Annotated in this window: 97 protein-coding genes, 1 tRNA gene and 1 pseudogene; 30 read left to right on the top strand and 69 right to left on the bottom strand. The window is 71.3% G+C overall.

What is annotated here, in order from left to right; all coding sequences use genetic code 11:
- The first annotated feature begins 182 nt into the window (after positions 1–182).
- A complete protein-coding gene (locus ABT095_RS20910; RefSeq protein WP_350530946.1) occupies positions 183–644 on the top strand; it encodes a hypothetical protein in 462 nt (153 codons plus the stop codon).
- A 566-nt stretch (positions 645–1,210) separates the two neighbouring features.
- Here the strand turns inward: ABT095_RS20910 and ABT095_RS20905 are convergent.
- Positions 1,211–6,295, bottom strand: a complete 5,085-nt coding sequence (locus ABT095_RS20905) for a beta strand repeat-containing protein (protein WP_350530945.1) — start codon at positions 6,293–6,295, stop codon at positions 1,211–1,213.
- A gap of 554 nt (positions 6,296–6,849) precedes the next feature.
- Here ABT095_RS20905 and ABT095_RS20900 point away from each other — a divergent pair.
- Together ABT095_RS20900 and ABT095_RS20895 are read left to right on the top strand one after the other, a co-directional pair.
- A complete protein-coding gene (locus ABT095_RS20900; RefSeq protein ID WP_350530944.1) occupies positions 6,850–13,464 on the top strand; it encodes an RHS repeat domain-containing protein in 6,615 nt (2,204 codons plus the stop codon).
- A 619-nt stretch (positions 13,465–14,083) separates the two neighbouring features.
- Positions 14,084–14,584 (top strand): WD40 repeat domain-containing protein, encoded by a 501-nt coding sequence (locus ABT095_RS20895; protein WP_350530943.1) that lies wholly within the window; start codon positions 14,084–14,086, stop codon positions 14,582–14,584.
- A 385-nt stretch (positions 14,585–14,969) separates the two neighbouring features.
- Here the strand turns inward: ABT095_RS20895 and ABT095_RS20890 are convergent, their stop codons facing one another.
- Positions 14,970–15,233, bottom strand: a complete 264-nt coding sequence (locus ABT095_RS20890) for a hypothetical protein (protein WP_350530942.1) — start codon at positions 15,231–15,233, stop codon at positions 14,970–14,972.
- Between the two features lie 92 nt (positions 15,234–15,325).
- Positions 15,326–15,511 carry a hypothetical protein gene (locus ABT095_RS20885; protein WP_350530941.1) on the bottom strand — a complete coding sequence of 62 codons (186 nt, stop codon included), beginning with the start codon at positions 15,509–15,511 and terminating at the stop codon, positions 15,326–15,328.
- 297 nt (positions 15,512–15,808) lie between these two features.
- On the opposite strand from ABT095_RS20885, the gene ABT095_RS20880 reads away from it, so the two are divergent.
- Positions 15,809–16,438 carry a hypothetical protein gene (locus ABT095_RS20880; protein WP_350530940.1) on the top strand — a complete coding sequence of 210 codons (630 nt, stop codon included), beginning with the start codon at positions 15,809–15,811 and terminating at the stop codon, positions 16,436–16,438.
- Between the two features lie 415 nt (positions 16,439–16,853).
- Here the strand turns inward: ABT095_RS20880 and ABT095_RS20875 are convergent, their stop codons facing one another.
- From ABT095_RS20875 to ABT095_RS20860, 4 genes are all read right to left on the bottom strand, one after another.
- On the bottom strand, positions 16,854–17,312 hold the full coding sequence (locus ABT095_RS20875; RefSeq protein WP_350530939.1) for a hypothetical protein: 459 nt from the start codon (positions 17,310–17,312) through the stop codon (positions 16,854–16,856).
- Between the two features lie 67 nt (positions 17,313–17,379).
- Entirely contained in the window at positions 17,380–18,822 is a 1,443-nt protein-coding gene (locus ABT095_RS20870; protein WP_350530938.1) for a ParB N-terminal domain-containing protein, read from the bottom strand.
- Positions 18,819–19,481: a ParB/RepB/Spo0J family partition protein gene (locus ABT095_RS20865; RefSeq protein ID WP_350530937.1), complete on the bottom strand. Its 663-nt coding sequence runs from the start codon at positions 19,479–19,481 to the stop codon at positions 18,819–18,821. The genes ABT095_RS20870 and ABT095_RS20865 overlap by 4 nt, the downstream gene beginning before the upstream one ends.
- A gap of 90 nt (positions 19,482–19,571) precedes the next feature.
- A complete protein-coding gene (locus ABT095_RS20860) occupies positions 19,572–20,321 on the bottom strand; it encodes a LamG domain-containing protein (RefSeq protein WP_350530936.1) in 750 nt (249 codons plus the stop codon).
- A 452-nt stretch (positions 20,322–20,773) separates the two neighbouring features.
- Here ABT095_RS20860 and ABT095_RS20855 point away from each other — a divergent pair, with 452 nt between their 5' ends.
- Together ABT095_RS20855 and ABT095_RS20850 are read left to right on the top strand one after the other, a co-directional pair.
- On the top strand, positions 20,774–20,947 hold the full coding sequence (locus ABT095_RS20855) for a hypothetical protein (protein ID WP_350530935.1): 174 nt from the start codon (positions 20,774–20,776) through the stop codon (positions 20,945–20,947).
- 459 nt (positions 20,948–21,406) lie between these two features.
- Positions 21,407–21,565 (top strand): hypothetical protein, encoded by a 159-nt coding sequence (locus tag ABT095_RS20850; protein ID WP_350530934.1) that lies wholly within the window; start codon positions 21,407–21,409, stop codon positions 21,563–21,565.
- A gap of 45 nt (positions 21,566–21,610) precedes the next feature.
- Here the strand turns inward: ABT095_RS20850 and ABT095_RS20845 are convergent, their stop codons facing one another.
- The 5 genes from ABT095_RS20845 to ABT095_RS20825 all read right to left on the bottom strand — a co-directional run bounded on the left by ABT095_RS20845 (position 21,611) and on the right by ABT095_RS20825 (position 25,135).
- Positions 21,611–21,799 (bottom strand): hypothetical protein, encoded by a 189-nt coding sequence (locus tag ABT095_RS20845; protein ID WP_350530933.1) that lies wholly within the window; start codon positions 21,797–21,799, stop codon positions 21,611–21,613.
- 68 nt (positions 21,800–21,867) lie between these two features.
- Positions 21,868–22,173 carry a hypothetical protein gene (locus tag ABT095_RS20840; protein WP_350530932.1) on the bottom strand — a complete coding sequence of 102 codons (306 nt, stop codon included), beginning with the start codon at positions 22,171–22,173 and terminating at the stop codon, positions 21,868–21,870.
- A 246-nt stretch (positions 22,174–22,419) separates the two neighbouring features.
- Positions 22,420–23,373, bottom strand: a complete 954-nt coding sequence (locus ABT095_RS20835; RefSeq protein ID WP_350530931.1) for a hypothetical protein — start codon at positions 23,371–23,373, stop codon at positions 22,420–22,422.
- Between the two features lie 65 nt (positions 23,374–23,438).
- Positions 23,439–24,827, bottom strand: coding sequence for a ParB/RepB/Spo0J family partition protein (locus ABT095_RS20830; protein WP_350530930.1), 1,389 nt, complete (start codon positions 24,825–24,827; stop codon positions 23,439–23,441).
- Between the two features lie 137 nt (positions 24,828–24,964).
- Positions 24,965–25,135: a hypothetical protein gene (locus ABT095_RS20825; protein WP_350530929.1), complete on the bottom strand. Its 171-nt coding sequence runs from the start codon at positions 25,133–25,135 to the stop codon at positions 24,965–24,967.
- 235 nt (positions 25,136–25,370) lie between these two features.
- Between ABT095_RS20825 and ABT095_RS20820 the strand changes: the two genes are divergently transcribed.
- Positions 25,371–25,907 carry a hypothetical protein gene (locus ABT095_RS20820; RefSeq protein WP_350530928.1) on the top strand — a complete coding sequence of 179 codons (537 nt, stop codon included), beginning with the start codon at positions 25,371–25,373 and terminating at the stop codon, positions 25,905–25,907.
- A gap of 17 nt (positions 25,908–25,924) precedes the next feature.
- Positions 25,925–26,704 (top strand): hypothetical protein, encoded by a 780-nt coding sequence (locus ABT095_RS20815; RefSeq protein WP_350530927.1) that lies wholly within the window; start codon positions 25,925–25,927, stop codon positions 26,702–26,704.
- A gap of 580 nt (positions 26,705–27,284) precedes the next feature.
- Here the strand turns inward: ABT095_RS20815 and uppS are convergent.
- The 3 genes from uppS to ABT095_RS20800 form a co-directional block, all read right to left on the bottom strand.
- Positions 27,285–27,962 (bottom strand): polyprenyl diphosphate synthase, encoded by a 678-nt coding sequence (gene uppS / locus ABT095_RS20810; protein ID WP_350530926.1) that lies wholly within the window; start codon positions 27,960–27,962, stop codon positions 27,285–27,287.
- Between the two features lie 44 nt (positions 27,963–28,006).
- A complete protein-coding gene (locus ABT095_RS20805; RefSeq protein ID WP_350530925.1) occupies positions 28,007–28,948 on the bottom strand; it encodes a recombinase family protein in 942 nt (313 codons plus the stop codon).
- Positions 28,949–29,042: 94 nt separating this feature from the next.
- On the bottom strand, positions 29,043–29,246 hold the full coding sequence (locus ABT095_RS20800; protein WP_350530924.1) for a helix-turn-helix domain-containing protein: 204 nt from the start codon (positions 29,244–29,246) through the stop codon (positions 29,043–29,045).
- Between the two features lie 195 nt (positions 29,247–29,441).
- Here ABT095_RS20800 and ABT095_RS20795 point away from each other — a divergent pair, with 195 nt between their 5' ends.
- The gene (locus ABT095_RS20795) at positions 29,442–30,995 is read left to right on the top strand and encodes a site-specific integrase (RefSeq protein ID WP_350530923.1); all 1,554 of its coding nucleotides are present in this window, start codon (positions 29,442–29,444) and stop codon (positions 30,993–30,995) included.
- Between the two features lie 176 nt (positions 30,996–31,171).
- On the opposite strand, the gene ABT095_RS20790 is transcribed toward ABT095_RS20795, so the two are convergent.
- The 14 genes from ABT095_RS20790 to ABT095_RS20725 form a co-directional block, all read right to left on the bottom strand.
- Positions 31,172–31,245, bottom strand: a tRNA-Thr gene (locus ABT095_RS20790).
- An 86-nt stretch (positions 31,246–31,331) separates the two neighbouring features.
- Positions 31,332–31,985: a leucine efflux protein LeuE gene (leuE, locus tag ABT095_RS20785; protein WP_350530922.1), complete on the bottom strand. Its 654-nt coding sequence runs from the start codon at positions 31,983–31,985 to the stop codon at positions 31,332–31,334.
- Positions 31,986–32,071: 86 nt separating this feature from the next.
- Positions 32,072–33,685 carry an alpha/beta hydrolase gene (locus tag ABT095_RS20780; RefSeq protein ID WP_350530921.1) on the bottom strand — a complete coding sequence of 538 codons (1,614 nt, stop codon included), beginning with the start codon at positions 33,683–33,685 and terminating at the stop codon, positions 32,072–32,074.
- Between the two features lie 151 nt (positions 33,686–33,836).
- Positions 33,837–34,970: a hypothetical protein gene (locus tag ABT095_RS20775; RefSeq protein WP_350530920.1), complete on the bottom strand. Its 1,134-nt coding sequence runs from the start codon at positions 34,968–34,970 to the stop codon at positions 33,837–33,839.
- A gap of 179 nt (positions 34,971–35,149) precedes the next feature.
- Entirely contained in the window at positions 35,150–36,349 is a 1,200-nt protein-coding gene (locus ABT095_RS20770) for a DNA polymerase III subunit delta' (protein ID WP_350530919.1), read from the bottom strand.
- A 38-nt stretch (positions 36,350–36,387) separates the two neighbouring features.
- Entirely contained in the window at positions 36,388–37,524 is a 1,137-nt protein-coding gene (locus ABT095_RS20765) for an acyltransferase family protein (RefSeq protein WP_350530918.1), read from the bottom strand.
- A gap of 77 nt (positions 37,525–37,601) precedes the next feature.
- Positions 37,602–40,880: a dTMP kinase gene (gene tmk / locus ABT095_RS20760; protein ID WP_350530917.1), complete on the bottom strand. Its 3,279-nt coding sequence runs from the start codon at positions 40,878–40,880 to the stop codon at positions 37,602–37,604.
- Positions 40,881–41,029: 149 nt separating this feature from the next.
- Positions 41,030–43,903: a type I DNA topoisomerase gene (gene topA / locus ABT095_RS20755; RefSeq protein ID WP_350530916.1), complete on the bottom strand. Its 2,874-nt coding sequence runs from the start codon at positions 43,901–43,903 to the stop codon at positions 41,030–41,032.
- Positions 43,904–44,444: 541 nt separating this feature from the next.
- Complete coding sequence (locus ABT095_RS20750; RefSeq protein WP_350530915.1) at positions 44,445–44,942, bottom strand: DUF3592 domain-containing protein; 498 nt, start codon at positions 44,940–44,942, stop codon at positions 44,445–44,447.
- A gap of 198 nt (positions 44,943–45,140) precedes the next feature.
- On the bottom strand, positions 45,141–46,688 hold the full coding sequence (locus ABT095_RS20745) for a DUF7059 domain-containing protein (RefSeq protein WP_350530914.1): 1,548 nt from the start codon (positions 46,686–46,688) through the stop codon (positions 45,141–45,143).
- Between the two features lie 68 nt (positions 46,689–46,756).
- Positions 46,757–47,482 (bottom strand): small secreted protein, encoded by a 726-nt coding sequence (locus tag ABT095_RS20740; protein ID WP_350530913.1) that lies wholly within the window; start codon positions 47,480–47,482, stop codon positions 46,757–46,759.
- 136 nt (positions 47,483–47,618) lie between these two features.
- Positions 47,619–47,987, bottom strand: coding sequence for a cyclophilin-like fold protein (locus tag ABT095_RS20735; protein WP_350530912.1), 369 nt, complete (start codon positions 47,985–47,987; stop codon positions 47,619–47,621).
- Positions 47,988–48,253: 266 nt separating this feature from the next.
- Complete coding sequence (locus tag ABT095_RS20730) at positions 48,254–48,679, bottom strand: ATP-binding protein (protein WP_350530911.1); 426 nt, start codon at positions 48,677–48,679, stop codon at positions 48,254–48,256.
- Positions 48,680–49,007: 328 nt separating this feature from the next.
- Complete coding sequence (locus ABT095_RS20725) at positions 49,008–49,349, bottom strand: STAS domain-containing protein (protein WP_104816962.1); 342 nt, start codon at positions 49,347–49,349, stop codon at positions 49,008–49,010.
- A 218-nt stretch (positions 49,350–49,567) separates the two neighbouring features.
- Between ABT095_RS20725 and ABT095_RS20720 the strand changes: the two genes are divergently transcribed.
- The gene (locus ABT095_RS20720) at positions 49,568–51,925 is read left to right on the top strand and encodes a DEAD/DEAH box helicase (protein WP_502884941.1); all 2,358 of its coding nucleotides are present in this window, start codon (positions 49,568–49,570) and stop codon (positions 51,923–51,925) included.
- Positions 51,926–52,144: 219 nt separating this feature from the next.
- Here ABT095_RS20720 and ABT095_RS20715 read toward each other — a convergent pair.
- The 8 genes and pseudogenes from ABT095_RS20715 to ssd form a co-directional block, all read right to left on the bottom strand.
- Positions 52,145–52,378: pseudogene (locus tag ABT095_RS20715) on the bottom strand (Rv3654c family TadE-like protein); the annotation flags it as partial.
- Between the two features lie 138 nt (positions 52,379–52,516).
- Positions 52,517–52,915, bottom strand: a complete 399-nt coding sequence (locus tag ABT095_RS20710; protein WP_350530910.1) for a TadE family type IV pilus minor pilin — start codon at positions 52,913–52,915, stop codon at positions 52,517–52,519.
- Positions 52,905–53,204: a DUF4244 domain-containing protein gene (locus ABT095_RS20705; RefSeq protein WP_350530909.1), complete on the bottom strand. Its 300-nt coding sequence runs from the start codon at positions 53,202–53,204 to the stop codon at positions 52,905–52,907. Before ABT095_RS20705 ends, ABT095_RS20710 begins: the two co-directional genes overlap by 11 nt.
- Before the next feature lie 143 nt (positions 53,205–53,347).
- Entirely contained in the window at positions 53,348–53,944 is a 597-nt protein-coding gene (locus ABT095_RS20700) for a type II secretion system F family protein (RefSeq protein WP_350530908.1), read from the bottom strand.
- 254 nt (positions 53,945–54,198) lie between these two features.
- Positions 54,199–55,338 carry a type II secretion system F family protein gene (locus tag ABT095_RS20695; protein ID WP_350530907.1) on the bottom strand — a complete coding sequence of 380 codons (1,140 nt, stop codon included), beginning with the start codon at positions 55,336–55,338 and terminating at the stop codon, positions 54,199–54,201.
- Positions 55,338–55,463, bottom strand: coding sequence for a hypothetical protein (locus ABT095_RS20690; protein WP_350530906.1), 126 nt, complete (start codon positions 55,461–55,463; stop codon positions 55,338–55,340). Before ABT095_RS20690 ends, ABT095_RS20695 begins: the two co-directional genes overlap by 1 nt.
- Positions 55,460–56,680 (bottom strand): TadA family conjugal transfer-associated ATPase, encoded by a 1,221-nt coding sequence (locus tag ABT095_RS20685; RefSeq protein WP_350530956.1) that lies wholly within the window; start codon positions 56,678–56,680, stop codon positions 55,460–55,462. The genes ABT095_RS20690 and ABT095_RS20685 overlap by 4 nt, the downstream gene beginning before the upstream one ends.
- Before the next feature lie 155 nt (positions 56,681–56,835).
- The gene (gene ssd / locus ABT095_RS20680; protein WP_350530905.1) at positions 56,836–57,954 is read right to left on the bottom strand and encodes a septum site-determining protein Ssd; all 1,119 of its coding nucleotides are present in this window, start codon (positions 57,952–57,954) and stop codon (positions 56,836–56,838) included.
- An 812-nt stretch (positions 57,955–58,766) separates the two neighbouring features.
- Here ssd and ABT095_RS20675 point away from each other — a divergent pair.
- Complete coding sequence (locus ABT095_RS20675; protein ID WP_350530955.1) at positions 58,767–59,645, top strand: HAD family hydrolase; 879 nt, start codon at positions 58,767–58,769, stop codon at positions 59,643–59,645.
- 301 nt (positions 59,646–59,946) lie between these two features.
- On the opposite strand, the gene ABT095_RS20670 is transcribed toward ABT095_RS20675, so the two are convergent.
- Positions 59,947–60,912: a Fic family protein gene (locus ABT095_RS20670; protein ID WP_350530904.1), complete on the bottom strand. Its 966-nt coding sequence runs from the start codon at positions 60,910–60,912 to the stop codon at positions 59,947–59,949.
- Positions 60,913–61,160: 248 nt separating this feature from the next.
- Between ABT095_RS20670 and ABT095_RS20665 the strand changes: the two genes are divergently transcribed.
- Together ABT095_RS20665 and ABT095_RS20660 are read left to right on the top strand one after the other, a co-directional pair.
- The gene (locus tag ABT095_RS20665) at positions 61,161–62,147 is read left to right on the top strand and encodes an ATP-binding protein (protein WP_350530903.1); all 987 of its coding nucleotides are present in this window, start codon (positions 61,161–61,163) and stop codon (positions 62,145–62,147) included.
- 312 nt (positions 62,148–62,459) lie between these two features.
- On the top strand, positions 62,460–64,811 hold the full coding sequence (locus tag ABT095_RS20660) for a SulP family inorganic anion transporter (protein ID WP_350530902.1): 2,352 nt from the start codon (positions 62,460–62,462) through the stop codon (positions 64,809–64,811).
- Between the two features lie 64 nt (positions 64,812–64,875).
- On the opposite strand, the gene ABT095_RS20655 is transcribed toward ABT095_RS20660, so the two are convergent.
- A complete protein-coding gene (locus ABT095_RS20655) occupies positions 64,876–65,451 on the bottom strand; it encodes a hypothetical protein (RefSeq protein WP_350530901.1) in 576 nt (191 codons plus the stop codon).
- Positions 65,452–65,954: 503 nt separating this feature from the next.
- Here ABT095_RS20655 and acs point away from each other — a divergent pair.
- Positions 65,955–67,910, top strand: coding sequence for an acetate--CoA ligase (acs, locus tag ABT095_RS20650; RefSeq protein ID WP_502884940.1), 1,956 nt, complete (start codon positions 65,955–65,957; stop codon positions 67,908–67,910).
- A 160-nt stretch (positions 67,911–68,070) separates the two neighbouring features.
- Here acs and ABT095_RS20645 read toward each other — a convergent pair whose 3' ends face one another.
- Positions 68,071–69,135, bottom strand: a complete 1,065-nt coding sequence (locus ABT095_RS20645; protein ID WP_350530899.1) for a serine hydrolase domain-containing protein — start codon at positions 69,133–69,135, stop codon at positions 68,071–68,073.
- A 452-nt stretch (positions 69,136–69,587) separates the two neighbouring features.
- Here ABT095_RS20645 and nhaA point away from each other — a divergent pair, with 452 nt between their 5' ends.
- From nhaA to ABT095_RS20625, 4 genes are all read left to right on the top strand, one after another.
- Complete coding sequence (gene nhaA / locus ABT095_RS20640; protein ID WP_350530898.1) at positions 69,588–70,883, top strand: Na+/H+ antiporter NhaA; 1,296 nt, start codon at positions 69,588–69,590, stop codon at positions 70,881–70,883.
- 191 nt (positions 70,884–71,074) lie between these two features.
- Positions 71,075–71,551: a phage holin family protein gene (locus ABT095_RS20635; RefSeq protein ID WP_350530897.1), complete on the top strand. Its 477-nt coding sequence runs from the start codon at positions 71,075–71,077 to the stop codon at positions 71,549–71,551.
- Between the two features lie 156 nt (positions 71,552–71,707).
- Positions 71,708–72,694: an alpha/beta fold hydrolase gene (locus tag ABT095_RS20630; RefSeq protein ID WP_350530896.1), complete on the top strand. Its 987-nt coding sequence runs from the start codon at positions 71,708–71,710 to the stop codon at positions 72,692–72,694.
- A gap of 120 nt (positions 72,695–72,814) precedes the next feature.
- Positions 72,815–73,006, top strand: coding sequence for a hypothetical protein (locus ABT095_RS20625; protein ID WP_350530895.1), 192 nt, complete (start codon positions 72,815–72,817; stop codon positions 73,004–73,006).
- Positions 73,007–73,081: 75 nt separating this feature from the next.
- Here ABT095_RS20625 and ABT095_RS20620 read toward each other — a convergent pair whose 3' ends face one another.
- The 4 genes from ABT095_RS20620 to nth form a co-directional block, all read right to left on the bottom strand.
- A complete protein-coding gene (locus ABT095_RS20620; RefSeq protein ID WP_350530894.1) occupies positions 73,082–73,783 on the bottom strand; it encodes a metal-dependent hydrolase in 702 nt (233 codons plus the stop codon).
- A 116-nt stretch (positions 73,784–73,899) separates the two neighbouring features.
- Positions 73,900–75,084 (bottom strand): MarP family serine protease, encoded by a 1,185-nt coding sequence (locus tag ABT095_RS20615; RefSeq protein WP_350530893.1) that lies wholly within the window; start codon positions 75,082–75,084, stop codon positions 73,900–73,902.
- Positions 75,085–75,146: 62 nt separating this feature from the next.
- On the bottom strand, positions 75,147–75,857 hold the full coding sequence (locus ABT095_RS20610) for an NUDIX hydrolase (RefSeq protein WP_350530892.1): 711 nt from the start codon (positions 75,855–75,857) through the stop codon (positions 75,147–75,149).
- Between the two features lie 27 nt (positions 75,858–75,884).
- Positions 75,885–76,694: an endonuclease III gene (nth, locus tag ABT095_RS20605; protein WP_350530891.1), complete on the bottom strand. Its 810-nt coding sequence runs from the start codon at positions 76,692–76,694 to the stop codon at positions 75,885–75,887.
- A gap of 337 nt (positions 76,695–77,031) precedes the next feature.
- Between nth and ABT095_RS20600 the strand changes: the two genes are divergently transcribed.
- Positions 77,032–78,003 carry a helix-turn-helix transcriptional regulator gene (locus tag ABT095_RS20600; protein WP_350530890.1) on the top strand — a complete coding sequence of 324 codons (972 nt, stop codon included), beginning with the start codon at positions 77,032–77,034 and terminating at the stop codon, positions 78,001–78,003.
- Between the two features lie 36 nt (positions 78,004–78,039).
- On the opposite strand, the gene ABT095_RS20595 is transcribed toward ABT095_RS20600, so the two are convergent.
- The 18 genes from ABT095_RS20595 to ABT095_RS20510 form a co-directional block, all read right to left on the bottom strand.
- Complete coding sequence (locus ABT095_RS20595; protein ID WP_350530889.1) at positions 78,040–78,309, bottom strand: hypothetical protein; 270 nt, start codon at positions 78,307–78,309, stop codon at positions 78,040–78,042.
- 144 nt (positions 78,310–78,453) lie between these two features.
- Positions 78,454–78,723 (bottom strand): hypothetical protein, encoded by a 270-nt coding sequence (locus tag ABT095_RS20590; protein ID WP_350530888.1) that lies wholly within the window; start codon positions 78,721–78,723, stop codon positions 78,454–78,456.
- 42 nt (positions 78,724–78,765) lie between these two features.
- Positions 78,766–80,013, bottom strand: a complete 1,248-nt coding sequence (locus ABT095_RS20585) for an ABC transporter permease (RefSeq protein ID WP_350530887.1) — start codon at positions 80,011–80,013, stop codon at positions 78,766–78,768.
- Positions 80,010–80,906, bottom strand: coding sequence for an ABC transporter ATP-binding protein (locus ABT095_RS20580; protein WP_350530886.1), 897 nt, complete (start codon positions 80,904–80,906; stop codon positions 80,010–80,012). Before ABT095_RS20580 ends, ABT095_RS20585 begins: the two co-directional genes overlap by 4 nt.
- An 11-nt stretch (positions 80,907–80,917) precedes the next feature.
- Entirely contained in the window at positions 80,918–81,856 is a 939-nt protein-coding gene (locus ABT095_RS20575) for a thiopeptide-type bacteriocin biosynthesis protein (protein ID WP_350530885.1), read from the bottom strand.
- The gene (locus ABT095_RS20570) at positions 81,853–84,276 is read right to left on the bottom strand and encodes a lantibiotic dehydratase (RefSeq protein ID WP_350530884.1); all 2,424 of its coding nucleotides are present in this window, start codon (positions 84,274–84,276) and stop codon (positions 81,853–81,855) included. The genes ABT095_RS20575 and ABT095_RS20570 overlap by 4 nt, the downstream gene beginning before the upstream one ends.
- Entirely contained in the window at positions 84,273–85,292 is a 1,020-nt protein-coding gene (locus ABT095_RS20565) for a PqqD family peptide modification chaperone (protein ID WP_350530883.1), read from the bottom strand. Before ABT095_RS20565 ends, ABT095_RS20570 begins: the two co-directional genes overlap by 4 nt.
- 218 nt (positions 85,293–85,510) lie before the next feature.
- A complete protein-coding gene (locus tag ABT095_RS20560) occupies positions 85,511–85,678 on the bottom strand; it encodes a hypothetical protein (protein WP_350530882.1) in 168 nt (55 codons plus the stop codon).
- A gap of 59 nt (positions 85,679–85,737) precedes the next feature.
- Positions 85,738–85,905: a thiocillin family RiPP gene (locus tag ABT095_RS20555; protein WP_350530881.1), complete on the bottom strand. Its 168-nt coding sequence runs from the start codon at positions 85,903–85,905 to the stop codon at positions 85,738–85,740.
- Between the two features lie 56 nt (positions 85,906–85,961).
- On the bottom strand, positions 85,962–86,132 hold the full coding sequence (locus ABT095_RS20550; RefSeq protein ID WP_350530880.1) for a thiocillin family RiPP: 171 nt from the start codon (positions 86,130–86,132) through the stop codon (positions 85,962–85,964).
- A 43-nt stretch (positions 86,133–86,175) separates the two neighbouring features.
- On the bottom strand, positions 86,176–86,334 hold the full coding sequence (locus tag ABT095_RS20545; RefSeq protein WP_350530879.1) for a thiocillin family RiPP: 159 nt from the start codon (positions 86,332–86,334) through the stop codon (positions 86,176–86,178).
- 49 nt (positions 86,335–86,383) lie between these two features.
- A complete protein-coding gene (locus tag ABT095_RS20540) occupies positions 86,384–86,557 on the bottom strand; it encodes a thiocillin family RiPP (protein WP_350530878.1) in 174 nt (57 codons plus the stop codon).
- Between the two features lie 76 nt (positions 86,558–86,633).
- A complete protein-coding gene (locus tag ABT095_RS20535; protein WP_350530877.1) occupies positions 86,634–87,317 on the bottom strand; it encodes a nitroreductase family protein in 684 nt (227 codons plus the stop codon).
- The gene (locus ABT095_RS20530; RefSeq protein WP_350530876.1) at positions 87,314–89,092 is read right to left on the bottom strand and encodes a hypothetical protein; all 1,779 of its coding nucleotides are present in this window, start codon (positions 89,090–89,092) and stop codon (positions 87,314–87,316) included. Before ABT095_RS20530 ends, ABT095_RS20535 begins: the two co-directional genes overlap by 4 nt.
- Before the next feature lie 6 nt (positions 89,093–89,098).
- On the bottom strand, positions 89,099–89,767 hold the full coding sequence (locus ABT095_RS20525; RefSeq protein WP_350530875.1) for a TOMM precursor leader peptide-binding protein: 669 nt from the start codon (positions 89,765–89,767) through the stop codon (positions 89,099–89,101).
- 9 nt (positions 89,768–89,776) lie between these two features.
- The gene (locus ABT095_RS20520) at positions 89,777–91,123 is read right to left on the bottom strand and encodes a YcaO-like family protein (protein WP_350530874.1); all 1,347 of its coding nucleotides are present in this window, start codon (positions 91,121–91,123) and stop codon (positions 89,777–89,779) included.
- A gap of 486 nt (positions 91,124–91,609) precedes the next feature.
- A complete protein-coding gene (locus ABT095_RS20515) occupies positions 91,610–92,251 on the bottom strand; it encodes an NUDIX domain-containing protein (protein WP_350530873.1) in 642 nt (213 codons plus the stop codon).
- 170 nt (positions 92,252–92,421) lie between these two features.
- A complete protein-coding gene (locus ABT095_RS20510; RefSeq protein ID WP_350530872.1) occupies positions 92,422–93,156 on the bottom strand; it encodes an SDR family oxidoreductase in 735 nt (244 codons plus the stop codon).
- Between the two features lie 100 nt (positions 93,157–93,256).
- Here ABT095_RS20510 and ABT095_RS20505 point away from each other — a divergent pair, with 100 nt between their 5' ends.
- Complete coding sequence (locus ABT095_RS20505) at positions 93,257–94,144, top strand: LysR family transcriptional regulator (RefSeq protein WP_350530871.1); 888 nt, start codon at positions 93,257–93,259, stop codon at positions 94,142–94,144.
- Positions 94,145–94,214: 70 nt separating this feature from the next.
- Here the strand turns inward: ABT095_RS20505 and ABT095_RS20500 are convergent, their stop codons facing one another.
- The gene (locus ABT095_RS20500; RefSeq protein WP_350530870.1) at positions 94,215–94,763 is read right to left on the bottom strand and encodes a GNAT family N-acetyltransferase; all 549 of its coding nucleotides are present in this window, start codon (positions 94,761–94,763) and stop codon (positions 94,215–94,217) included.
- An 88-nt stretch (positions 94,764–94,851) separates the two neighbouring features.
- On the opposite strand from ABT095_RS20500, the gene ABT095_RS20495 reads away from it, so the two are divergent.
- From ABT095_RS20495 to ABT095_RS20465, 7 genes are all read left to right on the top strand, one after another.
- The gene (locus ABT095_RS20495; RefSeq protein WP_350530869.1) at positions 94,852–97,578 is read left to right on the top strand and encodes an AAA family ATPase; all 2,727 of its coding nucleotides are present in this window, start codon (positions 94,852–94,854) and stop codon (positions 97,576–97,578) included.
- Between the two features lie 187 nt (positions 97,579–97,765).
- Positions 97,766–99,670: a putative Ig domain-containing protein gene (locus ABT095_RS20490; protein WP_502884939.1), complete on the top strand. Its 1,905-nt coding sequence runs from the start codon at positions 97,766–97,768 to the stop codon at positions 99,668–99,670.
- Positions 99,671–100,098: 428 nt separating this feature from the next.
- The gene (locus ABT095_RS20485) at positions 100,099–101,364 is read left to right on the top strand and encodes a nucleotide sugar dehydrogenase (protein ID WP_350530868.1); all 1,266 of its coding nucleotides are present in this window, start codon (positions 100,099–100,101) and stop codon (positions 101,362–101,364) included.
- 362 nt (positions 101,365–101,726) lie between these two features.
- Positions 101,727–103,112, top strand: a complete 1,386-nt coding sequence (locus ABT095_RS20480) for a glycosyltransferase family 2 protein (RefSeq protein WP_350530953.1) — start codon at positions 101,727–101,729, stop codon at positions 103,110–103,112.
- 100 nt (positions 103,113–103,212) lie between these two features.
- Complete coding sequence (locus tag ABT095_RS20475) at positions 103,213–105,315, top strand: polysaccharide deacetylase family protein (RefSeq protein ID WP_350530867.1); 2,103 nt, start codon at positions 103,213–103,215, stop codon at positions 105,313–105,315.
- Positions 105,312–106,169 carry a 3-keto-alpha-glucoside-1,2-lyase-like domain-containing protein gene (locus ABT095_RS20470; protein ID WP_350530866.1) on the top strand — a complete coding sequence of 286 codons (858 nt, stop codon included), beginning with the start codon at positions 105,312–105,314 and terminating at the stop codon, positions 106,167–106,169. Before ABT095_RS20475 ends, ABT095_RS20470 begins: the two co-directional genes overlap by 4 nt.
- Before the next feature lie 172 nt (positions 106,170–106,341).
- Positions 106,342–107,016, top strand: coding sequence for a Crp/Fnr family transcriptional regulator (locus ABT095_RS20465; RefSeq protein ID WP_104817006.1), 675 nt, complete (start codon positions 106,342–106,344; stop codon positions 107,014–107,016).
- A 106-nt stretch (positions 107,017–107,122) separates the two neighbouring features.
- On the opposite strand, the gene ABT095_RS20460 is transcribed toward ABT095_RS20465, so the two are convergent.
- The 5 genes from ABT095_RS20460 to sp36 form a co-directional block, all read right to left on the bottom strand.
- The gene (locus ABT095_RS20460; protein ID WP_350530865.1) at positions 107,123–107,950 is read right to left on the bottom strand and encodes an MBL fold metallo-hydrolase; all 828 of its coding nucleotides are present in this window, start codon (positions 107,948–107,950) and stop codon (positions 107,123–107,125) included.
- Positions 107,947–108,117 carry a hypothetical protein gene (locus tag ABT095_RS20455; RefSeq protein WP_350530864.1) on the bottom strand — a complete coding sequence of 57 codons (171 nt, stop codon included), beginning with the start codon at positions 108,115–108,117 and terminating at the stop codon, positions 107,947–107,949. Before ABT095_RS20455 ends, ABT095_RS20460 begins: the two co-directional genes overlap by 4 nt.
- Positions 108,118–108,159: 42 nt before the next feature.
- Complete coding sequence (locus ABT095_RS20450) at positions 108,160–109,002, bottom strand: NUDIX hydrolase (protein ID WP_350530952.1); 843 nt, start codon at positions 109,000–109,002, stop codon at positions 108,160–108,162.
- 102 nt (positions 109,003–109,104) lie between these two features.
- Entirely contained in the window at positions 109,105–109,569 is a 465-nt protein-coding gene (locus tag ABT095_RS20445; RefSeq protein ID WP_350530863.1) for a RidA family protein, read from the bottom strand.
- Positions 109,569–109,727 carry a Sp36 family protein gene (sp36, locus tag ABT095_RS20440; RefSeq protein ID WP_095874066.1) on the bottom strand — a complete coding sequence of 53 codons (159 nt, stop codon included), beginning with the start codon at positions 109,725–109,727 and terminating at the stop codon, positions 109,569–109,571. Before sp36 ends, ABT095_RS20445 begins: the two co-directional genes overlap by 1 nt.
- 216 nt (positions 109,728–109,943) lie before the next feature.
- Here sp36 and bagA point away from each other — a divergent pair, with 216 nt between their 5' ends.
- Together bagA and bagB are read left to right on the top strand one after the other, a co-directional pair.
- Positions 109,944–111,011, top strand: coding sequence for an ATPase BagA (gene bagA, locus ABT095_RS20435; RefSeq protein ID WP_350530862.1), 1,068 nt, complete (start codon positions 109,944–109,946; stop codon positions 111,009–111,011).
- On the top strand, positions 111,008–112,168 hold the full coding sequence (gene bagB / locus ABT095_RS20430; RefSeq protein ID WP_350530861.1) for an ATPase BagB: 1,161 nt from the start codon (positions 111,008–111,010) through the stop codon (positions 112,166–112,168). The genes bagA and bagB overlap by 4 nt, the downstream gene beginning before the upstream one ends.
- A 100-nt stretch (positions 112,169–112,268) precedes the next feature.
- On the opposite strand, the gene ABT095_RS20425 is transcribed toward bagB, so the two are convergent.
- Positions 112,269–112,592, bottom strand: coding sequence for a WhiB family transcriptional regulator (locus ABT095_RS20425; protein WP_350530860.1), 324 nt, complete (start codon positions 112,590–112,592; stop codon positions 112,269–112,271).
- Positions 112,593–112,992: 400 nt separating this feature from the next.
- Here ABT095_RS20425 and ABT095_RS20420 point away from each other — a divergent pair, with 400 nt between their 5' ends.
- The gene (locus ABT095_RS20420) at positions 112,993–115,236 is read left to right on the top strand and encodes a transglycosylase domain-containing protein (RefSeq protein WP_350530859.1); all 2,244 of its coding nucleotides are present in this window, start codon (positions 112,993–112,995) and stop codon (positions 115,234–115,236) included.
- Positions 115,237–115,343 lie beyond the last annotated feature (107 nt).

Below are 115,343 nucleotides of genomic sequence, written 5' to 3'. Positions count from 1 at the left end.
ACGAGCTCGAAAAGCCATGGACCAACCTGGACGGCGGAATTCCCTGCTTCGCTGAATCCACGCGTCGTGGAAGCAGTGAGTCTGAGTGGGATGCGGCACTCGGTGAGATCTGGCACGAGTTCTGGGTCCAAGGACACATCCAGCAGTCGGAGCGCCACACAGGGCAGCCGAGGGCAGCACAGTTGAGCGCACGCCAGTTCACCAGAGTGATCAAGCTCGCCCTGAGTGCCAATCAGCTCGCGTCCGTGGACGGCGAATCGCGGGCAAGTTCCCGGTTGTCGATGCTTGCCGATGGCTCCGGGGACTTCCTTCATGACCTCCTGAAGGTCACTGCCACGCGGCAATACGGCATCATCATCGACCCTTATCAGCCGGGTCAGAGCATCTACCAGTCCGGGTTCTTCAGCTCCCTCAGGAGGCTGGAGTCCGGCTACTTGCTCGCCGTCTCACTCCGTTCGCTCCAGCAGCCGCTGACGGAAGAGTCGGCGCTACCCGCATCCACCAGCTTTCCGCAGCCCCTGGCGATCGCTTGCGGGATTACCAGGCTCAGTCGCCCCCTGATTCCCCGAGCACCCGGAACCGCAATGGTGGCCGGGAGCTTCGGGGTGGGCTTCCATGGGCATTGGTTGAGCCTGGCCGCCTGATCTCTACACCCTCCCAGTGATTCCTACTTGGAGGACAAATGCACTTTCTCAGCGACTTGGAGCTCTTCGAGGCTGGGCTGAAGCTCGTGGGTCTCGGCACGGCGGTCGCCGACCTGATCGTCCAGGGTCGGAGCCGCAGCTCCCGCACCCTGGCGCCGAGCCGGGCGGCCAGCAGGCCGCGGCGGATCGCGTCCCGGAAGTCGGGGCGACGTCTGTGCGAGCTGCGCCGGTCGCGCCAGCGGCGGGTTATGGCGCTCATGGCCGGGAACGTCGTCCCGCCGGTTAGCCAGCGGCCGATTCCGAGGCGTAGCCGCCAGCGTGGTCCGGCCAGGCGTCGGCCGTAAGCGCAGTAGTGGGGGCCATCGGTCGGCTGGCCCCCACCCCTCCGCAGGCGGGCTGAAGCTGCCAGGCAGCTGACGGATTGGTAGTCGGAAGAGAGCCGTTGAAGCCGGGCAGGAGTCTGAGCTCGTGCCCGGCTTCAACGGCGCTTCATCTGGGGGCCGCCTCGCGGACTAGCCCGCCGGTCCTTTTCGGCCCTCACGTGCCCAGGTTCGGCTGCAGATCGGTCACTTGGAGAAGTAGCCGCTGCAGTCGATGACGAGGTCGGTGGTGCCATAGGCGAAGTTGTAGAAGTTGATCTGGCCGTTGGTGTTGGTGGGTGTGAGGGCGAGGTTGGCGAGGGTGTTGCCGGTGTTCCAGTTGAGGTTGGAGGCGGTGGGGACGGCGCCTCCGGTGGGGTAGGCGGTGAGGTAGCCGGGGGAGCCGGTGTTGGTGACGGTCAGGACGGTCGCCAGCGTGGGGGTGGCGGCGGTGGTGACCTGCTGGGTGTCGGTGTTGGGCATGGTCCACGTCTGGGCGCTGGTGAGGGGGGCGGCGGCCTTGCCGGTGCCGGTGCCGTTGCGGGTGTCGACGAGGCGGACCGGGTTGACGGCGTGGTAGGCCTGGCCGGTGTTGTCGGTGGTGTAGTAGCCGGCGATGTCGACCAGGATCGCGGTGCTGCTGAGGTAGTTGGCGATGGTGATGGTGCCGCCGGTGCCGATGGGCGTGTCCGCGGACATGGAGGCCAGCGCGCTGGTGGTGTTGTAGGTGAGGCTGGTCATCGTGGTGGGGGCGGCGCCGGTGGCGTAGGCCTGGAGGTAGCCGTTGCCGCTCTCACCCGCTGCGGTGAGGTTGACCGCGACCGCGGTGGCGTTGGCCGGGACGTTGTTGACGCCGGCGACCTTCAGCGTGAAGGACGTGCCCGCGGGGACGGTCCCGGTGCTGGTGAGGCTGGTGTTGGCGGTGCTGGAGCGGGTGTCCAGGGTCCGGGTGGCGGTCGTCAGCGGGGTGTAGGTCTGGTTGCCCGTCAGCGTGGAGTCGCTGGTGAAGTAGCCGGTGATGTCGACGACGAGGGCGACCGTGTCGGTCCCGTAGCCGTGGGTGAACAGGTCGATCTTGCCGTCGTTGCCGACGGGGACGATCTGGTAGCCGGTGGCGGGGGTGTTCGGTGCGAAGTTGGTCGACGAGGTCAGCGGCCGCTGGGTGCCATCGGCGTAGGCGGTGACGTACCCGTAGCCGGTCTCGTTGGCGACGGTCACGTCGATAGCCACGGCGGTGACGCTGTCCGGGATGTGGTTGGGGGCGCCGCTGGTGGAGGGGGTGACGGTGTCGCCGGCGATCCGCAGGCTGGTGACCGAGCCGCCGTGAACGGTGCTGGTGCCCGCGGTGGCGGTGCCGTCGGTGTACCCGATGCTGCCGCTGTTACGGGTGTCGAGGATCCGGGTGGGGGTGATGGCCTGGTGGTACGAGGCGGGGGTGTACGGGCGCGCCGGAGGCAGGGCCGCACCCGTCCAGGTCTGGACGTTCGCGATCCGGCCGGTGAAGTAGTCGCCGCGCGTGCCGGACTTGAAGTCGTCACCGATCTGGAAGTAGCTGGTGGCGCCGGTGCTCGGGGCGGCGTGGGAGATCTGGTAGACGAAGATGTCGTCGACGTACAGGCTCATCACGGCGGTGGTCTTGTCGTAGGTCGCCGTCAGGTGCGCCCAGGAGCCGAGCTGGACGGTTCCGGCGGTGATGGTGTCGAAGGTCGCGGCGGTGCCGGAGCCGGTGTTGAGGCTGAACTGCCAGCCGGCGCTGGTGGGGGTGATCAGGATCCCGGAGTTGGCGGACCCGTCCTGGGAGAGCACGGTGCCGCCGTAGGTGGTGGGAAACGCCCAGGCGGAGACCGTGAAGCTGTTGGTCAGGTCGAGAGCCTTTCCGCTGGCCTGCAGGTAGTTCCCGCCACCCAGGGTGACATCGGAGGTGAACATCCCTCCGCTGGACGCGATGACACCGCTGGTACCGGTAAGAGCCAGAGGGCTGCCGGAGGTGGTGTCGGCAGCGGTGTGGCTGGTGGTGCTGTAGTCGTTGAGCGGCCAGTTGTGAGCCGCGGTGGTGAGGGTCTGTGCCGTCTTGGGGGTCAGGTTCCCGGTGGCGTCAGCAATGTAGGGCGTGACCGCTCCGGAACTGCTGACGGTGAACAGGTCGGGGTTGCCGTCGTTGTTGATGTCGGCGGCCTGCAGGACCGGGACGCTGCTCGCGTCCCAGCCCGATGCGGCGGACTTGAACCCGCTGGCCAACGCGGTGTCGGTATTTCCGCCCATGGCGTCGGACGCCAGCGTGTTCAGGCTGGCGCTGTTGAGGTACCAGAGCTGTCCGGCCGAGGCCGAGGTGGGGTTGGTGTCACGGGCGAAGATCGCGGGCAGCCCGCTGACCAGGGTGCTGGTGATGGTCCAGCCGCTCCAGTCCGTGGAGCACAAGGTGTTGCTGTTGGCCGCGTTCTGGGCGAGGCAGTACGGGTTGTAGTCGGCCAGATCGGTGGCCTGGCCCGCGCCCGTGTAGTGGGCCGTTACCTTGGTGGCTGCCTCGAGGTAGAGCTTGCCGCCCATGACCAGGAGCAGGTCGGGATAGCCGGTGGTGGCGCTGCTGTTGACGGTGTTGTACAGACTGCCGCCGGTGGCGATGGAGGTGGCGAAGGATCGTGGCGTGGACGCCCCGTTGCTGAGGCTGAAGGTGCCGGTGGCGTCGAAGACAGGGAGAGCGTCGACGGGGTTCAGGGTGCTTCCGTCGCCCTGGCCGCGCAGGATTTCCGCGCTGGCGTATCCGGCGGCCTGGTCAAAGGTGTAGTCGAGTACGTCGTTGAAGCCGTTGCCGGTGAAGAAGTGGCCGGTGATGGCCTGGGTGCCGGTGAAGGAACCCGGGGTCTGGGTCGTGGCGACCCCGTTGCCGTTGATGCCGATGTTGGCGGCGATGGCGTTGGCCTGGTTGGTCCCGGCGTTGTTGAGCTGGCCGGTCCCGGTGCCGTTGGCGAGCCAGAGTCCGGCGGGCAGCCTGTTCTTCCCGCCGACGGTGAGGAGGTCGGCCTTGCCGTCCCCGGTCATGTCGTCGCCGGTGGCGGTGGCGGGAGCGGAGGCGAGGAACCGGTAGACGAAGCTGTCGCCGATGTTGCTGCCGGCGGAGACGGCGGTGACGACCAGCGAGTTGGTCTGCCGGGTGGGCTTGAGGGAGATCGTGGCCGTGTAGGGGCTGGTGGTCGAAGCCAGGACGCTGACGGGGGCCCCGTCGTTGAGCTGGTAGAGGTAGCTCGCGGGGGAGCCGGTGGTGGTGTTGGTGTCAGTGATCGTGAAGCCGGCCGAGGTGCCGACGACGCACAGCGGGTTCGACGCGTTGCTCGTGCCAAGGTCGGGGCACGAGCTGGTGCCGGTGGTGACCGGGGCGACCGTGGGCGCGCCCGGGACGGTGGGGTCGTAGTAGAAGTGGCACGTCGCGGACGGGCTGCTGGTCAGGTACTGGTCACTGACGCTGACGTACCAGGCGAACTGAGTCTTGGCGGTCAGTGCCTGGAACGGGCCCGAGGTGCTGGTGTGCGAGTAGAAGGCACTGGCGGTCGTGCCGCTGGTGGAGTTGATGTTCTGCGGGTAGGTGGCACCGCTGGCCATGTTCTTCAGCACGAACTGGGCCGTGAGCGGGCTGATGGTGCCGTCGGGGTCGGAGACCGGCGCGCGCAGGGTGATGTCGTTCTTGCCCAGGACCGTGGGGCTGCCGGCGGTGCAGTCGGTGGGCGGGTTCGTGGTCAGGCCCGCGGCGGCGGGAGTGGTCGGCGTGTGGTCGAACGTGGTGGTGATGGTGGCGGAGTTGGAGAACTTCTTCCACCCCAGGTCGTCGCTCTCGTTCGCGGCCTGGAGGCCGAACGTGGCGCTGGACCAGTGCTGGCTGGCGGCCTTCTGCATCAGCGACGTGATGTTGAAGCCGACCGCGTCCGCCGCGCAGCCGGGGTAGCCGTGAGCCGCAGTGGCGGTCCCCAGGTTGGTGTCCCAGGACGGCTGGTTGTGCCAGGTGGTCTGGTCGCTGATGGACCCGGTCGAGTACAGGGTGACGTCCGTGCCCGTGCATGACGCCGACCAGTTCTCCCAGAACGAGATGTTCGAGGAGATGACACTGGCGTTCCACACACTGGCGTTGACACCGGTCTGAAAAAAGGACCGCGCGGTGAAGTGGTCGGCCGTCCAGTCCGTGTACCCGACGAACTGCGGGCCGTGGCCCTTGGAGTCCGGCGACTGCCCCCAGTACGCGGTGTCGGGCCACTCGTCAGCCACATACGTCCACGCCTGAAGGGCGTCCTGCTGGCCAGAGGGGGTGAAGGTGGGGTCGATGTAGACCGGGTAGACGATGCCCTTCCCCCGAAGAACACCACTGTCCGGGGTCAGGCTGATCGCACCGTCACGGTAGGCGGCCTTCAGACCGGCCGCATGGGCCGCGACGCCGCGCTGCGCGGTGCTGGAGGCCACGGGGGCGCCGGTGTGGGCCTCGAGCAGTCGGCCGGTCTTCGGCTCGGCCACCGTCGCCGTGCCGCTCGGGGCCGGCGTGGAGTCCCACATCGTCGGGGCCGGTGCGGAGAACAGTGCGCGCCCGGCCTTGTTCTTCGCGGTGACGTTGCCGGCGGCGTCGGTCGCGACGGTGACACCGGTGGCCTGGGTCGTCAGCTTGAGCTCGGCGAGGGCGGGGTTCGCGGCCGCGGTGGCGTCCTTGACGACCAGGACCTCGCTGAACCCGCCGGTGGCTTGGGCGGCGACCGTGAGGTCCACGCCGGGAAGAACGTCGCTGTAAGTCGCCGTGTCACCCGCCAGGGCGGGGGCGGGGAGGGTGAATGCCGCAGGGAGGGAAACGGCCAGGGCGCCGTCTGCGGCCTTCATCTGCGCCAGAGGCTTTCCGCTCCCGCCGCCTGAGAGGGCCAGGGCGGTGGTCGTGACCTTCGGCGAGATCGTGCCGTCCGCGTTGCGGACCAAGGTGGTGTCCAGGTCCTGCCACTGCCCGTGGACGCGCTTGCGGACCGGAGCGGTGTTCTGACTTAGGGTCAGGGTGCCGTTGGGGTTAGCCGTCAGCGTGGAGGAGTCGGTGGTGGCGGCGGTGGCCTGGACGGGCTTGCCCGAGGCCTTGGCCTGCGCGAGCGCCTCGTCCGGACCGATACCCAGTGACGAACTCGCGGTAGTCGGGGCTGCCGCCGTCCGGCCCTGCTGCGGCGTGCTCGCGAGCGCGGCAGCAGGCGCGAGGAGTGCTGTGGTGACCGCCAGAGCGGCCGCGCGTACGGCCAGCCTTCTGGGCCGCGGACTGAGGACGGTCGGGCGGGATCTCATGTGCTGGCTCTACTTCCCAGGTCGAAAGATGCGGGCAGCCTGCACGCTCCGTCCACGCCCTGGACAACAAAGGAAGCCTGGAAAATTCCACGAACTATCCCGCTGATCAGCACTGTTGGCGACACGTCAGGAGTAGCCCACGGGGATGGCAGACAAGGCCCAGGTGACCGGCGCTGAACAGGCCAGGGGAACCGTACCTTGCCCGAAGGAAAAAAGCTTCTACTAAGCAGTCCGTGATATCCACTAAGTAGCCCGCCATGTCTGCTTTTACGGCGATTAGTACCGTTAAGCGCAGCAACTCTCCCGCCGAATATTTACTCCGCTCCACGCCCTCTGGTATCACTACGCGCGGATCGGAGGATCAGCTGATCTCGCGCGACATGCTCCCGGGAACTTCCGGTGCACGCAGGTCCCATAACGCTGAAACCTGGACAGAAGGGCGCGAAGTGATACCGGATCAACAGGCAGAAAAATATGGGTGGCCTCGGTCGCAAAACTACCCGAGGCCACGTATAAGCGGCATAAAGGCGATAGCTGCAGCAGTGGCGTGGTGCGTGGGCACCACCATGGCGTTCAGCACGACGGCGAACGCCGTGCCGCCGAACTGGACGACACCAGCCCACGTCAAGGTCGACCTCGGCAAGGCAGTGACCGGCCTGACCCGCGTGCCGCACACGCAGGTGAAGACATCCACCGCCACCAACGGGTCCTTCACCCCGAGCAAAACCGCGTGGCCAGCCGAGGCAACCGCCAGCCTGGATCTGGCAGCGCCGAAGGGCTCCGCCACCGGGGCCAAGACAGCCGCCCCGGGCACCCCAGTCTGGGCGCAGGCCGTCGCCTCCCCCAAGGGCTCCTACGCCAGGCCAACCACTCTGGGGGTATCGGTCAAGTCCCATGACCTCGCCACGAAGCTCGGGATCTCCGGCGTGGTGTGGTCACTGGCCGACAACACCGCCTCCGCCCAGCAACAGGGTAGTGTCCGCGTCGGCCTGGACTACGGCGCGTTCAGCCAGGCGATCGGCGGCAACTACGCCTCCCGGCTCCACTTGGTGCAACTGCCGGCCTGCGCTCTGACGACGCCGGAGCTGGCGAAGTGCCGAGTCCAGACGCCGCTGGCCTCGGTGAACGACCCCAAGGCCGGAAGCGTGTCCGCCGAGGTACCCGTCGGCTCCACGGGCGTGACCAACGCTGCTGACACCTCCCCGTCCACAGGCATGGCGTCGCCCAAGGCGGTGCCGGCCGTCTACACGGACTCGCTCCGGTCTGCACCGTCGGCGGTCCAGGCCGCCTCGACCTCCGGTGCGGCCACGGTGATCGCGGCCACCGACTCCACCGGGCAGGAGGGCGGCGCGGGCGGCACCTACGCCTCCACCGGGGTTTCCTCGTCGGGTTCATGGTCCCAGAGCGGCTCCTCGGGTGACTTCACCTACTCCTACAAGGTCCAGGTGCCCGGGGCGTCCACGTCGCTGGCTCCGGACGCCTCGCTGGCCTACGACTCGGGGAGCGTGGACGGGAAGACGTCAAACACACAGGCCCAATCCTCCTGGGTCGGTGACGGCTGGGAGACCCAGAACTCCGCCATCACCCAGCACTTCGTTCCCTGCTCCGACAGCCCCGAGGGCAGCGCCGGATCGGTCACCACCTCCGACGAATGCTACGACGGCCAGCTCCTGAGCCTGTCACTCAACGGGTCCTCCACCTCCATCGTCTACGACTCCAGCGGAAAATACCGCCTCGCCGACGACAGCGGCGCCACTGTCTCCCACCTCGTCAACCAGTCCAACGGGTCCGGCACTTACAACACCGACTACTGGGTGATCACCGAGCGGAACGGCACCTCGTACTACTTCGGGCGCAACCAGCTCCCGGGCTGGTCCTCCGGCAAGCCGGTCACCAACTCGGTGGACTACGAGCGGGTTTACGCCGCCCACTCCACCGACCCCTGCTACAACGCGACGCCAGCCAACTCGTACTGCACGATGGCCTACCAGTGGCACCTCGACTACGTCACCACCGTCACCGGCGCAGCGATGTCCTACTACTACACGCAGGACACCAACTACTACGGTGCCAACAACGGCGCGAACAACGGCGCCTCGGCACCCAAGTACGTGCGTGACTCTTACCTGAACCACATCGACTACGGGTTCACCACCGCCACAGGCCCGTACGGCACCGTGCCGGACAAGGTCCTCTACACCCCCGGCGTGCGGTGCGTCTCGCCGAACCCGTGCGGCAGCGGGGAGACCTCCTCGAACGCGGCGAGTTACCCGGACGTGCCGTTCGACCTGATCTGTGCGCAGGGAGCGACCTGCAGCAGTTTCGCGCCGTCGTTCTTCTCCACCGTCCGCCTGAGCGCCATCACCACGCAGCAGTACTCGGTGGCGTCGAGCGGTTATGTGAACGTGGACTCCTACGCGTTCACCCACACCGAGCCCGATGTCACGGACAAGAAGACCAGCGCGACGCTGTGGCTCGACTCGGTCCTGCACACCGGGTACGACACCACCGCGGGCGGCTCCACCGCCCCAATCCCGACACCCCCGGTGAGCTTCGCCGGCTCGGCGCTGGAGAACCGGGTCGACACGTCGGTCTACCCGGGGATGTTCCGATACCGGATCACCGCGATCAAGAACGAGCTCGGCGGGACCACCGGCGTCACGTACAAGGTGCCGCAGGCCTGTTCGACCGCAGCCACGCCGTCGGCGAACACCGGCTCCTGCTTCCCCGTGTACTGGACCCCCAAGCAGGCCACCGGCCCGATGCTGGACTGGTTCAACAAGTGGGCGGTCCAGCAGGTCCTCGAGACCGACACAACCGGAGGCTCGCTCGCGAAGGAGACCGACTACGACTACCTTGATCCGGCCTGGCACTATGACGACAACGAACTCGTCCAGCCCAAGTACCGCACCTACGGGCAGTGGCACGGCTACCGGCAGGTGACGACCACCACCGGAAACGGCGCGGCCGACGCCAAGACCGCCCAGGTCACCACCTACTACCAGGGCATGGACGGCGACTACCTCTCGCCCACCTCGACCCGCACCAAGAGACTGAGCGACTCCCAGAACGGGACCCACACCGACTCGCCCCAGCTCACCGGCAAGATTCTCGAATCCACCGCCTACCTCGGCAACGGCGGCGCAGTCGACCACAGCACCATCACCTCGTACTGGATCTCACCGGCCACCGCGACCCGCGCCCGCACCGGACTCCCCGACCTGACCGCCACCATGACGGGCACCGCCGAGGTGTGGAGCCGGCAGCGGCTCACAGACGGCGGGCAGGTCTCCTGGCGTTACAACGAGACCGACACGACGTACGACGCAAACACCGGGCATGCCAACTTCGGCCTCCCGCTCTACTCGTACGCGCACACCGTACCGGCCAACACCGCCTACGACCGGTGCACCAGCACCACCTACGCACCCGCGAACACCGGCTCAAACCTGGTCGGCCTCGTCGCTGGCACCGAGGTTGACTCGGTGGCCTGCGCCGGGTTCACCGAAGGATCCGTCGCCTCGGTCCCGAACGGACTGAACACCCTCGGCGCGCCGGCCAGTGTGAGCCGGCCCGCCCAGGTCGTCTCTGCAAGCCAAACGTTCTACGACGACGCCACGTTCAGCACCACGTTCCCGCAGACCACCGCGCCCACCATGGGCCTGGTCACGATGGCCCGCCAGGCCACCACCTACAGCGCGGGCGCCTTCACCTGGCGCACCGGCACCCGCAACACCTACGACAGCACCTATCACCGGCTCGCCTCGGCGACAGACGGCAACGGCAACACCACCAACACCGGCTACACCGTCAACACGGCCTACCTCACGACCGGCCAGAGCGTCACCCAGCCCACGGTTAGCGGCGTCGCCCACGTCGCCTCCACCACCCTCGACCCCGAGCGCGGCCTCGTACTGACCAGCACTGACGTCAACGGCGTGGTGACCACCACCCAGTACGACGCCCTCGGCCGGCCGACCTCGGTCTGGGCGAGCTCGCGCCCGACCAGCAGCCTGGCCAACCAGACCTACACCTACACCATGTCCAACTCCGGGGTGTCCGGCGTGGTGACCAACACCCTCAACGACAACAACGGCTACCTCACCTCGGTCAGCATCCAGGACTCCCTCGGCCGGGCTCGGCAGACCCAGACCCACACGCCGCAGGGCGGACGGCTGATCAACGACACCCTCTACGACTCACGCGGCTGGACAGCCAAGAAGAACAACAACTACTGGGACTCCGCCACCACCCCGACCCTCGACCTCATGGGCGTCCCGGACAGCAAGGTCGCCAACCAGGACGTCTACACCTACGACGGCCTCGGCCGGGCAATCTACGACCAGTCCGAGCAGTACGGCTCGGTCGTCACCACCACAACCAGCGTCTACAACGGCGACGCCACCACCGTCATCCCCCCCACCGGCGGCGTGACCAAGACAACCAAGACCGACCCGGCCGGGCGCACCAGCGAACTCGACGCCTACTCCGCTGCGCCGACCCTGACCACCCCAGCCAACACCACCACCGGAATCTTCTACCTCACAGGCGGCACCACCGTCCCCACCACCTACGGCTTCGACGGCCACGGCAACCAGGCCACCACCACCGACGCCAAGGGCGATGTCTGGACCAGCACGTTCGACCTCGCCAGGGAGGTGACCTCCAAGGCCGACCCCACCGCCGGCACCAGCACCATGTCCTACGACGCGGTCGGTAACCTCCTGCAGACCCAGGACTCCCGCGGCACTTACGTCTCCACCACCTACGACGCACTCAACCGCAAGACCGGCCGCTACGCGGCAGCGACCTCCGCGCAGGCCGCCTGGACGTCCGCCACGGCGCCCGGCAACCAGACCGCTGCATGGGTGTACGACAACGCCAACGCGGTCGCGTCCGTGACCTACCCGATCGGGCACGTCACCACCGCGACCTCGTACTTCAACGGCAACCCCTACACGCAGCAGGCCGTCGGCTTCAACGTGTTCGGCAAGTCCCTCGGCGAGCAGATAATCATCCCCTCCGCCGCACAGGGCACGCTACTCGGCAAAACCTGGAAGATCACCCACGGCTACAGCACCACGCTCGGCCTGCTGGGCTCGGACGGGTACCTGCTCGGCGGCGGACTTCCCGCCGAGACCGTCGTATACAGCTACAACAACGACGGCCTCCCCTACGGCCTCGGCACCACCGTCTACAGCTACGTCCAGGCCACCACCTACACCGCCTACGGGCAGGTCGCGCAGACTCAGCTGGGTGACGCCTCCGTCACCAAGTACTCGAACGTCACCAACACCTACGACCCCCACACCGGGGCTCTGAAGGACCAGCTGGTCACCCGCTCCAGCACGACCCCGGCCACTGTCGACGACACCGCCTACACCTACGACCTGGCCGGCAACCCCAGGAGCCAGACCGAAACCCGCCTCGGGTCCTCCGCCAACGCCGAGACCCAGTGCTTCACCTACGACGCGCTCGACCGGCTCACCACCGCCTGGACCGCCACCGACCAGTGTGCGGCCACCCCCACCGCGGCGAATCACTCGACGGTTGGGGACGGCATCACCGGCGGCGCGTACTGGACCGACTGGACCTTCGACGCGATCGGCAACCGCCAGACCCAGAACCAGCACGCCCTGGCGGCGCCGAACACCGACAACGTCACCACCTCCACGTACTCCATCACCCAGCCGAACACCCTCACCGGCACTAGCAGCACCACCGGTGCCACGACCGGCTACACCTACGACACCGCCGGCAACACCTACACACGCAACACCCCCACCGGCAACCAGAACCTGACCTGGAACAACGAAGGCGAACTCACCCAGGTCGCCAACACCACCACCAGCAAGAACACCAACTACATCTACGACGCCGACGGCAGACTGCTCCTCCAGATCGATCCCGCCACCACCACGCTCTACCTCGGCAGCGAACAGATCACCCTCACGGGCAGCACCCTCACCGGCGGTGTCCCGACAGGCGGCACCCTCACCGGCGTGCGCTACTACTCCGCCCCCGGCGGCGCCACCATCGCGCGAACCGGCACCGGCACCAACTACAACTTCGAACTCGGCAACGACCGCCACGGCACCGGCAGCCTCACCCTCGACTCCACCGCCCAAACCCCCACCTGGCGGCAGTTCGACCCCTACGGCAACCCACGCGGCACCGCACCTTCCACCTGGATCGACAACCGCACCTTCCTCAACAAGCCCACCGACACCGTCACCGGCCTCACCAACATCGGAGCCCGCTACTACGACTCCACCCTCGGCCGTTTCATCAGCCTCGACCCCATATTCGAATCCTCCGATAGCACCCAGCTCGGCGGATATTCCTACGCTGGAAGCAATCCCGTTGTACATAGCGACCCGAGCGGCTTGCGGATAGTAGACCAAGATTCAGGATATGCGGGTGGATCAGCACAAGATCTAGAAGAAGCGATCACCCCCAATTCGAACCCGGAAGGCGAACAGGACACAGGGAATATCACTCGCCTCAACAGCCCGAAGCTTTACTTTCCCAAGAAGGGGAGCTTGTCGCAGGAGCAACTGGATGACATCGGTCAGATAAATTACAGAAATGCACTGGATGCAGTTAACGACTATGTCAACCAGGGCTACTGGAATACATTTAAAACGGTGGTCGTATCCCAGGTCGACGTCGATTGGGAGGATGGCCTATCTGTTCCGCGAACTGTAGCATTTGTGAACCAGGGCTTCAGGATGGACAAGTACGGCCAAGCCTTGGTCAGCAAACTCAGCGACCTTGGCGTCACTGTCATTCAGCGAGAGCTTCCCAAGCAAGAAAAGCCCGAAGATCATGCAGAAACGGCAGCGAGGATGTTCAGGGGGCGGCCGGACCTGCAGAATGACTGGCTCCAGGGCAATATCGCGAAAGTCAAGGCCCTTACTCTGAACAACTACACCTGCGGGCCGAAATGCGGGGAGAGCTTGACGGAATTTGTTAATGATCCGGACATCAAGATGGGCGAAGATGTAATCTCCTTGACCCCGAAGGGGCAAGTTGTCACTAAGGAAACGGTTGCGAAGTACAGACAAATGAGGAATGTGAAATCGTCGGAAATGTCGGCACTTGAAGCCGGGATGGAAATTAGCTTCGGCGCGGGACTGGGGGAGGACGACGAGGACTCCAGCCGCTAGCTAGCAATAGGCACCGTCCTGACCGTGGCATGCCCGGACCGCGAGGTCCGGGCATGCCATTTTCAGCCGTCGCCCTCTTGGACAAGATTTGGGTTAGGCGGTAGAGTGCTGGGAACTGCAGAGATAAGGACGGTCCATGCCAACACCTATTAGGGTTTCGGGCGATACTCTCAGAATTAACGCTGCTCACACCGGGCCGGTCTGGCCATTGTCCTTTTACGAGTCCGCCGAGGGTCATTTTCTGATCTCATCAAGAGGCCGCGGAAGCGACGGAATCCGCCGATGGAACATCGACACCGGTGAACTCTCGCTAGTATATTCCGACAGTAATGTTGGCCCGCTCTCGCACTCGTCGGCCTCCTTTGACTCCCAGCGGCCCTTGCTCGCCGCAGCTACACAGGAGGGTATTTTTCGCTGGGACGCAGAAACAGGGACCCGGCTTCCCGATTTGCCCGAGCTTACTACCAGGACAATGTGGGGCGTATCTGTCGCCCCCGTGCGCAATGGCTTGCCCTTGCTCGTGGGAGCTGGCGCTGATGGTGCCATTTACAGGTGGTCCGCCTTGAATGGCGAAGCATTCGGAGCGCCGATTCATGGGCACTCCAGTACCGTGCAATCGGTGCTTCTGGTTACGCCTCCAGGGGGAAATTCTGTAATTCTCTCTGGGGATGAACACGGAACAGTCCACCGCTGGGACGCTGCCACAGGCGACCCCGTAGGAGGGAAGCTCTGCGAGCTCGACTCCATGGCTATGCTGCTTACCTCGCTCGTGCTCGAAGATGGAAGGCTGCTTGTAGCCTGCGGCACAGCCTATGGGGAAATCCGGTGCTTCGACGTAGCTACTGGAGAGCCCGTTGGACGGTCCATTAATACAGGGAATGGGACCCCTGCTATTGCTGCAATCAGCACTCCCGAAGGACCTCTCCTCCTCGCTTCAAGCGATGACGGGATCGTCCAACAATGGGACGTCAACACAGGCGAGATTATTGATGACTCCCTGGAAGGCGTCTCAGTTGCTACGGCAATGCTTTCCGATGGGTCCTACGCGCTCGCCACAGGCCAGCAGAATGGTGATATTAACATTCTGCGAACTGGTGGCCCCCGCAGGGTCTCAGCATAGTCGAGCGATGTCCGATTAGTGCTTCTGTTGAGGTGGGCTCCGCGGTTGGGTGGGGCCACGGTCAGTACTGTCTACTGGATCACCAGCGTGACCATTGGGAAATCTGACGATCAAGGCCTTACGCTAGGTCCGCAACTCCACCTCATTCTCCGAACTCATTAGGCTCGCCTGATCGCCATACGGACGCCCGCCGATTTCGCCGAATCCGGGGCCCGAATACCCTCCAGGATGGCCAGGGCTTCGGCGTAGTCGGCGGGTGTCCGTATGGTGACTACGCGAGGCCGAGGAACGTGAGGGGTCGGCGGGTGTCGCGTGCGTTGCGGTGGAGGCCGGCGGCGATGTTCTTGACGTTGCCCAGCCGCAGGGCGCCCATCGCGAGGTTGTGTCAGGTCGCCATCGCGTGTGGAGCGTTGCCGGTCCGCAATTGGGAGGCGTCTTCGGCGAAGGTGGTGTCGCGGGCGTGGTGCAGGGCCTCGATCTTCCAGTGGTCCCGGATCAGCCAGGCGAGCTGGGCGGGGGTCGCATGCCCGGCGGTCAGGCTGGTCACCGCGTAGACGGTGGTAATGATGGTCTTGTCGGTCTTGCTGTCGGTGCGGCGGCGCTTGATCTGGACGGCCCGGCGGGCGCCGGGGAAGAGCAGGTTGTTCACGGTGGCGACCTTGACCCGGCGAATCTCGACGCGGCCGTGGCCGCTGCCGCGCGTGTGGTCCTGGAGCGGGATGTCTTTCCAGGGAAGGGACTTCAGCTGCTTGCGCAGCGACTGAGGAGGTAGTCGGCGTGCACGCGCTGGGTGTGCAGTGCGTCGCTGGTAACGACCATCCCGGCCAGGTCGGCGATGGTGTCCAACAGTGGGTGGAAGCAGGTGGTCTCGCCGGTCTTCTCGCAGACGTCGAGCTGGGCCAGCACCAGGCCAGTGGTGTGCTTCATCGCGGCAAGCAGGTGGATCTTCCGGCCCCTTGCCCTGGCCGCGCCGCGCAGGGATTTGCCGTCCACGGACAGGCCGGGCAGCCCGGCCGCACCAGGTCGGCTGCGAGCTTGCGGCCGATGGTGAGCCAGTCGACCCCAGCCAGCTGGAGCTCGATGGCGTCGGCGCGGCGCTGCGCGATGGCAGCGCGCTGCGCCCGGGTGGGGCGAGCCATGGGGCGCGAAGATCCTTCCGTGCGCCTCCGCGCCGCTTCTATGATCCCCTAGGCCAGCTCCGTTGCCTCGATCTATCGTGGCCGCATGAAGCTTCGGTCGGGATTTCGCGAGTTGAAGGCGTTGGTCGATGCCACGCCCCTCAGCCACCTTCCCGTCCTGACGGGCCACAACTCCACCGGCATGGCTAGGGTCTTGGACGCGCTGGCCTGGATGCTCCGCGTGATGGAGCTGGAGACAACAGCGGACGTACGCCGCGAAGTGCTCCAGTTCTCCATGGCGACCGCGCAGCGGAAGTCGCGGCGAACAAGCCTCGGCGACAGTGTCCTCACGGCGCTCGCAGCAGACCTGCTCGCTAGCGATGAAGCCACCTCTGGAACCGGCCTCGAAGCAGCCCGCCGACGCAGCTTCCGCCAGGCCCCAGCGCCGGCATCCGTCATCAACAGTGCTGACAACGGCGTTCAGGGCGAGGTCGCAGCCGATCTCATGGATCGCCTGGTGGACACGCTCAGGTACCTGCTGCTGTTCATCAATCTGCGGCAGAGGTCCACGCGGCGGCCGACGGTAGAGCCGTCGTACAGGCCCCCGATGTGGGCAGCTGTCTGTGGCACCGAGAGGCTAGCGGCTCCCCTGGTTCCCCGGGCTCCCGGGGTTCCCGGTGCAGCCGGTCGCTTCGGGGTGGGCTTCCACGGGCACGGTTTCAGCCTGGCTGCCTGATTCTTTCACCCCTCCCAGTAGCGGTTACTTGGAGGACGAATGCACTTTCTCACCAACTTGGAGCTCGTCGAGGCCGGACTGAAGGTCTTGGGTCTCGGCACCACGGTCGCCGACCTGATGGTCCAGGCTCGGAGCCGCAGCTCCCGCACCCTGGCGCCGAGCCGGGAGGTCAGCAGGCCGCGGCGGATCGCCTCCCGGAAGTCGGGGCGGCGTCTGGGCGAGCTGCGTCGGTCGCGTCAGCGGCGAGTGGCCCCGCGGTCGGCCGTCACCGTCGCCCGCCCGGTTGGCCAGCGGCCGGTCCCGAGGCGGAGCGGTCGGCGCGGTCCGGCCAGCCGTCGGCCGTAGTTGCAGGGGTGGGGGCCAGCGGTTTGCTGGCCCCCACCCGCCTACCTGCGGGCGCATCCGTGTGGCGCTGTTAGATCAGCCTCAGCTGCCCGGGTACGCCGTCTCGCTGCGGCGTGGGCGCCGGTGGGGCGTCTGGTGCGTTGCGGTGTTGGCGGAGCCACCAGGCGAACTGCCAGTTGCGGCAGGTGGCGAAGCGCCTGAGGGTCCTGCGGGGTTCCGTCGCGGGGATGTTGTGCGGGCCCCAGCCGGTGATCGGTCGGGCGCCTCGGAGCCTGACTTCGAGGCCAGGGACGAGCGCCGGCCCGTCCCAGTGGTATCCGGGGGCGGGCTCGAAGGCCAGGTGGGCGTTGGCGTTCCAGTTCCACGGGATGGGCAAGGCGCAGAGGTACCAGGCGAGGGGCGGGTTGGCGGTGGGCAGGTGGATGGTCTGGAGTTTGGTGTGGGCTTGAACTGCGGGGCGGTCCGGGCGGCCGAAGGCTCGGAGGCAGTGCTGATCGAGTGCGATGTTGCGGATGCCGGCGAGCCACATGATGCCGTAGTCGTCTCGGGCTAGTATTTCGACGCGAATTTGGCTCCCCAAAGCCGCCCCCATTTCGTCAGTCGCTATTCTTGAGAGAATTTCTCTCTATTGTCAATTTTATCAGGAATTCCACCATCTCCGAATGCTTCCCATGCCTGAAGTCGTTCGGATAGGGCATGTTGAATTCCTCTTCGAGGGCCTTTCGGTAGTCGGATTCGGGGAGTACTCGGGGGCCCTTGCAGACGGCCTTGAGGTTGGAGTCGGAGACGTCGCTGATGGTCACGTGCTCGAAGTAGGGCTCCAGCAGGGCCTCGAGGGTGTCGGGGGTGTGGAAGCGGAGCTTCTGCCACTTGCCCTGGACGAAGTTCATCTCCACGTTGTTGTCGTCGAGGAAGGACATGTTGATCGCGCCGCCGGTGGTCGCGCGGTTGGCGTTCTCCATCCGTGTCTCCTTGATGAGGCTGCGGGTGCCGAGGCACACGGTCCCTTCGGCGGAGCACAGGGCGTTGACGGTGGCGAGGACCCAGTGCTGGTAGTCGAGGCTGGTGGTCGCGTTGATGACGGAGTCGAGGACCACCACGTCGAAGAGGCCGCCGTCGCGCAGCTCCTTGTGGAGGGCGCGGATCATGCTGACGACCGAGCGGATGTCGACCGCGTACTTCCCGGGGGCGGTGCGGTAGGGCTCGTAGTCGAGGACGGAGTAGCCCTTGCCGCGCAGCATCTTGGCGTAGTCGCCGTGGCCGGCGCCGAAGTCTATGACTCGCTGTTCGGGCTTGAGCCAGGGCAGGACGAGCTTCTCCCAGGTCTCGGAGCCGTAGGTGAGCGTGTTCTTGGCCTTGGACGTGCGCTGGCGCAGCCGCTTCGGCTGGACGATGTGCTGGTTCCACACCGGGGCTTGGCCCTCAATGGCAGTCCAGTCGTAGACGCCGTACTCGCCGGTGAGGTCAGCGTGGAGTTGGGCGGCATCGGGCGAGGGGACAGTCCAGGCGAGCAGGTCGAAGCGGTGTGCGGCGGCGACGACGGCGTACTCGGCGTTGAGGATGATCCGGCCCTGGTCGTCCATGACGACGGAGCCCCATGGGCCGTGGCCGGCGCACATCTGGCCGATCGCGTTGATGAAGGCCCCGTTCTTGCGATCGTCCACCCGGATGGACTGCCACGGCACCCAGCTCCAGCAACCCATCTCTCCCGGCCCGGCGTGGACGATCGACGCTTCGGTCTCGACCTTGTTGTGGAGGAGGTTGAACTTGATCTCGTCCTGGAGGCGGACGGTGGTGCCGAGCATCACCGCGGGGGTGTGGGTGATGCCGAGCGCGGTCATGCCCTTGGTCCGCTGGTGGCCGGCGACAAGGGTGCCGTTGGCGTTGAGGATGACCGGCTTGACGATGCCGTGGCGGCGGATGCTGGCCTGGAGCCGCTCGAACGCGGCCGGGCTGAGACGGCGCGGGTTGTAGTCGGCGGGGCGCAGCTCGGCGAGCGGGTACGCCTCGTGAAAGGTGGTGGTGGGCGCGCTGCTCATGCGGCATCGGCCTGCTTGTGGGCGTGCTGGAGCAGGTGCCAGCCGAAGCCGAGGTCGCCGTTGGTGTCCTCGATGAATTTGCCGTGGAGCTCGGTGAGGGCCTGGACTTCCTCGGCGGTGATCCGCACGCGCGTGGAGGACCACTGGAGGTAGCCCCACTGGAGGTAGTCCACGGTGGCCTGCTCGCCGGTTCCCGCACCGTCGCTGGTCAGTTCAAGGAGGCCGGGGAGTTCGACGTCGTCCAAGAGGGCGTCCAGGGCGTCCTGGTCGTAGCCGGTGCCCTCCAGGGTGGGGAGTCCGGCGAGGATGTCGGCAAGCAGCGCACTGTCGTACCCGGCGAGGTCGCTGGTGCGGTTGTCCACGACGACGATCCGGTCGGCGGCATCGTCGTCCACGTCGATCCAGGTGGCGGCGATCTGCTCCCAGCCGAGCTCGAGTGCGGCCTTGAAGGTGTGGTTTCCGGCGAGGATCTCGCCCGGCCGGCCGGTGAGGGTGCCGCGGTTGACGACGATGGCCCGGTACTGGCCATGGACGGTGAGGGACTCGCGGATCGCGGCGAGGTCACCGGTGCGCGGGTTGCGGTGGTACGGCGTGAGGTCCGCGACCGGTACCGCGAGCGGGAGGAGCAGTTCGGGGATGCGGGCGGGCGCTTGCGTCATGTCGTCCCTCGGTAGGCCGATTCCCCGCGCCCTACTGGTGATCAACCCTAGACGATGGCGGCCCGACTGGGCCGGGCCGCCGCCGCATGGCTACTCGGTCATGGCCTGGTGGTGTGCCCGGATCTGGCTGGCGGTCAGCTCTCGGGGGTAGATCGCCACCTTCCCGATGGCACCGAGGAAGTAGGAGCGCAGGGAGGCGGTTCCGATGCGGACTGGAGATGGCGTGCGGGTCGGGACGATGCCGTAGTCCGCGAGGCTGTCTTGGTCGCGGAGGGCGCCGTCCTTGTAGATCCTCACGTACCCTGCCGGGTAAGTCGCGCTGCTGTAGTTCGAGTTGATGACGAGGGCGTAGTGGATCCACTGGCCGGGCACCACGGGGTCCTGGAAGTAGGAGCCGGCACCAAGGCCGCCTGCGGGGTTGAAGGCGTAGCCGGAGATCCTGTTTCCGCGCCCTTCGGTGTTGCCCTGGGAGTAGATCCGGGCAGCCCATTCGCAGCCACCGGCCGGGCCGTAGGTGAGCTTGCCGAGCCAGTGGACGTACCCCGTGCCTTCGACCTTCGGGAAGGTGGTGCTGTCGGGTCTGATCCAGGCTTCCACGGTGAGCTGGCCGGTCGTGGCAGCGGACTGCTGCTCCTGGGCGGGGATTTCGACGTACTGGGAGGTGCCGTTGAAGAGGGAGGCGGTGTCTCCGTTGGGGAGGGTCGCGGTGCCGGGCGAGTTCCAGTAGGTGACAGCTCCGGGCCCGACCGTCTCGGAGTTCGTACCGGTCTCACCGAGAGGCAGGTACAGGGCGGGTGCGTCTGCGAGAACAACGGTGTCGTAGGTCGAGGCTGCGGGCACAGAGCTGAGCGTCGGTAGCACGGGGAGTCCTCTGATGTGGTGGCGTTCCCCGCGCCCCGGCCCGCTCACTCTATTCCGATCATCGCCTTCGCCGGCCACCCAGATCAGACCTGAACTGGTCAATTGACATCTGGTGATCGATAGATAACACTCGGTCACCGGCAAGGCTGTCTCCGGAGGGCAACCCGGGGATGGAGCTCATGGCTCAACTTCATCGCCGCCGACGCGACCGACGAGGTGCAGCCGGCCCAGGGGTCTTACGGCAGGACTCTTGGTCGAACTCCTCCACCAACAAGCTGCCTTGCCGCCCTGGTGCACCCCTGTGGGGCTGCCACTCCTGCACCGAGACTTCGCGTCGGCACAGTCTCGGCCCGACCACCGTTAGCGCGGAAGGCCGGGCCGAGCCTGCCTGAACGCATGCCTGGCCTACCTTCCTCAGCTGGAGGACCAGGATGAACTTCGCGGGATGGGGCGCAGCCGCTGTTGGGCTGCTAGCGGTGCTGGTTGCCACCGTCAGTGCGCTGCTCGATCACGTCGTGACACTGAAGCCCAAGGCCATCGCTGCCATCGTGGCGATTCGGGAGGTTCGGGAGGCGTGGCGTGGCCAACGGCACGATCTCCCGTGATGAGCAATTCCACAATTGCCCAACAGCGAATTGCCTGCCGAAAGACTGCGCAAGGCACTACCGTCCTGAGCTGCTGATTTGACTGACGGTCCTCGGGATCGCCAAACTCGGTTGCGTGGCGGCCTGGTTGAACAAACCGCGCCCACTCCACGCCTCTCGCCAGAGGCGTGGTGCTCGACGGCTCTGGAAGGACTGTTTCGCACCGGCGTGCGGGACTTAGGACGCAGAGCCACCCTCGCAGTTACGTCGAGGTGAGCAGCCCCCATCAGTGGGCAATCGGCCGCGGGGTGGTCCGCGCCGAGCATGAGCGGCGGGTATCGCGCGATCCCCGCCGCAGCTAGACCGAGAACTGCGCCGGCAGCGTCTCGATTCGTCCGACCGCGTTGGCGGTGGGCCGGGTCGAGCCTGCCTGAGCGCAGCTTCATCCCAGCCTCCGCCGGAAAGTGGGGAGTTGTGGGAGTGGCTGGCTGGCTCGCGGTCGTCATCGCGAGCGTGGACAAGGTCCCGTTGCTGAGCGCCAAGGTGATCGTCAGCATCCGCTCGATGCGGGCGGTGATGGATGAACTGAAGAGGCGGGGCAACGCCGAGGTCAGCGGGCGAGGCGCGTCAGTCGAATGATGAGGGGCACCCGGCGGTCAGCGGCCGGGCGCCCCTCGCCAGTGGTCATTCGCCTCGGATCTCGATCCGGGCCTGTCCTGGTGTGATCTCTCCGGCGCAGAGGCGGTGGATTGTCTCCAGCTGCTCGCGCAGTGACCGGCCGCTGGTCCGGGCGAGTTCGGCGGCGGTGGCCAGGCGCTCGTAGAGGTCATCGAGCTGAATGTCCGTGATGGTGCTGGCGGTTGCGCGCTGCACGGAGGACTCCCATCTCCGGGGACTGTACGAGACGGTATCCGCCGGGAGAACAGGGCCTTGGTCGGCGCTCACCTGTTGTTGCACCTGCAGAGGCCGTTCGGGAGGCACCAGGAGTCGCATGACTTGCACCAGATCGCGCCGGGGACGGGTGGTGTGCGTTCGGTCTGGTCGTTGAGGGCGGCGAGGAGGGTGGCTCGGTGTTCGGCGGCGTGGGGGTCCGGCGTGATCGCTGGCTGGGCCTTCCGGCTGGGGCGGGGCGGGGTAGGGCGGTTGCGTTCGGCGAGCACTGCGCGCAGTGAGCCGTACCGCTCGTTCATGAGCTGGACGTAGAGGTCGGGTTCCACTGCGTCGTCGCTGTTGTAGGTGGCTGGCATGTGGGCTCCTTGTGGTGCGCGAGGACCCGCCCCAGGAGTGGTTGGGGCGGGTCCGGGTCGTGGGTGGTGCGGCGCCCTGCGTGACCCCTTGGGGGGCCGGCGCCTGGCGGGTGGGGCGCGGGGGGGTTGCCGCCCGCCAGGCGCGGTTGTGAGGGCGCCGCTTCCACGGCGCTGTTGCTCAGGGCCGCCGGATGGGGCGGCTGCCCTGAGCAACAAGCTGACCGTATCACTTACTTAAGTTGTCGCCTACTTTTTCTGGAGTGCGTGATGCAGAGAGCCTCCGAAGCCGAACCCGTCGAACGGCTCCGTGCCAAGCGGGTCGGCCTTACTGTCGGGGATGAACAGGCTTTCTTGGAACGCGGGTTGAGTGCGCCCGAAGTCAGCGCCCGTCATCTGCGCCCAGGTGAGCTTCGGGGCCGCCGCGGGGGGTGGCGGTGCGGTCAGCTGTCCGGTGATGGGCAGGACGAGCACCACCGTGCGCACCGTGATGCCGATGGGGTGGAAGGCATCGTCGGGCAGGGGCTCGATGGTCCCACCGGCGTCCTTCACGTGCTGGCGGAACTGGGCGGTGGCCCGGTCGTTCCTGAAGGTGACCCCGGCGGACATGATCGCTACCAGCTTGCCGCCCGGGCGGACGAACCCTTCGGCGTGGCTGACGTGCCGCAGGTCCTGACGCCCGGAGAAGGGCGGGTTCATGACGACTGCGTGGTAGTCGGGGCGGCGGGGCCGCTTGAGGAAGTCGCCCGTGATGACCTCGCGGGCGTAGCCGGCGTCGCGGATTGCGGCGGCACTGGTGGGGTCCAGCTCGATGCAGTCCACGACGGCGCCACGGTCGGCGAGAAGGCGGGCCAGTGCCCCCTCGCCGGCGGAAGGCTCCAGGACCAGCTGGTCGGTGTCGATCTCGGCGAGGTCGGCGAGCCGCTCTGCGACGGGCCGGGGCGTGGGGTAGAACTGCCGCTCGACGGTGCGCTCCTTGGCCGTCTGCACCTGCCCCGCGGCGAGGAGGGCCGCGACAGCCTGCGCTGCGTCGCCGGGGAAGACGTGCGCCTTGCGGGTCCGCTGCCAGTGCCCGCCGGCTGTGGCGAGCAGCTGGTCGATGCGGACGTAGAGGGTGCGGCCGAGCTGGGTGGGCAGGCGCAGCTCGGTGCCGTGGCTCTCGGCCTGCTCCAGGACTTCGCGGATCTCGTTGTCGATCTTCACTGCTGTTCTCCTCCATGAACACGGAGGGGCGGCCGGTGTTGGCCGCCCCTCCGGCGGATGATGGGTCAGGCGGACTGGGTGGCCGCCTCGGCCTCGGCCGATTCGGCGTCGGGGGTCTGCTGGGCGGGCTCGGCGCTGGCGGGCTCGGCCGGGTGCTCCTCGGGCGTGCTGTCGGTCTGCCCGGCGGTCGGCGCAGTCGGCTCCGGCGAGTCAGTTTCGGCGGTGTCCTGCTCGGCCGGGCTGTCGCCCTTCGACTCCGGGGTGCCCGGCTGGGTGGGCGGGAGCGCCTCGGGGTTCACGACGATGGCGTGGGCCTCGGCGGCCGCCTTGCTCTGCCGCAGCTGGAACATCGCCTTGCTGACCGCCTGGCTGACCCGGCCCAACTGGTCCAGGCGTGCGGTGAACTCGCCCTCCAAGGCGTCCACGAGCTCCGGAAGCGGCTTGGTGGCGATGGCGTCGAGCTTCGCGATCATCCGCTCGATCTGGTCAAGCTGGGTCCGGGTCGCCTTCCGGTTGGCGAGGCGCTCGACGCGCTGCTCCTCCGTCATATCCTCCAGCGCCAGCAGCAGGGGCTGGTTCTGCTGCTGCTTCACCTGGAAGACGAAGTGGACCAGTTCGTTCTCGCTGGCGAACTCGCCGCGCGCCCACTTGGCGAGCACGGCCTTCTGGTTCGCCGGGGTGAGCTGCGAGATCTGCACGGCGGCCTGGGTGCCGATCGCCCCCTTGTTGACGTGCTCGGCGATCGCGGGGATCAGGTCGAGGAGCTTCAGACGGAGGTTGACGAACTGCGTGGTCTTCCCGAAGTCGGCGGCGACCGACTCGGGGGTGGCGCCCTCCTCCTCATTGAGGATCCTCTTGAAGGCGCGGGCCTCCTCGATCGGGGTCATGTCCTCGCGGTTGAGGTTCTCGGCGACGGCGTCCTTGAAGCTGCGCAGCGTGTACGGGCCGTCGATGATGACGGCGTCGATGGTCTCCGCCTCGTTCAGGTGGGCGGCCCGCCAGCGGCGCTCACCCATGACGATCTCGTAGCCACCACGCTCCTCGTCCTTGCGGACGATGATCGGCTGGAGCTGGGTGCGCTCGGCCATGGAGGCGGCGAGCTCCATCAGGGCGGCGGAGTCGAAGTACTCGCGCGGCTGGTCCTCGTTGCGGTGCACCTCGCCGAGCGGGAGTGCGACGACGGCCTTGCCCTTGGCCATCTCGACCTCGAGCGACTCCAGGCCGTTGGTCTCGGCGGCGGTCGGCTCGGCCGGGGCCGGCGACTCGGCTGCCGCCTCCACCTGCTGGTCGGTCTCCACTGCCTCGATCGCGGCGGCGGTCGGCTGCTCCTGCGTCGACGCCTCGACGGAGGCGGTCGCCTTGACCGCGGGGGCGCTCTTGCGGGTGGGCGCCTTCCGGGGGACGGCGGCCTTGCGGGTGTTGGTGGCCTTGCCGGGCTCGGTCTTGACGGTCATTTCGGACTCCACTCCAAGAGGTTTCCGGGGACTTCCCCCCGTCCTTATGACTTAATTTTATACGCATAAGGGGGAGGGGGCAAGCTCGAATTTGGAGTTTTGCAGGGCAGGCGGCATGTGACCCACCTGGTGGCATGTCAGCCGAGATGCGCGGAGCCGTCGCCCAACTGGGCCTGCGCCTCGATGGCCGCCCGGTCCACGATCGCGATGTCACACAGGAGACCGATCGCTTCGCCCACGCCTATGCCCTGGCGGTCCGCCAGTTCGGTCTCCTGGAGCCGTGCCAGCACCATGGCCCGGTCGATCATCAGGACTTCCCCCTCGCGGCCATCCCGACCGCGCATCGCGTGCGGAGGATGCACGCGCGAAAAGATGGCCGGTCCAACAGCCTCGGCAGGGCACCCCCGAGCCGCTCATGATCGGCGACCTTCCGGTAGCTTGCATCGTGTCGCGACACATTGTCAACGATCATGAACAATCAGCCCTGATGGCATCGGAGGAGGTCTGCGCCATGACAACGGACTCAGGGTGCAGGATCCACTGATGCACGCATCCCAGCCGCCGCCAGAGGCACCGCGTTCCCTGGCCGCCAAGCTCGACTTACTACTGCGCCGCCTCGCCGCGAGGAGCGGCCGCGTGCCATCGGTGCGCGAGCTTGCCGCCCGAACGGCCCGCGAGGATGGTGGCAAGCCAGCGGTCACGCACACAGTGATCAACGATCTACTTAACGGCACGAAGTCGAATCCTCCCTGTACTACCATCCAGGCAGTAGCGCAGGCGTTCGAAGCTCCGTCCGCATACCTGCTACCCGGATGGAACGACCTTGCGTCTCTCACCGTCTACGAGCACGAAGAGCGTGCTCGTGAGGCGCTGCGGCTGGTCGCGGACCTCGACTCGGGGGCGCTAGACGAACTGCTTGCCGCTGCTCGTGAGATTCGCGAACGGCACGCACCCGGCACCGCGCCGGCGCCTGAGGTGCCGGATGTGCCACCGCTGGCGCCTGAGCCCACAAGGCCCGGCCGGCGAAGGGGAGGTCGGCGCAGCGACGCCGAGATGGCGGCCAGGGCCGCCGACTACTAGGGAGGTTAGACAACAGCATGCTGGACGCCCTGATCTTCGGGCTGTGCACGCTTGTCGGGCTTGGAGGGACCGCAGCGACCCTGCGGGTGGCCTGGCAGCGGCGGCACGAGGAGGACTACGGCCTCTCACGTTGGGCCAGAACATCGGCATTCGCCGTGGTGACCCTTGGCGTTGCGTTGGCGATCCCCGCCCTGGCAAGTTCTGTTGAGTCCTTCACCGGCATCCCGAACGTCGCCAAGCTCGGCGCGCACCTGTGCGCCGTCGCGTGGAGCTGCAGCATCCAGATCATGCTGGTGGACTGGGCGTATGAGCACTGGGCCGTGCCGACCCATGCCTGGTACCGCGTCTTCGTCGCATTCGGCGTCGTTGCCGCGCTCATCCCCATGTTCATCGCCGCGTCCGACGACGCCAAGAACATCCAGTTCACAACCGAGTTCGCCGGCAACCACACCGTGCACTCCTACCTGCTGGTGTACCTGGCCTACATCGCCGTAACCTGCGCCGAACTGACCTTCCTCTGTACGAAGGCGGCTGCGATCAACCGCCGGGCCGGTCGCATCAGGCAAGCGACCGGCCAGCGCATCGCCGCCGTCGCAGCCGTGTTCGGTCTGGCCTACGCCGCCAGCAAGGGCAGCTACTTGATCACGTACTCGGCGGGCAACCCGTGGTCGCTTGCACTGGAGGAGAAGCTCTCCCCCTCCCTCGTGGGCATCTCTATCGCCCTGCTGATCATCGGTCTGTCAGTCTCGGCCACCGGACCACGCCAGCAGGCGTCGCCTCATAGCGCAACGCCGTAGACGTGCCGCTGTAGCAGCGCGCATGGGTGGACCGGCGGAAGAGGGCCAGCCAGGCGCCCGTCTGCTCCACCCTGGCGCCTGGCTTTCACCGTACGGTCACCCTTGGCGCACGCCCCACGGTCGCCTCGCGCACCCCGTAACCTCGCAGGGGCTGAGGCTCTTGCTCGGGTAAGCGGGATAGTCCGTTGGATGGAACTTGGAGATGAAGTCCGGGAAGTCCGGTACCGGGAAGACCATCTGACTGTCGATTCCAGGCGGGCGTTCGTACATCGTGGGGAACTCGAGGGTGGCCCAAGTCCAGAGGGCACCTGGCAACGGTCCGAGTCGCCGGATAGTCCACGGCACGTGGTTCGGTGTCCATACCTGGTCACCGATGCGCACTCGGTGACCGTCCTTCGTCAACGGGGCCCGCTGAAACATACTTCCCCCAGTCATTCCGGCCGACAAGGTACGGCTACCCCGCCAGCTCCCGGAACACCCAGTTCCACAGGCGAGTCCGCACTCTCAACTGGCTCCTGAAGCATTGAGGCTGCACAGCGACCTTGAACCACGTCGGCTTCACCGACCGCGCCTTAACCACTCACACGCCCCGAGTGCGCGAGCGGCGCTGGTAGGACTCGAGAGCGGCCAGGAAGTCCTGCCGCGTCAGGTCCGGCCACAAGGCTGGGGAGAAGTGCAGCTCACTCTGGAATCCCTGCCAAGGCATGAAGCCGCTGAGGCGCTGCTCCCCGGATGTGCGGATCACGAGGTCGGGGTCGGGCTGGCCGCTGGTGTACAGGTGCCGCGCTATGTCCCGCTCTTGAACTGCGTCTGCAATCTGCTCGGCGTTGTACCCGCGAGCGGCGAGCTCCGCGACAGCGCGGCGGAACGCGCCGACCAGCTCTTCCCGGCCTCCGTACGCCACAGCGATGTTGACCTGCATCGCCTCCGGGTGAGCAGGTTCGAGTGCCGCGATCCGTTCCATGGTGCAAGCCGTACGCTCCGGCAGAAGACTGAAGTCACCGATCGGGCGGACGTCCCAACAGTCAGCGTCCCGCAGGTCGAGGACCAGGTCCTCGATGATGCCGATGAGCGGCCTGAGTTCAGCGGCCGGCCGTTGCAGGTTCGCCACCGACAACAGCCAGAAAGTGACGACCTGAATGCCGCTCTCCTCACACCAGGTCACCACCTCCCGGACCTTCGCTGCTCCTGCCCGGTGGCCTTCGACGGTGGACAGACCGCGGGCCTTGGCCCATCGTCGACTGCCGTCGACGATCACCCCAAGGTGTCTGAGCTGCGTGCTTTTGGTCGGTGGTGCGGGGCTCAGCTGGTTGTTGATGACGACTTCTCCGCGTTGCGCCAGCCCAGGACCACACGGCCAGGCTCGACAGTTCTGATGCCCTTCGCGGAGGCCTGGAAGACCTCGACCTTGGTGAGGAGCAGGATGGCGATGCCGCGCTTGGCCTTGGCCGGGGCGTGCTCCCACCACGCGATTGCCTTGTCCACATCGTCAAGGTGTGGTGCCGCAACGGCCTGTTCGAGGAAACGGATCCGAGCCCGGAGCTGCTTGCTATCCGCCTTGGCCTGCCGCTCGACCTCGTGGAGGGTCGTTCGGCTTACCTTCGCGTCGACGTAGTCGCGGGCCAGGTCCTTGGCAGCCGTCTTCAGCTCATCGATGCGTGCCCTGGCTGCTTCGGCCTCGGCGGTCAGAGTGCGCCGGGCGGCCTCCAGGGCAGTCTGGGTCTCGGGCCGGAGAAGTTTGGCGAGCAGGTACTCACCGACGTAGCTCTCCAGCAGTTCGGCGTCGATCCGGACGTGGCCGCACGCGGACTTGTACCCGGGAGCGTCGGAGTTGGAGCGAGCTCCCGCCAGCGGCTGCTGGCATAGACCGCAGACCCCGAGCCCGCCGGTGAAGACGTAGTCGTAGGCGTCTTGCTTAGGCACGGACGCCTGCTCCTGGTCGAGCTCTCGGAGCTGTATGAATTCCTCACGGGTGATGATCGCCGGCTTGCCGGTCTCAACCAACTCGCCGTTGGCGTCCTCCGCCAGGCCAGCGATCATGGGGTTGCCCAGCAGGCGGCCCACGGTCATGGAGTTCCACTCGGCGCCGCGTGCGCCCCTGTGGCCCTGAGCGTTCATCCACCGACCGATGTCGGCCTTGCTCGAGCCGGACGCGCGACGAGACGCGGCATCGCGAATGGGCTGCACCTCAGCTTCGCGCAGTCGCGTGCCGTCAGTGTCGTCGAAGCCGTATTGCCTCGGCATGCCGTCCTACCTAGCTTGTTGTCGCAGTGCCCCGACCCGCGCGGTGGCAACTTTGGGCTAAGTTGCCACCACTTTGGGATCGGCCAAGCGCCCTCTACGGGAGCACCGTTGGCAGTCCCAGCACCTCCCGTAGGGAGGCAGTGGAGACCTTCATTGTCCCGCCGAGCTGAAGCGTCTTCGCTGGAAAGTCGCCCGAGCGGATCAGATCCATGGCCTTGTTGCGGCCGATTCCGAACGCCCGAGCAGCCGTCTCCACGCTGACGATCGCTGGCAGGTCAAGCAGCTCACGCAGAGTCATAACCTTTGACCCGGTCGAGCTTGCGGGTGTTGCAGTTGTCATCAGCTGCCGCGTTTCTCCCCCGCGCACAACTGCTTCGCAGCATACGGCACCGTCACCCGAGTAGGGCAAGATGGAACGATCCCAAACCAGTAAGTGCGTATGAAAATTTCATACGCACTTACTCTCAGTTACCACTAGACGCCAGGGGGGCGTGTGGGCATCGCCAAGATGTTCAAGGACATGACCTACAAGCGGTGCGGATGCACCGAGCCGGTTCTGCGGGACGACGGGAGTCCGGTCCTCACCGCAGCCGGGAAGCCGAAGCTGCGGTACCTGGAGAAGACCTGCCCAGAGCTGAGGAAGGCCGGTCACGGCACCTGGCACTACAGCTTCGAGGTCGAGCAAGGCGCGGACGGCAAGCGCCGGCCTCGGGCCAAGCGGGGCAACTACGACACCCAGGAGAAGGCAGCCGAAGCCGCGAAGGAGGCGTGGGACCTCGCCCAGAAGGGCGTCAACGTGGTCTCCCAGGAGACCGTCGAGCAGTTCCTCCGGCGCTGGCACAAGGCGAAGACAGTCGAACTCTCCCGCACCACGGCGCACGAGTACGGACGGGACATCGACCTCTACCTCGTCCCGCATCTCGGGGCCGTCCGCCTGAACAGGCTCCGCACCCCGCACGTGCAGGAGATGATCAACTGGTTCGCCGACGACAACCAGCGCCGGATCAAGCACCGCGAGCGCGTCGAGGAGCTGAAGGCCGCCAGCGTAGCCGCCAACGCCGCTTGGCGCGCAGCCGCGAAGGCGGAGAAGGCGGAGAAGCGGGCCCTGTGGACGGCCGCCCGGGAGGTCTACGAGGCGCAGCGGCGAGAGGTTCAGCGGGTCACCGGCCCAAACACCCTGCAGAGCCTCAAAGCGACGCTGCGGGCCGCCTTGAACGACGCGATCAAGCAGGACCTGATCGTGAAGAACTACGCCTCCCTGGCCACGTGGCCCAAGCCGGTCAAGGTGAAGGCACTGGTCTGGACCCCGCCGAGGATCGCCTTCTGGAAGCGGACCGGCCGCAAGCCCAGCCCCGTGATGGTCTGGACGACGATGCAGACCGCGCAGTTTCTCGACTTCATCGTCGACGACCGGCACTTCCCGCTCTGGCACGTCATCATCTTCCGTGGCCTGCGCCGCGGTGAAGCCGCAGCCATCCGGTGGGACGACATCGACTTCAAGGCCGGGGTCCTGCACGTCCAGGACCAGTTCGTCACGGTGAACTACAAGGTCTTCGAGGACACGCCGAAGGCGGACTCGGAAGGCGACGTCAAACTCGACCGCAACTCGATCCAGTTGCTCAAGCAGTGGCGCAAGCTCCAGCGGGCCGAGCGGGCTGACCTGGAAGAGGCTGGCGGGGTCTGGGCGGACAAGGAGAACCTCGTCTTCACGAAGGAGGACGGGAGCGCCTACCACCCCCAGTTCTTCACCGACCGCTGGGATAGGCTGGTCGTCCTGTCCGGCCTCCCTCCGGTACGACTCCATGACGGCCGGCATGGGGCCGCCTCGCAGGCGCACGAAGCAGGGGTGCCATCCAAGGTCATCCAGAAGATGCTGCGCCACGCCTCCGAGCGGACAACGAAGGACATGTACACCTCGATCATGCCGGAGGCCGAGGAGCGGGCCGCCGAGGCTTCGGTCGACCTGGTGGGCGCCGCCTTGACTTTGGTCCGGCAGAAGAAGGCCAAAAAGGCGAAGAAGGCAGCCAAGGTCCTGGCAGGCGTCTGACCTGCTGTAACGCGGTGACGTCCGGGGAGATGGGCCCCGACTCGTCCCCAGAGCGTTCCCAGAGCGTTCCCAGAGGGCTCACGCGAGGCCATTTGAGGCGACAGGTCTATACCTGTCGTTTGTCTGCGTGCACGCAAAAGGCCAGGTCACGGGCTATGTGACCTGGCCTTTTTGCGAGCCGCTTTCGGGATTCGAACCCGAGACCTACGCATTACGAGTGCGTTGCTCTGGCCAACTGAGCTAAAGCGGCAGCCGCTGCCGCGACGCTCCGCTGGGGAACCTCGCTGGCAACGCGGGCCAGTCTACACGGCTTCGCGGGGTGATCCGCACCGGGTTTCAGGCGGAGGACGCGGCGAGCTTCACGGCGAAGCCGGCGAAGAGCATGGCGACGGCGCTGGTCAGGCCGGCGGAGAGGCGCTTGCGGCGGCTGAAGGCGGCGGAGAGGGCGGTACCGGTGAAGATCAGGGTGGTGAGGTAGAGGACGCTGAACGCCTGGAGGATGCCGCCGAGGACGGCGAAGGAGAGGGCGGGGGTTCCGTAGTTCGGGTCGACGAACTGGGTGAAGAAGGAGAGCAGGAAGAGGATCGCCTTGGGGTTGAGCAGGCTGATCGTCAGGGCGCGGCGGAACGGCCGCTCGGTGGCGGCAACCACGGGGGCTTCGGGAGCGGCGGAGGCCGCGGCGCGGCGCTCGCGCCAGAGCTGGCGGGCGGCCCGCAGCATGCCGAAGCCGATCCAGAGCAGGTAGGCCGCGCCACCGAACTTCACCACCGCGAACACCGCCGGGTTGGCCTTGAGCAGGGAGGTGGCGCCGAGCGCGGTCAGCGAGATGAGGGTGAAGTCGCCGACGAAGACCCCGGCGGCGGCCCGGAAGGCCGTGCGGGCACCGCGCCGGGCGGCCACCGAGAGCACGTACAGCGAGTTGGGGCCGGGCAGCAGGACGATGACCAGGGCGCCGAGGACGTAGGTCGCCAGGTTGTTGACTCCGAACACGGTGCGGCTCCTCAGCACGATGTCAGCCGGATGGGCGAATCATCGTAACCGCGGAGCCGCAGGCAGTTGAAACGGCAATCAACCCGCTACTTGGCGCAACGCGTCCCCGCTGCCGGGGCGTCGCCGCCCAGCAGGTAGCGGTTGACGGCCCCGTCCACGCAGGCGTTGCGCCGCCCGTAGGCGGTGTGACCGTCGCCGTCGTAGGTCAGCAGCCGGCCGGACTCGAGCTGGGTGGCCAGCGACTGGGCCCAGGCGTAGGGGGTGGCTGGGTCCCGGGTGGTGCCGACCACCACGATCGGGGCGGAGCCCGCCGCGCGGACGGTGTGCGGGGCACCGGTCGGCTTGACCGGCCAGTACGCGCAGGCCAGGGCCATCCAGGCCATGTCGCGGCCGAAGTGGGGCGAGGTGGTCTGGAACGCGGGCAGTGCCTTCCGCACGTCGTCCGGCCCGGCGAAGGGCGCCGGCAGGTCGAGGCAGTTGACGGCCATGTTGGCGAACATCAGGTTCGGGTAGCTGCCGTCCGGCGAGCGCTCGTAGTAGTCGTCGGAGAGCCGGAGAAGCCCGCTGCCGTCGCCGCTCTTGGCCGAGGCCAGCGAGGTGCGCAGCTGCGGCCAGAGGAACTCGGCGTACATCGCCTGGATCACGCCGGTTGTGGCCTGCGACTCGGTCAGTACCCGGCTGCCGTCCGTCTTCAGCGGGTGGGCGTCGATCTGCTGGAACAGCGCGTCCAGCTGCTGGCCGGCCTGCTGCACGCTGGTGCCGAGGGGGCAGTCGTCGTGGGTGACGCAGTCCTTTGCGAAGGCCGCCCAGGCGGTCTCGAAGCCGCCGGCCTGGACCTTGTTGCCGGTGACCGAGTCCAGGGACGGGTCCATCGCGCCGTCCAGCACCATCCGGCCGACCCGGCTGGGGAAGAGCCCGGCGTAGGTGGCGCCGAGGAAGGTGCCGTAGGACTTGCCGAGGTAGTGCAGCTTGTCGTCGCCGAGCAGCGCCCGCAGCACGTCGAGGTCGCGGGCCGACTCGACGGTGCTCACATGGCCCAGGAAGGCGCCGGACTTCTGCTGGCAGGCCGCCGCGAACTCCTTGTCGGCAGCGACCAGCTTGTCCGTCTCGGCCTGGTCGTCGGGGGTGATGTCGACGGCGGTGTAGGCGTCCATCCGGTCCCCGCTCAGGCAGGTCACCGGGCTGCTGCGGCCGACCCCGCGGGGGTCGACGCCGACCAGGTCGTACGAGGCGCGCACGCCCGAGTCGTAGCCCTTGGCGACCGACTCGACGTAGTCGACGGCCGAGCCGCCGGGGCCGCCCGGGTTCAGCACCAGCGAACCCGTCCGCTTGGCCGTGCCGGAGGTGGGCGAACGGACGGCCGAGAGCACCAGGTCGGCGCCGGCGCCCGGGTGGTCGTAGTCGAGCGGGACGTTGAAGGTGGTGCACTCGAAGCCGTCGTCGCACGCGTGCCAGCTGAGCTTCTGCGCGTAGTACGGCGCGAGCGCGGCGGCCGGCTGGGCCGGCAGCGGCTCCAGCGGGGCGACGCCGGGGACGAGGCCGTCGGCGGAGGACTTGGAGGAGGACGGTGCGGTGGCGCCCGTCCCCGCTCCGCCCTCGCCGGCGGAGGAGCAGCCGGCCGCCAGCAGGCCGGCCAGCGCCAGCGCGGCGGGCAGCCGCAGGCCGTACGGGCTGGTCCTGCTCGGCCGGGCAGCGCGCATGGCGGTTCTCTCCTCAAGGGCGGTACGGGAACGGGCCTGAGCGTATCCCCCGCCGGGCCGGCCGGAGCCGGAGGACAGGCCCGGTTGCACCATCCAGCGGCAGCACCACACGCAGCAGGGGCAACCCCGCTGTCCCTGGGGGTGCTGGGCCTCAGGACGGGTGGGCCAGGGTCTCGGCCAGGTACTGGACGGCGATGCGGACGAGGCGGAGGCGTTCGCGTTCCGGGGTGTAGTCCTCGACCACCTCGGAGAGGCGGACCTGGGCCTGGGCTGCGCGGCCCTGGCCGGTCTTGAGGGCGGTCTGGAGACGGTGGGCGGCGTCCTGGCCGTCGCGGTCGCGTTTGGCGGCGGCGAGCAGCAGGCGGGCCGGGGTGGTGCCGGGGGCCGCGGCGCCGGTCTGGGCCAGGGCCGGGTCGTCGTAGCGGCCGGAGACCGCGGCGGCGGCGCCGTAGAGGTCGGGGCGGGCCAGGCCGGCGGCCGCCGCGCAGGGGGCGCCGGCCTCGACGCCGAGCACACCCCAGCCGCCGGGCCCGGCAGGCAGGGTGCGGAAGGCGGTGCCGACCGCCGTCCGCAGGGCCGCGTCGTCGGCCACCGCCTGCGGCGCGGCGGCGACCAGCTCGCACGGGTGCGCGGTACCGGTCGGCGACTCGGGCGCCACCACCACGAACGGCCGGGCCCGGCCGAGCTTCACGGCGGAGGCGACTCCGTCGAAGACGTCCGGCAGCTCGACGTCGGCGGTGGTCCGGGCTCCCCCGGCGTGCAGCACGATCACCGGGAAGCGTGCGTTCGGATCGTCCTTGTACTGCGCGGGCAGCCAGACCCGCACGGCCCGCGGCCGTCCGTCCGGCCCGGCCACGGATCCCTCCATCAGGTCCCCGCCCGCCGGGTGCCCGAGCACCCGGAACTCCACCTTGACCGCCGAAGGCGCGGAAGCCGTTGCGGAGGACGGCGTGGAGGACGGTGCGGAGGACGGTGCGGAGGACGGCGCCACCGCGTCCACCGCCGGAGCGGAGGCTGCCGCGGCGGCGGCCCGTACCTCCCCCGCCGCGCCGCCGGCCCCCAGCACACCCCGCCCGTCCACCACCAGCGCGACCGTCAACGCGGCGACACCCATCCCGCAGACCACCACTCCCCCGGCCCGCACCAGCAGCGGCCGCTGCTCCGCCGCCAGCTCGTACGTCTGCGCCGCCTTGAGGTCACGCCAGCGGCGCAGCACGGACCGGGCCAGCCAGAGCCCGGCGGTCACGGACAGCAGCAGGGGCACGACGAGGAGCGGACGGGGCATGGGACGCACCACCTCGGGAGAACCGGCACCGGTCGACCCCGACGCCAGGTGCGCCCGGGCCATGGCGTACTCGGTCCACAGGGTGCTGGACGCGCGCCGTGACACCGCGCGGGCTCCCGGAGCACCCCGGCACATTCACTCGAACGAGTGGTCAACCGGGCGGCACCCGGAGGGGCCGCTCAGCCCGCCCGGAGGGCGACCGTCATCGCCTCCACCGCGAGCAGCGGGTCGACGTTGCGGTCGAGTGCCCGGCGGCAGGCCAGCACGGCCTCGATCCGGCGCAGCGTGTTCTCCGGCTGCCCGGAGCCGGCGATCCGGTCGAGGGCGGAGCGCTGGTCCTCGTTGGCCAGGGCCCCGGCGGAGCCGAGCTGGAGGGCCAGGACGTCGCGGTAGAAGCTCAGCAGGTCGAGCAGGGCGACGCCGAGGGTCTCGCGCCGGGTGCGGGTGGCGCGGCTCTTCTGGCGCTTCTCCAGCTCCTTGGCCGCCCCGGCCAGACCGCGCGGGGCCCGGCTGCCCTCGACCGCGCCGTACGCGGCCCGCAGGTCCTCGGTCTCCTTGGCGTCCCTGGTCTCGGCCAGCGCCTCGGCGTCGGCCTTGGCGGTGTCGACCAGGCGCTGGGCGGCGCTCAGGCAGCCACCGATGTCGGCCACCTCGAGGGGGATGCGCAGCACGTCGAGGCGCCTGGTGCGGGCCTGCTCGTCCACCGCCAGGCGGCGCGAGCGCTCGACGTCGCCCTGCCCGGCGAGGGCGGCCAGCCGGGCCGTGCCGGGCTCGACGCCGTCGCGGCGGACCAGCATGTCGGCGACGGCCTCGGCGGCGGGGGTGCGCAGCACCAGCAGCCGGCAGCGCGAGCGGATGGTGGGCAGCACGTCCTGCACCGAGGGGGCGCAGAGCAGCCAGACCGTCCGGGGCGAGGGCTCCTCGACGCCCTTGAGCAGGGCGTTGGCCGCCGCCTCGGTGAGCCGGTGGGCGGCGTCGACCAGGATCACCGACCACTTGCCGCCGGTCGGGTAGCTGGCGGCGCGCAGCACCAGGTCGCGCATGTCGCCGACGCCGATGGACAGACCGTCGGTGCGGACGTACTTCACGTCGGCGTGGCTGCCGGAGAGCACCGTGTGGCAGCCCTCGCAGAAGCCGCAGCCGGGCTCGCCGCCCAGGTCGAGATCGGGGCTGGTGCACTGCAGGGCGGCGGCGAAGGCCCGGGCGGCGGTGGTCTGCCCGGCGCCGGGCGGGCCGGTGAACAGCCAGGCGTGCGTCATCAGCGAGGCGTTGCCACCGGGGGCCGCCGTACCGGTCACGGTGGCGCGCGCGGCCCGGGCAGCCGCCGTCAGCTGCTCGACCACCCGATCCTGCCCGACCAGGTCGTCCCACACACTCACGCCGCACTCCCGCCGATCAGCGCCATCCCTGCCCGAGCCTAACGCCGTCCGCCGACACCCGGGCCCACCCCGACCGGCGGCTCCTGCGCCGGGACGACCGCCGGCGGCGCGACAGGCTCCCGCAGCCGCGCGAAGGAGGCCCGCAGTCTCACCTTCAGCCAGGCCGAGGCCGGCCGCTCCACCCAGCGGTGCACCAGCCAGGAGAGCCCGGTCACCGCCACGACCAGCCCGAGGACCAGCAGCCACGGCGGCACCGATGCGCGGAAGACGAAGATCGCCTCCCAGCCGAGTTCCTCGTGCAGCAGGTACAGCGGGTAGGTCACCGCCCCGGCCGTGGTCAGCCACCGCCACCCGATCCGGCGGAACCAGCCGAGCGCGACCCCGGTCATCAGCAGGTAGAACACCGCGAGCAGCGCGACCACGACCCACTGCGGCAGCTGCGCCTCGGCCTGCCCGGCGACGAACCTGTACGTCGGCTCGGTCGCCCGGCAGCCCGCCAGGAAGCTGAAGCCGACCAGCAGCCAGAGCAGCAGGTCAGGACCGAACCGCCAGATCAGGAAGAACGCCAGCCCGGCCACGAAGAACCAGCAGTACTCCGGCATCACCACCAGCTGCAGCAGCGGCACCCCGGGCAGCCCCCAGGCCACCACCCCGGCCACCAGCCAGAGCAGGCAGAACGCCACCACCCGGCGGTAGGTCACCCCGAGCCACACCACGACGGCGAACAGCAGGTAGAACCGCGCCTCCACCCAGAGGCTCCAGTACACGCCGTCCACGTACGGAACCCCGAGCGGGTACTCGGCCATCGTGAGATTGGTCAGCACGTCCTGCCAGCGCCGGGGCGCCGTCCCGCCCGGGACGGCCCAGAGCACGGCGGTGGTGAGCAGCACCCCGAACCAGTAGGCGGGGAAGAGCCGCACCACCCGCGAGGTGAAGAAGTCACCCAGCGAGCGGCCCCAGCAGCTGAGGCAGATCACGAAGCCGCTGATCAGGAAGAACAGCTGCACGCCCAGCCAGCCGTACGCCGCCGGGACGTACACCCCGGGGAAGATCTCCCCGCGCGGCCGCGCCCAGTCCGAGCCGTACGCCACGTAGTGGTAGGCCACCACCATCAGGACAGCCAGGAACCGCAGACCGTCCAGCGCGACCAGCCGCGCCGGCCCAGCATTCTTCACAACCGCCAACTCTCCGCAGAACCGGACCACTCCGGGCCGCTCCGACACTTACCGAGGCAGCCCGTACCGTCCGGCTCCTACTTGCGGCCGCGCCGCTTGCGGTCCTTGCCCGGGGGCTCCTCACCGTCCCAGTCCGCCCACTCCGCACGCGAACCGAGCAGGGTGTCGGTCAGGCTCGGGAGGTCGTCCAGCGGGGTCTCCTCGGCCCAGTCCGGGCGGGGGCGCGGCTCGACCACGGGCATCTCGCGGGTCTGCTCGGCCTCGCCCGGCTGCTCCCGCCAGAGGCCGGGCGGCACCCGGTCCTCGGGGGCCAGCGGCACCGGCCGGTCCGGGGCAGCGGCCTTCGGAGCGGCCTTGGAGTCGGCCTTGGAATCCGCCGACGGCACCTTGGGCAGCACGGCGGTCTCCTCCGCGGGGGCGACCCGCGGCAGCACGGCCGTCTCGTCGGCGGGGGCGACCCGCGGCAGGACCGCCGTCTCCTCCGCCGGGGCGACCCGGGGCAGGACCGCCGTCTCGTCGGCCTTGCCGGCCTTGCCGGCCTTGCCGGCCTTCGCGGCCGCGGCGGCCTCGGCCGCCCGCACGGCCGCCTGCCGGTCCTGCTCGGAGATCTCCTGGGTGGGCTCCTCGACCCGCGGCGCGGCGTCCCCGCCGACCTTGGTCAGCTCCACCGTCGCACCACCGACAGCCGCAGCGGCAGCCGCCGCAGCCGCCAGCCGGGCCGCCTCGGCGCGCTGCAGCGCCTCCTCCGCCCGGCGCCGCTGCTCGGCGCGCTGGATGTCCCGCTGGCGCTGCAGCTCGGCCTGGGCCTCAGCCTCCGCCGCCAGGCGGGCCCGCTCGGCCTCCTCGGCCTTGCGCCGGGCCTCGGCCTCGGCCTGCCGCGCGGCCTCCTCGGCGGCGCGCTTGCGCTCGGCGGCCTCGGCCGCGAGCCGGGCCTCCTCCGCCTTGCGGGCGGCCTCCTCCTCGGCCACCCGGCGGGCCTCCTCGGCGGCCAGGCGCTCCTTCTCGGCCTGCTCGGCGCGCAGCTCCTCCAGGAGGGCGAGCCGCTTGCGCTCGGCCTCGGCGGCCTCGGCGGCGAGCCGGGCCTCCTCGGCGGCGCGGCGCTCGGCCTCCTCGCGGGCGAGGCGCTCCTGCTCGGCCCTGGCTGCCTTCTCCTGGTCGGAGAGCGGCAGCTCGCGGTCGAGCCGGTGGCGGATCGCGGTGGTCACGACGGCGGGCTGCCGGCTGCCGTCCACCACCAGGTAGCGGGCCGGGTCGGCGGCTGCCAGCGCGAGGAAGCCGGCCCGCACCCGGGAGTGGAACTCGGTGGGCTCGGACTCCAGCCGGTCCAGCGCCTCGGTGAACCGCTCGCGGGCGGCGGTCGGGTCGACGTCGAGCACCACGGTCAGGTCCGGCACCAGCCCGCCGGTGGCCCAGCGGGAGATCCGGGCGACCTCGGTGGCGGCCAGGTCGCGTCCGGCGCCCTGGTAGGCGATCGAGGAGTCCATGTACCGGTCGGTGATCACCACGGCGCCGCGCGCGAGCGCGGGGCGGATGACGTTCTCGACGTGCTCGGCCCGGTCGGCCGCGTAGATCAGCGCCTCGGCGCGGTGCGACAGGCCGGTGTTGCCGACGTCCAGGACGAGCGCGCGCAGCCGCTGCCCGATCGGGCTGCCGCCGGGCTCGCGGGTGAGCACCACCTCGTGGCCCTTGCTGCGGATCCACTCGGCGAGCGCGTTGGCCTGGGTGGACTTGCCGGCACCGTCGCCGCCCTCCAGGGCGATGAAGAAGCCGGTGCCGGTCACCCGGTGCGGGGCCAACGGGGCGCCGCCGCGCAGCGAGCGGACCAGCTCGCGGCCGAGCGGCACGCTGCCGCGCTGGTCGTCGGTCTTGAGCAGCACCACGGCGGCCAGCGCCATGGTCAGCAGCCCCGCGGTGGCCACGGCCAGCGCCGCCCCGCCGTGGATGAAGGTGAACCCGCCCGGCCGGACTTCGCCGTACTGCACCTCGCCGTAGGCGGCGGCGATCAGCGGCATGCCGACCAGCGCGCCGCCGACCACCAGGCGCAGCACCGCGTACAGGTGCTCGGTGACCTTCGGCAGCCGCAGCTCCTCGACCTCCTGGGCGAGCAGGGTGCGGCCGGTGGCGACGACGATCCCGGCGGCCAGCCCGGCCAGCGCGGTGAGCAGCAGGACCAGGACGAAGTCGAGCACCAGCCCGGCCAGGATCAGCGCGACCCCGGCGGTGAGCAGCGCGAGCACCAGCAGGCGGCGACGGGAGAGGCTGGGCAGGGTGGCCCGGGTGATCCGGATGCCGAGCGCGGGGGTGCCGGTCGCGGCGAGCACGACCAGGGCGAAGCCGATCGGGCCGGCCCGGTGGTCGACGGCGGTCAGCAGCCCGAGGGCGGCGACCCCGGCCATCGAGGCGTACGCGGCGGCGACGGCGAAGGTGAAGTACGGGGCGGAGCCGGTGCGGCCCTTGCTGAGGGCGGGGCCGGGGGTGGCGTCGGTGGGGGCGCGCAGGCCCTGCAGGGGGGAGCGCGGGCCGGTGCGCACCTCGGCGGGCAGCTCCTGCAGGTAGATCAGCACGGCGGAGGCGGCGAACAGCGCGGCCGCGCCGAGCCCGGCGACGGTCACCTGGTGGGCCCGCAGCCAGTGCGAGCCGAGCGCCGCCGCGGTGTTGTTCACCAGCGTGAGGACGGTCAGCAGCACGGCCGCCAGCGGAAGCGCGGCCCAGCCGGTGCGCTGCTCGACGGTGCGGACGGTGTCCAGGCTCGCGGCGGAGGGCCGCTGCTCGGCGGCGGGCGCAATGGGGCCTCCCCGGCCGAAGGCCGGGGAAGAGTCGGCGACCGGCAGCAGGCCGGGCACCGCGGCGTCCTTGGCCACCGCCCAGATCCGCTCGGCGGCACCGGCCAGGAAGGCGGTGGCGAGCAGCGGGTAGACGGCCGAGGCGCTGGTCCAGGTCAGCCACCAGGGCGCCAGGCCGAGCAGCACGGCGCGGAAGGCGTCGGCACCGAGGAGCACCCAGCGCCGGTCCAGCTTGCGGGCCACCAGCTGGTGCACCGGGCCCAGCAGCGCCGCGCCGAAGATCAGCGTGCCGAGCAGCCGGGCCGCGAGCACGGCGGCGACGGCGAAGGCCTGGGCACGGTAGCCGTGCCCGAAGGCGCTGCCCGTGAACGAGGCCGCCCAGGTCAGCGCGAGCAGTACCAGGACGCCGAGCCGGTCGGCGGTGCCGCCCACCAGCTGGGCGGTCCACAGCCGCCGGTAGGGCCGCTGGCGGAGCAGCGCCCGGGCCCGCTCACCGGGCGTCCCGGCGGGGGCGACCTCGGGCGGCTCGGGTGCTCCGGCGCTCGTGGGGGTGGGCTGCTCCTCGCTCGTCATACCGTCAGCGTAGCGGTCGGCACCTCGGGCAAAAGGTGGGCGGAGGCTCCGGATGCCCGGTCATGACAGGGTTGTGACGCGCTACGGGCCCGCACTCGGTGAGTGCGGGCCCGTAGCGGACACGGCGCTGCTGTGAGCGGACTCTCAGCTCAGCTCTCGTCGGTGGCGGCCTTCGCCACGGCCGTCTTCTTGGCTGTCGTGGTCTTCTTCGCCGCCGTCGTCTTCTTGGCCGTCGTGGTCTTCTTGGCGGCCGTGGTCTTCTTGGCGGCCGTCTTCTTGGCCGCGGTCTTCTTGGCCGCCGTCTTGGTCGCGGTCGCCTTCTTGGCCGGCGCCTTCTTGGCGGCCTTCTTCACCGGGCCCCGGGCCCGCTTCTCGGCCAGCAGCTCGTAACCGCGCTCGGGCGTGATCGTCTCGACGTCGTCGTCCTTGCGCAGCGTCGCGTTGGTCTCGCCGTCGGTGACGTACGGGCCGAACCGGCCGTCCTTGACCACCACCGGACGCTCGCTGACCGGGTCGGTGCCCAGCTCCTTGAGCGGCGGCGCGGCGGCGGCCCGGCCGCGCTGCTTGGGCTGGGCGTAGATCGCCAGCGCCTCCTCCAGCGTGACCGTGAAGAGCTGGTCCTCGGTGGTGAGCGACCGCGAGTCGGTGCCGCGCTTGAGGTACGGGCCGTAGCGGCCGTTCTGCGCGGTGATCTCCACGCCCTCGGCGTCGGCGCCGACCACCCGCGGCAGCGAGAGCAGCCGCAGGGCGTCCTCGAGCGTGACGGTGTCCAGCGACATCGTCTTGAACAGCGAGGCCGTCCGCGGCTTCACCGCGTTCTTGCCGGTCTTCGGGGTGCCCTCGGGCAGGATCTCGGTGACGTACGGGCCGTAGCGACCGTCCTTGGCGACCAGCGGGTTGCCGCTGACCGGGTCGGTGCCCAGCTCGAAGTCGCCGCTCGGCTTGGCCAGCAGCTCCTCGGCCAGCTCGACGGTCAGCTCGTCCGGCGGCATCTCGTCGGGGATGTCGGCGCGCTGGCCGGGCTCGCCCTCGACGGCGGAGGCCTTCTCGACGTACGGGCCGTAGCGGCCGACCCGCAGGGTGATCTCGTCGCTGAGCGGGAAGGAGCTGATCTCGCGGGCGTCGATCGCCCCGAGGTCGGTCACGAGCTCCTTGAGGCCGCCCAGGTGGTCGCCGTCGCCGTTGCCGGCGTCGGCGGCCCCGCCGGTGGCGACGCCCTCGCCCTCGGCCTCGCCGAAGTAGAACCGCTTGAGCCACGGCACGGACTGCGCCTCACCGGCGGCGATCCGGTCGAGGTCGTCCTCCATCCGGGCGGTGAAGTCGTAGTCGACCAGGCGCCCGAAGTGCTTCTCGAGCAGGTTCACGACCGCGAAGGAGAGGAAGGAGGGGACGAGCGCCGTCCCCTTCTTGAAGACGTACTTGCGGTTGATGATCGTGTCGATGATCGAGGCGTAGGTGGACGGGCGGCCGATCTCCCGGTCCTCCAGCTCCTTGACCAGCGAGGCCTCGGTGTACCGGGCCGGGGGCTTGGTCGAGTGACCCTCGGGGTTGAGCTGCTCGGCGGCCAGCGGGTCGCCCTCGGCGACCTGCGGCAGACGGCGCTCACGGTCGTCCAGTTCGGCGTTCGGGTCGTCCGCGCCCTCGACGTAGGCCTTGAGGAAGCCGTGGAAGGTGATGATCTTGCCGGAGGCGGAGAACTCCACCGCGCGGCCGTCCGCCGAGGTGCCGCCGACCTTCACGGTGACGGACTGCCCGACGGCGTCCTTCATCTGCGAGGCGACGGTGCGCATCCAGATCAGCTCGTAGAGCTTGAACTCGTCGCCGCCCAGCGCCGTCTCGGCCGGGGTGCGGAAGCGGTCGCCGGAGGGGCGGATCGCCTCGTGCGCCTCCTGCGCGTTCTTGACCTTGCTGGCGTAGGTGCGCGGCGCGTCGGGCAGGTAGCTCGCGCCGTAGAGCTGGGTGACCTGCGCGCGGGCCGCGGTGATCGCGGTGTCCGAGAGCGTGGTCGAGTCGGTACGCATATAGGTGATGAAGCCGTTCTCGTACAGCTTCTGGGCCACCTGCATGGTCCGCTTGGCGCCGAAGCCCAGCTTGCGGCTGGCCTCCTGCTGCAGCGTGGTGGTGCGGAACGGCGCGTACGGCGAGCGGCGGTACGGCTTGGACTCGACGCTGCGGACGCTGAACGCGGTCTGCTCCAGGGCGGCGGCCAGCGCGCGGGCGGCCTGCTCGTCCAGGTGCAGGGTGTTCGCGGTCTTCAGCTGCCCGTCCGGGCCGAAGTCACGGCCGGAGGCGATCCGGCGGCCGTCGACGGTGCTCAGCCGGGCGGCGAAGGTCTCCGGGTTCGCGGCGTCCGCCGGGGTGCGGCCAGTGCCGAAGGTGCCGGTCAGGTCCCAGTACGAGGCGGTGCGGAAGGCCATCCGCTCCCGCTCGCGCTCGACCACCAGGCGGGTCGCCACGGACTGGACGCGGCCGGCCGAGAGCTTCGGCATGACCTTCTTCCAGAGCACCGGCGAGACCTCGTAGCCGTAGAGGCGGTCGAGGATGCGGCGGGTCTCCTGGGCGTCGACCAGCTTCTGGTTGAGCTCGCGCGGGTTGGCGACGGCCTCCTGGATCGCGGCCTTGGTGATCTCGTGGAAGACCATCCGCTTGACCGGGACCTTGGGCTTGAGCACCTCCTGGAGGTGCCAGGCGATGGCCTCGCCCTCGCGGTCCTCATCGGTGGCGAGGAAGAGCTCGTCGGACTCCTTGAGCAGCGCCTTGAGCTTGGAGACCTGCGACTTCTTGTCCGCGTTCACCACGTAGATGGGCGCGAAGTCGTGGTCGACGTCCACGCCGAGACGGCGCACCTCGCCGGTGTACTGGTCCGGAACCTCGGCGGCCGTGCCGGGGAGGTCCCGGATGTGCCCGACGCTGGCCTCGACGATGTACCCGGGGCCCAGGTAGCCCTTGATCGTCTTGGCCTTGGCCGGCGACTCGACAATGACGAGTCGCTTGCCGTGCGCGGTCTCGCTGCTCGGGGACACCTTCGCTCTTCTCTCCCGGTCGTAACGTCTGCTGGCGGCGCTATCGGCGACGGGAGGCGTTCCCACCGCCGCCGGGGCTGCCGCTGCGCGACGGCCCCACCAGCGGAGTGTGACCGTACCCTGGCCACCCTTGTCAAACGGACCGATCCGGCAATTTCACCGGCAAGGCCCACCCACGCCACTCGAACGGTAACCCGATGCCGCGCCTTTTCGCTGCGCGGACAGTGCGTTCACGCCCGTGGCAGCGGCCGCCCACCAGCTACCTACCAGTCTCCTCGACCCTGCGGCCATCCCTTTTCGGCCACCGGGCCGGGGCCTCGTCCGACCGTGGAGCTTTCCCAGGCTCTATCAGCTCACTGCCCCGGGCCCAGCCTCCTGGCCGGGTTCTGGGGTGCTCCCGGGTCCACAAGGCAGCGGGCAGGGGTGGGAGGGTCAGACGGCCGACGGGACGGCCGCTGGGACGGCCGGACAGCCGGACAGCCGGCGGGGACGGCCAGGCGGTCAGGCGGTCAGGCGGTCAGGCGGTCAGGCGGTCAGGCGGTCAGGCGGTCAGCAGGGAGGAGAGCAGGCTCAGGCCGCCGGCGAGGGCGCTGGTGCCGAGCAGGGCCCAGAAGACGTCACCGAGGAGCGCGGGGGCGGTCTCGCCCTGGGCGAGCACCACGCGGCTCGGCCGACGGGCGTCGTACGAGACCTGGACGATCGTGCCAGGCGAGAGCTGCGCGGGGCGCCGCAGCGCGGTGATGCCGCGCGGGCGGGCCAGCACCGACTCGCTCCGGGCGGCCTCCCCGGGCAGGCCGCCGGCCAGCCCTACCGAGGGGAGGGTGGAGAAGCTGAGCAGCGGCGAGCTGTCGAGCTCGCCGTACGGGTCGCCGTAGGGCTCGCCGAACGGGTCGGCGTCGGCGACCACCCGGGCTGCCACGGAGACGCCGTGGCGGCGCAGATGGTGGCGAAGGCGCAGTTCGGAGGCGCACCAGAGCAGCAGAGCGCCGCCGAAGAAGGTCAGTATCACTCCCGCGCTCATCGCCGTCGGCGTCTCCACCGCTCGTCTCCCTCGCTCGCCCGCCGGTGGGCACCGGACTGTCCACAGCCTTGTGGACGGAGCGTGACAGCCTGTGGACAACCCGGGACTGCCGTTCGACGTACAGCGGGCGACGCCCGGGGGTCCACCAGGTGAACTGCCCCGCACCACGGCCGGGTCGACGGTGGCGCGGGGCATCTCACCCCTCAAGACGCAGGCTCAGCGCACCGGGGTGATGAACCCCTGCTCGGTGAGGAGGCGCAGCGACTCCGGGACGCGGTCGCGCAGGACCACCCGGTCCTCGCCCAGCAGCTGGGCGATCGCGTCGACGATCTCCCCGGCGGAGAGCGTGCCGTCGCAGACGCCGACGAAGCCGGCGCCGACGGTGTCGACCTTGGTGGCCCGCCGCATGCCACGGTTGTGACGGAGGATCACGTGCTCCGGATCCTCCGCGCCGGGGGCGCCCACCTGCTCCTGGACCACCTCGTCGGCGAGCACGTAACGGGTGGCCAGCAGGGCCGCGTCGTCGTGCGCCCGGAGGAAGTCCTGCCGGTCGAACCAGCTCTCGATGTGCGGGCCGAGCGGCTGCTCGACCGAGTGCGGCCAGTCCTCGACCCGGACGGTCGGCTGCTCGGCGCCGCCGGCCCGCAGGGTGATCCAGCCGAAGCCGATGCCCTCGACCCGGGCGGCCTCGAAGGTGTCGAGCCACTCGTCGTAGCGGGTCTGGTAGTCGGAGCCGGGGCCGCGGTGGTCGCCACCGTCGCGCAGCCACAGCTCGACGTACTGGGCCACGTCCTGGACGTCCCGCTGGACCACCCAGGCGTCCAGGCCGGTGCCGGCCACCCAGCCGGAGAGCCGCTCCTGCCAGTCCTCGCCCTTGACGTGCTGCCAGTTGGCCAGCAGGTGGCAGTAGCCGCCGGGCTCCAGGTGGGCCGCCGCGGCGCGCACCAGGCTGCGCGAGAGGTCGTCACCGGCCATCCCGCCGTCCCGGTAGACGAATCGGCTGCCGGGCGAGATGACGAAGGGCGGGTTGGACACGATCAGGTCGAACTTCCGCTCGCCCACCGGCTCGAAGAGGCTGCCTTCGGCGAAGTCGGCGTTCTCGAAGCCCGAGAGGGCCAGCGTCAGCCGGGAGAAGTGCAGCGCCCGGGGGTTGAGGTCGGTCGCGGTGACCCGCTGGGCATGGCGGGCGGCGTGCAGCGCCTGCACCCCGGAGCCGGAGCCGAGGTCCAGCGCTGCCCGCACGGGCCGCCGCACCGAGAGGTTGGCCAGGGTGGTGGATGCCCCGCCGACCCCGAGCACGAGGTCCTTCCGGGCCACGCCCTCGGCCGTCTCACCGGAGCCGATGCCGCCGGCCCCGCCCACGGCGCAGCCCAGGTCGGAGACCACCCAGGCCTCGGCGCTGGGCAGCCCGGCGACCTCGTTGGCGTACGGCCGGACGTCCACCGTGGCCCGGACCACGTCGCCGCCGTCCGCCCCGGTGCCCCGGACCAGCCAGCCGTCCGCCAGGCAGTCCTCGACGGGCAGCGCGGCGGCGGCCGCCGCGAACGGGACCGGCTGCTGCAGCAGGAACAGCCGTACCAGCGTCTCCAGCGGGCTCCCGCCCCGGGTGGCGCGCAGCGCGGGGACCGCCTCGCTGCGGGCCAGCGCGGCGTAGGCCGTGGGGCCGAGCAGGTCGAGGCAGCCGTCGGCGGTGAACGAGGCGGCGAGCAGCGCCTCGCGGAGCTTCGCGAGGCGGGCGGGGTCAAGAACGGGGCTACTGGTCACCGCCCCATTGTCCCGCCTGCCCCGGCCCCGCCGGCCCGCCCCGACACGCCCGTGGCGCGGGCGCCGGGTCAGCTCTTGGACGGGCTCGGGGTCTGGGCCTGGGCCTGCGTGGCGGGGGGCTGCGAGGCGGGGGCCTGCGCGGCCGGGGGCTGCGAGGCGCCGGACGGGGCGGACGGCGCGCCGCTCGCGGGGGTCGCGGGTGCGGAGGCGGTCGAGGCGGTCGAGGCGGTCGAGGCGGTCGACGGCGTGGCGGCCGGGCTCGCCTTGCAGCCGGGCTGCTTCGCCATGGCCGTGGCCAGCTCGCCGCTCTGGAGCTTGCCGAGGGCGTCCGTCGACTGCTGGGCCAGGCGCTGTACCTGGTCACCGATGCTCCGCAGACCGTCGGCGAACCGGGCCTGGTCGTTGCTCGGCAGGACGGTGAGCTTCTTCTGCACGTCCAGGTAGCCCTGGGCGGTCTGCTTCAGCTCGCCCACCGCGTCCTGCTGGAGCTTGGCCCCCTGGTCGACCTTCGGGGTGCCGGCCTTGTCGATGGCCTCGGCGAGCTTCTGGTCGGTGTCCGCGAGTGTCGCGAGGTCGGCCGCAAGGCGCTTCTGGAGGTCGGCGGGGCCCTCGCCCGGCTTGACGGCGCCCGTGTCGGCCAGGGCGGTCCGGGACTTCGCGATCGGGCTCTGCGCGGCCTCGCAGACGTTCGTCGCCCAGGAGTTCAGCTGGGCGGTGTTGTCGCTGCCACAGGCGACAGCCCCGAATGCCAGCAGCGCGCCCAGCGCGGGTACGGTCAGCAGTCGCTTGTTCACCGCAGAGCCCTTTCGGTAGGTTCCTCGGCCTCGGTCCGCCTCGGTCATCGATCAGCGAACCTACACGGGCGCCCGGCGGCGCAACCGACCGACGGCCGAGCCGGCCCCGGGGCCGGCCGCCGTCCGGGCCGACCGGTCAGGCCCGTTCGACACTGATCGGGTCGCCGCCGCGCACCGTCCGCAGGACCTGCGGGTCGCCGTCCAGGGTGCCGAGGATGTTGCAGGGGCTGGCCAGACGGCACTCGCTGCCCCGCGAGATCGGCGTCGGGCCGAACGGGAGGGCCAGGCTGTCGCCCTCCGTCCAGAACGCGACCGTCCCCGGCGCGACCACCTGCTGGGCGTCCTCCTCGCGGTCCACGGCGAGGAGGGTGTCGAAGTACACCTCGTCGCCCCAGGTGTTCGCGGAGGAGCGGATCGGCAGGGCGCTCCAGAGCTGCTCGGCCGTGGGGGTGGCACGAAGGGTGGCAGTGGTCTGCCCGGCCGGCCACAGAATGCGTATCCGCATGGGTGTCCTTCTCTCGAACCGAACCGATCGCGCCGAGAGCAGGGAACCGCCATATTCAACAATTTGTCAACCGCATTGGGTGCCCGAAGCAGCCGCAGGGCTCGTCCTGGGAGGTGCCGGGCCGCGCCGGCAAGCGCCGAGGAGCGCCGCGACGTGTCGCGACACGGGAGGTCGCCGGGTGGCCCGGGGAGATACCGGAAGGCGCCGGGAGATGCCAGGAGGTGCCAGGAGATGCCAGGAGGTGCCAGGAGATGCCGGACGGGGCGTCAGAGGACGTCTTCCACGCCCGAGAGCGGCCAGCTCATCCGGATCAGGCTGCCTTCCGCCCCGGTGGTGACCTCGACGTCCTCCACCAGGCCGGTGATCACGGCGAGACCGAGGGTGTCCTCCTCGGGGTCGGCGTCCTCGCCGACCGCCGGGCCGGCCGCCGGCAGACCGATCGAACCGGCCTCGTCCTCGACCTCGATGAGGAAACGCTTCTCCTGGTCCGTGAGCGCGACGCGCACCGCACCGTCGACGCCGACCCGCTGATGGAGGCTCACCGCTCGCGAGCACGCCTCGCCGACGGCCAGGCGCACCTCGTCGAGCACCGACTCGTCCACCCCGGCCCGGCGCGCCACCGCCGCGGCCACCAGCCGCGCCGTCCGCACGTGCTCGGGGAGCGCGCTGAATCGAAGTTCGACGGTTGCCATTGTCTGCCCCTCCGGGGTAACTCCCCCGAGTCTCGCGGCCTCTGCACGGGCACCGGGGCGGTGCGGCGCCCGCACGAACCGGCGGAGGCCCAGAGCCCCACCGGTACGCCTGACGCCGGCGTGTCGAAGAACGTGCGCACGCGCCGACGGCGCCGCACGGGAACGCCCGGAACTGTCCGGAAGCGTTCGGTATCGGTCGGTCAACCGCCGGAGTGCCCCGGCGGCCTCGGGCGACCACGACCGGCAGGCCTACGGCCCGGCCGGCCGCCGACGGTCGATCACCAGCAGGCGATCACCGCCGGTCGGCCACCTGATCGGTGGTGCACCGTCAGTCGGTTGCCGCGACGGCTTCCTCGACCGAGTTGTGGATCGGGAAGACCTTGGTCAGACCGGTGATCCGGAAGATCTTCAGGATGCGCTCCTGGTTGCACACCAGCCGCAGCGAACCCTCGTGCGCCCGGACTCGCTTCAGCCCGCCGACCAGGACACCCAGGCCGGTCGAGTCGAGGAAGTCCACGCCCTCCATGTCGACGATCAGGTGGTAGTTGCCGTCGTTGACGAGCTCGACCAGCTGCTCCCGCAGCTTGGGGGCGGTGTACACATCGATCTCGCCACCGACCTCGACAACCGTGCGGTCGTCGATGTTGTGGGTCGACAGGGACAGGTCCACGGAACCTCCAGCACCTTGCCTTGCTACGTCATTGCGATCCTGGCCGGATGGCCGTCACCGCTGGGTCCGAGCGGGGCGCGCCACAGCGCTGCGTGGTGAGCCTCGACGTTGCGACCCTCGGCCATGCGGCCGTCACGGCTTCATTCAACCACTTGCGACCATGCCCGCACGATGGCTTGGAGCGATTCTCCGTCACTCCGATGACACACTGGGTCCTCATGCCGCCCAGCCCACGCCTGCCCGAGGCCCTGCTCACCACGCTGACCGCCGGACGGGCCCGAGCCGACCGACTCACTCATACGGAGCATCTTCCCGCCCGCGATGCCCGCCATGCCCCCTGGCCTGCCGGAATCCGCGCGGAGGTGATCGACGCCGCCCGCGAGCTGGGCGTGGCGCAGCCATGGGCACACCAGTCCGAAGCCATGCAACTGGCCAAAAACGGTCAAACTGTGGTGATTGCCACAGGCACCGCTTCGGGCAAGTCGCTGGGGTACCTCGCGCCCGTCCTCAGTGACCTTCTGACCGGCACCGAGGCGTCCAACGGGCGGGGCGCGACGGCGCTCTACCTCGCACCGACCAAGGCCCTGGCGGCCGACCAGCGCCGCCGGGCCGCCGAGCTCGTCCCGCCCAGGGTCCGGGCCGCCCTCTACGACGGGGACACGCCGCCCGAGGAGCGGGAGTGGGTGCGGCAGTACGCCTCGTACGTGCTCACCAACCCCGACATGCTGCACCGGGGCATCCTGCCGGCCCACCCGCGGTGGGCCTCCTTCCTGAAGGCGCTCAAGTACGTGGTCGTGGACGAGTGCCACAGCTACCGGGGTGTGTTCGGCTCCCACGTCGCCCAGGTGCTGCGCCGGCTGCGGCGGCTCTGCGCCCGCTACGGCTCCGAGCCGACCTTCCTGCTCGCCTCCGCCACCACGGCCGACCCGGCCGCCACCGCGCGACGGCTCACCGGGCTGCCCGCGGTGGCGGTGACCGAGGACGCCTCGCCGCGTGGCCCGCTGGTCTTCGCCCTGTGGGAGCCTCCGCTGACCGAGAACGTCGGCGAGCACGGCGCCCCGGTCCGCCGGACGGCCACGGCCGAGGCCGGCTACCTGCTCACCGAGCTGGTCCAGCAGAACACCCGGACGGTTGTCTTCGTCCGCTCCCGCTGGGCGGCCGAACTCGTCGCCCTGCAGGCGCAGGACCAGCTGGGCTCCCCGCTCGGCAGCCGGGTCGCCGCGTACCGGGGCGGTTACCTCGCGGAGGAGCGGCGCGCGATCGAGCGGGACCTGCACTCGGGGCGCCTGCTCGGGCTCGCCTCCACCTCCGCGCTGGAGCTCGGCGTCGACGTCTCGGGCCTGGACGCCGTGCTGATGGCCGGCTACCCCGGCACCCGGGCCTCCCTCTGGCAGCAGGCCGGCCGGGCCGGGCGGGAGGGCCAGGGGGCGCTCGCGGTGCTGATCGCCCGGGACGACCCGCTGGACACCTACCTGGTGCACCACCCGGAGGCCCTGTTCGCCACCCCGGTCGAAGCCACCGTGCTCGACCCCGACAACCCGCACGTGCTCGCCCCGCACCTGTGCGCCGCGGCCGCCGAACTCCCTCTGACCGATGCCGACCTGGACCTCTTCGGACCGTCCACCGCCCAGTTGCTGCCCGTCCTGGAGCAGCGGGGGCTGCTGCGCCGGCGCAGCGACGGGGGCTGGTACTGGACCCGCCGGGAGCGGGCCGCCGACTCGGTGGACCTGCGCGGCAGCGGCGGGAGCCCGGTGCAGATCGTGGAGGTGGAGACCGGGCGGCTGCTCGGCACCGTCGATGCCGCCGCCGCGCACACCACCGTCCACTCCGGCGCCGTCCACCTCCACCAGGGGCGCACCTACCTGGTGCGCGATCTCGACCTGGAGACCTCGGTCGCCCTGGTCGAACGGGCCGATCCGCCCTACACCACCTCGGCCCGCGACATCACGTCCATCTCGGTGCTCACGACCGACGAAACGGTCGAGTGGGGCGAGGCGCGGCTGAGCTTCGGCTCGGTGGAGGTGGTCAACCAGGTGGTCGGCTACCTGCGCAAGCGGATCGCCACGGGCGAGATCATGGGCGAGACCAAGCTCGACCTGCCACCCAGGACGCTGCGCACCCGGGCGGTCTGGTGGTCCGTCACCGAGGAACAACTGGCCGACGCCGAGATTCCGTTCGACCTGCTCCCCGGCGCCGCCCACGCGGCCGAGCACGCCTCCATCGGTCTGCTGCCGCTGTTCGCGACCTGCGACCGCTGGGACATCGGTGGTGTCTCGGTGCCGCTGCACCCCGACACACTGCTCCCCACCGTCTTCGTCTACGACGGCCACTCCGGCGGCGCGGGCTTCGCCGAGCGGGGCTACCGGCGGGCCGAGCAGTGGCTCGGGGCCACGCGGGACGCGATCGCGGCGTGCGAGTGCGCGCGCGGCTGCCCGTCCTGCGTCCAGTCGCCCAAGTGCGGCAATGGCAACGATCCGTTGGACAAGGCCGCCGCCGTGCGGCTGCTCGACGCTCTGCTGGCGGGCGCGCCCGGCGGTCCCGGGCGCGCGTCCTCGGACGGAGGCAGAGCCCGGTAGGGCGGCAGGGCCTGGCAGGGAGGCGGGGCCCGGCAGGGAGGCGGGGCCCGGCAGGGGCGCAGAGCCCAGCAGGGGGCCGGGGGCGCTGACGGGAGCGACGACGGCGGGGAGTGACAGGCTGACGTCCAGGGCGAACTCCTCGGGGCCCCAAGCCCAGACCGGGCCTGCCCGGGAGCGGGCCCGGGCCGGGCCGACCGGGACCGGCAGGCCCGGGATCGGCACTTCGGCGACTACGTCCACATGGTCGGCGTCGCGGTCGACCTCGCAGGAGACGAGGGCGGCCCGGTGCTCCGCCGCGATGCGGGCGGCCCGCCCGCAACCGCCGTCCGGATCCAGCAGGAGCCGGTCGGCTGCGGCCAGCGCGGCGAGATCGGCCGCCGACTCGGCCCGGTGCCGGGCCGCCACGGCCGAACCGAGAGCCAGGCAGACCGCGAAGACCACGCAGCCCACCATTGCCAGCGACACCAGCCACACCGTCGCCGACCCGCTGTCCCCAGCTCGCACTGCTCTCATGGCAGTTCGGTCCTCTCGCTCGTCCCACTCTTGGCACTCATGTCACCCGTGTCAGTCGTGTCAGTCGTGTCAGTCGTGTCACTCGTACAACAGGGATGCGCCCGCCAGGGGGCCGATCTCGTCCTCGCGCTCGGCCACGGCCGTCGCGGACAACTTGACGGACAGTGCGGCGCCGAGCCGCCCGGGGCCCAGACACGGCGCCTCCACCGTCACCCGGACTTCCCGGCCCTCCTCCGCCACCTCGACGCTCGCCCCGGCGGGGGCGGCCCGCTGGGCGAGGCCGGCCGCGTCCGCCTCGCCCCGGGCGGCGGCCCGGGCACCCACCCGGGCCGCGTCGACACAGCGGATCTGCCCGGCGGCAGCCACCACTCCCCAGGTCAACATCGCGGCGAGCAGCACCAGCGCGGGCAGCGCGACTGCCGTCTCCGCCGTAGCGAAGCCCCCGTCACCGGTCAGGCGGCCCCTGCTAGACCGCATGGAGCGCCCGGTCCAGCAGGGAGGCGAGCGCCCCCGAGACCGTGCCGCTCGTGACGACCTTGTAGAGGATCGCCGCGAAGGCACAGGCTGCGACCGTCCCGATCGCGTACTCCGCGGTGGCCATTCCGGCATCACCACGGACCGCACCGCGCAGGGCGGCCCGGGACCGGAACCGGCCCAGGCGGCGCAGGCAGATCGCCGCGAACGGCTGATGCTCGGTGGTGGACACCTCAGCCGCCTCGGACGGCGGAACCGGGTTGGGCAGCAGGGCGTTGGTCGTGCTCGTCATGGTGTCTTCCTCTCGTTCGAGGCTCCGCCTGCTGCTCCCGCAGCACGCGTAAGCGGAGCCGGTTGTCGACTGTGTGTCAGTTGTCGGGATCACCTGCGGCGGACCGGCCCTCCGGCCACCCGCCTGCCCCGCTCCCCCACCGCTCAGATGCGCTGCGCGAACAGGGTGGTCAGCCCCATCACCACCGGAATGACGCCGATGAGGACGAACGCGGGCAGGAAGCACACGCCCAGCGGGGCCGTGGCGAGCACCCCTGCCCGTCGGACCCGTGCGTGCGCGGCCCGTCTCGCGGTGGCCCGCTGCGCCTGCGCCAGACCGGTGAGCGGGGCGGCCGGTGGAGCTCCGCTGAGGCTCGTACGGACCAGGCAGCGGGAGAGCGGCGCCAACGGTGGGCATCCCTCGCCCAGCCGCCCCCAGCAGAGCTCCGGTGGCGCTCCCAGGGACAGCTCCGCCGCGGTGGCGGCGAGCCGGTCGCGCATCGGCGGGCCGACGCTCCCGGACACGGCGGCGGCTGCCGCGGCCGGCGAGGAGCTGGACTGGAGGCAGGCGGCCAGCAGTTCGGCCGCCAGCGGAAGCTGACAGGTCAGCAGCTCCCGCTCCAGCTCCTGCCGCCGGACGGCGGCCGGCCTCGGCCGGGGCAGCCACCGCCGCGCGGCCAGGGTCAGCACCGCTCCGGCCGCCACACCGAGCGGACCGCCGACCAGCGCGGTGACGCCCAACCCCGCCGCCAACGGCACCACCCACTCGGCTCCCCGACGCCCCCGCGCTGCCGTCGGGGCGCTGCCCGGACGGCCGCCCAGTCGCGGCCCGCGGCGGCGCACCGGTCGGCGGCCCCACCGCGGCTCCGGCCCGGCGACTCCTGGCCCGCCGTCAGGTCCTCGCTCGGATCCCGGCCGGATCCGGTCGAGGCGCCGTCGTGTCCTCCGCCGTCGGGCCAGGTCGAGCAGCTCCGTCGCCGCCCCCTCCAGGACCAGCTCCACCAGCACCTCCCGGCTCATCCGACCGCCCCCGTCAGTGCGCGCGGCCCGGGCCTCGGCAGCCGACGCCCGGCGGCACTCGCCGATCCGCCGGCCCTGGCCCCTGACCCTGGCCCGGCTCCGGTGACGGAAGTCCGTGCTCGCCACCGGCCCCCGACCCGGCTGCCCGGACCGCGCCACCCCGCGGGCTCGGTGACGGCGCGGATGATCCGGCCCGTCCACACCAGGCCGAGGGCTTCCAGCGCCACCCCGAGGAGCAGACAGACCAACCCGGCTGGTGTGTGCAGGAGCACCTGGACGGGCCGTGCCCCGAGCGCCGCACCGAGCAGCAGGCCGACGGACGGCAGCGCGGCGAGGACCACGATGGTCGCCCGAGGGGCGGCCAGCTCTCCCGCGATCTCCTCCGCGAGCGAGCGCTCTGCCCGCAGCGCGTCCGCGACCTGGTCGAGCCCGGCGGCCAGGCCGACGCCGCTCTCGGTCGTGAGGTGCCAGCAGGCGGCCAGCGCCGCGCCGCCCTGCCCGCCCGGGAGCGTGGCGAGCTCCCGCAGCGCGGCCGGGATGTTGCCGCCGTAGCGGCCTGCGGTGAGCCGGGCCGTCGTTCCGTCCCCGAGGCCGCGCCTGAGGGAGCTGCCCCTCGAGGTCACCGTGTGCAGGGCCTGCTCCGGGGTCGCTCCGCTACGCAGCTCGGCCGCCAGTCCTTCGCACAACTCGATCACCGCCGAAGCCCGCCGCCGGGCCTCGGCCGTCACCCTGCGCCGCTGCCGCCACCGCCGCAGCGGCAGTAGGGCGACCGCCGCGCCCGCCAGTGGCACCGGGGAACGGGCTGCTCTGGCCAGGACCAGCCCGAGCGGCAGGAGCAGCAGCTCCGCCACCAGCCACCGGGGCCGACGGGCGCGCAGCCGGGTGAACCACCCGGCGCCGCACGGACGGGAGACCGTTGTCCCCAGCCTGTGGATGCGCCGGACCGTCCGCGTTCGGCGCCGGTACTCCCGGAGTGCGGAGAGCCCGCTCCCGACCAGGACCAGCACACAGCAGAGCAGCGCAGCCCTGACCGCCCAGGGCCCCCGCTCGCCCGCCCACCAGACCCTCACCCAGAGGTGTCGGACCCACCGGAACGCGGGTGCGTCCGGGTCGGCCATCGTCGCCGGCACAGTCATCACAGCCCCTTCCTCGAAGCCTGGAGCAGGCACCAGGCGGTCAGCGCCACCGCGAACATCGCCAGCGCCCAGATCCCCTCGACCTGCCGGAGCGGCAGCCCGGCCAGGGCGCACGCCCGCCTCATCGCGGGCTCCTCGGCAGCTCGACCCCGCGCGCGGCGCAGCGCTCCCGGAGCCGGTGCCACCCGGGCCCGGTGGCGCACTCCCCGTACGGGGTGAAGGTCACCGCCGGGGCCGTGACCGCGAGCCCCTGGGCGTCCTCGGTGAGGACGTGCAGCTCGGCCACCCGGCGCAGACCGGTCTCCGGCTCCCGGGCCAGGTGGACGACCACGTCCAGCGCGGACCGGAGTTGGCTGTGCAGGGAGAGCCGGTCCAACCCGGCGAGTGCGCCAAGGGCTTCCAACCGGGCCGGGACGTCCGCCGCAGTGTTGGCGTGGACAGTGCCGCTGCCACCTTCGTGGCCAGTGTTGAGGGCGGTCAGCAGGTCGCTGGCTTCGGCACCGCGCACCTCGCCGACCACGAGCCGGTCGGGCCGCATCCGCAGGGCCTGCCGGACGAGATCCCGCAGGGTGAGCTCGCCCAAGCCCTCCTGGTTGGGCGGGCGGCTCTGCAGCCGCACCACGTGCGGGTGGTCGGGCCGCAGTTCGGCGGAGTCCTCTGCGAGGACGATCCGCTCGCCCGGCCCGACCAGGCCGAGCAGTGCGGCGAGCAGGGTGGTCTTCCCGGTGCCGGTCCCACCGCTGATCAGCAGCGAGAGGCGGGCCCGGACGACACCCGCCAACAGCTCCGCCCCGACGGGCGGCAGGGCCCCGGCCGCGACCAACTCGTCCAGGGTGAACGGGCGGGAGCGGCAGACCCGGAGCGAGATGTGGGTGCACCCGGCGGCGATCGGCGGCAGCACGGCGTGCAGCCTGGTGCCGTCGGGCAGGCGGGCGTCGACCCAGGGCCGGGCGTCGTCGAGGCGGCGGCCGGCCGCCGTCGCCAGCCGGTGGGCGAGGTGGCGCACAGCCTCGGCGTCCGCGAACCGGACCGCCGACGCGCGCTCCAGGCCCGCGCCCCGGTCGATCCACACCTCGTCAGGCCCGTTGACCAGGACGTCGGTGACGCCCGGGGTGTTCAGGAGCTGGTCGAGCGGGCCAGCCCCGACCAGCTCGGCGTGCAGGGCCCGGACGGCGTCCAGGGTGTCGCCCCCGCCGAGCGGGGGCCTGGCCGCCCGGAGCGCGGCGGCGACCGATCCACTGGTGGGCGGAGCGCCTGCCTCGGCGAGCCGCAGGCGGACCGCGTCGATCAGTGCGGCGGTACGGTCCTCCACCGGGTGGCGGGGGCTCTGGTCGGCCGCCAGGACCGGTGCCGCAGGCCCGGGTTCGGGCCGGGGCGGCAGGCCGGGCGGGGCAGGCAGGCGGGCGCGGTGGCCCAGCGGCCTGCGGTGCGGGCCCACCGAGCCGCGCCCTTCGGCCTCCCGGGCGTCGGCCCGGCCACGTCCACGCAGACGGTCCGTCACTGCTGGCCTCCTTCAACGGTCGGGACGGGTGCGGGCGGCATCACCTCGGTGAGGAAGCCGTCGCTGAAGCGGGCCAGCGGGCCCTTGGCCCGGATACCGGGCGGCGATCCGCGCTCCACGTCGAGCGCAAGGCCGGGCTCCGGCGGGAGCTCCCCGGCGAGCTTGAGCCCGAGGCTGCGGGCGATCTCCCGGCCCGTCAGGCCGGTCGGCCCGGGCACCCGGACCACGGCCCGCACGTCCGCCAGCCGCATCCGGGCGGCGGCCGACACCCGGTCGGCGGCGGCCAGCGCCCGCAGCTCGGCGGGGACGACCAGCAGACCGGTGTCGGCCTGCTCGAGCGCCTGCCCGGCGGCGGAGTCGAGATGGCGCGGCAGGTCGAGGACGACCAGCCCGCCCCGGCGGCGGGCGGCGGCGAGCACGCTGCGCATCGCCTCGGGCGGGACGGCGAGGGTGTCGCCGCGATCCCAGGAGAGTGCCGTCAGATGGTGCAGCTCCGGCAGGGCCTTGGCGAGCTCCACGCCGTTCACCCGGCCCCGGGAGCCGGTCAGGTCGGGCCAGCGAAGGCCTCCGGCCGACTCGCCACCGAGCAGGATGTCGAGGCCGCCGCCCAGCGGGTCCCCGTCGACGAGCATCGTCCGGTGGCCGAGGCGGGCGGCGGTGATGGCGATGGCGCAGGCGAGCGTGGAGGCTCCGGCGCCGCCGCGGCCGCCGAGCACGGCGACGGTCAGCGCCGGCGGGCCGACACCTTCGGCCGCGTCGGCGATCCGGTCGAGCAGCCAGGCCTGGGCGTCGGGCAGGAAGAGCACGTGCTCGGCGCCGAGCTGGACGGCTCGGACCCAGACGTCGCAGTCGTCCAGGTCGAGCCCGAGCAGGAGCACTCCGGCCCGCCTGGTCAGGCCGGCGCAACGGTCGGCGAGGTCGTCGCCCACCAGAACGAGCTGGGCGCCCTCCCACTCCGCCCGGGTGGGCGGGGCGGTGGTCAGGTGCGGCTCCGCGCCGGCCGCCGCGCACAGCCGCAGCAACTGCTCGGCGAGCGCGCCGTGCTCGGTGACGATCAGCGGGCCGCTGGCTCCGGCCCGCTCGGTAGGGCGGTGGTCGGTGATCGGTGTCGACATGGCTGTCTCCCCCGGTGAGGTGCTGTCCGGGAGAAGCCCAGTTGCCCGGGCCTCCCCCGCCGGTAGGGCACCGACCGGCTGCCCGAAGGAGCACGGCTGATGTCCGGGCACCACGGTGAGGCCCGTAGCCGGAATCTGTCAGTCCTCACCCGTTCGCCTGTGGACAACTCGGGGGTGTGGATAACTCTGTTCACTCGACCGGGGGCATTTGCGCAAATAATTTGACGTTGGTGACGGCATGCCTTCAGCTGATGACAGAGCGACAACAGTGACGCTCGACAACTTCCCGGAAGATCCCGCAATGAGGCCGTCAGATCCTTCGGAAGGGCTTCTGCGGATGACTCCGAGTTGTCAGGTCAAAGACACGGGGCCATGTCTCATTCTCGCGAAAGGAGATCACCCAGAGTGACGAATCCGCTGGCGCCGAGATCCACGCCGATCACCCCCGCGAGCCCCACAGGCTGCGCCGCCCGGCGCGCCCCGATCGGCCACCGGGGGCCGTTGACCTGCAAAAACCCCTGAAAAACGGCCCCGGACATGCGACGACCCCCGCCGGGGGGGAGAGCGGGGGTCGTCTATCCACGGTCCGACTCGGGGGGGAGGAGCCGGACCGGGTTAGCACGGTCGCGAACGATCCGTGACTTCCATGGTGTACCCGAGAGGCCAGAAACACAAACCCGCGCGCACAGGAGTACGCCGAATGGCGGGGTGTTCTGAGCCGCCCTCTATCCTCGGTTCCCGTGGACACCACCGAGAACGCCGACATCGCGGACCACGACGGGAACTCAGCACCCGGTTCCGCGTCGAACGACATCGCGCCCACCCCCGCCCGCGCCGGACACCACTCGTTCGGAGTAGCGCGGACCGCCGCATTCTTCGATCTGGACAAGACGATCATCGCCAAGTCGAGTGCGCTGGCATTCAGCCGCCCGTTCTACCAAGGCGGTCTGATCAACCGTCGGGCCGTGCTGAAGAGTGCCTACGCGCAGTTCCTCTTCCTCGTGGGCGGAGCCGACCACGACCAGATGGAGAAGATGCGGGAGTACCTCTCGGCGCTGACCCGGGGCTGGAACGTCCAGCAGGTCCGCGAGATCGTCGCCGAGACCCTGCACGGCCTGATCGATCCGATCATCTACGACGAGGCCGCCTCCCTGATCGAGCAGCACCACGCGGCCGGGCGGGACGTGGTCATCGTCAGCAGTTCGGGCTCCGAGGTCGTGGAGCCGATCGGCGCGCTGCTCGGTGCCGACCGGGTGATCGCCACGCGACTCAAGATCGAGGACGGCCGCTACACCGGCGAGATCGACTACTACGCCTACGCGGAGAACAAGGCCGCGGCGATCCGGGAGCTGGCCGAGGCCGAGGGGTACGTCCTCGCGGACTGCTACGCCTACAGTGACTCGATCACCGACCTGCCGCTGCTCGAAGCCGTGGGGCACCCGTCTGCGGTCAACCCCGACCGTGCGCTCCGCAAGGAGGCGGTGGCCCGCGAGTGGCCGGTGCTGGTCTTCGACAAGCCGGTCGAACTGCGGCGCCGCATCCCCGAGTTCGGCGCGCCCAGCCGGTCGGTGGTGGTCACTGTTGCCGTCTGCACCGCAGTCCTGACCGCCGGGGTGCTCTGGTACGCGGCCCGTCGGCGGCGGCCCGTGGTGGCACTCCCGGCCGCAGCCGCCAAATCGGGCAAAAGGTAAAGAGTTCTCGTTTCGGGTTCCCCTTTCCCCGAAACCGCGATAGAAATGAGTTACGGCCCGCGAGACCCGGTCAGGACCCAAGAGAGGTCAAACCGACAACGCAGTTCAGGCCCCACGGACCGACGCACAGACAACTGAGCACCCACATGCAGCCGACCCGCTGTCGGGCCGCCGCACCAGGTGAACGGGCAGAGATCCCCGCCTGATGGGCACTAACCGGTGCATGCTTGGTAACTCGGCACCTGTGCCAGTGGCGGCACCCAGGCTCCATCGGGTGCCGCCGCATCTGCTGTCCGGCCTGTCAGACCATCCCGCGCTGCATCGCCTCGCAGACGGCAGTGCTCTCCCGCACGCCCAGCCGCAGCGCCGCGCCGCAGTGGCCGATCCAGGCGGCCATCCCTTCGGCCGTACCGCTGAGGTAACCGGCCAGCGCCTCCCGGTACGCGGCCGTCCCCAGCTCCACGAAGCCCACCTCGGCCGGGCAGATCGCCTTCGGGTCCAGCCCCTCCGCGATCAGCACGATCCGCTGCGCGGCCCGCGCCACCACCCCGTTGTGCGAGCCGAACGGGCGCAGCGCCAGCAGTTCCCCGTGCACCACGGACGACACCACCAGCGCGGGCGTGCCGCGCAGACCGCCGTCCACCCGCTCCACCAGCAGGCGGGAGAGCTGGTCGAGCCGGGCCGCGACCTCCTCGGCCGACGGAGCGGCGGGGAGCGGATCCACCGCACCCTCGCGGCCGCCACCGGCGTGCGCCGAAAGCCCGTGCTCCCCGCCCTCCGCATGAGCGTCGTGCCCGGCGTGGTCGTCGTCCCCGGCCACCCCCACGCCCTCCGCGGGCGCGAGCTCGACGGGGAACAGTTCAGCGGCGCCCTCGCCGGCCCGACGGGGCCGGCCCGCGGCCGGGTCCGCGTCCCCGACCGCGAGCAGGTGGAGCCGTGCGAGGACCTGCAGCGGAGAGTGGCGCCAGACGCTCAGCAGCTGCCCCGCCTCGGCCGAGATCCGGAGCGCGCCACCGAGGGTCCGCGCCTGTGGATCGGCGCTGAAGTCGCTGCGGCGCCGCACCTCCTCCAGCGGCCAGTCGGCGCCGTCCAGCGCCGCGGAGGCCCGGGCCCCGCGCAGCGCGGACTCGGAGGTCACCTCCGAAGCGCGGCGCCGCATCACACGGTGGCCATAGAGGCGGTCGACGGCCTTGCGCACTTCGGCGACTGCCTCGGGCACGCCGGGGAGTTCCGCCAGTGGGGCGAGGGGATCAGTTCCAGTGCTCACCTACCCGAGAGTAATGACTCCCCAGGCACGCCCGACACAGCAACCCCGTCATCACCCGTTCGAGGCAATCTTGGCTTCCCGCCCCTGAGGCACCCCAAACCGCCGTTAGCATGACTGCTATCGGAGACGATAACGATTTCCAACAGACTCAGCTTGCTCCACCCCGCCACCAGATCGCCCACAGCACGGAGCCGCCGGGCCCGACGGGCAGCGGCGAGAGCGGGCACCAGAGAGAGCCGGAGACTCAGATGAAGATCGCTTTCGTCGGCAAGGGCGGCAGCGGGAAGACCACCCTGTCCGCGCTGTTCATCCGCCACCTGGCCGCCGCCGGCCGGCCGGTGATCGCCGTGGACGCCGATATCAACCAGCACCTGGGCCCGGCACTCGGCCTGACCGACGCTCAGGCGGCGGCACTGCCTTCGCTCGGCGCGCACCTGCCCCAGATCAAGGAGTACCTGCGCGGCGAGAACCCCTTGATCCGCTCCGCCGAGGAGATGATCAAGACCACCCCGCCCGGCCCGGGTTCGCAGCTGCTGCGCATCGTCGAGGAGAACCCGGTGTACGCCGCCTGCGCCCGGCCGATCGCCCTGGACGAAGGCTCCGTCAGGCTCCTGGTCACCGGCGCGTTCGCCGAGGAGGACCTGGGCGTCGCCTGCTACCACTCCAAGGTCGGCGCGGTCGAGCTCCTGCTCAACCACCTGCTCGACGGACCGGACGAGTACGTGGTGACGGACATGACCGCCGGGTCCGACTCCTTCGCCTCCGGCCTGTTCACCCGCTTCGACCTGACCTTCCTGGTCGCCGAGCCGACCCGCAAGGGCGTCTCGGTCTACCGCCAGTACAAGGAGTACGCCCGCGACTTCGGCGTGAACCTGCGGGTGGTCGGCAACAAGGTGCAGAGCGCCGAGGACCTCGCCTTCCTGCAGCGCGAGGTGGGCGAGGACCTGCTGACCGTCTTCGGCCAGTCCGATTGGGTCCGCCGTCTCGAGCAGGGCGCGGAGCCCGCACTGAACACCCTGGAGCCCGCCAACCGGGCCGTGCTGGAGCAGCTGAAGACGGCGGCCGACCTGGCCCACGGCTCCCGTGACCCCGAGCGGTACACCCAGCAGGCCGTCAGCTTCCACCTCCGCAACGCGGAGAGCTGGGGCAACGCCAAGACGGGCATCGATCTGGCCACCCAGGTCGACCAGGACTTCGTGCTCGGCGCGGAGCGACTGGACGCCGCCCACGCCTGACCGCCCCCGCCGCCCCCGCGGCGCCCCAGGAGGGCCGGCTGCTCCCAGACGCGGGAGCGACCGGCCCTCCTCGTCTATTCCCAGGCGATTTGGTTACCACCCGTAGGGATGAATCGTCGCTCCATCCCTATTCTCACGAACTCACCCTGTGCAAAGATTCCATTACTCTCAGTTTACTGACTCTTGAGGATCCGGCCGAGCGTGGCCTCTCCGCTCCACCGATCCGCTCCACCGATCCACCCCATCGATCCACCCCGCCCGAGCGCCGGACCAAGCCGGCCACACCGACCTCTTCGGACAGACGGGAACACCATGACTCTCGACATCTCCAGCGCCCCCATCGCCTCCGACACCACCGACCACGCGCCGCCGGGTCCCGAGACCGTCGGCGCCTCCCCGCCGTCCCCGCTGCGGTCCGTCCTCACCCGGGACTTGCCCGCCTCCGTCGCGGTCTTCCTGATCGCCGTGCCTTTCTCCCTCGGCATCGCGCTCGCCACCGGGGCGCCGCTCACCGCCGGCCTGGTGGCCGCCGCCGTCGGCGGGCTGGTCGCGGGAGCGCTGAGCGGCACACCGCTGCAGGTGAGCGGGCCCTCGGCGGCGCTCACCGTGATCACCGCCGGGCTGATCGCCCAGTACGGCTGGCAGGTGACCTGCGCGGTGACCGTCGCGGCCGGGCTGTGCCAGCTCCTGCTGGGCGCGCTGCGCGTCGCCCGCACCACGCTCGCCGTCTCCCCGGCGATCGTCCACGGCATGCTGGCGGGCGTCGGGCTGACCATCGCGATCGCCCAGCTCCACGTAGTGCTCGGCGGCTCCCCGCAGAGCTCCGCGCTCGCCAATCTGATCGCCCTCCCGCACCAGCTCTCCGGCCCCCACCTCCCGGCCCTGACGGTCGGCGCCGTGGCCGTGGTGGTGCTCTGCGGCTGGCCGCGTCTGGGCCGGCTGCCCGGTCGGGCCGGGCTGATCAGCGCCCGGCTGGCCCGGGTGCCCGCCGCGCTGGTCGCCGTCACCACGGGCACCGCGCTCTCGGTCGGCCTCGGGCTCACCCTCGCCCACGTCGAGCTGCCCTCCTGGACCCGGCACGGCCTGGCCTCGCCCCCCGCGCTCGACGTGCTCGGCCACCACTGGCCCACCCTGCTCGGCGCCGTCCTCACGGTCACCGCCGTCGCCAGCGTCGAGTCGCTGCTCTCCTCCGTCGCGGTGGACCGGATGTCCCACCGCTCGAGCGACCTGGACCGCGAGCTCCGCGGCCAGGGCGTGGCAAACCTGGTGGCCGGCCTGCTCGGCGGGCTGCCGATCGCGGGCGGTGCCGTCCGCAGCACCGCCAACGTGCGCGCCGGAGCGGCCGGCCGGTGGTCCGCCGTCCTGCACGGCGCCTGGGTGCTGCTCGCCGCCCTGCTGCTGGCCGGCGGGCTGCGCCACATCCCGCTGGCCGCGCTGGCCGCGCTCGTCCTGGTCGTCGGCGTGCAGATGGTCAGCTTCGCCCACATCCGCCGGGTGCACCGGCACCGTGAGTTCCCCGTCTACCTCGCCACCGTCCTCGGGGTGTTCCTGCTGGGCGTCCCGCTCGGGGTGGCCGTCGGCGGCTCGGTCGCCGTCCTGCTGGCGCTCTACCGGTTGACCCGCGCCCACGTCGACGTGCTCGTCACGGAGGACGGCGGGTACCAGGTCCGCACCCACGGGCCGCTGACCTTCGCCGCCGTTCCCCGGCTGAACCGGACGCTCGCCCTGATCCCCGCCGGCACCCGGGTGACGGTCCGCCACGACGGCTCCTTCCTCGACCACGCGGCCTACGAGCAGCTGCACAGCTGGCGGACGAGCCACCAGGCCGGCGGCGGCAAGGTCGCCATGCTGACGGAGCGCCACGAGGAGGAGGTGCTCGACCCGGACGGCACGGTGCGTTCCGGCAGCTCCCCCGGTCCGCACCGGTGCCGGGCCTGGACCCCGTGGGTCGGCCACCACTGCATCGACCAGAGCGAGGACGATCCGCAGGTCCGCCTGCTCCACGGAGTCCGGGGCTTCCAGCAGCACACCGCTCCGCTGGTCCGGCAGGAGCTGGCCCGGCTCTCCCGCGAAGGGCAGACGCCCTCCCAGCTGTTCCTGACCTGTGCCGACTCCCGGCTGGTCACCAGCATGATCACCAACAGCGGCCCCGGAGACCTCTTCACCGTCCGCAACGTGGGCAACCTGGTGCCCGCCCCGCACGAGCCCGGTGCCGCCGACGACTCGGTGGCGGCCGCCGTGCAGTACGCCGTCGAGGTGCTGCAGGTCCGCTCCATCACCATCTGCGGACACTCCGGCTGCGGCGCGATGAAGGCCCTGCTGGACGGCGTGCACGAGGTGCCTGGGCCGCCCACCCCGCTCGCCCGCTGGCTCCGCAACGGCCGCGGCGCACTGGCCCGACTCAAACGAGCACCCGCCGAGTTCGACGGGCGCCCGGTGGTCGACCTGGTGGAGCAGCTCTGCATCACCAACGTCGTACAGCAGCTCGACCAGTTGATGGCCAACCCGGCGGTCGAGCGACGCATCGAGGAGGGCAGCCTCCAACTGGTCGGCATGTACTTCGACTTCGCCACCGCCCAGGCCTACGTGCTGGACCGCGAGAGCCGCCGCTTCTCACCGGTGTCGGTCGAGCAGCCCCAAGGCTCGGAGCAGCTGACCGCCTGACACCCCGTCCGCCACGGCGGCCCGACCCCGACCCCGACCCAGCCCAGCCCGGGTCAGTCCTGGGTCAGCCCTTGGTCAGGAGCCGGGTCAGATCCCCCGGTGTCACATAGCCGGGCCAGCGGTGGTCGGAGAAGAGTTGCACTCCGGCATCGCGGTAGCACTGGTCGACCAGCTGCGAGCAGATCATGTGCTTGCTGCTCATGACATAGCCCTTGAACAGCGGGCTGACCGGCAGATGGAGGTGGTGGGTGGCCAGCGCGAAGTAGTCCATCACGCTGTAGGGGGTACCGAGGTACCCGCGGGCGGCCGTCACCACGGCCTCCCGCTGGTCCTCGGTCAGCTCGAAGCGTCCGGTGGACCAGAGCATCGGACGGCCGTCGTACCCGGCGAGATCGCCGAGCGAGGCGCCGCCGGGTTCGCCCTCGACGATCTCGCCGTCACCGACGTAGACGAAGGCGTGCTCGAAGTCGGCGAATCCGTCGCCGTTGAGCCACTGTCCGAAGCGGATCAGGCGGCCGGCGGTGCCGCCCATCCGGACGACGGCGAAGTCGCCGGGCTGCGGCTGCGGCTGCGGCTGCAGCGGTGACAGGGGGAGGGCGGTGGCATTGGGGACTGGAGGGGTTTCGGGTGTTCCGGGCATGGCTGCACCCCCATGCAGGAGTGGTGCGCTGACGGATGGGGGCCGCGGAGGACCACAACGGCCCGTGCTGTCAGTGGAGTACTGAGCAGACGGCTCGTCAAGGCTTCCGGCAGCGCTCGGGCAGGCGAGCGCTCCCCCGCGCTCCTCTGCGCTCCACCTGCAATGGTCGGGGTGCGACGGCCAGCCCCTCAGCGCGTCCCCGGCACGGCCTCAGCACGCCCACAGCGCCGCCACGGAGCCGCCACGGAGCCGCCACGGAGCCGCTCAAGCGTCACCCCAGTACCGTCCGCCGCGCCCACGCATGGCTCGCCCGAACAGCGGGCAGGTACCGCCCGGGCCGCCCCGGGGGCGGCCTGCTCCCCAGGTCGACCAAAGGTCTACACCAATTCCCCGGTGCCTCTTGTCAACATGGTGGTTGGCCTGGTGAGCTGTGCGCTGGGACACACGGGACAATCCCTACGCACGGGACAACCCGGCAGATGAAGAATCATGAGGAGTGCGCGTTGAGCAACGAGAGCCTGGCCAACCTGCTCAAGGAGGAGCGGCGTTTCGCGCCGCCCGCGGAGCTGGCCGCCGCCGCCAACGTCACCGCAGCGGCGTACGCGCAGGCGTCGGAGGACCGTCTGGGTTTCTGGGCCGAGCAGGCGCGCCGGCTCAGCTGGGCCGTGGAGCCCACCGAGACGCTGGACTGGTCGAACCCGCCGTTCGCCAAGTGGTTCGCCGACGGCAAGCTCAACGTGGCCTACAACTGCGTCGACCGCCACGTCGAGGCCGGCAACGGCGACCGCGTCGCCATCCACTTCGAGGGTGAGCCGGGCGACGGCCGCTCCATCACCTACGCCCAGCTCAAGGACGAGGTCTCCCAGGCCGCCAACGCCCTCCTCGAGCTCGGTGTCAGCAAGGGCGACCGGGTCGCGATCTACCTGCCGATGATCGCCGAGGCCGTCGTCGCAATGCTCGCCTGCGCCCGCATCGGCGCCACCCACTCCGTGGTCTTCGGCGGCTTCTCCGCCGACGCCGTCGCCTCGCGCATCGAGGACGCCGACGCCAAGCTGGTCATCACCGCCGACGGCGGCTACCGCCGCGGCAAGCCCTCCGCCCTCAAGCCCGCCATCGACGAGGCCCTCACCAAGGTCGACGGCGTCGAGAAGGTCCTCGTGGTCCGCCGCACCGGCCAGGACGTCGCGTGGACCGAGGGCCGCGACGTGTGGTGGCACGAGATCACCGACCGCCAGTCCACCGAGCACACCCCCGAGGCGCACGAGGCCGAGCACCCGCTGTTCATCCTCTACACCTCCGGCACCACGGGTAAGCCCAAGGGCATCCTGCACACCTCCGGTGGCTACCTCACCCAGGCCGCCTACACCCACCACGCCGTCTTCGACCTCAAGCCCGAGTCGGACGTGTACTGGTGCACCGCCGACATCGGCTGGGTCACCGGCCACTCGTACATCGTCTACGGCCCCCTGGCCAACGGCGCCACCCAGGTCATCTACGAGGGCACCCCCGACACCCCGCACCAGGGCCGCTTCTGGGAGGTCATCCAGAAGTACGGGGTCACCATCCTCTACACGGCGCCCACCGCGATCCGCACCTTCATGAAGTGGGGCGACGACATCCCGGCCAAGTTCGACCTCTCCAGCCTCCGGGTACTGGGCAGCGTCGGCGAGCCGATCAACCCCGAGGCGTGGGTCTGGTACCGCGAGCACATCGGTGCCGGGAAGACCCCGATCGTCGACACCTGGTGGCAGACCGAGACCGGCGCGATGATGATCAGCCCGCTCCCGGGCGTCACCGAGACCAAGCCCGGCTCCGCCCAGCGCGCGCTGCCCGGCATCGTCGCCACCGTCGTGGACGACGAGGCCAACGAAGTCCCCAACGGCTCCGGCGGCTACCTGGTGCTCACCGAGCCGTGGCCGTCCATGCTGCGCACCATCTGGGGCGACGACCAGCGCTACATCGACACCTACTGGTCCCGCTTCCCCGGCCGCTACTTCGCCGGTGACGGTGCCAAGAAGGACGAGGACGGCGACATCTGGCTGCTCGGCCGGGTCGACGACGTCATGCTCGTCTCGGGCCACAACATCTCCACCACCGAGGTCGAGTCCGCCCTGGTCGGGCACCCGGCCGTGGCCGAGGCCGCCGTTGTCGGCGCCACCGACGCCACTACCGGCCAGGCCATCGTCGCCTTCGTCATCCTGCGCGGCACCGCGACCGACAGCGAGGAGCTGGTCGCCGAGCTGCGCAACCACGTCGGCAAGACCCTCGGCCCGATCGCCAAGCCCAAGCAGATCAAGGTCGTCAGCGAGCTCCCGAAGACCCGCTCCGGCAAGATCATGCGCCGCCTGCTGCGCGACATCGCCGAGGGCCGCGAGGTCGGTGACACCACCACCCTGGCGGACTCGACGGTGATGAACCTGATCCAGTCCCAGCTGCCGTCCGCCCGCAACGGCGGCTGACCCACCGGCTGACGTACCGAACGAGACGGCGCCGCCCTCCCCACGCAGGGGTAGGGCGGCGCCGTCGTTCACCGGACCTCGTTCACCCGGACCTCGTTCACCGGACCTCGTCAGCCTGGATCTCGTCGGCCCGGACGTCGGCCACCCGGACGAGTCCCCGTCAGGTCGCCAGGCGCCGCAGCATGTCGTACGCCGTCTGGGTGAACCTGCGGCGCAGCCCCGGCATGGTGCTCGCCATCGCGACCAGACCGACCTGGGCGGTCGGGTTGAAGCCGGCGAAGGCCGAGAAGCCCTTGGTCGAGCCGGACTGGTAGACCACCTCGCCCTCCTCCAGCGGGCGCTGGTTCCAGATCAGGCAGATCCGGGCGCCGGTCCGGCGCCGCTCGATCCGGGCCCGCGAGACGTCCCGCAGCGCCGCCCGGAGCGAGCCCGCCGAGCCCGACTGCTCCGGGATCGGCACCGCGTCCACCGACAGGTGTGCCTGGAGGAAGCGCAGCATGTCGTCCGCAGTCGAGCGCAACGCCGCCGCTCCGGGCAGGGCCGGGAGGCGGAAGGACGGGACGCGTCGGCCGCGCCGGTAGCCGGTGGCCGGTTCGCGGCCCGGTCCGCAGGAGGTGTCGATCAGCCCGAGCGGTCCGCAGACCCGGCTTGCCAGCAGTTCCTCGTACCGCTGTCCGGCCGCGTTCTCCAGGACCAGCCCGAGCAGCCCGCAGCCGAGGCTGGAGTACCGCACCTGCCCGCCCGGCACCCCGCGCACCGGTGTGCGCGGCAGGGCGCGCAGCAGGTGGGCGGTGCTGAAGGTCGCGTACGGGCTGGTGAACCAGCGCGGCACCGCGGCCGGGGTGAGGCCGACCGGCAGCCGAGGCAGGCCGGAGGTGTGGGTGGCCAGGTGGAGCAGGGTGATGGGCCGTTCGTGGGGGTAGCCGGGGAGGGTGTCGGCCGGGAGGTACTGGTCGATCGGATCGTCATACCGGACCTCGCCCCGGGCGACCATCTCCGCGAGCAGCAGCGCCGTGAAGGTCTTGGTGACGGAGCCGAGCTCGAAGCGGGTGTCCGCCCGGACCGGTCGCTCACCCACCTGGTCCGAGTAGCCCCGGCAGGCCACCGTCCGCTCGTTCCCCCGGATCACCGCGATCGCGACCCCGCCACCCGGCGCGGCGCTGTTGAACAGCGGCCGCAGGAGCTTGGTCAGCTCCGGGGAGAGCGTCGGGGGAGGCGGTGACACCACGGGAGGAGCGGTGTGAGCGCCCGCTCCTCCCGGCAGTATGTGGATGGTTTGCTGACTGGGCATGAGCTGCCTCCGCATAGGACCGTGCCGCCGGAAGGGGGTTGGGGGCGGCACGTGTCACCGACGATAGGTACGCCTCACCGAAGCCGCATCCGACCGAAGCCGTCCGAGCGAGCGCACGGACGGGCGCACGGACGGGCGCACGGACGGGCGCACCGACCGGCGCACCGACCGGCGCACCGACCGGCGCAGGAACGAGCGCCAACCGGACGCGTACCCCACTCGGGCCTTTCGCCATAAAATGCCACAAACCGGATATCACGCCTCTGTGCCCCGTAGACTGTTAAGGACGCAACAACAGCAGAGACCCTGAGGCGCGCCGGGAAGTCTGGTCGGCACTGCACCACCCGTGCATCCACCTGCAGCTCCCCGCCTTGGAGGTCCCACTCGTGGCCACCCCGCCGCCCACCGAGCGCCGCCAGTTCCTCGGACGGCTGTCGCTCCCCGAGCGCACGTACATCACGAACGCCCTCCGCACCGAGACCGTCGGCGGCATCCTGCTGCTGGCCGCCGCGGTCCTCGCACTCGTCTGGGCGAACGTCTGGCCGCACGCCTACGAGTCCGTCCTGACCTGGACGGTCGGGCCCTCGGCCCCGCTCCACCTCGATCTGCCCCTCGAGGCCTGGGCGAAGGACGGGCTGCTGGCGATCTTCTTCTTCGTGGCCGGCATCGAGCTCAAGCGGGAGTTCGTGGCCGGCGAGCTGCGCAGCCCGAGTGCCGCTCTGCTGCCCGTGGTCGCCGCCGTCTGCGGGGTGGCGTTGCCCGCGGTCATCTTCGCCCTGGTCAACAGCGGCTCCGGCGGGCACCCCAACGGGTGGGCCATCCCGACCGCGACGGACATCGCCTTCGCACTCGGCGTGCTCGCCGTGGTGGGCACCCACCTGCCCTCCGCGCTGCGGGCCTTCCTGCTCACCCTCGCGGTGGTGGACGACCTGATCGCCATCCTGATCATCGCCGTCTTCTACAGCTCGGGGATCAAGTTCTGGGCGCTCGGCCTCTCGCTCGCCGGTCTGGTGCTGTTCTGGTTCCTGCACCGGCGCGGGGTGCACGGCTGGTACCTCTACGTGCCGCTGGCCTTCGTCATCTGGGCGCTGATGCATGAGAGCGGGGTGCACGCGACGGTCGCCGGGGTCGCGATGGGCCTGCTGCTGCGCTGCCACACCGAGGGGGACGAGAAGCACTCGCCCGGCGAGCACATCGAGCACCTGGTCCGGCCGCTGTCGGCGGGCCTCGCGGTGCCGGTGTTCGCACTGTTCGCCGCCGGGGTGACGATCTCGGGCGCGGCCCTGAAGGACGTGTTCACCCAGGCCACCCCGCTGGGCATCATGCTGGGCCTGCTGGTCGGCAAGACGGTCGGCATCTTCGGCGGGGCCAGGCTCACCGCCCGGCTCACCCGGGCCGAGCTCAACCCCCAGCTCAAGTGGGCCGACCTGTTCGCCGTCTCCACCCTCGCGGGGATCGGCTTCACCGTCTCGCTCCTGATCAGCGAGCTGGCCTTCCCCGACGACCCGACCCTGGCCGACCGGGCCAAGGCCGCGGTGCTGGTCGGCTCGGTGCTCTGCGCGCTGGTCGCCACCGTGCTGCTCCGCCTGCGGGAGAGGCACTATCGCGGGCTCTGCGAGGAGGAGGACCGCGACGAGGACGGCGACGGCATCCCCGACGTCTACCAGCAGCCCGCCCGCTGAAACCGCGTGAGCTGCCCGCTGGAACCGCGTGAGTCAGGCGCCGTCCCGGGTGACACATCATCTCCGGATGGCCCCGGAGTGGTGCCTGACTGTCCGGTAGGGGCATGATTCTGAGCTGTCGACCCGTACAGAGCCTCGTGCAGAGCCCCGTACAGAGCCCCGTGCAGAGATCACCCGAAGGAGAACTGCTGATGCCCACAGGAACCGCAGACGCGTCCAGCAACGGCCGGGCGCCGTACGAGGGCGAGCGTTCGGTGGGTCAGCTGTTCGCCGCGGCGACCTCCGATCTCTCCGCGCTGGTGCACGACGAGATTGCGCTCGCCAAGGCCGAGATCCGGGCGGACGTCGTGCGCGGCGTCTCCGGCGGTGTCTCGGTCATCGTCGCCGGTGTGGTGGCGCTGGCCGCCATCCCGATGCTGAGCTTCGCCGCCGCGTACGGGCTGCAGGCGCTCGGGCTGACGCTCGGCTGGTCGTTCCTGATCGTCGCCGGCGCCTACCTCGCGCTGGCCGCGCTGCTCGGGCTGCTGGCGTACCGCTCGTTCAAGAAGATCGAGAAGCCGCACCGCACCATCGAGGGGGCCCAGGCCACGGCCGAGGTACTCAAGAACGCCCGCCCCCGCCCCGCCACCCAGGAGGAGATCGACCGGGGCCTCGGCCGCCTCAAGTGAGCCGCATCAAGTGAGCCGCCTCAAGTGAGCCGCCTCAAGTGAGCCGCCTCGAGTGAGCCGCGCCGAGTAGTCCCGTCGACCGGATCCCGTCAGGCGTTCACCCCGGCGTCGAGTGCCGGGGGCGAGTTCTCGCCCCGGGTGTGACAGGCTCTCGGTATGCCGTTGGACCAGAAGCCCGTACCCGTCGAGCCCGCCGCCCCCGCCGAGCGCGGGTTCAACACGCCCGCGCCGGACGCCCCGGCGGCCTGGAGCGTCCGCTCGGCGGGTCCGTGGACCCACCGCGACCTGGCGGCCAACGGCGCTCGCTTCCACATCGCCGAGGTCGGCGAGGGCCCGCTGGTGCTGCTGGTGCACGGCTGGCCCGAGTACTGGTGGGCCTGGCGGCACCAGCTGACGGCGCTCGCCGAGGCCGGGTTCCGCGCCGTGGCGCTCGACCTGCGCGGGATGGGCGGCAGCGACCGCACCCCGCGCGGGTACGACCCCGGCAACCTGGCGCTGGACATCACCGGGGTGATCCGCTCGCTCGGCGAGCGGCGGGCCCATCTGGTCGGGCACGCCACCGGCGGTTCGCTGGCCTGGGTCGCGGCCGTGATGCGCCCCTCGGTCATCCAGAGCCTGACCGTGGTCTCCGCCGCCCATCCGCGCCAGCTGCGCCGGGCGCTGCTGACCGACCGCCGCCAGATCGCCGCCTTCGACCACGTGCTCGGCTTCCAGCGGCCGTGGATACCGGAACGCCGCCTGGTGGCCGACGACGCGGCGGCCGTCGCCGACTACCTGAACGCCTGGACCGGCCCGAACCGGCTCGACGAGGAGGCGCTGACCGCCTACCGCCAGGCGATCCAGATCCCGAGCACCGCGCACTGCTCCATCGAGCCGTACCGCTGGCTGCTGCGCTCGATGGCCCGCCCGGACGGCATCCAGTTCGCCCGCCGGATGAAGAAGCCGATCACCGCCCCCACCCTGCACGTCCAGGGCGCGGCCGACCCGGTGCTGCTCGCGCACACCGCGCTGGGCGCGGGCGAGTACGTCTCGGCGCCGTACCGCTGGCGGCTGCTGCCGGGGATCGGCCACTTCCCGCACGAGGAGGTGCCGGAGGAGTTCTCGGCCGAGCTCATCAACTGGGTGCAGGAGCACAAGGGCTGAGCTCGGGTGCGGCCGTCACAACCGTTGACATGCACTCATATGACAATCGCATAGGCCATTTGGGTCATCCTCGGGCGATTACTCCCCTCGGGCCACGGGCATCCATCCGGTATGACCTGGATGCCCGATCGCGAAGCCGCCCCGCGCCGACGCCGCCGCGGTAGCAGCTCGCCGAACCTCGCACACACCCCGGCGCCCGGCGCCACGTACGACTCCCTCACCCATCTCGACGGAGCACACGGGATGGGAATCCCCCGCATCATCGGGCGCCGCGCCCGCTGGGTCGGCGCCAGACTGCGCCGGGAGGGCTGACGGAGGACGAGACCAGCACGGCCGGACCGCCCCGAAGGGTGGCCCGGCCGTCGACGTTTCTCCGCCCGCCGCAGGTCAGCCGACGACGGTCGGCCCCACGAAGGCGAAGCCCAGCATCAGGAAGGTCACCACGCTCATGACCGGGACCAGGATCTTGGTCTCCATCTTGTTGCCGGTGCGCTTGATCAGCACGATCTCGTAGCGCTCCTTGTGCGGCCACAGCAGCGGCGCGCCCATCTTGGTGAGGCAGTCGCCCAGCAGGTGGGCCAGGGTGCCGAGGGCCACCGCGTACGGGAGCCAGCCCGGGGCGTCGGTCAGGAACTTGTCGAGCACGACGGTGCCGAGCAGCGCGAGGCCGACCACGGTGATCCAGGTGTGGTGGCCGTGCCCCGGCACGTGGGCGTTGAGCGCCTTGAGGCCCATCGCCAGCAGGAAGAACGTCATCCCGAGGGTGAACCAGCGGCCGCCGTACGCCACACCCGCCCACGTCCCGCCGCCCATCAGGGCGACGAAGAGCAGCGAGTGGGTGGCGTGCCGGTGCCCGCCCGAGGCCCAGGCGACGAAGCGGCAGAGCACCTTGGACACCGGGCCGAGGAAGTTGGCGATGGTGCCGTCGTGGTGGTCGAGGTCGGGCAGCAGCGCCGCGCCGGCCGCGAGCAGGGTGCCCATCAGGATGTCGGCGGGCCGCAGGTGGGTCCCGAGCAGCAGCGGCGGCAGGAACGGTGCGGAGACCGCGTACAGCATCGCTCCGCTGACCGCGTGCGAGTGACCCATCATCTGTTCCTGACCTCCCGTCGGACCCGTTCCAGGGGTGCTCGGTTGAGCCGAACGGGTGAGCGCGGCCGACGCTATCAGGTACGGCTGACACTGCTGTGGTCTGAGCGCGGGTCAGCTCAGAGTGCGCACCCCTCGGTGTCGACCCGGGAGCCGCCTGCCCGCCCCTGGACGGCGTCCTCGCGGACCTCGTCCGCGGTCAGCACGTAGCCGGTGTCCTGGCTGTCCAGCGACTTGGCGAAGACCACGCCGTAGACCTGCCCGTCCGGGCTCAGCAGCGGGCCGCCGCTGTTGCCCTGACGGACCAGCGAGCGGATCGAGTAGACGTCGCGGACGACCTGGCCGCGGTGGTAGATGTCCGGCCCGTTGGCCTGGATCCGGCCGCGGACGCGCGCGGGCTGGACGTTGAAGGAGCCGTTCTCGGGGAAGCCCGCGACGATCGCGCTGTCATTGGTGCGGGCCTGGCCGGCGAAGGCGAGAGCGGGAGCGTCGAGCTTGGGGACGTCGAGGATCGCGATGTCCCGCTGCCAGTCGTAGCGGACCACCGTGGCGTCGTAGAGCCGGCCGGCGCCGCCGATCTGGACGGTGGGTTCGTCGACGCCCCCGACCACGTGGGCGTTGGTCATCACCCGGTGCGGGGCGAACACGAAGCCGCTGCCCTCCAGCGTCTTGCCACAGGCCGTCGCCGTGCCGACCACCTTGACCAGGCTCTGCCGGGCCCGGGCCACCGCCGGGCTGGCGGCCAGTGCCGGGTCCGGTGCCTCGACCTCGGTGATCGGCTCGTGCTCGAAGGGGTTGAACACCTGGGGGAAGCCGTTGCGGGCCAGCACCTTGGTGAAGTCGGAGAACCAGTTCGGCGCGTCGGCGGGCAGCGCGCTCTGCACCGCACCGAGCACCTTGGAGGTGCGGACCTGCTTGGAGACGGTCGGCAGCGAGGTGCCCGCCAGGGCCGAGCCGATCAGCCAGGCCACCAGCAGCATCGAGATCACGTTGACCACCGAACCGCCGATGGCGTCCAGCGTCTTGCCCTTGCCCCGCCCGATCCGGCCGCGCAGCTTCCAGCCGAAGTGGGTGGTGATCGCCTGCCCGACCGCCGCGAAGACGATCACCACGACCACCGCGACCACCGAGGCCGTGGTGCCCGGGCTGAGGTGGCGCAGCAGCAGCGGCAGCAGTTGAACGGCGATCAACCCCCCGCCCAGGAAGCCCAGAACGGAGAGCACGCCGACCACGAAGCCTTGCCGGTAGCCCGACACGGCGAAGCCCACCGCCGCGGCGATCAGCAACAGATCCAGGACATTCACCCCGATACCCTCCCATGCTCCCGCCCCCGGAGGGCACCGGGTGGCCTGTTTCGCGGACCGGTTCAGGAGCCCTTGCGGGTGAGGTCCAGCGCTTCCTCGGAGAGGGTGAGGGTGCGGGTGCGGTCCCACGGGAGCTCGAGGCCGCTGAAGTGCAGCACCCGGTCGATCACTCCGGCGGTGAACCCCCAGACCAGCCGGCCCGCGACCTCGAAGGCCGGGCCGACGTGGCCCGAGGGGTGCCGCAGGCGGGCCCGGTTGGCGGGGTCGGTGAGCTCGGCGAGCGGGACGCGGAACACCGCACCCGTCTCGCCCAGATCCACCGGGGCGACCGGCGTCTCGCGCCGCCACCAGCCGAGCACCGGGGTCACCACGAAGCCGCTGACCGGGATGTACAGCGCGGGCAGGGCGGCGAAGACCTGGACGCCCGCCGGGTCGAGCCCGGTCTCCTCCTCCGCCTCGCGCAGCGCGGCGGCCACCGGGCCGACACCGTCCGGGTCACCGTCCTCCGGGTCCAGCGCGCCGCCCGGGAAGGAGGGCTGGCCCGCGTGCGAGCGCAGGGACCTGGCCCGCTCGATCAGCAGCAGGTCCGGCCCCGCCGGGCCCTCCCCGAACAGCATCAGCACCGCCGACCGCCGGCCGCCCTCGGCCGGCGGCAGGAACCGGCTCAGCTCCTCCGGCCGCACGGCCTCGGCCGCCGCCCGCACCGGCAGCAGCCACTCCGGCAGCCCGTCCCGCTCGATCACACCCGTCACCGCAGCCTCACCGCTGATCATCCTGTCCCCCTGCGTCTCTCGGTACCGCTACACGGACGCCGGGCTCGCCGGGAGGCCCGGGTAGTCCGCCGGGGGCTTGAGCCGCTGGCCGGGCTGGCCGCCCTTCTCGTACTTCAGCAGCTTGGCGGCCTTCTCCGGGTCGGTCTCCCCCTCGCCGTACGACGGGCAGAGCGGCGCGATCGGGCAGGCCCCGCAGGCCGGCCGCCGGGCGTGGCAGATCCGGCGGCCGTGGAAGACCACCCGGTGCGACAGCATCGTCCACTCGGACTTCGGGAAGATCTCGGCCACCACCGCCTCGACCTTCACCGGATCCTCCTCGGCCGTCCAGCCGAACCGCCGGGCCAGGCGCCCGAAGTGGGTGTCCACCGTGATCCCCGGCACGCCGAACACGTTGCCGAGCACCACGTTGGCCGTCTTGCGGCCGACCCCCGGCAGCGTCACCAGATCCGCCAGCCGGCCCGGCACCTCGCCGCCGAACCCGTCCCGCAGCGCGATCGAGAGCCCGATCAACGACCTGGCCTTGGCCCGGAAGAACCCCGTCGGCCGGATGATCTCCTCCAGCTCCTCCGGCACCGCCGCCGCCATGTCCTCCGGCGTCGGGTACTTCGCGAACAGCGCGGGCGTCGTCTGGTTCACCCGCAGGTCCGTCGTCTGCGCCGACAGCACGGTGGCCACCAGCAACTGGAACGGGTTCTCGAAGTCCAGCTCCGGGTGCGCGTACGGGTACACCTCGGCCAGCTCGCGGTTGATCTTCCGCGCGCGCCGCACCATCGCCAGGTGCGACTCCGGCTTCCGCGGCTTCGCCGCCCCGGGCCCCAGGACCTTGCTCTCTGCCATGCACGAAGGCTACGCCGCGCAGGCGACCGGAGGGGGACGAGACGGACAACCGTACGGCCCACGGCCGTGACGAAGTACCGCAGATGAACTCCGGGAGCCCGAGCCGGAATGTGCGACATCCACTTATTTCCGGTGATTCCATCGAGGTTCCGGCAACTCATGGACGGTTTATTGAGGCGGGCGGGCCGCCGTGGTTTACTCCCCCTTGGAGTCAGCTCGGCCGCTCGCATATCTGTTCTGGTGAAGTGTCACATGGTCCACTTCCTTCAAATCGAAGGACCTGCTCGCGGCCCTGCGCAGTCGAGATATCACGCGTTCATCAGCTGGGGGAACTGAGATGGCGCCCACCGACCTTTCACACCTTGGTGTCTCGGCGGAGGAGGAACGCGTCTACCGGGCCATGCTGCGCGCGCCCGGCACCGGGCCGGAAGCCCTCGCGCTCGATACGGCCCTGGAGGAAAAGGAGCTGCGCAACCTGCTCGGCTGTCTGCTGGACCGCGAGATGGTCAAATTCGACGATTTAGGACAGCTGCGGGCGGTGGATCCGCTGGTGGTCCTGGAACGCCTCATCGAAACCCGGCTGGCCCGGCTGCAGGAGGAGCTGCAGCAGGTGCTCAGCTCCCGGCACGCGACCGGCGCACTGCTGGCCGAGCAGCAGGAGGGCCAGCGCAACTCGGCCTCGGACAGCATCGAGCGGGTCGAGGGCATCGAGAACATCCGGACCAGGATCGACGAGCTCGCCTTCTTCGCCCACCACGAGGTGCTCTCGGTGCTGCCCGGCGGCCCGCTGTCGGCGGCGGCGATCGGCGCGACCCGGGAGGCGGACCTGCGGGCGCTGCGGCGCGGCACGATGATGCGCTCGATCATGCGCCGGGACGCGCTGGAGGACCAGCAGACCGCCGAGTACCTGCGCGAGCTGGCCGGCCGTGGGGCTCAGATCCGCACGCTGGAGGGCCCGCTGGAGCGCATGTTGATCTTCGACCGGAAGACCGCGCTGGTGCCGGCCGATCCGCAGGACACCTCGCGCGGCGCACTGATCGTGCACCAGGCCGGCATGCTGTCCGGGCTGTTGGCGCTGTTCGAACGGTTCTGGGCCAGCGCCGACGACCTCTGCGAGGAGCGGCTGACCGAGTTCGAGCTGGAACTGCTGCAGACCATGGTGCGGGTGGACAAGGACGAGGTCGGCGCGCGTGAGCTCGACATCGCCGTCCGGACCTACCGCGGGCACGTGGCCCAGCTGCTGCGCCGGCTCGGGGTGAGCAACCGGGTCCAGGCGGCGCTGGCCGCGCGGGACCGCGGCTGGATCTGACCAGGTCTCAGGCCGGTGCGCCGCACCCCGACCGGTTCAGCCCTCCTGCTTCGTCCAGCCCCAGCCCCGCAGGCCGCTGTCCTCGAAAGCCCGGCCGATGACCGGCAGCGCCTCCTCGGCGTCCGCCTCCGGCACCAGCACGTCCACGACGAACTCCCCGTCGCCCTGCGTGGTCCCGCCGGCCCGCGGTACGCAGTGCCACTGGGCCGGGAGCAGCGCGGCCAGCCGGATCAGGGCCGTCTCGGCCAGCGGGTGGACACCGTCCGGGGTCGCGGTGGCTGTGGCGCGGATCGTGACTGCGGTCACGGCTCTCCTCCGGAGTGTCGTCTGCCTGCCCGGCCTCACAGTCGGGGCAGCTTTTCACATGATCCTAGTTCTCATGCGAAGGGAGGAAGACGCCCCGCTGTGCAGCTGAGTGCACAGCGGGGGCTCCCGGCGGTCCGGACGCGGTCAGGCGTCGACCACCTCGGTGACGGTGATCCGCGACAGGCTGTCGGGGCTCAGCCGGTGGGCCCCGACCACCAGGTACTGGTCGGCTCCGGGCACCCGCAGGACCCGGGCGTCCTTCAGCGGCTCGTAGAAGTCGGGGTGCTCGCCGCGCACGGCGGCCAGCGCGTAGGCCTGGGCCTGCTCCAGCGGCAGCGGCTCGGAGGTGCGGATGTCGGCGCCGTACCGGTTCTTGGTGAGGCCGATCTCGGCCACCACGACGTGAGTGCTCACAGTTCTCTCCTCTGGTTGGACGTTGACGTGACTTCAGGAGGTTCAGGAGGTGCCGGCGGTGGTCAGACCCTGCGGCACGGCGGCGGTGCGATCGGCTCGCAAGGAGGCGAGCAGCGAGATCCGGGCGCCGGTGCGCAGCACCGAGGAGCGGTAGGCGCGCCCGGCCACCCGCAGCGTGACGGCTGCGAACGCCACCGCCCCGGCGAGCGAGCAGACCACCTGCCACCAGGGAACGTGACCGGCGAAGATCCTGGCGGGCATCGTGACAGTGGTGGCGATCGGGACGAACGAAGCGACGGTCACGACCGCTCCCTTACCCATGATCGAGCACATATACGTGGCGGTGACCACCAGTTGGAGCGGCGCGGTCGCGGCCTGTACGTCCTGGGTGCGCGAGGCGAGCGCGCCCAGGCCCGCGAAGAGACAGCAGACGGTGGTGAACCCGACCACGTAGAAGAGCAGGAACCAGCCGCTGGACCCGGCGATCGCGCCGAGCTGCGGCACCCCGCCGACCAGTGCCGCCGTGCTCAGCGCCGTGCCGGTGAACAGCGCCATCTGCGCGATGCCCAGTACCACGTTGCCGGCCACCTTCCCGGCCAGCAGGGCCCGGACGGGGATCGCGGCGAGCAGCACCTCGACCACCCGCGACTCCTTCTCCTCCACCACGCTGTTGGCGGCAGCGGTGCCGAAGAGCTGGCAGGAGAGGAAGAAGAGCAGACCGAAGGCGAAGGTCACCCCGTACCGGTAGCCGTCCTGACCGGACCCGTGGCCGAGGGCGACCGGCTTCAGCTCGGTGCCGTGCAGGACCCCGCTCAGCGGGATGCCCAGCTGCTGCGCGTTCTGCCCGAGCGCGGTGACGGCCACCGCCTGGCCCAGACCTGCCTGGAGTGCGGCGTCCGGGCGGTCCTTGGCCTCCAAGGTCCAGCCGTCCGCCGACGCCGCCGTGCCGCCCGGCGACAGCAGCAGCGCGTCCACGTGACCGCCGCGCACGGCCTCCTCGGCCGCCGCCCGGTCCGGGTACTCCTTGGCCTCGATCCTGCTGCCGCCCGCGTCCTGGGCGTTCCGGGCGGCCGCCACCAGTTGGGCGGCGGGCCGGTCGGTGACCGCGACGCGGTAGGTGGTGGTGCGGCCGGAGAAGGCGTGCAGGGCCAGCACGCCCGCGACGATCAGGGCGACCACCGCACCGGTCGAGATCCACAGCGCCTTGCTGCGGGTACGCATCCGGATCTCCCGGCGCGCCACCCGCAGCCAGAGCGGCTCGCCGTGCGTCTTCTGCTGTCCCGTGGTCACCGGGCCACCTCCTTGTAGATCTCGGACTTGTAGATCTCGGACAGCGGGATCGACACCTCGGCGAAGTGCGTCACCGGGCCCGACTCCAGCGCCCGCTGCAGCACCCGCTGCGCGGCGCCCTCGGCCAGCGGGGTGAACTCCGCTCCGGCCGTGGTGACTTGGAGCACCTTGACGCCGTCCATCTCCTCGATCCAGGCATCGGCCCCCGGGGTGTCGATCCTGATCACCTGGGCGTGCCGGGAGCGCAGCCCGGCTGCCGTCCCGGCGGCCGCGATCCGGCCGTCGGCCAGGATGGCCAGCTCGTCGCAGAGCTGCTCGACCAGGTCCAGCTGGTGGCTGGAGAACAGCACCGGCACGCCGTCGTCGGCGCAGCCGCGGATCAGGGCCCCCAGCGTCTCCACCGCCTCCGGGTCCAGTCCGCTGAACGGCTCGTCCAGCACCAGCACCTCGGGGCGGTGCATCAGGGCGACGGCGATCTGGGCCCGCTGCTGGTTGCCCAGCGAGAGGTCCTCCAGGCGGTCGCCGGCCCGGCCGCTCAGGCCGAGCGCCGCCAGCACCTCGTCGGCCCGTGCGGCGGCCTGACGGTTCGCCATCCCGTGCAGCCGGCCGAAGTACACCAGCTGCTCGCGCACCGGCTGGCGCGGGTAGAGGCCACGCTCCTCGGGGATGTAGCCGAAGGAGCGGCGCTGCTCGGTGGTGAGCGGCGCGCCGTGCCAGCTGACCTCCCCCGCGTCGGGGGTGAGCAGGCCCATGATGATCCGCATCGTGGTGGTCTTGCCCGCGCCGTTGGCGCCGACGAAACCGGTGAGCCGGCCCGGGGCCAGCACCATCGAGACCTCGTCGAGCACCTGGCGGCCGTGGAACGCCTTTCGTACGCCGTGCAGTTCCAGCACTGCGACTCCTCTCAGGGCAGGCTCGGGACGAGCCGGGATTGGGGCGGCCTGGGCGCTCGCGCGGTGGCGACCGGCACGGAGGCCTGGGCCCGGTCCAGTTGGGTCCGGGCCAGCAGCGAGACCACGGCTTCCTCCGTCGGGACGATCCCGAGCCGGTTCAGCGCGAGGTGCAGGTGGTGGAAGGCCAGGTAGAGCGGCTTGTGGGGCGGGCCGGCCGCGGTGACCGCGGTGACCATGCCCGCACAGAGCCGGTGCACCGAGCCGCTGGTGGCCTGGTCGGCCGCCAGTTGGTCCGTCGCGGCGAGCACGGCGCCGAGCAGGCGCTGGTGTGCCTCCTGCAGGAGTTGCTCCTGGTGCAGCCTCGGGTCCGGGTTCCGCGCACCGGACCACCACTGGTAGTGCGCGGCGAGGAAGTCGCGCTGCTGCCGCCCGGTGAGGCCGAGTGCGGCCAGCAGCTGCCGGACGATCAGCACGCCCAGCGCCAGGCGGCGGTGCGGGTCGCCGTCGGCCGCCGCCAGCAGCTCCAGCACCGTCTCGCTGGAGGCCTGGAACCCCCGCTCGGCCACCGCCAGCTGCCGCTGACCGCCCCACTTGGCGTACTCCGGCTCGTAGAGGTCCAGCCGGAGGTCGGGGCGGCCACCGCCCGGGCCCATGGGCAGGTCCGGGAAGACCGGCAGCCAGCGCCGCTCGCTCCGCCCGGCCAGCGCGGCCAGCCGGCCCAGCAGCTCGGGCCGCCGGGCGGCCAGTCGGTCGGCCCGCTCCCGGCCGGTGTGGAAGCGCAGCCGCAGGTGCGGGCCGGCCGTGTCGAAGTAGCGCAGGAAGAACCAGCAGGAAGCCTCGGCACCGACCTCCTCGGCCAGCGGCGCCACCACGTCCAGCGCGGCGGCGTCGAGCAGGTCCAGGCGGCCGGGGTAGAGCTTGAGGTAGAGCCAGGTGTGGTCCGCGGTCATCGTTGCGCTCCGTCGGGTCGGTCCCAGGAGAGGAAGTGGACGTGCTCGCACATCCGCGGCCCGTCGCCGCCGGCGATCCAGGCCTGGCCCCGGGCGGGCAGCGCCTCCTCGATCCGCAGCGTGTGCGCGCCGGCGATCAGCGGCAGGGCGGTGGCCACGGCGTGCGGGGAGGCCAGGTCGAGCCAGACGGGCTTGCGGCGGTCGGCGTCCATCGGGTCGCCGCCCAGGGCGAGGAGGAAGACCTCGTGCGGCAGGCCCAGCTCCCGGCGCCAGCGGTCCAGCCGCACCAGATGGTCGACCGTGGCCTCGCCCGCCCGCGGCGCGGGGAACCGGTCGGCCGGTACGAGCCAGCGGGCCCGGCGCAGCACCACCCGGCCGGCGGTGACCCGCCCGGTGGCGACCACCTCGGTGATCCCGGCCATCGCCTGGACCCGCAGGAACGGGTGGTTGTCACGGCTGAGTTCCGAGCGGTCCAGCCAGGGGTCCATCACGGACAGCGCCAACTGGGCCGCGCCGGTGCAGATATGAGCGGGGACGATGCCGGTGTACACCGGTGCGACCGGGCGGCCGGCCTGGTCCTCGAACTCCAGCGTGTCGTGCTCCGGATCGTGCCGCAGCGCCAACTCGTCGAAACCGAGGGAGCCTTGGCCGCGCCGCTGCTGCTCGCCCGGCCAGTGCAGGCCGGGCAGCACGCCGGCGCCGGCGTGCTGGAGGTTGTTCACCTGGCCGGCCAGGGTCAGTGCGCGGACCTCGCAGCCGGGGAAGAGCTCCCGCAGCCAGGGCAGCTGGGCCTGCTCGACGGCCTGCTCGCCGAGCACCCGGCCGAACCGGGTGAGCAGCCCGCCCAGCGCGCTGCCGAGCTGGTTGACCACCATCCGGTAGTCGCCGCCCCGGGCGGCGGCCGCGTCGGCGGCGGCCAGCTGGTGGAGCACGGCGACCGCGGGCGGTGCCGAGGTGCGGCCGACCGGGAGCCGGTCACGGCCGCGCTGCTCCTCGGCCGGGGCCAGATCGCGCATCCGGGCCTGGTGCAGGGCGGACTTGAAACCGCTCTCCTCGGCCAGTGCGGTGAAGAACGCGACGGCGTCGGCGCACCGGCCGCCGGCTCCGTGGCGGCCCCGGAACCGCTCCAGCACCAGGTCGTAGACGTGCGAGCGGACGAAGCAGGGCCGGAGCGACTCGGCCAGCGCGGTCAGGTCCTCGGCCACGGCGGCCGGCAGCGGGCCGACCGGGTCCGCGGTCGCGGTGTCCTCGTGCACCAACTGGCCCGCCCAGGCCGGCGCGCCGCAGCGGCGCGCCAGCTCGTCCGCCTGCTCGCGCACGGCGGGCAGCAGGGCCCGCCGCTCGGCGGCGCCTGCCGCCGCGACCGCCCGCGCGGCGTGGTGCAGCGCCGTCAGCCCGGCGGCGATCTCCTCGGCCGTCTGCCGCACCGGCCCGCCCGCGCCGCCGGCGCGCAGAGCCGCGGCCAGGTCGAGCAGCGGTGTCCGGCTGCCCGGGACCCACGGGACCACGGGCATCAGCAGCCCCATCCGGACGTAGCGCACCAGCCGGGCCGCGGGCAGGGCGGCGCCGGCGGCCAGGAGCTGGTCCAACTCCGCGCGGTAGAGCTCGGCCTGGACGATCCGCTCGCCGGACCAGAGGAATCCACCGGTGTCCGACAGGGTGCGGGTCACCACGGCGGCGTGACCGTCGAAGGTCGCCACCCGCGGTGCGGGGGCGTAGTCGAAGACGCCGGTGAACGCCTCGGTGGCCGCGAGCTCGGCGAAGAGGCTGTGCGCGAAGCCGACCGGCACATCGCTCTCGCTCCGGCCCGGCCCGGCGGACGGGTGCAGGGACACCGTGGTCAGACGGCTGAGCGGGCTCGGCTTGAGCGCGGCCCGGATCAGGTACAGCAGGCCGGTCCGGGCCAGCCGGCTGCCCGGCCGCAGCTGGGCTGCGGTGAGCTCGGGCGGCAGGTGCGTGGCGACCAGCGGCAGGGCCAGCGCCAGCGGCCCGTCCGTCAGCTGCTCGCGCAGCGTCTCGGCGGCCCGCGCCGAGGCGTCGTCGACCGCACGCTCCAGCGCGCCGCGCCCGGCCGCGAGCTGGTCGCACCGTGCGGACCAGGCGGTCAGCAAGTCCTGCGGGACCCCGGCCCTGGCCAGGAACTCCAGGTCGGCCGAGGTGACCGGGGCGCCCTGGTGGACAAGGCGCTTGAGCTTCAACAGCCGGCGGCGCTCGGCCCGGCCCGCCTGCGGCACCAGCGGGAAGACGGCATCGGTCAGCAGCTCGGCCGCGCGGCCGGCCGCCTCGGCGGCCACCCGGTGCCGCTCCAACTGCTCGCGGACGGCCGCGCTCAGCTCCAGCGCCGTGGCGCTGACTCCGCTCAGCCGGTCCAGCCGGAACGCGGCCAGGCGCACCCGGTCGGTGGTGGCGAGGGCGGTCACGACGCCAGCCCCACGACCAGCCAGGCCAGGTTGACCAGGATCGCCAGGCCGGTCGTCGCCGCGAGCAGCAGGCTGACCGTGATGTACACCAGGTAGCCGGCCCGGGCCCGGCGGCTGAGCGAACGCAGGTACAGCGGCAGCGGCTTGCGGGCCAGCCGGTGCAGCACGAAGGCCAGCGCGCGGCCGCGCATGTTGATCGCGCCGACCGCCGCCTCGATCGCGTGGTACCCGTCGGTCGGGAAGAGCGGGTTGAGGTTGGTGATCAGCGAGAGCAGCTGGAACACCAGCAGCATCCGGCAGAACTGCGCGGGCTCGCCGCCGCAGGTCAGCACCACGGTGGCGGACACACCGGCCCAGAACAGGTCGTTGATCGGCCCGACCAGCGAGATCAGCACCCGGCCGAACCGGCCCTGGTGACGGTAGCTGTTGGTGCGGTCCACATACGCGATCGGCAGCAGGTAGAACATCAGCCCCACCCCGGCGTCGCGCGGCGGGACTCGGTTGTAGCACATGGCCACGGCATGGCAGGACTCGTGCAGCAGGACCTGGACCAGCATCGCGCCGATCGCGACGGCCGGCATCCACGGCTCCGGCCGGCCCGCTCCGGCGCCGCTCGTGAGCGCCAGCACCGCCAGCGGGAGTGCCACGGCCGGCACCGCCAGCAGCAACGCGCAGAGCAGCCGCACCGGCACCAGGGCCAGCAGCCGTGCCACCGGGCCGGCCAGCCGCCCCGGCTCCGCCAGCAGCGGGAACCGCTTGACCAGGTCCAGCTTGGACAGCCTGGTCACCCGGTCGGTGCCCGCCCGGGCCGGCGGCTCCAGGTTGAGCACCTCGGCCCGCCGCAGGTCGGTCAGGAAGTCCGGCACCACGGTGCGGATGGACTCCTCCTGGGCCGGGAAGCGGTCGGCGAGCGAGGTCATCAGCTCGGCTCCCGTCATCCCCTCGCCCAGTGCCCGCAGTATCGCCAGACCGCTGGGCGAGATGTTCAAGTAGCGGCCCGCCGGGGAAACCAACATGGTGCGGCCACCTGCTCCGGTAATGACCTCGACACCGTCGCGCATGCGCAGGCACTCGGTGTCGAGCCACGGCTCCAGAACCGCGGCACTTTGGCTGGATGGCATGTGCTGTCCTCGCTCTCGGTGTCCAGGTGTGTGACCGGATCCGGGGAGTCGCGTCGGTAGGAACGACGCGACCCCCCGCTTCACTGTCCGGCCGCCTCAGGCGGCCTCAGGCCTCAGGAAGAGGCGGTCGAGAAGCTGCTGCCGCTGGAGGCGCAGCCACCGACGAAGGTGCCGACGCAGGCGAGGCAGCCGGCGGTGGACAGACCCGCCTGGGCGGTCTCGTCGAGCTCCTCGACGAAGGCCTGCAGGTCGAGGTCGTCACCGAGCTGGATGTTCTCCATGTGTTCCTCCTGTTGGGTCGGTTGGTGGTGATGGACTCCGGGCGGCGACCGCCCGGAGGTCAGCTGAAGGTCGAGCCGGTGCTGACGGACGAGGCGCAGGACCCGACCGAGCTGCCGAACGAACCGACGCTGCCGAACGAACCGGCGGCCGCGGTCTCGCCCAGCTCCTCGACCAGGGCGTCGTCGGTGAGGAAGAGCTGGAAGTCCTCGTCCTGGAGGTGCTGCATGGGTGTCACTTCCTTTCGGGTGGTGGCTGTTCCGGGCCCGGGGGGCCGGGAGCAGGTCAGCTGTTGTAGGTGGAGAGCGAGGCGGCGGAGCCGAAGGTGCTGCCCGCGGTGCCCGCGGAGGAGAGCGTGCCGGCCGAGCTGAGGCCCGCCGCGCCGTTCTCCGGGAGGTCTTCCACCGCGGCCTCGTCGGCCGCGAGCAGGTCGATGTCGATGTCGGTGTTCTGCATGGGTGGCACTTCCTTTCGTCCTGTCAGGTCACTTGACGGGCTGTCAGCCCCAGGGGTTGATGGTGCCGACGGTGCTGGCCGCGCAGCTGCAGCCGACGCTGGAGAGGGTCCCGATGCCCCAGGCGAGGGCCGAGTCCGCGAGCTGCTCCAGCTCGACCTCCTCGACGAGGAAGAGGTCGATCTCGAGGTCCGAAATCTGCATGAGTTTCACCTCCTCTCCGCGCTTGCGGGGTGTTGACCGCACAGCCGGCTCACCCGAAGGAGCTGGCCGAACCGAACGAGCTGGCGCAGCCGGTGGCGGTGCCGACGGTGGAGGCAGAGGCGATCGTCGACCAGGCGGCCGCAGAGTCCTCCAGGCCCTCCAGGAAGGCGTCGGCCAGGGTGTCCTCGTTGATGCTCAGGTCAAGACCGGCGAACTGGTCCATCACCCGTCACATCCCTTCGATGAGTGGTGCTCCGTCGTCCCCGCGCCAAGCCGGCGCGAGGAGGTCCTGCTCGACCTCACGCGCCGCCCACGGCGTGGCCCACGGCCAGCGCCAGCAGCTGCGTGCGTCGAAATCCGTCGATCCCGGCCAACCGCTTCAGCGCGGACGGGAGGAACCCGGCGAAGATGCTTCCTTCGAGTCCCTGGTGCACGGCGGTCAGCCAGGCGGCCTCGCAGACCGCGCCGCTGCGCTCCAGCAACTGCCGGTGCCCGTGCGATCCGTGGGCCTGCAGCGCGCTCTCGAGCGATCCGATCGCCAGCACCAGGGCGGGTGCCAGGGCGAACTCGGGCTGCAGCACCAGCGTGCTGAGCTCCGTGCCGTCCAGCGCCACCAGGGGCTCGAAGCCGTCTGGCCCCCAGCGGTGCACGGCACGCGGCAGACCGGTCACCTCGCCCGCCACCACCAGGAACTCGAGCGGCCGGGCCTGGTGTTCGGCCGGCCACAGGGCCGCGTCGCAGGCCGATCCGGCCTGCAGCATCTCGGCCAGCTGACCGCTGGTGACCGGCCGGTCGTCGAAGAACCGGGTGGCCCGGCGGCGCCTCAGGACGGCCGCGAGGTCCGCGACGGCCGGCGCTCCGTCCGGGTCCGGCCGGCCGGCCGGCTCGCCCGCTCCGGCGGCGCCGCGCTCGGCGCAGGCCGCCGCGGCCCGTTGCCCGGCGTCGCGGCGCAGCGCCGCCATGGTCTGGACGAGGTCGTTCATCGGATCCCCCCGGCGAGGCGGACCACGGCGGTGACGGGCTCGTACTCGCTGTCCACACCGATCGGCGGGGTCAGCACGGCTTCGTCCCAGTCCGGGTCGTTGGCGAGACGCAGGCCCAGCCGGCGGCTGAGCAGCAGCAGGTGGCTCAGCGCGACCCCGGTGTCCAGATGGATCACCCGGTAGGCGAAGGTCCGGTACTTCCTGGCCACCCGGACCAGGGCGCCGGTCAGCACCAGCACGGCGGCCTCGGGTATCTCCCGCAGCTCCGCGGGGAGTTCGCCGGTGCGGGCCAGGCGGTGGCCGATCGGCTGGTAGGCGTAGGCACCGGCGGGCAGGCCCGGCACGTCCCGCACCAGCAGGTAGGCGGTCGGGGAGCCGAGGTTCCCGCCGGTCGGTGCGTAGCGCAGCACCTTGTCCCGCCTGCCCTGCGGCTGCTCCTTGAGGCCGACCGAGGCCTTGAGCAGCGTGGCCAGGGCCGCCAGGGTCAGCGGGCCGGGTTCGGCCGCGGCGGCCGGCAGCTCGGCCTCGGGCAGCTCGACCGTCTCGACGCCGAAGTACGGCTTGGTCTCGTACTGCAGCGCGAGGTTCGCGGGCTCGAAGTGGTGCTGGTGGTCACGCGGGTTGACCAGCCGCCGGGGCGGGAAGGCCACCGAGTGTTCGTAGGCGTAGGCGTACGGAGGGTCCTGCAGCGGCACCCGGGGGTCACCGCAGACCTCGCAACCCGGGCGCGGAGCAAGGCTCCTGGCCTCGGACCGGCCGGTCAGCGGGTCGGTCCAGGTCCGGGTGTGCAGCGAGGCGGGCTTGCCGACCCGGGCCACCAGGGCCAGCACCTCCTGCGCGGTCAGGGCGGCGGCGGCCGACAGCTCGGGCCCCCCGAGCGCACGGCCGGGCGCCGGCGGCACCTGGGCGAGGTAGCACTCCGGACAGGCGCCGTAGTCCTCGGCGCTGTACGGACCGATGAAGAATCCCTCGGGCTCCGGCCCGGTCAGCAGGATCGGCACGCCTCGGCCGCGCAGCGCCCGGCTGATCCGGCCCAGGGCCTGTCCGGCCGGTCTTGTCGGATCAGCGCGCGGCGTCGGGGGCCCGGCTGGGCGTGCGCCCGAGTCGCCCTCGTACTGGGTCGTACTCGGGTGATTCGGGCGTGCGTCCAGGCGGGATTCCCGGCGTCGCGCGCCCGGCAAGACCGGCCGGACAGGCCCTAGCTCGCCCGGCTGCTGACCGGCGGCGTGCAGGACCGCGAGGTGCAGCTCCTCTGCCGCTGCCCCGGCGTCGGCGAGCTCGACCGGGCGCATCCCCATGGCCGCCAACTGGCCGGCCAGCGCGGCGGCGAAGGGGCCGTCGGCCAGGATGCCGATCCGCGCCTCGGCCAGCCGCCGCTGCGCCTGGGCGGCGTTGGCGTTGACCCGGGTGGTGTCCAGCAGCCGGGCCAGCAGCACCGACTGCGGGTCGGGTCCGCCCGCGGCCCCGTCCTGCAGCAGGCCGCAGGAGAAGAGCAGCAGCAGGACCGCGCGGATCTGCGCCGGGGGCCGGCCGAGCTTCTCGGCCAACTCCCCCGCCGTCCGGGTGCCGTCCAGCAGGGGCAGCAGGTCGGGCAGGATCTGCCGGGCCGAGCGGCCGGAGAGGGTCCGGCGGGTGCCGGTGCCCTCGATCAGCAGACCGGCCTCCGACCAGTGCACGACCGCTCCGGGCACCACCGAGGGGTGGGCGGGCAGTTGGAACTGCGGATCGTTGGCGGTGGCGAACGCGAGGTCCGCGGCGTTCAGTTGGGTGGTCACCGGGCCTCACCCCCTTCTCGTGGTGATCGGCGGGACGGACTCGGCGGCCGGTGACTCGCACAGTCCGCGCAGGTCTTCGCTCAGCCGGCGCCAGGTGGCGTCCGGCACCGTGGTGTCGCAGCGGGTGCAGCCGTGCACCGGTACGACGGAGAGCGCGGTGCTGCCGGCCGAGAGCAGGTCGAACGAGCGCACCCGGCCGCGCTCCTGCTCGGGCTCCGGCCCGAGCAGGACCCGGACGCTGTGCGAGACCATCGCCTCGGCGAGGCTCACGTGCGACTCCAGGTGACCGCCCGGCCCGAGCCGCGGATCCCCGTCGTAGGCCTGGAACAGCTGGCGGTCGGTGTCCCGCAGTTGGCCGTGCTGGAACTGCCGGGCCAGGAAGCAGCGGTAGCAAGGCCCCCGGGTGCCCAGGACGGCCGGGCCGACCCGCAGCGCGGTGGCACCGAGGGTGACGGCGAGCCACGGGACGCCGGTGGCGAAGGCGATGCCGTCGGCGAGTTCGAAGAGCCTGGGCGTCTCCCGCCAGGCGATCACCGCCCGGGCCCGGGCCCGGGGCCACAGGCTCGGGTCGTAGAGGTCCCGCTCCTCGCTCAGCTGGGCCGGGAAGTGGTCGACGAGTCGTCGGGCGACGGCCTGGCCGAACTCACCGACCGCCAGGATGTGCAGGTCGATCATCGGTTGCTCCTAGGCGAATGGCTGGGGCCACGGGTTGATGTCCGCCTCCGGGTGGGCCGGGTAGCCCATCGCGAGCGGCCCCTCGAACAGGCGGGGATGAGCCAGATAGCGCGCCCGGTGGACGAAGGAGAGCGGCATCAGCTGCGGGACGATCACGCGCACCACCCGGAAGCCGACTTCGCGCGCCTCGGCGGTGGTCAGTTCCACCGCATAGACGTCCATGCCGTGCTTCTCGAGGCGCTCCACCACCATCGCGAGATCGGCCCGGGAATTCCCGGTGGCCGGCCGCGGCAGTTCCGAGAACCTGCGGACGCCGTTGTCGGAATTCAGCAGGAAGTCGTACGCACCGGACCGCTCGGGGGCACCCATGTACCGCGCGCCGTGGAAGACGCTGTGGAAGTCGTCCTCGCTCTCCGGTGGCGGCTCGGCGGCAGCCAGCGCGATCCGCGAGGAGGCGGTCTCCCGCAGCATCTTGATCGCGGCCTGGTCCGGGTCGAGGTCGGTGGCGCACATGACCACATGGCGCACATGGCCGCTGCGCGGGTCCTCGTCGATGCTGTAGAGGGTCGGAATCCCGAATTCCGAGGTCGCGTCGAAGAAGGTCATCCGGATGCCCTTGCGCTCGACTTCGGCGAGCGAGCGGGCCAGTTCGGCGGAGACCCGGTCGAATTCGATCCGGGGCAGCGGCAGTCGCTGCAGCCAGGTGAGCGCGATCGAGTCTCGCTCGATCACCTCGCAGACCGCGTTCAGCAGTGCCCGGTGCAGGTCGGTGTGGGTGGCGCACCCGGTCGAGATCGGCATGGTGAACCGCTCGCTCGGGGTGAGAGCCGGGATGTGCAGCCAAACCGACACGGCGGGCACCAGCACCGGGCGCTCCTCGGTCAGTGACCAGGAGGTCGCCCAGCGGATCGGCTCGTCACGGTCCGGGAGCGTCACCGGGCAGGCGGGGTGCGCCAACTCGGCCGCGCTCACCCGGGGGAACCGGCCCAGGTCCACCGCGCGTGGGCCCAACTCCGCGGCGCTCGCCCAGAGCAGGTCCTTCGGCAGCACACAGCTGGAGTAGCGCTCCAGTGCCTCGGCGATCGAGATCGCCCGGGCGAGCTGCGGATCGGTCCCGCCGCCCCCGCCGCCCAGCTCGGAGCCGGACTGGCGCCCCGTGGTGGAGCGGATGTTGGGGTGGAGGTGCTCCAACTCCCCCATGGTCGAGGAGTACACGACGAGCTTCGCGGCGGCGGACGAGATCCGCGTCGTCCTTCCGATCAATCCCCCGCCGTCCGACACCAGGGCGTCGAGCCTGCGGAGCCCTTGCGGCAGTTCCGGGCCGGCGGGCGGCTCACCGGCGACCATTTCCAACATTGACCGCTACCCTTCCGAATGTCACTTGCTGGCTCTCGTCGGCGTGCCCCGGGTCAGTCCCAGGCGTGGGTGCCACCGGGATCGTGACCGGGCGGGGTGTGGATTCCACCGGCGGAGTCCAGGTCGATCGCTGTTCCCCCTGTCGAAAGGCCCGCGCTCGCAATCGCGGAATTCCGCTCCGCCGGGACGCCGACCGCGATGACGGCTGCCATTGCGGCAGCGCATCCGATCACCGCCGCGCGTCCCGCAATCCGGTTTTTCGCTCTGCTGTTCCCCTGCACCTTCACTGTTTCCCCCGTGTGTCGTCGTTCTTGCGACACCTGAAATATGTCAACTCCGAGGGCGGCCCAGTAGAGGGTTCCGGTGCAGCTTCATGCACCCGCGCGATGCATCAAGGTGCGGCTCCCGGACGGGGCGGAAACGTCGAAGGCCCGGCCCCGCGCGGTCTGCGCGGAGCCGGGCCTTCGGGCCGTCAATGGCCCTGGGTCACCAGGTGCAGGGTTCGCCCTGGGCGTCCAGGGAGTCGGAGAGCAGTGCCGGGTGGTCGGGCCAGCCGTTGGTGTGCCAGTGGGCGATCCGCCAGGCCAGGCGGACGGGCCAGACGGGTGTCTGCGGCAGCGAGGCCACCGGGAGCCACTCCAGGGTCTCTCCTGCCGCGAGGTCCAGGCCGGTCTCGGGCTCTCCGTCGGCCGCCACCAGGTAGTAGTGCTCCTCGCGGCCGCGGTTGTAGACCTTGGCCAGTTCACGGAGGACGGTGCCGGACAGGCCGGTCTCCTCGCGGAGTTCACGGAGCACGGCGGTCTCGGGCGTCTCCCCGGCCTCGACCCCGCCGCCGGGGATGAAGTACCGGCGGCCGCCCTCCGGCGGGTAGCGGATCGCCAGCATCCGGCCGTCCCTGATCAGTACCGCCGCCGCCCGTACCCGTACCGGCGGCCGGTCGGCCGGCTCCTCGTACCGGACCGACGGGCCAACGTCCTCCCCCCGGCTCCAGGCCCGGAGCACCTGCTCCGCCGATCCGGTCGGCCGGATCCGGGCCTGCAGCGCAGCGGCCAACGGCAGCAGCACCGAGCCCTCGCTGCCCTGGTCGGGCAGGGAGTACCAGGGCCCTCCCCGATCCTGATGCTCCATCACCTCGAGCTGCTCCCCGCGGAACCGAACCGCGAGCCGTCGTTCCGAATTCACCGGCACCCCCTGGAGACGTACCGACCATGGTGTCAGCCGGCCCGACGCGACGCCCGCTCGGGCATCGTGCTCGACACCGGCGGGCTGTGGCGCAGTCGCCGGTGGCCCCGGCCGGCTCAGGCGAGGCGGCCGCCGCCGTCCACGTGCAGCACGGTGCCGGTGACGTACGGGTTGTCGATGGCGTAGAAGACCGCCTTGGCCAAGTCCGCCGGGGTGCCCACCCGGCGCGCCGGGTTGCGGGCGGCGACGCCGCGCAGGAAGGCCTCCTTGTCGGCGCCCAGGCCGTCCCAGGACCCGGAGTCGACGATGCCCGGCGAGACGGCGTTGACCCGCAGCGGGGCGATCTCGACTGCGAGGGCCTGGACCAGGAAGGCCAGCGCGCCGTTGGTGGTGGCCATCACGGTGCGGGCGGGTGCCGGGCGCCAGGCGGCCACTCCGGAGAAGAAGGTGAACGAGCCGTGCTCGGCGGCCTGCCCGGCCAGGTGCTTGGCCAGCAGCAGCGGGCCGATCACCTTGGCGGCGAACGCCCGCTGTACGTCGGCGAGTTCGAGCTCGGCCAGCGGGCCGTTGGCCGGCATCGCGGCGGTGGAGACCAGATGGTCGAAGCGGCCCACCCGCTCGGCCAGGGCCGCGATCGTGCTCTCCTCGGCCAGATCGACCGGGACGACCTCGGCGCGGCCGGCCAGCTCACCGGCCGTCCACTCGAGCTTGCGCGGGTCGGGCCCGGCCAGCACCAGCTCGGCGCCGACGGCCGAGGCGGCCCGGGCGATCAGGCTGCCGGTGCGTGAGCCGGCTCCGACCACGATCAGGCGCTGTCCGTCGAGGCGGTGTGCTTCGAGAGAGGCGGTCATGGGGGCGCTCCTTGTGCGAGAGGTTGGATGCCTTGAGCCTCTCGCCGGGCCCGGCCATGAGTCCAAGGCTTGTTTTCGACCGGAGCGATAAACTCTGCTCATGGCTACGCTGCGGCAGTTCGAGTACCTGGTCACCGTGGTGGACACCGGCTCCTTCACCCGGGCCGCCGAGCAGCTGCACGTCACCCAGCCCGCGCTCTCGCACCAGATGCGGGCGCTGGAGACCGCCGTCGGCGGCCCGCTGCTGGAACGGCTGCCGCGCTCCGTCCGGCTGACCCCGCTCGGCCGGGCCGTGCTGCCGCACGCCCGGGCCGCCCTCGCCGAGGCCGAGCGGCTGCACGCCGCCGCACGGCGCACTGCCGGGCTGGACGGGGGCGAGCTGGAGGTGGCCACCGTCTACTCGGTCAGCCTCGGGCTGCTGCCGCCGGTGCTGCGCGCCTGGCGGCGGCGGTACCCCGGGGTCCGGATCAGGCTCCGGGAGTACCCCCATGCCGAGCTGCTCCGCACCGCGATGGCGGCGGGCCACGCCGACCTCGCCGTCGGGCCGGTGCCGGCCGACTGGGACGGCCCCGTCCGGGAGCTCGGGGTCGAGGAGTTCGCCCTGGTGCTGTCGCCCGACGACCCGCTCGCCGCACTACCGCAGGAGCCCCTCCCGCTGAGCGCACTGGCCGGCCACCGCTGGGTCCACTACGCCCCCGGCAACGGCCTCGCCGATCTGCTGGACCGCGTCTGCGCCCAGGCCGGCTTCCACCCGCAGGTGGCCGTCCGGGCCGAACAGACCGCCGCCGTGCCGCTGTTGGCCGCCGCCGGGCTCGGCCCCGCCTTGGTGCCGGCCCATATCGTCCCGCCGGGCTCCGACGCGGCCGTGCTCCGGCCGGACCCGCCCGTACGCCGCACCCTGGCCGCCTGGACCAGGACCAGGCCGGATCCGCTGACCACGGCGTTCGCGGATCTGCTCGCCGAGCACATCCGGCTGAGCCCGGGGTGACCGCGGCGAGAGGCCGCGGTCAGGGTGCCCTCTGGTGGGGCCGGCGGCCTGGTGGGGTCGGCGGCCCGCCCTACCGCTTGGCGGCCCACTCCTCGCGAAGCATGCCGAAGAGCACCCGGTCGTGCCACTCCCCCGCCACCAGCGCGTCAGCCCGGCGGCGGCCCTCCTCCGTGAAGCCGATCCGGCGGAAGGTGCGCTGGGCGCGCTCGTTGCCCGCCCAGGTGTCGAGTTCGAGGCGGCGCAGGTTCATGGTGGAGAAGAGGTGGCCGACCAGCAGGGTGAGCGCCTCGGTGCCGTGGCCCTGGCCCCAGCAGGAGCGGTCGCCGATGGTGATGCCGAGGGTCGCACGGGTCACGTAGTAGTCGATGTCCCGGTAGTCGACGAAGCCGATCGGCCGGCCGTCCGCCACGGCCTCGACCGTCAACGCGGCCTCCCGGTGCGGCACCAGCTTCAGCATCCGCTCGAAGTCGATCTCGACGCCCTCCCGGGTGATCGGCCCGAAGAGCGGGTCGCCACCGCTGGCCCAGTGCACCACCTCGGGGTCGTTGCGCCAGGCCAGGTGGTGTTCGAGGTCGTCGGAGCGGAGTGCGCGGAGCCGTACCAGGGTGCCGTTGATCATGGGGGAAGATAAGAAGACCGTCCGACGGTGCGTCAACCGCTTTTCCGAAGGACTAGACCACTTCGGCCCGCCGGGAGAGACTTCCCCCATGAGCGACGCGACGGTGCTCCTCGGGCGCGACGAGCTGCTCGGGCGCTGCCGGGCCGTCCTGGCGGACGGGGGCGGGGTGCTGCTGACCGGGCCCGCCGGGATCGGGAAGTCCGCGGTGCTGGACGCCCTGGACGCCGAGGCCCAGCAGGCCGGTGAGCTGGTGCTGCGCAGCAACTCCTCCGCGATCGAGGCGAGCCTGCCGCACCTGGCCCTCTACGACCTGTTCGCCCGGCCGGTGGCCGAGCACGGAGGGCTGCTCGCCCCGCACCTGCGCGCGGTGCTCGACGTCGTCCTGCTCCGCTCCCCCGCCGACGGCGTGGCCACCGACCAGTTGGCCATCCGGGTCGCGGTGCTCGAGCTGCTCCGGGCGCTGGCCGCCGACCGGCCGGTGCTGCTGGTGCTCGACGACGCGCACTGCCTGGACCAGGCCAGTGCCTCGGTGCTCGGCTTCGCGGCCCGGCGGCTGCAGTCCGCCCGGGTCCGGTTCGCCGCCGCCGAGCGGCTGGACGCCGGGCGCGAGCCGGGCTGCCTCGGTCTGCTGCCGGAGCCGCGCACCGAGCTGGCGGTGGCCACCCTGCCCGGCCCGGTGATCGGCGAACTGCTGCGCACCCGGCTGGATCCGGCGCCCACCGACCGCGCCTCGGAGCGGATCCAGACCGCCAGCGGCGGCAACCCCTACTACGCGCTCGAGCTCGCCCAGGCCGCCCTGCGTGCCCAGCCCCCGGCCGGCACCGACGAGCCGCTGCCGGTACCCGAGCGGCTGCGCGCCCTGCTCGCCGACCGGCTGGCCGCGCTGCCCGCCGAGGCACTCGGCCCGCTGCTGCTGCTCGCCGCCGCCGCCCGGCCCGGGCCCGCGCTGCCGGAGGCGGACGGCCGGGCCCTGGCGGCCGCCGTCGCCGCCGGGGTGCTCGGCGAGGGCCCCGGCGGCGAACTCCGCTTCACCCACCCGCTGTTGCGCGAGATCATCTACGCCGACGCAAGCCCCGAGCAGCGCCGCGACTGCCACGCCACGCTGGCCCGGCTGCTCGAGGACCCGCTGGAGCGGGCCCGGCACCGGGCGCTGGCCGACACCGGTGCCCCCGGCCAGCGGGCGGGCATCGCCCGGGAGTTGGCCGACGCCGCCCGGATCGCCGTCAACCGGGGTGCTCCCGCCCTGGCCGCCGAGCTCTCCCTGCTCGCGGCCGAACGCAGCTCCTGCACCCCGGAGTTGGCCGCCGATCGGCTGCTCGCGGCCGCCCGGCACTCCTACGACGCCGGGCTGGTCGAGCAGGCCCGCACGGCTTGCGCGGCGGTGCTGCGCGGCCCCGGCCGGGCGGCCCGGGTCGGCGCCCGGCTGCTGCTGGTCCAGCTCGCGGGCGGCGAGCGCTCCGGGGTACCCGCCCTTCTCGACGCCGCACAGGCCGATGCGGCGGACGACCCGAGACTGCGCGCCGACGTCCAACTCCACCGCGCCGAACACGCGTTCAGCACCGGCCGGGTCGAGCAGGGCCTGGCCGCGCTGGCCGAGGCCGAGCGGCACGCGGTGCTGAGCGGCGAGGTGGACCGGCAGATCGAGGCGATCGCCCTGCGCGCCCCCATCCAGATGCAGCACCGCCCGGCCGAGGCCGGCCGGGAGCTGCGCCGGGCGGCGGCGCTGGCCGCCGGGCGCCCGGCACTGACGGCCGCAGCCGTGCAGGTCCGCTCCTGTCTGGTGATCTGGCTGCTGCGCTGCGGCGAGACGGCCGAGGCCGTGTCCGCCGTCGGCCTGCTGCGGCGGGACGTCGAGCGGGCCGGCCGGGTGAAGGACCTGGCCGACGTACTGCACCTGGTCGCCTCGGTGCACGAGCGGGCGGGGCTCTGCGACCAGGCCTACCAGGCAGGCGAGTTGGGCGGGCGGATGCGGGCCGAGTCCGGCCCGACCCCGGGGCCGGGCCTGGTGCTGAGCGCCGCCGCCGAGCTCAACGGCGGCACGGCCGAGCGGGCCGCGGAGCTGGCCGAGGCGGCGCTGCGCTCGGGTGAGCGGACCGGCGACACCGAGTGGAGCGCGTACGCGCACGGGCTGCTCGGCCGGGCCGAGCTGCTCCGCGGCCGCCCGCCCCAGGCCGCCGAACACCTGGGCCACTGCCGGGAGTTGCTGCGTGGAATGGGCTTCACCGACCCGGCGCTGTTCCTGGTGGACGCCGATCTGGTCGAGGCGCTGGCCCGCTCCGGGGCCGTCGAGCAGGCCCGGTCGGTGCTCACCGAGGCGGAGCGGGAGGCCGAACGCCTCGGCCGCCAGGTCGTCCGGCTCGGCCTGGCCAGGGCCGGGGCGCTGCTGCGCGGCCTGGGCGGCGACCCGCGCGGCGCGGCGGACGGCCTGCGGTCCGCCCTGCCCGCCGCCCACCCGTACCCGCTGGAGCCGGCCCGGGCCCGGCTGACCCTGGCCGAGCTGGAGCGGCGGGCCCGCCGCCGGGCCGCCGCACGGGCCGAACTGAGTGCGGCCGCCGGGCTGTTCGCCCAGGCCCGGTGCCTGCCCTGGCTGGACCACACCCGGGCACAGCTGGTCCGGCTGGACGGCGCGGCAGCCGGGCTGAGCGACCTGGAGCGGCAGATCGTCGACCTGGTGCAGCAGGGCGCGACCAACCGGCAGATCGCCGGCACCCTGCACGTCTCGGTCAAGGCGGTCGAGGGCAGCCTGACCAGGCTCTACCGCCGCTACGGCATCCGGGACCGGACACAGCTGACGCTCCGCCGGATCACCGGCTGACCCGGCGCAAGGGTGACCCCTTGGCTTTGCAAGCGAAGGTCAAGGGTGGGCTTTTGACTTCGATTCATTGACCGTACATGGCCATCGGACTACGTTTCCGCTCGGCTCGGGCACTCGGCACCACCCCCACACCGCCCCGGGCCTGGCTCGCCCCCACCCCAGGGGCCACTTCAGGAAAGGAATCCGAGTGGACACGACCCATTCGGGACGCTTCGGACGGTCCGCACTGGTACCCGCCCTCGGGCTGTTCGTCGCACTGACCTCCTCCGCCTTCACGGGCATGGCCTCGGCCGCCCAGCCCCCGGCGTCGAACGTCGTACGCTCCTGCGCCGCCCCGGCCCACCCGGGCGAGCTGGCCTGCCTGGCACTCAAGCGCACCGACGTGCACGGGCTGGCCGCCTCCGGCTACGGCCCGTCCGACCTGACCAGCGCGTACAAGCTGCCCGCGGGCGGCTCCGGCCAGACGGTGGCCATCGTGGACGCGATGGACGACCCGAACGCCGAATCCGACCTGGCCGCCTACCGGGCCAACTACGGGCTGCCCGCCTGCACCACGGCGGGCGGCTGCTTCCGAAAGATCGACCAGAACGGCGGCACCAACTACCCCACCGCCGACACCGGCTGGGCGGGCGAGATCTCGCTCGACGTGGACATGGTCAGCGCCGTCTGCCCCGCCTGCAACATCCTGCTGGTGGAGGCCGCCTCGGCCAACCAGGACGACCTCGGCCGGGCCGTGAACCAGGCGGTGGCCCAGGGCGCGAAGTTCGTCTCCAACAGCTACGGCGGCTCGGAGGACTCCTCGGTCTCCTCCGCCGACGCCGGCTACTTCAACCACCCCGGCGTCGCCATCACCGTCAGCGCGGGCGACTCCAACACCGGCGCCGAGTACCCCGCCACCTCCCAGTACGTGACCGCCGTGGGCGGCACGGCACTCAAGCGGGACTCCTCGGCCCGGGGCTGGAGCGAGACGGTCTGGAAGACCAGCTCCTCCGAGGGCACCGGCTCGGGCTGCTCGGCCTACATCGCCAAGCCGAGCTGGCAGAGGGACACCGGCTGCTCCCGTCGTGCGGAGTCCGACGTCTCCGCCGTGGCCGACCCGGCCACCGGGGTCGCGGTCTACCAGACCTACGGCGGCAACGGCTGGTCGGTCTACGGCGGCACCAGCGCCGCCGCCCCGATCATCGCGGGCGCCTGGGCGCTCGCCGGGGCACCGGCCGCCGGCGACAAGGCCGCGCAGTACCCGTACCTGCACACCTCGGCCTTCAACGACGTGACCTCGGGCAACAACGGCTCCTGCTCGATCTCGTACATCTGCAACGCCGGCCCCGGCTACGACGGCCCGACCGGGCTCGGCACGCCGAACGGCGTCAGCGGCTTCGGTGCGGGCACCACGAGCACCGAGACGGTGAGCGTCACCAATCCGGGCAGCCAGGCCACCAAGGGCGGCAGCGCCGTCTCGCTCCAGATCGCCGGCAGCGACTCCGCCGGGAAGCCCCTCACGTACAGCGCCACCGGCCTCCCCGCCGGACTCTCCATCAGCTCCACCGGCCTGATCACCGGCACGCCCAGCGGTTCGGGCAGCTCCAACGTCACCGTCACGGCGAGCTCCGGCACGGCCTCCGGATCGACCAGCTTCACCTGGACGGTCGGCACCGGCGGCGGCGAGACCATCACCTTCCGCAACCCCGGCAACCAGAGCGGCGCCGCCGGCACCGCCGTCTCGCTGCAGGTCAACGGCAGCGACTCCGCAGGGAACGCCCTCACCTACAGCGCCACCGGCCTCCCCGCCGGACTCTCCATCAGCTCCACCGGCCTGATCACCGGCACCCCGACCACGGCCGGCACCACCACCGTGACGGTGACCGCGACCTCCGGGACGGCCTCCGGCTCCACCAGCTTCACCTGGACCGTCACCGGCGGTGGCGGCTCCGGCTGCGGCAACCTCCCCGCGTGGAGCCCGAGCACCTCCTACGCCCCGGGGGACCAGGTCTCCTACAGCGGCCACAAGTGGCTCTCCACCTGGTACTCCACCGGCGCCACCCCGGGGGCCCCGGCCTCCTGGGCCGTCTGGTCCGACCAGGGCGCCTGCTGACGCCCTCGACCCCTGGTGCCCCGCCGCAGCCGGCCCCCGGCAGCGGCGGGGCACCCGCATGATGTGATGATCTTTCAGGCGCTTGTGAAGCGAGCCCTACCCACTGTGTCAGATGCGTGAAGAGCGGCTTTCGTCACAGGTTGGATGATCTCAGTTGGGTCACACTTTGGGGTCTCTGGTATGGCAGTTCGACTCCTACCTCGAAGTAACAGTAGGACATATCGGACTAAGTCCCGTTAAAAACCCTCAGAAATTCCGAACTCTTGCCCCTCCGGGCGCATTTGCAACCGCAGGCGCCCAAACCACATCCTTCCCGAATGGGACGAATCTCGGGTGGGGCCGTCCGCCGTGCACCCCGGATCGACTCAGCCCCTGGAGCGGCCGACCCCCGTTCGGCGCCTGCCCTCACCACCGTCCGTGGAGATTCCATGCCCACACATCAGCCCCCTACGGTCGCCGTCATCGGCCTCGGCTATGTCGGACTGCCCAGCGCCTTGGCGCTGCTCGCCGCCGGGAGCCGGGTGATCGGCATCGACGTCAGCACCACGCGGTTGGCCGCCATCCGGGCCCAGGACGTGGACCTGCTGCCCTCCGACCTCGACCGGCTGGCCGAGTTCGTCGAGGACCCGCGCCTGACCCTCACCGCCGACCCGGCCGCGCTGGCCGAGGCGGACGCGGTGATCGTCTGCGTGCCGACCCCGGTCGACGCCCACCTGGTGCCCGACCTCGGCGCGCTCGCCGGGGCCTGCGCCACGGTGGTCGAGCACGCCGTGCCGGGCCAGCTGCTGATGCTGACCTCCACGACCTACGTGGGCACCACCCGCGACCTGCTGGTGACCCCGCTGGCCGCGCGCGGCCTCGACGCGGGCACCGACATCCACGTCGCCTTCTCCCCCGAGCGGATCGACCCGGGCAACTCGCGCCACACCCAGGACACCACCCCGCGCGTGGTCGGCGGGGTCGGCGAGCGCTGCACCGAGCTGGCCGCCGAGCTGCTCCAGCTCACCGCGCCCTCCGTGCACCGGGTCGGCTCCCCCGAGGCCGCCGAGATGAGCAAGCTCTTCGAGAACACCTTCCGGGCGGTCAACATAGCCCTGGCGAACGAGTTCGCCGACAACTGCCGGGCCCTGGGCCTGGACCCGATGGAGATCATCGAGGCCGCCGCCACCAAGCCGTACGGCTTCATGCCGTTCTACCCCGGCCCGGGCGTGGGCGGTCACTGCATCCCCTGCGACCCGCACTACCTGCTCTGGCAGCTGCGCAAGCTCCGGGTCTCCTCCCCGCTGGTCGACACCGCCATGACGGCCATCGCGAGCCGCCCCCGCCAGGTGGTGAACCGGGTCCGCGAGCTGCTCGCCGAGCGCGGCATGCCGCTGGCCGGCGCCCGGGTGCTCATCTCCGGCGTCGCCTACAAGCCGGGCGTCGCCGACCTGCGCGAGTCCCCCGCGCTGGAGATCATCGAGGAGCTCGCCGCGCTGGGCGCCGAGGTCTCCTTCAGCGACCCGCTGGTCGCCTCCGCCCGCATCCACGGCGAGGTCCTGCAGGCCGTGGCCGACCCGGGTGCCGAGAAGTGGGACCTGGTCGTCGTGCACACCGTGCACCCCGGCGCCGACCTCGAGTGGCTGGCCGAGCACGGCAAGGTGCTCGACGCCACCTACCGCCTGGCCGACCTCCCCTCCAAGGCGGTCGTGTGAGCCTCCCGCCCACGCCGGAGCGCGGCTTCTTCGAGCCCCGGCAGCCAGAGCCCGAACCCGAGCAGTACCAGCCGTACGAGCCCTACCCCTCGTACCAGCAGTACCAGGGCTACGACGAGCAGCAGACGTACCGGCCGGAGGTGCCGCGCCAGGCGCCCGAGGGCTTCACCAGCGCGCCGGACCGCTCCTGGAGCTACCAGGCGTACGAGCGCGAGCCCGAGCCGGTCAGCGCCTGGAGCGAGCCGGCCCGGCCCCGCACCGTGGTGCAGGCCGAGCCGGACCCGGTGGCAGGCCGGGTGCTGCCGCCGCTGCCCGAGGGGGTGCGGGCCAACGCCCGCAAGCCCGGGCCGCTCGGCCGCGCGATGGACAGAATGGACCCGGCGGTGCGCCACGGCCTGCGCCGGGTGCTGACCCTGCTCTGCATCCTGCCGCTGCTGCTCCTGCTCGCCCGGGAGGCCCCGCGCCTGCCGCAGAGCCCGCTGGTGCTCGGCTACGGCTTCATCGTGCTGCTCGGCACCATCGCGATGATCTACATCGCGTACAGCAAGTACGAGGACCCGTCCGTGCGCGAGCTGCGCAAGCGCCCGCGCAACCTGGACGAGTTCCCGGTGCTCAAGGCCAACCCCCGGGTCAGCTTCCTGCTCGCCGTCAAGGACGAGGAGGAGGCGATCGAGGCCTGCGTGCGCTCGATGGCCGAGTCCGACTACCCGGACCTGCAGATCATCGTGGTGGACGACCTCTCCGAGGACGGCACCCGGGACGTGCTTCGCAAGCTGGAGGCCGAGCTCGGCATCACCGTGCTCTACCTGGAGAAGAACCTCGGCAAGAAGCACGCCCTGGTCAAGGCCTGCGAGATCGCCGACGGCGACATCCTGGCCTTCACCGACTCCGACTGCATCCTGGCCCCGGACGCGCTGCGCAAGTGCGTCGAGGCCATGGTGCGCCACCCGGAGCTGGGCGCCGTCTCCGGCCACTGCCGGGCGCTCAACGCCCCGGTCTCGGTCTTCACCCGCGCCCAGGACGTCTGGTACGAGGGGCAGTTCCGGATCGCCAAGGCGGCCGAGTCCACCTTCGGCTCGGTGACCTGCGTCTCCGGCCCGCTGGCGGTCTTCCGCAAGGAGGCCGTCTACAACTACTTCCCGGCCTGGGCCGGCGACCGCTTCCTCGGCGCGCCGTTCCGCTTCGCGACCGACCGCCAGCTGACCGGCTACGTGCTCGGCCAGCGCTGGAAGGGCGCGGCGCTCAAGCGCCAGTACGCCGACTCCCCGTTCGTGACGGCGGAGGACTACCCGGCCCGCAAGTGGCGGATCGGGTACGTGCAGTCCGCCCGGGTGTGGACCAACGTGCCCGCGCGCTTCCGCCCCTTCATGAAGCAGCAGATCCGCTGGAAGAAGAGCTTCATCCGCAACCTCTGCTTCACCGGCACCTTCATGTGGCGCCGGGGCCTGGGCCCCGCCCTGCTCTACTACGGCCACGCGCTGTGGGTGGTCGCCGCCCCGATCATGGCCTTCCGCCACCTGGTCTGGGCGCCGGTCCACGGCATGGCCTTCCTGACCCTGCTCTACCTGTGCGGAGTCATCCTCAAGGGCCTCATCTGGGGCCTGGCCTTCAAGATCGACAACCCGGGTGACACCCGCTGGCGCTACCGGCCGGTGATGAGCCTGCTCTCCTCGGTGCTGCTGGCCTGGCTGCTCCCGTACTCGATGGCCACCATCCGACGCGGCGTCTGGTCGAGGAGTGCCACGTGAAAAACGCCCTGACCAGCCTGGCCAAGGGGATTGCGGCCGTGCTGACCACCGCCTTCGTGATCGCGATCTACGCGATCGTGCTCTCCCGAGGGAGCCTGCTGTGAGCGCCCGTCGCACCGCCCCGATGAAGCGGGGCGTGACGCACTGGATCTCCCGCGTGGTGCTCGCCTGCTCGGCCCTCGCCGTGCTGGCGATGCCGTTCTACGCCGGTTGGAAGTACTACACCTTCCGCCGGGACGTCACCCCCCAGGTGGCGGTGCCGGTGGCGAAGCTGGACCGCGCCACCCAGGCCTCGTTCACGGCCGGCGGCGCCAAGCTGCCGGAGACGGCGGCGCCGGTCGTGCTGACCTTCCACGACATCAACCCGAAGAGCGAGAGCCCGTACATCATCACGCCGCAGGCGTTCGACGAGCAGCTCACCGCGTTGGAGGAGGCGGGCTACCGCAGCCTGACCACCGACGAGTTCGTCGACTACCTCAAGGGCGGCCCGGCGCCGAAGCGCTCGGTCTACATGACCTTCGACGACGGCACCAACGGCCTGTGGGTGTACGGCGACCGGATCCTGGCCAAGCACCACATGCACGCGGCCTCCTACCTGATCTCCGGCCGCGTCGACCACAACCGGCCGTACTACCTCTCCTGGGAGGAGATCTCCCGGATGGCCGCCTCCGGCCGCTGGGACTTCCAGGACCACACCTTCGACCTGCACTGGCGCGGTGCGGTCGACGCCGAGGGCGCCCAGGCCTCGGCGCTGGCCAACCGGCTCTGGCTGCCGGCCGAGAAGCGGATCGAGACCGTCGGCGAGTACACGGCGCGGATCAACAAGGACATCAGCACCTCGTTGGAGACCATGGCCGCGCACGGCCTGCCGAAGCCGCTGATGTTCGCCTACCCCTTCTCGGAGACCAGCGAGCGGGCCAACCTGCCCGTCCCCGGCCCCTCCCTGCAGGGCATGCTGGAGCAGACCTTCGCCGCCACCCTGACCGACGTCTCCAAGCGTGAGCTGCCCGCCAGCCGCCGCGCCGCCGGGGTCCGCCAGGTGCAGCGGCTGGAGGTCTACCAGCGGACCACCGCCAAGGACCTGCTCGACCAGATCGCGCAGTGGACCCTGGTGCCGCCGGTCGCCGACGACCCGCTGAACCAGCCCGAGAGCTGGGTGCACAACGACGGCACCCAGGCCAAGGAGATCGGCGCGCTCACCGGCGCCGGCCCCTACCCGGGCAGCAACGGCTACGTCTCCGCCGAGTACCTGCCGCTCACCTCGGCCGACTGGAACGACTACTCCACCGAGGCGACCGTCGAGGACCTCGCGGACGACAACAACATCGGCCTCACCGTGCGCTCCGGCAGCGGTGACCCGCTGACCGTCAGCCTCAGCCGCTCCAACGTCAGCATCTTCCGGGGCGTTGGTGACAAGCGCGAGCAGGTCGCCACCAAGGCCCTGGTCGCGCAGCCCAAGCACAAGCTCAAGGTCACCGTGAACGGCAGCGTGACCAAGGTGCTGGTGGACGACCGCACCGAGCTGACCTGGACCAGCAAGGTGGAGGGCACCGAGGCCACCGGCGGCATCGGTCTGAGCGTGCGCAACGGCACCAACGGCACCCACTGGCCGAAGTTCAGCGCGCTCAAGGTCTCCCAGACCCCGCCGAGCACCGGCAACGGCGCGACCTCGCTGACCGTGGCCAAGGCCGTGCTGCTCGACCCGGGCGCCGCCTGGGAGTCCGCTCCCGGCGTCCCCTCCGGCATGAAGATCGGCGGCGACGGCCTGGCCCCGCAGGGCCTGGCGCTCTCCGACTACGCGGCCTACGAGCAGGCGCGCACCTCGGGCTGGACGAAGTACACCGTCCGCGGCACCGTGGGCCGGCTCAACACACCGCAGGTCTCCGGGGCGGTCTGGGTCCGGGTCGGCAGCCCGGACGCGATCAGCGTCGAGGTCTCCCGGCGCGGTGTGCGGGTGCTCACCGGCAGCGCCGACAACCGCAAGGTCGTCGAGACCAGGGGCCTCGCGGACGCCGACCACCATGACATCACCATCACGGTCGGCAGCCAGGCCACCTGGATCACCGTGGACGGCAGCGTCCACTTCCAGCTCGCCGCCAAGGGCGAGACCGGCGGCGTGGCCTTCTCCGCGTACCGGGACGTCACCCGGCACGCCTGGCCCACGGCCCGGAACTTCAAGGTCGTCCCCGCGGAGGTCCTGTGAGTACTGCCGAGCCTGGTCCCGTCCTGCCGGAGGAGCCCAAGCCCTCCCGCCGGGCCCTGCTGATCGGCACCGCCGCCGCCCTGGTCCTGGGCGGCGGCGCCCTCGCCGCGTACGAGCTGCTCGACGGCTCGGACGATGACAACGGCGACGACACCACCGAGTTCAAGGCGAAGTTCTCCGGCAGCGGACTGGTGACCAACGAGTACGCCTTCCGCAGCCCGAACGCCAAGGACGCGCACGACAGCCCGGACTGGCTGGTCACCTCCGGCTCGCTCTTCACCCGCGACGGCGCGGGCTGGACGGGCGTGCCGGACGGCCAGTCCCCCGGCGCCTCCTCCAGCCAGCACAACGGCTCGGCGGTGTTCCGGCTGGTCACCAAGCGGCGGGACTTCGGGGACTGCACGGTGCAGGTCCAAGTCCGCCTGCAGCCGCCCACCACCACCTCCCGCACCCCCAAGCAGGACTGGGACGGCGGCCACATCTGGCTCCGCTACCACAGCCCGGACCAGCTCTACGCACTGAGCTTCCGGCGCCGGGACGGGGTCGTGGTGATCAAGCGCAAGACCCCCGACCCGCAGGGCATCGGCGCGGCCGGGGAGCAGGGCGACTACGTCACCGTGGCCGAGGGCAAGGCCGCCTTCCCGTACAACGAGTGGCACACCGTCTCGGCCAGCGCGGTGAACCACAAGGAGGGCGTCCGGCTGGTCCTGGCGATCGACGGGCGCACCGTGCTCGACACGATCGACAAGGACCCGCTGCGGATCACCGGGGCCGGCGGAGTGGGCCTGCGGGTCGACAACACCGACCTCGACTTCCGCGACTTCACCGCCGTCCCGGCGGCTGCGGCGCTCTGAGGACAGGGATCCGGACGGAGGCGGTCACGCTCTGATGGCCGCCTACCGTCCCCCTTGCCCCACCCCCTCCTCATATGATCGGAGTGACATGCGTCATCCTTGATGCTGCATGTCACGCGTTTCAGGGGTACCGCACCAGGACAGGTACCGCCCAACCACCAGGAGGTAGCACGTGGACGACGTTCTGCGGCGTGCCGCGCTGTTCGCGGCTCTCGACGACGAGCAGGCCGGCGAGCTGCGTGCCTCCATGACCGAGGTCACGCTCGCCCGCGGCGAGTCGCTGTTCCACGAGGGCGACCCGGGCGACCGGCTCTACGTCGTCGCCGAGGGCAAGGTCAAGCTGCACCGCGCCTCGCCGGACGGCCGGGAGAACATGCTCGCCGTGCTCGGCCCCAGCGAGATGATCGGCGAGCTCTCGCTCTTCGACCCCGGCCCGCGCACCGCCACCGCCACCGCGCTGACCGAGGTCAAGCTGCTCGGCCTCGGCCACGGCGACCTCCAGCCCTGGCTGCACGCCCGGCCCGAGGTCTCCGTCGCCCTGCTGCGCGCGATCGCCCGCCGCCTGCGCCGGACCAACGACTCGATGTCGGACCTGGTCTTCTCCGACGTGCCCGGCCGCGTCGCCAAGGCGCTGCTCGACCTCTCCCGCCGCTTCGGCGTGCAGTCCGAGGAGGGCATCCACGTCGCCCACGACCTCACCCAGGAGGAGCTCGCCCAGCTGGTCGGCGCCTCCCGCGAGACGGTCAACAAGGCCCTGGCCGACTTCGCCGGCCGCGGCTGGCTCAAGCTGGAGGCCCGCGCGGTCGTCCTGATGGACGTCGAGCGCCTCTCGCGCCGTTCGCGCTGATCGCTGTGCGCCCGGAGGGCGCACTTCAGGGGCGCGGGGAACTGCGCGGCCAACCACCCACCGAGGTGAACGGTTGCGCAGCGCCCCGCGCCCCTTCGCGCTCCGGTTACTCCGGGATCAGCCCGTGATCGGCCAGGTACTGCATCTGCGCCCGCACCGACAGCTCAGCCGCAGGCCAGAGCGCCCGGTCCACGTCCGCGTACACCCGAGCCACGACTTCCTCTGCCGTACGACATCCCGCCTCCACGGCCGTCTCCACCTGCGCCAGCCGGTTCGCCCGGTGCGCCAGGTAGTAGTCGACGGCGCCGAGGGCGTCGACGAGCACCGGCCCGTGCCCCGGCAGGATGGTCCGGATCTCCCCCGCCGCCGCCATGGTGTGCAGCCGCCGCAGCGAGTCCAGGTAGTCCCCCAGCCGCCCGTCCGGGTGCGCCACCATCGTGGTGCCCCGGCCGAGCACGGTGTCGCCGGTGAGCACCGCGCCGTCGCCCGGCAGCTGGAAGGTGAGCGAGTCCGCCGTGTGGCCCGGGGTGGCCACCACCCGGATCTCCAGGCCGCCGACCTCGATGACCTGACCGCCCCGCAGCCCCTCCGACCCCAGCCGGTGCGCCGGGTCCAGCGCGCGGACCTCGGTACCGGTCAGCTCGGCGAAGCGGGCCGCGCCCTCGGCGTGGTCGTGGTGCCCGTGGGTGAGCAGCGTCAGCCCGATCCGCTGACCGCGCCGCTCGGCCGTCGCGATCACCCGGCGCAGGTGCCCCTCGTCCAGCGGGCCCGGGTCGACCACCACGGCCAGGTCCGAGCCCGGCTCGGCGAGCAGCCAGGTGTTGGTGCCGTCGAGCGTCATCGGCGACGGGTTGGGCGCCAGCACGTTGTACGCCCGGGGGGTGGCCTCGCCGCCCACGCCGGCGGCGGGGTCACCCGGCAGCAGACCGCTCACCGGCTGCCTTCAAGGGTGCGGCCGAGCTCGCGCTCCAGCAGCCGCTGGGTCGGCTCTCCCGACGGCAGGGCCGCCGGCTCGGGGGCGCGCGGGGTCAGCTGCCGGGCCACCAGCGGGCGGGCGGGCAGCGTGCGGGACGTCCGGGGAGCCACGTCGTTGTGGGTCATCGGGCGGGTTCCTTCCTCGAACAGGTTGATCGGTCGAACTGGTCAGTCGACGGGAAAGTGACCGTCGATGGTCAGCTCTTCATACCCCGACCATCGCACTGTGATCCGGTCCCCGGCCAGCTCGGCCCGGCCCAGGACAGGTGAGATACGGCGGTCGGCGGCAGCGGCCACCGCCGCCTCGGCCGTCGGGTGCGGCAACAGCTCGCGCAGCACCGTGATGGTGGGCGGCATCATCCCGTACTCGCCCTCGGCGTGCCCCCGCACCGCCTCGGCGGGCGGGAGCCAGACCGTGCGGTCGGCCTCGCCGACCTCGCGGGCGGCCTGCTGCCCCTCGGGCAGCCGGGCCACGAAGAACCAGGTGTCGAACCGGCGCTCCTCGAAGGCCGGCGTCGTCCAGCGGGCCCAGCCCGCCAGCAGGTCGCTGCGCAGCAGCAGCCCGCGCTCGCGGAGGAACTCGGCGAAGGAGAGCTCGCGCGCCTCCAGGGCCGCCTGCTCGGCGGCCCACGCCCACGGCTCGACCAGCGTCTTCCCGTCCGGACCGGCCAGCAGGACGCCGGCCTCCTCGAACGTCTCCCGGACGGCCGCGCAGACCACGGCCTGCGCCGTCCGGGCGTCCGTGCCCAGGCGTTCGGCCCACTCCTCGGGCGAGGGCCCGGCCCAGCCCAGCTCGGCCTCGGCGTCCCGCGGGTCCACCCCGCCCCCGGGGTAGGCGTACATCCCGCCCGCGAACGCCATCGAAGTGCGGCGCCGCAGCAGGTACACCTCGGGCCCACCGGCCCCGTCCCGCAGCAGCACCACTGTCGCCGACGGCTTGGGCACCAGCGGGGTCAGCTCACCCGCGGCCACCGCCCTGATCCGGGCGGGCCAAGCAGACGGCATAGGCATGTGATCCATAACCGGATGCTACGAAGTGCCCTTGGCACTATCAAGGGGTTGTACTACCCAGGGGCCCGTGCCCCCGGGCAGTACAACCCGAGGTGCTGCGGCTCAGTCGCGGACGCGGACCTGGAGCTCGACCTCGACCGGGGCGTCGAGCGGCAGCACCGCGACACCCACCGCGGAGCGGGCGTGCACGCCCGCCTCGCCCAGCGCGGCGCCGAGCAGCTCGCTCGCGCCGTTCACCACACCCGGCTGGCCGGTGAAGTCCGGGGCCGAGGCGACGAAGCCGACGACCTTGACGACCTGCTCGACGCGGTCGAGGTCACCGATGACCGACTTGATCGCCGCCAGGGCGTTGAGCGCGCAGGTCTGCGCCAGCCCCTTCGCCTCCTCCGGCGTCACCTCGGCGCCGACCTTGCCGGTGACGGGCAGCTTGCCCGCGACCATCGGCAGCTGGCCGGAGGTGAAGACGTACTCGCCGGTGCGGATCGCCGGGACGTACGCGGCGACCGGAGCGGCCACCTCGGGGAGGGTCAGGCCCAGCTCGGCCAGCTTCTCCTCAACCTTGCTCATCAGCTCTTCTCCCGCTTGAGGTAGGCAACCAGCTGCTCGGGGTTGTTCGGGCCGGGAACGACCTGAACGAGCTCCCAGCCGTCCTCGCCCCAGGTGTCGAGGATCTGCTTGGTGGCGTGCACGAGAAGCGGCACGGTGACGTATTCCCACTTGGTCATGGCGCTGACTCTAGACGGTCGGCCGCCCCCCGTGCGGATTCCTCCGCTGCTCCACCGGAGGTGCCGGTGGGGCCCGTGGGTGTGAGGTGAGCCACAAAGCGGGCAGGATTCGGCCCGGCCGCCCCCGTGCTCCCGGCATCGGGCCCGGCCGCTGGTTACGCTCGCGGGAAGGGCACCTGGTGGTGCCGGCCCTTCGGAGACGGACGGAGACGGAGCGTGGCGAGCACCCCCGGCCCCTCGGAGTCACGTGGACCGGACTGGGAGGGCGTGCGGCTGCACGTCGTGAGCGGGAAGGGCGGCACCGGCAAGACCACGGCCGCCGCCGCGCTCGCCCTGGCACTGGCCGCCGAGGGCCGCCGCACCCTGCTGATCGAGGTCGAGGGCCGCCAGGGCATCGCCGAGCTGTTCGGCATCGCCGCGCTCCCGTACGAGGAGCGCAAGGTGGCCACCGTCTCCCCGGCCCGGCTGGGCCTGCCCGGCAAGGGCGGCGGCGAGGTCTACGCGCTGGCCATCGACACCGAGCAGGCACTGCTCGAGTACCTCGACATGTTCTACAAGCTGGGCCGGGCGGGCAAAGCCCTGCAGAAGGTCGGCTTCGTGGACTTCGCGACCACCATCGCGCCGGGCGTCCGGGACGTGCTGCTCACCGGCAAGGCCTGCGAGGCGGCCCGCCGCAAGGGCCCGGACGGCCGACGGGCCTACGACGCGGTCGTGATGGACGCGCCGCCGACCGGCCGGATCACCCGGTTCCTCAACGTCAACTCCGAGGTGGCCGGCCTGGCCCGGTTCGGCCCGATCCACGGTCAGGCCCAGGCCGTGATGCGGGTGTTGAAGTCGCCGGAGACGGCGGTGCACCTGGTCACCCTGCTCGAGGAGATGCCGGTCCAGGAGACGGTGGACGGCGTGGCCGAGCTGCGCGAGGCACAGCTGCCGGTCGGCGGGGTGCTGGTCAACATGGTGCGCCCGCCGATACTGGACGCCGCCGCGGTGACCGCGATCGACGGCGACCACCGCGAGGAGGTCACCGTGGCCCTCGGCGAGGCCGGCCTGGGCGGCCGCTCCCGCAGCGCCGCCACCGTCCGGGCCGCGGTCGAGCCGCTGCTCGACCCGCTGCTGGCGCAGGCCCGCGAGGCGGCCGAGCGGGTGGAGCTGGAGCGCGAGCAGCGCGGCAGCCTGCAGCGGCTGAAGCTGCCCACGTACGAACTCCCGCTGCTCGGCGAGGGTGTGGATCTCGGCGGGCTGTACCGGCTCGCGGGCGAGCTCAAGCGGCAGGGGGCGGCGTGACCGGGCGGGCGAGCGGACCGAAGCTGGACGTGGACGCGCTGATCGACAACCCGAAGACCCGCATCGTGGTCTGCTGCGGCTCGGGCGGGGTCGGCAAGACCACCACCGCCGCCGCGATCGGGCTGCGGGCGGCCGAGCGGGGCCGCAAGGTCGTGGTGCTGACCATCGACCCGGCCCGGCGCCTCGCCCAGTCGATGGGGCTCAACGAGCTGGACAACACTCCCCGGCCCGTGCAGGGCACCACCGGGGACCTGCACGCCATGATGCTGGACATGAAGCGGACCTTCGACGAGGTCGTGCTGGCCCACGCCGACCCGGAGCGGGCCCGGGCGATCATGGAGAACCCCTTCTACCAGTCGCTCTCCGCCGGGTTCGCCGGCACCCAGGAGTACATGGCGATGGAGAAGCTCGGCCAGCTGCGCTCGGCCGAGCAGTGGGACCTGATCGTGGTCGACACCCCGCCCTCGCGCTCCGCGCTGGACTTCCTGGACGCGCCGAACCGGCTCGGCTCCTTCCTGGACGGCAAGCTGATCCGGATGCTCACCGCCCCCGCCAAGGTCGGCGGGCGCAGCGCGATGAAGTTCCTCAACGTCGGGATGGGCCTGCTCACCGGCACGCTGGGCAAGATCTTCGGCGCCCAGCTGCTGACGGACATCCAGACCTTCGTCAGCGCGATGGACTCGATGTTCGGCGGCTTCCGGGAGCGGGCCGACCGGACGTACCAGCTGCTCAAGGCACCGGGCACGGCCTTCCTGGTGGTCGCCGCGCCCGAGCGGGACGCGCTGCGCGAGGCGGCGTACTTCGTCGACCGCCTGGCGGCGGACGCCATGCCGCTGGCGGGGCTGGTGCTGAACCGGGTGCACGGCACCGGAGCGCCGCAGCTGACGGCCGAGCGGGCGCTGGCTGCGGCGGAGGCGCTGGAGGAGAACGGTTCGCAGTCCTCCTCGGTGGCCGCCGAGACACTGGCGGCGGGACTGCTGCGGCTGCATGCCGAGCGGATGCAGGTGATGGACCGTGAGCGGCGCACCAGGGACCGGTTCGTGTCGGTCTACCCGGACGTGCCGATCGTCGAGGTCGGCGCCCTGGCGGGCGATGTGCACGACCTGGCGGGTCTGCGCGAGATCGGCGAGCGGCTGGGGGGCGGCGGGGAAGCGTGACCCTGGCCGATCGGGCCCTACGGAGGTGACCGGTGAGCCCTGGCCGGTGGGGCGGCCTGGGCACGACGGCCCACCGCGGGGCCGCCGGCGCGTACGGTCTTCAGACCGCTTGCGCGTAGTCGGTGAGCACGATCCCCGTGGCCAGGGACTCCTCGTACTCCGTGCGTGCCGTCTCCAGGAGACGACGCCACGACATCACCGTCGGCCGACGGCGCAACAACGCCCTGCGCTCGCGTTCGGTCATGCCCCCCCAGACGCCGAACTCCACGCGGTTGTCGAGGGCGTCGGCCAGGCACTCCGTGCGCACCGGACACCCGCTGCACACCGCCTTGGCGCGATTCTGCGCCGCCCCCTGGACGAACAACTCGTCCGGATCACTAGTGCGGCAGGCTGCCTGCGCACTCCAGTCGTCTACCCAGCCCATCCCGGTGCCGTCCTCTCCCGAATCGGGGCTCCCCCACGGCGGCAACGGCATATTCACCGCTGCCAGTTGAGGACGTTACGGAAGAACGGCAGAGAGCAACAGCCCCGCCGTGCCCAATCTCAAATGACCCGATCGGACTATGGGTATCTGACACCTCACTCGTTGGAGTGATCGCAGGTCGCAGCCCTTGCCAGGGCCTCTCGGGCCACTCTCGTCACGCTCCGCCATGGCGGCCGGCTCGACACGGGCTACGAAAGCCCCCAATCACCCCCAAATCGGGCAAAGCTCATCACTCACAAGAGTGATGATGATGAACGGAGTGCAGCTGTCGCAGTGTTGTGACAAGCGTAGGCGAACACCTGCCCCCATGTACGGGATTCCGACACGTAGTCTTCTCCCCATGGCACCTCAGCGACCCGCGGGATCACCGCTTGACAAGGCCGGCCTCGGAGTGAAGTTCCTGGGCATCAGCGTGCTGTCCGGGATCCTGGTGGCCGGCATGGCCCTCCCGGCCGTCGGCGCCCTCGGCCTGACCGCCAAGGACAGCGCGGAGAGCCTGGGGAACCTCCCGGACGACTTCAAGCGCCCGCCGCTCTCGCAGGCGTCGTACATCTACGACTCCAAGGGCAACGAGATCGCCAAGGTCTTCGACCGCGACCGCACCGTCCTGACCAAGGACCAGATGGCGCCGATCATGCGCCAGGCCCAGGTCGACATCGAGGACAACCGCTTCTTCGAGCACGGCGCCGTCGACGTCAAGGGCATCCTGCGCGCGATCAGCAAGAACGCCGAGTCCGGCTCCGCGAGCCAGGGCGCCTCGACGCTGACCCAGCAGTACGTGAAGAACGTCAACGTCGAGCAGGCCGGTGACGACACCGCCGCCGTGCAGGAGGCGCAGCGCAAGACCCTGGGTCGCAAGATCCAGGAGCTGAAGTACGCCATCAAGTTGGAGCAGATCCTCTCCAAGGACGACATCCTCACCAACTACCTGAACATCACCTTCTACGGGCACCAGGCGTACGGCATCGAGGCGGCCTCCAACCGCTACTTCAGCAAGAGCGCCAAGGACCTGACCATCCCCGAGGCCGCGATGCTGGCCGGGCTAGTTCAGAACCCCACCGCCTACGACCCGATCCTGCACCCCAAGGCGGCCCAGACCCGCCGGGACACGGTGATCAACAAGCTCCTCGAGTACAAGCACATCACCCCGCAGCAGGCCAAGGACGCGCTGGCCACCCCGCTGGGCATCAAGTACAAGGAGCCGTTGAACGGCTGCATCACCGCCCAGAGCGGCATGGGCTTCTTCTGCGACTACGTCCGGCACGTGGTGAAGCTGGACCCGGTCTTCGGCAAGACCGCCGCCGACCGGCAGAAGCTCTGGAGCCAGGGCGGTCTGAAGATCGCCACCACCATCGACCCGGACAAGCAGAGCGCCGCGTACAGCGCCGTGACCAAGCGGGTCTACCCGACCGACGAGGTGTCGGCGGCGATGACCATGGTCAAGCCCGGCACCGGCGAGATCCTGGCCATGGCCCAGACCCGTCCGTACGGCCTGGACGCCAAGCAGCACCAGACCGTGCTGAACCTGAACGTGGACCTCGCGATGGGCGGCGGCAGCGGCTTCCAGCCCGGCTCGACCTTCAAGCCCATCCTGGCGGCGGCGGCACTGGAGAACGGCACGCCGATCACCCAGTCCTACCCGGCGCCGCAGAAGATCGACTACCCCACGATCTCCACCTGCAACGGCAAGTGGGTCAACGTCAAGGGCGACCAGGTCGAGAACGAGAGCAAGAGCGAGATCGGCCCGTTCGCCATGAACGAGGCCATGGCGAAGTCGGTCAACACCTACTTCGTCCAGATGGCCCAGGACATCGGCCTCTGCCCGATGAAGCAGATGATCAACAAGGTCGGCATCAAGAACCTGGCCAACGGCTCGCCCATCCTCGAGGTCCCGTCCTCCGTGCTCGGCACCCTGGAGGTCAGCCCGCTGAAGATGGCCGGCGTCTACGCCACCTTCGCGGCACGCGGCCTGCACTGCGACCCGATCGCGATCAGCTCGGTGACCAGCGCCGAGGGCAAGAAGCTCGAGGTCCCGAAGGCGAACTGCGAGCAGGTGATGCAGCAGACCACCGCCGACGGGGTCAACACCCTGCTCAAGACGGTGACCGAGAAGGGCACCGCGGCCAACCTCAAGCTCGACGGCCGTGAGTTCGCGGGCAAGACCGGTACCACCGACCACCGCAACGCCGCCTGGTTCGACGGCTACACCCCGGACCTCGCCACCGTCGTCTGGCTCGGCGGGCCGACCGGGAACGTCTCGATGCGCGACATCTCCATCGGCGGTCACTACCGCGACCAGGTCTACGGCGCCGACGGCCCCGGCCCGATCTGGGACGACGCGATGAACGACGTGCTCGACGGCACCCCGCGGAGCACCTTCACCCTGGTCGACATCCCGGCCCCGACCCCGACGCCGGACCCGAACGCCTCCCCGACCGACACCCCGCAGCCCCCTCCGAGTGGCAACGCGGGCGGCCTGATCGGCGGCGGCTTCACCTTCCCGCCCGGCCTGATCGGCGGCGGCAACGGCGGCAACGGCGGCACCACGCCGACCGGCAAGCCCACCAAGCCCGGCCACCACTGAGCCGAGCAGCACCGAACCAGGCGACGACGTCCTTCGACAGCAGCGTCTCGACCGTCTCCGCCGCCAGGTCCTCGTAGAAGGTGAGCGAGCTGCTGGCCGCTTTGTCC

It is taken from the genome of Kitasatospora sp. NPDC002227, assembly GCF_040296285.1.
Lineage (GTDB): Bacteria > Actinomycetota > Actinomycetes > Streptomycetales > Streptomycetaceae > Kitasatospora.
The sequence above is the reverse complement of the archived record's forward strand: the minus strand, read 5'-3'. Positions and strand labels throughout refer to the sequence as shown.

Bases quoted from the DNA above. Each gene is read 5' to 3' on its own strand.
- ABT095_RS20905 (WP_350530945.1), bottom strand. From the start codon at position 6,295: ATGAGATCCCGCCCGACCGTCCTCAGTCCGCGGCCCAGAAGGCTGGCC.
- ABT095_RS20885 (WP_350530941.1), bottom strand. From the start codon at position 15,511: ATGAAGCACACCACTGGCCTGGTGCTGGCCCAGCTCGACGTCTGCGAG.
- ABT095_RS20880 (WP_350530940.1), top strand. From the start codon at position 15,809: ATGAAGCTTCGGTCGGGATTTCGCGAGTTGAAGGCGTTGGTCGATGCC.
- ABT095_RS20875 (WP_350530939.1), bottom strand. From the start codon at position 17,312: ATGTGGCTCGCCGGCATCCGCAACATCGCACTCGATCAGCACTGCCTC.
- ABT095_RS20870 (WP_350530938.1), bottom strand. From the start codon at position 18,822: ATGAGCAGCGCGCCCACCACCACCTTTCACGAGGCGTACCCGCTCGCC.
- ABT095_RS20865 (WP_350530937.1), bottom strand. From the start codon at position 19,481: ATGACGCAAGCGCCCGCCCGCATCCCCGAACTGCTCCTCCCGCTCGCG.
- ABT095_RS20855 (WP_350530935.1), top strand. From the start codon at position 20,774: ATGAACTTCGCGGGATGGGGCGCAGCCGCTGTTGGGCTGCTAGCGGTG.
- ABT095_RS20840 (WP_350530932.1), bottom strand. From the start codon at position 22,173: ATGCCAGCCACCTACAACAGCGACGACGCAGTGGAACCCGACCTCTAC.
- ABT095_RS20830 (WP_350530930.1), bottom strand. From the start codon at position 24,827: ATGACCGTCAAGACCGAGCCCGGCAAGGCCACCAACACCCGCAAGGCC.
- ABT095_RS20825 (WP_350530929.1), bottom strand. From the start codon at position 25,135: ATGATCGACCGGGCCATGGTGCTGGCACGGCTCCAGGAGACCGAACTG.
- ABT095_RS20820 (WP_350530928.1), top strand. From the start codon at position 25,371: ATGCACGCATCCCAGCCGCCGCCAGAGGCACCGCGTTCCCTGGCCGCC.
- ABT095_RS20815 (WP_350530927.1), top strand. From the start codon at position 25,925: ATGCTGGACGCCCTGATCTTCGGGCTGTGCACGCTTGTCGGGCTTGGA.
- ABT095_RS20805 (WP_350530925.1), bottom strand. From the start codon at position 28,948: ATGCCGAGGCAATACGGCTTCGACGACACTGACGGCACGCGACTGCGC.
- ABT095_RS20800 (WP_350530924.1), bottom strand. From the start codon at position 29,246: ATGACTCTGCGTGAGCTGCTTGACCTGCCAGCGATCGTCAGCGTGGAG.
- ABT095_RS20780 (WP_350530921.1), bottom strand. From the start codon at position 33,685: ATGCGCGCTGCCCGGCCGAGCAGGACCAGCCCGTACGGCCTGCGGCTG.
- ABT095_RS20775 (WP_350530920.1), bottom strand. From the start codon at position 34,970: ATGCCCCGTCCGCTCCTCGTCGTGCCCCTGCTGCTGTCCGTGACCGCC.
- tmk (WP_350530917.1), bottom strand. From the start codon at position 40,880: ATGACGAGCGAGGAGCAGCCCACCCCCACGAGCGCCGGAGCACCCGAG.
- ABT095_RS20735 (WP_350530912.1), bottom strand. From the start codon at position 47,987: ATGCGGATACGCATTCTGTGGCCGGCCGGGCAGACCACTGCCACCCTT.
- ABT095_RS20730 (WP_350530911.1), bottom strand. From the start codon at position 48,679: ATGGCAACCGTCGAACTTCGATTCAGCGCGCTCCCCGAGCACGTGCGG.
- ABT095_RS20720 (WP_502884941.1), top strand. From the start codon at position 49,568: ATGCCGCCCAGCCCACGCCTGCCCGAGGCCCTGCTCACCACGCTGACC.
- ABT095_RS20710 (WP_350530910.1), bottom strand. From the start codon at position 52,915: ATGCGGTCTAGCAGGGGCCGCCTGACCGGTGACGGGGGCTTCGCTACG.
- ABT095_RS20705 (WP_350530909.1), bottom strand. From the start codon at position 53,204: ATGACGAGCACGACCAACGCCCTGCTGCCCAACCCGGTTCCGCCGTCC.
- ABT095_RS20695 (WP_350530907.1), bottom strand. From the start codon at position 55,338: ATGACTGTGCCGGCGACGATGGCCGACCCGGACGCACCCGCGTTCCGG.
- ABT095_RS20690 (WP_350530906.1), bottom strand. From the start codon at position 55,463: ATGAGGCGGGCGTGCGCCCTGGCCGGGCTGCCGCTCCGGCAGGTCGAG.
- ssd (WP_350530905.1), bottom strand. From the start codon at position 57,954: ATGTCGACACCGATCACCGACCACCGCCCTACCGAGCGGGCCGGAGCC.
- ABT095_RS20665 (WP_350530903.1), top strand. From the start codon at position 61,161: ATGAAGATCGCTTTCGTCGGCAAGGGCGGCAGCGGGAAGACCACCCTG.
- ABT095_RS20660 (WP_350530902.1), top strand. From the start codon at position 62,460: ATGACTCTCGACATCTCCAGCGCCCCCATCGCCTCCGACACCACCGAC.
- ABT095_RS20655 (WP_350530901.1), bottom strand. From the start codon at position 65,451: ATGCCCGGAACACCCGAAACCCCTCCAGTCCCCAATGCCACCGCCCTC.
- ABT095_RS20635 (WP_350530897.1), top strand. From the start codon at position 71,075: ATGCCCACAGGAACCGCAGACGCGTCCAGCAACGGCCGGGCGCCGTAC.
- ABT095_RS20630 (WP_350530896.1), top strand. From the start codon at position 71,708: ATGCCGTTGGACCAGAAGCCCGTACCCGTCGAGCCCGCCGCCCCCGCC.
- ABT095_RS20625 (WP_350530895.1), top strand. From the start codon at position 72,815: ATGCCCGATCGCGAAGCCGCCCCGCGCCGACGCCGCCGCGGTAGCAGC.
- ABT095_RS20620 (WP_350530894.1), bottom strand. From the start codon at position 73,783: ATGATGGGTCACTCGCACGCGGTCAGCGGAGCGATGCTGTACGCGGTC.
- ABT095_RS20610 (WP_350530892.1), bottom strand. From the start codon at position 75,857: ATGATCAGCGGTGAGGCTGCGGTGACGGGTGTGATCGAGCGGGACGGG.
- nth (WP_350530891.1), bottom strand. From the start codon at position 76,694: ATGGCAGAGAGCAAGGTCCTGGGGCCCGGGGCGGCGAAGCCGCGGAAG.
- ABT095_RS20600 (WP_350530890.1), top strand. From the start codon at position 77,032: ATGGCGCCCACCGACCTTTCACACCTTGGTGTCTCGGCGGAGGAGGAA.
- ABT095_RS20575 (WP_350530885.1), bottom strand. From the start codon at position 81,856: ATGACCGCGGACCACACCTGGCTCTACCTCAAGCTCTACCCCGGCCGC.
- ABT095_RS20565 (WP_350530883.1), bottom strand. From the start codon at position 85,292: ATGTTGGTTTCCCCGGCGGGCCGCTACTTGAACATCTCGCCCAGCGGT.
- ABT095_RS20560 (WP_350530882.1), bottom strand. From the start codon at position 85,678: ATGGAGAACATCCAGCTCGGTGACGACCTCGACCTGCAGGCCTTCGTC.
- ABT095_RS20555 (WP_350530881.1), bottom strand. From the start codon at position 85,905: ATGCAGCACCTCCAGGACGAGGACTTCCAGCTCTTCCTCACCGACGAC.
- ABT095_RS20550 (WP_350530880.1), bottom strand. From the start codon at position 86,132: ATGCAGAACACCGACATCGACATCGACCTGCTCGCGGCCGACGAGGCC.
- ABT095_RS20545 (WP_350530879.1), bottom strand. From the start codon at position 86,334: ATGCAGATTTCGGACCTCGAGATCGACCTCTTCCTCGTCGAGGAGGTC.
- ABT095_RS20540 (WP_350530878.1), bottom strand. From the start codon at position 86,557: ATGGACCAGTTCGCCGGTCTTGACCTGAGCATCAACGAGGACACCCTG.
- ABT095_RS20535 (WP_350530877.1), bottom strand. From the start codon at position 87,317: ATGAACGACCTCGTCCAGACCATGGCGGCGCTGCGCCGCGACGCCGGG.
- ABT095_RS20525 (WP_350530875.1), bottom strand. From the start codon at position 89,767: ATGATCGACCTGCACATCCTGGCGGTCGGTGAGTTCGGCCAGGCCGTC.
- ABT095_RS20520 (WP_350530874.1), bottom strand. From the start codon at position 91,123: ATGTTGGAAATGGTCGCCGGTGAGCCGCCCGCCGGCCCGGAACTGCCG.
- ABT095_RS20515 (WP_350530873.1), bottom strand. From the start codon at position 92,251: ATGGAGCATCAGGATCGGGGAGGGCCCTGGTACTCCCTGCCCGACCAG.
- ABT095_RS20510 (WP_350530872.1), bottom strand. From the start codon at position 93,156: ATGACCGCCTCTCTCGAAGCACACCGCCTCGACGGACAGCGCCTGATC.
- ABT095_RS20505 (WP_350530871.1), top strand. From the start codon at position 93,257: ATGGCTACGCTGCGGCAGTTCGAGTACCTGGTCACCGTGGTGGACACC.
- ABT095_RS20500 (WP_350530870.1), bottom strand. From the start codon at position 94,763: ATGATCAACGGCACCCTGGTACGGCTCCGCGCACTCCGCTCCGACGAC.
- ABT095_RS20495 (WP_350530869.1), top strand. From the start codon at position 94,852: ATGAGCGACGCGACGGTGCTCCTCGGGCGCGACGAGCTGCTCGGGCGC.
- ABT095_RS20485 (WP_350530868.1), top strand. From the start codon at position 100,099: ATGCCCACACATCAGCCCCCTACGGTCGCCGTCATCGGCCTCGGCTAT.
- ABT095_RS20480 (WP_350530953.1), top strand. From the start codon at position 101,727: ATGGACAGAATGGACCCGGCGGTGCGCCACGGCCTGCGCCGGGTGCTG.
- ABT095_RS20455 (WP_350530864.1), bottom strand. From the start codon at position 108,117: ATGACCCACAACGACGTGGCTCCCCGGACGTCCCGCACGCTGCCCGCC.
- ABT095_RS20450 (WP_350530952.1), bottom strand. From the start codon at position 109,002: ATGCCTATGCCGTCTGCTTGGCCCGCCCGGATCAGGGCGGTGGCCGCG.
- ABT095_RS20445 (WP_350530863.1), bottom strand. From the start codon at position 109,569: ATGAGCAAGGTTGAGGAGAAGCTGGCCGAGCTGGGCCTGACCCTCCCC.
- sp36 (WP_095874066.1), bottom strand. From the start codon at position 109,727: ATGACCAAGTGGGAATACGTCACCGTGCCGCTTCTCGTGCACGCCACC.
- ABT095_RS20425 (WP_350530860.1), bottom strand. From the start codon at position 112,592: ATGGGCTGGGTAGACGACTGGAGTGCGCAGGCAGCCTGCCGCACTAGT.
- ABT095_RS20420 (WP_350530859.1), top strand. From the start codon at position 112,993: ATGGCACCTCAGCGACCCGCGGGATCACCGCTTGACAAGGCCGGCCTC.